The 106,115-nt window shown below is 64.3% G+C and carries 137 protein-coding genes, 3 tRNA genes and 1 pseudogene (2 of these 141 running past the window's edge); 80 read left to right on the forward strand and 61 right to left on the reverse strand.

The features are described from left to right. The 3 genes from U1739_RS01980 to U1739_RS01990 all read right to left on the reverse strand — a co-directional run. On the reverse strand, positions 1-269 hold the 5' portion of the coding sequence (locus tag U1739_RS01980; RefSeq protein ID WP_332703458.1) for a fatty acid desaturase. It extends 571 nt beyond the left edge of the window; 269 of the gene's 840 nt are visible here — the first part of the coding sequence; the start codon lies at positions 267-269; the stop codon falls past the left edge of the window. Between the two features lie 37 nt (positions 270-306). Continuing rightward, a complete protein-coding gene (locus U1739_RS01985; RefSeq protein ID WP_332703460.1) occupies positions 307-711 on the reverse strand; it encodes a hypothetical protein in 405 nt (134 codons plus the stop codon). A gap of 83 nt (positions 712-794) precedes the next feature. Further along, positions 795-1,346: a GbsR/MarR family transcriptional regulator gene (locus U1739_RS01990; RefSeq protein ID WP_332703462.1), complete on the reverse strand. Its 552-nt coding sequence runs from the start codon at positions 1,344-1,346 to the stop codon at positions 795-797. A 313-nt stretch (positions 1,347-1,659) separates the two neighbouring features. On the opposite strand from U1739_RS01990, the gene U1739_RS01995 reads away from it, so the two are divergent. Genes U1739_RS01995 through U1739_RS02005 form a run of 3 tightly spaced genes read left to right on the forward strand, consistent with a single transcriptional unit; the run spans position 1,660 to position 3,448 of the window. Next, positions 1,660-2,295 (forward strand): lysoplasmalogenase family protein, encoded by a 636-nt coding sequence (locus U1739_RS01995; RefSeq protein ID WP_332703464.1) that lies wholly within the window; start codon positions 1,660-1,662, stop codon positions 2,293-2,295. Further along, positions 2,292-2,723 carry a DUF488 domain-containing protein gene (locus U1739_RS02000; RefSeq protein WP_332703466.1) on the forward strand — a complete coding sequence of 144 codons (432 nt, stop codon included), beginning with the start codon at positions 2,292-2,294 and terminating at the stop codon, positions 2,721-2,723. The genes U1739_RS01995 and U1739_RS02000 overlap by 4 nt, the downstream gene beginning before the upstream one ends. Positions 2,724-2,782: 59 nt before the next feature. After that, positions 2,783-3,448 carry a DUF4240 domain-containing protein gene (locus U1739_RS02005; protein ID WP_332703468.1) on the forward strand — a complete coding sequence of 222 codons (666 nt, stop codon included), beginning with the start codon at positions 2,783-2,785 and terminating at the stop codon, positions 3,446-3,448. 193 nt (positions 3,449-3,641) lie between these two features. Here U1739_RS02005 and U1739_RS02010 read toward each other — a convergent pair whose 3' ends face one another. From U1739_RS02010 to yaaA, 4 genes are all read right to left on the reverse strand, one after another. Further along, on the reverse strand, positions 3,642-3,995 hold the full coding sequence (locus U1739_RS02010; protein WP_332703470.1) for a DUF952 domain-containing protein: 354 nt from the start codon (positions 3,993-3,995) through the stop codon (positions 3,642-3,644). After that, on the reverse strand, positions 3,992-6,748 hold the full coding sequence (gene gyrA / locus U1739_RS02015) for a DNA gyrase subunit A (protein WP_332703472.1): 2,757 nt from the start codon (positions 6,746-6,748) through the stop codon (positions 3,992-3,994). The genes U1739_RS02010 and gyrA overlap by 4 nt, the downstream gene beginning before the upstream one ends. 232 nt (positions 6,749-6,980) lie before the next feature. After that, complete coding sequence (locus tag U1739_RS02020) at positions 6,981-7,679, reverse strand: SDR family NAD(P)-dependent oxidoreductase (protein ID WP_332703474.1); 699 nt, start codon at positions 7,677-7,679, stop codon at positions 6,981-6,983. After that, positions 7,676-8,431 carry a peroxide stress protein YaaA gene (gene yaaA, locus U1739_RS02025; protein ID WP_332703476.1) on the reverse strand — a complete coding sequence of 252 codons (756 nt, stop codon included), beginning with the start codon at positions 8,429-8,431 and terminating at the stop codon, positions 7,676-7,678. Before yaaA ends, U1739_RS02020 begins: the two co-directional genes overlap by 4 nt. A gap of 158 nt (positions 8,432-8,589) precedes the next feature. On the opposite strand from yaaA, the gene U1739_RS02030 reads away from it, so the two are divergent. Beyond that, the gene (locus tag U1739_RS02030; RefSeq protein ID WP_332703478.1) at positions 8,590-9,873 is read left to right on the forward strand and encodes a hypothetical protein; all 1,284 of its coding nucleotides are present in this window, start codon (positions 8,590-8,592) and stop codon (positions 9,871-9,873) included. A 119-nt stretch (positions 9,874-9,992) separates the two neighbouring features. Next, the gene (gene arr, locus U1739_RS02035) at positions 9,993-10,409 is read left to right on the forward strand and encodes an NAD(+)--rifampin ADP-ribosyltransferase (RefSeq protein WP_332703480.1); all 417 of its coding nucleotides are present in this window, start codon (positions 9,993-9,995) and stop codon (positions 10,407-10,409) included. Positions 10,410-10,411: 2 nt separating this feature from the next. Here arr and U1739_RS02040 read toward each other — a convergent pair whose 3' ends face one another. From U1739_RS02040 to U1739_RS02050, 3 genes are read right to left on the reverse strand one after another with little or no spacing between them, the layout of a single operon-like run. Beyond that, positions 10,412-10,543, reverse strand: a complete 132-nt coding sequence (locus tag U1739_RS02040) for a hypothetical protein (RefSeq protein ID WP_332703482.1) — start codon at positions 10,541-10,543, stop codon at positions 10,412-10,414. Next, positions 10,540-10,989, reverse strand: coding sequence for a class I SAM-dependent methyltransferase (locus U1739_RS02045; RefSeq protein WP_332703484.1), 450 nt, complete (start codon positions 10,987-10,989; stop codon positions 10,540-10,542). The genes U1739_RS02040 and U1739_RS02045 overlap by 4 nt, the downstream gene beginning before the upstream one ends. Before the next feature lie 34 nt (positions 10,990-11,023). After that, the gene (locus tag U1739_RS02050; protein WP_332703486.1) at positions 11,024-11,491 is read right to left on the reverse strand and encodes an Lrp/AsnC family transcriptional regulator; all 468 of its coding nucleotides are present in this window, start codon (positions 11,489-11,491) and stop codon (positions 11,024-11,026) included. Between the two features lie 180 nt (positions 11,492-11,671). Here U1739_RS02050 and U1739_RS02055 point away from each other — a divergent pair, with 180 nt between their 5' ends. Together U1739_RS02055 and U1739_RS02060 are read left to right on the forward strand one after the other, a co-directional pair. Then, complete coding sequence (locus U1739_RS02055) at positions 11,672-13,558, forward strand: histidine kinase dimerization/phospho-acceptor domain-containing protein (RefSeq protein ID WP_332703488.1); 1,887 nt, start codon at positions 11,672-11,674, stop codon at positions 13,556-13,558. Between the two features lie 2 nt (positions 13,559-13,560). Continuing rightward, positions 13,561-14,580 carry a polysaccharide deacetylase family protein gene (locus U1739_RS02060; RefSeq protein WP_332703490.1) on the forward strand — a complete coding sequence of 340 codons (1,020 nt, stop codon included), beginning with the start codon at positions 13,561-13,563 and terminating at the stop codon, positions 14,578-14,580. Between the two features lie 25 nt (positions 14,581-14,605). Here U1739_RS02060 and U1739_RS02065 read toward each other — a convergent pair. The 18 genes and pseudogenes from U1739_RS02065 to U1739_RS02145 form a co-directional block, all read right to left on the reverse strand. Next, a tRNA-Ile gene (locus tag U1739_RS02065) sits at positions 14,606-14,682 on the reverse strand. 54 nt (positions 14,683-14,736) lie between these two features. Next, positions 14,737-14,931: a hypothetical protein gene (locus U1739_RS02070; protein WP_332703492.1), complete on the reverse strand. Its 195-nt coding sequence runs from the start codon at positions 14,929-14,931 to the stop codon at positions 14,737-14,739. Between the two features lie 91 nt (positions 14,932-15,022). Further along, positions 15,023-16,153 (reverse strand): site-specific integrase, encoded by a 1,131-nt coding sequence (locus U1739_RS02075; protein ID WP_332703494.1) that lies wholly within the window; start codon positions 16,151-16,153, stop codon positions 15,023-15,025. Positions 16,154-16,179: 26 nt separating this feature from the next. Further along, a pseudogene (locus U1739_RS21105) lies at positions 16,180-16,335 on the reverse strand (helix-turn-helix transcriptional regulator); the annotation flags it as partial. Further along, a complete protein-coding gene (locus U1739_RS02080) occupies positions 16,335-16,670 on the reverse strand; it encodes a hypothetical protein (protein ID WP_332703496.1) in 336 nt (111 codons plus the stop codon). The pseudogene U1739_RS21105 and the gene U1739_RS02080, both read right to left, overlap by 1 nt. Continuing rightward, positions 16,664-17,149, reverse strand: a complete 486-nt coding sequence (locus U1739_RS02085) for a hypothetical protein (RefSeq protein WP_332703498.1) — start codon at positions 17,147-17,149, stop codon at positions 16,664-16,666. Before U1739_RS02085 ends, U1739_RS02080 begins: the two co-directional genes overlap by 7 nt. 221 nt (positions 17,150-17,370) lie before the next feature. Further along, positions 17,371-18,528 (reverse strand): recombinase RecT, encoded by a 1,158-nt coding sequence (locus U1739_RS02090; protein WP_332703500.1) that lies wholly within the window; start codon positions 18,526-18,528, stop codon positions 17,371-17,373. 23 nt (positions 18,529-18,551) lie between these two features. Then, entirely contained in the window at positions 18,552-19,382 is an 831-nt protein-coding gene (locus U1739_RS02095; RefSeq protein ID WP_332703502.1) for a hypothetical protein, read from the reverse strand. A gap of 12 nt (positions 19,383-19,394) precedes the next feature. Beyond that, positions 19,395-19,736 carry a hypothetical protein gene (locus tag U1739_RS02100; protein ID WP_332703504.1) on the reverse strand — a complete coding sequence of 114 codons (342 nt, stop codon included), beginning with the start codon at positions 19,734-19,736 and terminating at the stop codon, positions 19,395-19,397. Between the two features lie 142 nt (positions 19,737-19,878). After that, entirely contained in the window at positions 19,879-20,061 is a 183-nt protein-coding gene (locus tag U1739_RS02105; protein WP_332703506.1) for a hypothetical protein, read from the reverse strand. After that, complete coding sequence (locus U1739_RS02110; protein ID WP_332703508.1) at positions 20,054-20,356, reverse strand: hypothetical protein; 303 nt, start codon at positions 20,354-20,356, stop codon at positions 20,054-20,056. Before U1739_RS02110 ends, U1739_RS02105 begins: the two co-directional genes overlap by 8 nt. Next, on the reverse strand, positions 20,349-20,651 hold the full coding sequence (locus U1739_RS02115) for a hypothetical protein (protein ID WP_332703510.1): 303 nt from the start codon (positions 20,649-20,651) through the stop codon (positions 20,349-20,351). Before U1739_RS02115 ends, U1739_RS02110 begins: the two co-directional genes overlap by 8 nt. Then, complete coding sequence (locus U1739_RS02120) at positions 20,648-20,932, reverse strand: hypothetical protein (protein WP_332703512.1); 285 nt, start codon at positions 20,930-20,932, stop codon at positions 20,648-20,650. Before U1739_RS02120 ends, U1739_RS02115 begins: the two co-directional genes overlap by 4 nt. Further along, positions 20,929-21,162: a hypothetical protein gene (locus U1739_RS02125; RefSeq protein WP_332703514.1), complete on the reverse strand. Its 234-nt coding sequence runs from the start codon at positions 21,160-21,162 to the stop codon at positions 20,929-20,931. Before U1739_RS02125 ends, U1739_RS02120 begins: the two co-directional genes overlap by 4 nt. Next, positions 21,159-21,350, reverse strand: a complete 192-nt coding sequence (locus tag U1739_RS02130) for a hypothetical protein (RefSeq protein ID WP_332703516.1) — start codon at positions 21,348-21,350, stop codon at positions 21,159-21,161. Before U1739_RS02130 ends, U1739_RS02125 begins: the two co-directional genes overlap by 4 nt. Continuing rightward, the gene (locus U1739_RS02135) at positions 21,347-21,553 is read right to left on the reverse strand and encodes a hypothetical protein (RefSeq protein ID WP_332703518.1); all 207 of its coding nucleotides are present in this window, start codon (positions 21,551-21,553) and stop codon (positions 21,347-21,349) included. The genes U1739_RS02130 and U1739_RS02135 overlap by 4 nt, the downstream gene beginning before the upstream one ends. Positions 21,554-21,594: 41 nt before the next feature. Next, positions 21,595-21,879, reverse strand: coding sequence for a hypothetical protein (locus tag U1739_RS02140; protein ID WP_332703520.1), 285 nt, complete (start codon positions 21,877-21,879; stop codon positions 21,595-21,597). Between the two features lie 334 nt (positions 21,880-22,213). Further along, positions 22,214-22,843, reverse strand: a complete 630-nt coding sequence (locus U1739_RS02145; RefSeq protein ID WP_332703522.1) for a LexA family protein — start codon at positions 22,841-22,843, stop codon at positions 22,214-22,216. A gap of 51 nt (positions 22,844-22,894) precedes the next feature. Here U1739_RS02145 and U1739_RS02150 point away from each other — a divergent pair, with 51 nt between their 5' ends. The 22 genes from U1739_RS02150 (at position 22,895) to U1739_RS02255 (ending at position 35,782) form a co-directional block, all read left to right on the forward strand. Further along, positions 22,895-23,128 carry a carph-isopro domain-containing protein gene (locus U1739_RS02150; protein WP_332703524.1) on the forward strand — a complete coding sequence of 78 codons (234 nt, stop codon included), beginning with the start codon at positions 22,895-22,897 and terminating at the stop codon, positions 23,126-23,128. A gap of 32 nt (positions 23,129-23,160) precedes the next feature. Continuing rightward, entirely contained in the window at positions 23,161-23,817 is a 657-nt protein-coding gene (locus tag U1739_RS02155; RefSeq protein WP_332703525.1) for a DNA methyltransferase, read from the forward strand. Next, positions 23,814-23,999 (forward strand): hypothetical protein, encoded by a 186-nt coding sequence (locus U1739_RS02160; RefSeq protein ID WP_332703527.1) that lies wholly within the window; start codon positions 23,814-23,816, stop codon positions 23,997-23,999. The genes U1739_RS02155 and U1739_RS02160 overlap by 4 nt, the downstream gene beginning before the upstream one ends. Then, positions 23,996-24,475, forward strand: coding sequence for a hypothetical protein (locus U1739_RS02165; RefSeq protein ID WP_332703529.1), 480 nt, complete (start codon positions 23,996-23,998; stop codon positions 24,473-24,475). Before U1739_RS02160 ends, U1739_RS02165 begins: the two co-directional genes overlap by 4 nt. Beyond that, positions 24,472-24,615, forward strand: a complete 144-nt coding sequence (locus tag U1739_RS02170) for a hypothetical protein (RefSeq protein ID WP_332703531.1) — start codon at positions 24,472-24,474, stop codon at positions 24,613-24,615. Before U1739_RS02165 ends, U1739_RS02170 begins: the two co-directional genes overlap by 4 nt. Further along, a complete protein-coding gene (locus tag U1739_RS02175) occupies positions 24,612-24,779 on the forward strand; it encodes a hypothetical protein (RefSeq protein WP_332703533.1) in 168 nt (55 codons plus the stop codon). The genes U1739_RS02170 and U1739_RS02175 overlap by 4 nt, the downstream gene beginning before the upstream one ends. Further along, entirely contained in the window at positions 24,776-25,165 is a 390-nt protein-coding gene (locus tag U1739_RS02180; protein WP_332703535.1) for a hypothetical protein, read from the forward strand. Before U1739_RS02175 ends, U1739_RS02180 begins: the two co-directional genes overlap by 4 nt. Then, positions 25,162-26,097: a DUF7146 domain-containing protein gene (locus U1739_RS02185; protein ID WP_332703537.1), complete on the forward strand. Its 936-nt coding sequence runs from the start codon at positions 25,162-25,164 to the stop codon at positions 26,095-26,097. The genes U1739_RS02180 and U1739_RS02185 overlap by 4 nt, the downstream gene beginning before the upstream one ends. Continuing rightward, complete coding sequence (locus U1739_RS02190; protein ID WP_332703539.1) at positions 26,094-27,497, forward strand: DEAD/DEAH box helicase; 1,404 nt, start codon at positions 26,094-26,096, stop codon at positions 27,495-27,497. Before U1739_RS02185 ends, U1739_RS02190 begins: the two co-directional genes overlap by 4 nt. Beyond that, complete coding sequence (locus U1739_RS02195) at positions 27,490-27,858, forward strand: hypothetical protein (RefSeq protein ID WP_332703541.1); 369 nt, start codon at positions 27,490-27,492, stop codon at positions 27,856-27,858. The genes U1739_RS02190 and U1739_RS02195 overlap by 8 nt, the downstream gene beginning before the upstream one ends. Then, entirely contained in the window at positions 27,839-29,095 is a 1,257-nt protein-coding gene (locus U1739_RS02200) for a virulence-associated E family protein (RefSeq protein WP_332703543.1), read from the forward strand. The genes U1739_RS02195 and U1739_RS02200 overlap by 20 nt, the downstream gene beginning before the upstream one ends. A 252-nt stretch (positions 29,096-29,347) precedes the next feature. Further along, positions 29,348-29,497, forward strand: a complete 150-nt coding sequence (locus U1739_RS02205; RefSeq protein ID WP_332703545.1) for a hypothetical protein — start codon at positions 29,348-29,350, stop codon at positions 29,495-29,497. After that, a complete protein-coding gene (locus U1739_RS02210) occupies positions 29,494-29,883 on the forward strand; it encodes a hypothetical protein (protein ID WP_332703546.1) in 390 nt (129 codons plus the stop codon). The genes U1739_RS02205 and U1739_RS02210 overlap by 4 nt, the downstream gene beginning before the upstream one ends. Further along, complete coding sequence (locus U1739_RS02215; protein WP_332703548.1) at positions 29,880-30,440, forward strand: hypothetical protein; 561 nt, start codon at positions 29,880-29,882, stop codon at positions 30,438-30,440. Before U1739_RS02210 ends, U1739_RS02215 begins: the two co-directional genes overlap by 4 nt. Further along, positions 30,433-30,723 carry a hypothetical protein gene (locus tag U1739_RS02220; RefSeq protein ID WP_332703550.1) on the forward strand — a complete coding sequence of 97 codons (291 nt, stop codon included), beginning with the start codon at positions 30,433-30,435 and terminating at the stop codon, positions 30,721-30,723. The genes U1739_RS02215 and U1739_RS02220 overlap by 8 nt, the downstream gene beginning before the upstream one ends. Next, entirely contained in the window at positions 30,723-31,025 is a 303-nt protein-coding gene (locus U1739_RS02225; protein WP_332703552.1) for a DUF5681 domain-containing protein, read from the forward strand. Before U1739_RS02220 ends, U1739_RS02225 begins: the two co-directional genes overlap by 1 nt. After that, entirely contained in the window at positions 31,009-32,268 is a 1,260-nt protein-coding gene (locus U1739_RS02230; protein WP_332703554.1) for a PBSX family phage terminase large subunit, read from the forward strand. Before U1739_RS02225 ends, U1739_RS02230 begins: the two co-directional genes overlap by 17 nt. A gap of 81 nt (positions 32,269-32,349) precedes the next feature. After that, positions 32,350-34,236, forward strand: a complete 1,887-nt coding sequence (locus U1739_RS02235; RefSeq protein WP_332703556.1) for a phage portal protein — start codon at positions 32,350-32,352, stop codon at positions 34,234-34,236. A 2-nt stretch (positions 34,237-34,238) separates the two neighbouring features. Next, positions 34,239-34,535, forward strand: a complete 297-nt coding sequence (locus tag U1739_RS02240; RefSeq protein WP_332703558.1) for an Acb2/Tad1 domain-containing protein — start codon at positions 34,239-34,241, stop codon at positions 34,533-34,535. A gap of 2 nt (positions 34,536-34,537) precedes the next feature. Further along, the gene (locus U1739_RS02245; protein WP_332703560.1) at positions 34,538-34,747 is read left to right on the forward strand and encodes a hypothetical protein; all 210 of its coding nucleotides are present in this window, start codon (positions 34,538-34,540) and stop codon (positions 34,745-34,747) included. Between the two features lies 1 nt (position 34,748). Next, positions 34,749-34,982 (forward strand): hypothetical protein, encoded by a 234-nt coding sequence (locus U1739_RS02250; RefSeq protein WP_332703562.1) that lies wholly within the window; start codon positions 34,749-34,751, stop codon positions 34,980-34,982. Then, on the forward strand, positions 34,982-35,782 hold the full coding sequence (locus U1739_RS02255; protein ID WP_332703564.1) for a phage minor head protein: 801 nt from the start codon (positions 34,982-34,984) through the stop codon (positions 35,780-35,782). The genes U1739_RS02250 and U1739_RS02255 overlap by 1 nt, the downstream gene beginning before the upstream one ends. A 4-nt stretch (positions 35,783-35,786) precedes the next feature. On the opposite strand, the gene U1739_RS02260 is transcribed toward U1739_RS02255, so the two are convergent. Further along, on the reverse strand, positions 35,787-35,966 hold the full coding sequence (locus U1739_RS02260) for a hypothetical protein (protein ID WP_332703566.1): 180 nt from the start codon (positions 35,964-35,966) through the stop codon (positions 35,787-35,789). Positions 35,967-36,046: 80 nt separating this feature from the next. On the opposite strand from U1739_RS02260, the gene U1739_RS02265 reads away from it, so the two are divergent. The 8 genes from U1739_RS02265 (at position 36,047) to U1739_RS02300 (ending at position 40,681) form a co-directional block, all read left to right on the forward strand. Next, positions 36,047-37,189 carry a DUF2213 domain-containing protein gene (locus U1739_RS02265; RefSeq protein WP_332703568.1) on the forward strand — a complete coding sequence of 381 codons (1,143 nt, stop codon included), beginning with the start codon at positions 36,047-36,049 and terminating at the stop codon, positions 37,187-37,189. A gap of 13 nt (positions 37,190-37,202) precedes the next feature. Then, the gene (locus U1739_RS02270) at positions 37,203-37,655 is read left to right on the forward strand and encodes a structural cement protein Gp24 (RefSeq protein ID WP_332703570.1); all 453 of its coding nucleotides are present in this window, start codon (positions 37,203-37,205) and stop codon (positions 37,653-37,655) included. Positions 37,656-37,667: 12 nt separating this feature from the next. Then, positions 37,668-38,633 (forward strand): DUF2184 domain-containing protein, encoded by a 966-nt coding sequence (locus tag U1739_RS02275; RefSeq protein ID WP_332703572.1) that lies wholly within the window; start codon positions 37,668-37,670, stop codon positions 38,631-38,633. 3 nt (positions 38,634-38,636) lie between these two features. Beyond that, a complete protein-coding gene (locus tag U1739_RS02280) occupies positions 38,637-38,969 on the forward strand; it encodes a hypothetical protein (RefSeq protein WP_332703575.1) in 333 nt (110 codons plus the stop codon). Positions 38,970-39,037: 68 nt separating this feature from the next. Next, the gene (locus U1739_RS02285) at positions 39,038-39,436 is read left to right on the forward strand and encodes a DUF4054 domain-containing protein (RefSeq protein WP_332703577.1); all 399 of its coding nucleotides are present in this window, start codon (positions 39,038-39,040) and stop codon (positions 39,434-39,436) included. Next, positions 39,436-39,828, forward strand: coding sequence for a hypothetical protein (locus U1739_RS02290; RefSeq protein ID WP_332703579.1), 393 nt, complete (start codon positions 39,436-39,438; stop codon positions 39,826-39,828). Before U1739_RS02285 ends, U1739_RS02290 begins: the two co-directional genes overlap by 1 nt. Further along, on the forward strand, positions 39,825-40,247 hold the full coding sequence (locus U1739_RS02295; RefSeq protein WP_332703581.1) for an HK97-gp10 family putative phage morphogenesis protein: 423 nt from the start codon (positions 39,825-39,827) through the stop codon (positions 40,245-40,247). The genes U1739_RS02290 and U1739_RS02295 overlap by 4 nt, the downstream gene beginning before the upstream one ends. Continuing rightward, a complete protein-coding gene (locus U1739_RS02300) occupies positions 40,244-40,681 on the forward strand; it encodes a DUF3168 domain-containing protein (protein WP_332703583.1) in 438 nt (145 codons plus the stop codon). Before U1739_RS02295 ends, U1739_RS02300 begins: the two co-directional genes overlap by 4 nt. A gap of 6 nt (positions 40,682-40,687) precedes the next feature. On the opposite strand, the gene U1739_RS02305 is transcribed toward U1739_RS02300, so the two are convergent. Further along, positions 40,688-40,963: a hypothetical protein gene (locus U1739_RS02305; protein ID WP_332703585.1), complete on the reverse strand. Its 276-nt coding sequence runs from the start codon at positions 40,961-40,963 to the stop codon at positions 40,688-40,690. Between the two features lie 19 nt (positions 40,964-40,982). Here U1739_RS02305 and U1739_RS02310 point away from each other — a divergent pair, with 19 nt between their 5' ends. The 18 genes from U1739_RS02310 to U1739_RS02395 all read left to right on the forward strand — a co-directional run bounded on the left by U1739_RS02310 (position 40,983) and on the right by U1739_RS02395 (position 55,173). After that, positions 40,983-41,429: a phage tail tube protein gene (locus tag U1739_RS02310; protein WP_332703587.1), complete on the forward strand. Its 447-nt coding sequence runs from the start codon at positions 40,983-40,985 to the stop codon at positions 41,427-41,429. Beyond that, positions 41,426-41,908 (forward strand): gene transfer agent family protein, encoded by a 483-nt coding sequence (locus U1739_RS02315; RefSeq protein WP_332703589.1) that lies wholly within the window; start codon positions 41,426-41,428, stop codon positions 41,906-41,908. The genes U1739_RS02310 and U1739_RS02315 overlap by 4 nt, the downstream gene beginning before the upstream one ends. Before the next feature lie 199 nt (positions 41,909-42,107). Next, positions 42,108-42,374 carry a hypothetical protein gene (locus U1739_RS02320; protein WP_332703591.1) on the forward strand — a complete coding sequence of 89 codons (267 nt, stop codon included), beginning with the start codon at positions 42,108-42,110 and terminating at the stop codon, positions 42,372-42,374. 40 nt (positions 42,375-42,414) lie between these two features. Further along, on the forward strand, positions 42,415-44,733 hold the full coding sequence (locus U1739_RS02325) for a phage tail length tape measure family protein (protein WP_332703593.1): 2,319 nt from the start codon (positions 42,415-42,417) through the stop codon (positions 44,731-44,733). 41 nt (positions 44,734-44,774) lie between these two features. After that, positions 44,775-45,335, forward strand: coding sequence for a hypothetical protein (locus U1739_RS02330; protein ID WP_332703595.1), 561 nt, complete (start codon positions 44,775-44,777; stop codon positions 45,333-45,335). After that, positions 45,332-45,733, forward strand: a complete 402-nt coding sequence (locus U1739_RS02335) for a DUF6950 family protein (protein WP_332703597.1) — start codon at positions 45,332-45,334, stop codon at positions 45,731-45,733. Before U1739_RS02330 ends, U1739_RS02335 begins: the two co-directional genes overlap by 4 nt. Beyond that, a complete protein-coding gene (locus U1739_RS02340) occupies positions 45,733-48,498 on the forward strand; it encodes a Hint domain-containing protein (RefSeq protein ID WP_332703599.1) in 2,766 nt (921 codons plus the stop codon). Before U1739_RS02335 ends, U1739_RS02340 begins: the two co-directional genes overlap by 1 nt. Positions 48,499-48,539: 41 nt before the next feature. Next, complete coding sequence (locus U1739_RS02345; protein ID WP_332703601.1) at positions 48,540-49,217, forward strand: hypothetical protein; 678 nt, start codon at positions 48,540-48,542, stop codon at positions 49,215-49,217. Then, the gene (locus tag U1739_RS02350; RefSeq protein WP_332703603.1) at positions 49,217-49,600 is read left to right on the forward strand and encodes a hypothetical protein; all 384 of its coding nucleotides are present in this window, start codon (positions 49,217-49,219) and stop codon (positions 49,598-49,600) included. Before U1739_RS02345 ends, U1739_RS02350 begins: the two co-directional genes overlap by 1 nt. Further along, complete coding sequence (locus tag U1739_RS02355; protein ID WP_332703605.1) at positions 49,600-51,831, forward strand: hypothetical protein; 2,232 nt, start codon at positions 49,600-49,602, stop codon at positions 51,829-51,831. Before U1739_RS02350 ends, U1739_RS02355 begins: the two co-directional genes overlap by 1 nt. Before the next feature lie 712 nt (positions 51,832-52,543). Continuing rightward, the gene (locus U1739_RS02360; RefSeq protein WP_332703607.1) at positions 52,544-52,888 is read left to right on the forward strand and encodes a hypothetical protein; all 345 of its coding nucleotides are present in this window, start codon (positions 52,544-52,546) and stop codon (positions 52,886-52,888) included. After that, positions 52,885-53,163: a hypothetical protein gene (locus U1739_RS02365; RefSeq protein WP_332703609.1), complete on the forward strand. Its 279-nt coding sequence runs from the start codon at positions 52,885-52,887 to the stop codon at positions 53,161-53,163. Before U1739_RS02360 ends, U1739_RS02365 begins: the two co-directional genes overlap by 4 nt. Continuing rightward, positions 53,160-53,768 (forward strand): glycoside hydrolase family 19 protein, encoded by a 609-nt coding sequence (locus U1739_RS02370; RefSeq protein WP_332703611.1) that lies wholly within the window; start codon positions 53,160-53,162, stop codon positions 53,766-53,768. The genes U1739_RS02365 and U1739_RS02370 overlap by 4 nt, the downstream gene beginning before the upstream one ends. Beyond that, positions 53,765-54,055: a hypothetical protein gene (locus U1739_RS02375; protein WP_332703613.1), complete on the forward strand. Its 291-nt coding sequence runs from the start codon at positions 53,765-53,767 to the stop codon at positions 54,053-54,055. Before U1739_RS02370 ends, U1739_RS02375 begins: the two co-directional genes overlap by 4 nt. Beyond that, entirely contained in the window at positions 54,052-54,357 is a 306-nt protein-coding gene (locus tag U1739_RS02380; RefSeq protein WP_332703615.1) for a hypothetical protein, read from the forward strand. The genes U1739_RS02375 and U1739_RS02380 overlap by 4 nt, the downstream gene beginning before the upstream one ends. Beyond that, complete coding sequence (locus U1739_RS02385) at positions 54,354-54,773, forward strand: hypothetical protein (protein WP_332703617.1); 420 nt, start codon at positions 54,354-54,356, stop codon at positions 54,771-54,773. Before U1739_RS02380 ends, U1739_RS02385 begins: the two co-directional genes overlap by 4 nt. After that, on the forward strand, positions 54,773-55,045 hold the full coding sequence (locus U1739_RS02390) for a hypothetical protein (RefSeq protein WP_332703619.1): 273 nt from the start codon (positions 54,773-54,775) through the stop codon (positions 55,043-55,045). Before U1739_RS02385 ends, U1739_RS02390 begins: the two co-directional genes overlap by 1 nt. 52 nt (positions 55,046-55,097) lie before the next feature. Beyond that, a tRNA-Thr gene (locus U1739_RS02395) sits at positions 55,098-55,173 on the forward strand. Positions 55,174-55,195: 22 nt separating this feature from the next. Here U1739_RS02395 and U1739_RS02400 read toward each other — a convergent pair. From U1739_RS02400 to U1739_RS02480, 17 genes are all read right to left on the reverse strand, one after another. Next, complete coding sequence (locus U1739_RS02400) at positions 55,196-55,390, reverse strand: hypothetical protein (protein WP_332703621.1); 195 nt, start codon at positions 55,388-55,390, stop codon at positions 55,196-55,198. A 288-nt stretch (positions 55,391-55,678) separates the two neighbouring features. Beyond that, positions 55,679-56,011: a hypothetical protein gene (locus tag U1739_RS02405; RefSeq protein WP_332703623.1), complete on the reverse strand. Its 333-nt coding sequence runs from the start codon at positions 56,009-56,011 to the stop codon at positions 55,679-55,681. Then, positions 56,011-56,382 carry a hypothetical protein gene (locus U1739_RS02410; RefSeq protein ID WP_332703625.1) on the reverse strand — a complete coding sequence of 124 codons (372 nt, stop codon included), beginning with the start codon at positions 56,380-56,382 and terminating at the stop codon, positions 56,011-56,013. Before U1739_RS02410 ends, U1739_RS02405 begins: the two co-directional genes overlap by 1 nt. After that, on the reverse strand, positions 56,315-57,364 hold the full coding sequence (locus U1739_RS02415) for a hypothetical protein (protein WP_332703627.1): 1,050 nt from the start codon (positions 57,362-57,364) through the stop codon (positions 56,315-56,317). The genes U1739_RS02410 and U1739_RS02415 overlap by 68 nt, the downstream gene beginning before the upstream one ends. Beyond that, entirely contained in the window at positions 57,361-57,657 is a 297-nt protein-coding gene (locus U1739_RS02420; protein ID WP_332703629.1) for a hypothetical protein, read from the reverse strand. The genes U1739_RS02415 and U1739_RS02420 overlap by 4 nt, the downstream gene beginning before the upstream one ends. Positions 57,658-57,823: 166 nt before the next feature. Next, positions 57,824-58,114, reverse strand: coding sequence for a hypothetical protein (locus U1739_RS02425; RefSeq protein WP_332703631.1), 291 nt, complete (start codon positions 58,112-58,114; stop codon positions 57,824-57,826). Next, positions 58,108-58,290 (reverse strand): hypothetical protein, encoded by a 183-nt coding sequence (locus U1739_RS02430; protein WP_332703633.1) that lies wholly within the window; start codon positions 58,288-58,290, stop codon positions 58,108-58,110. Before U1739_RS02430 ends, U1739_RS02425 begins: the two co-directional genes overlap by 7 nt. Then, positions 58,283-58,729, reverse strand: a complete 447-nt coding sequence (locus tag U1739_RS02435; RefSeq protein ID WP_332703635.1) for a hypothetical protein — start codon at positions 58,727-58,729, stop codon at positions 58,283-58,285. The genes U1739_RS02430 and U1739_RS02435 overlap by 8 nt, the downstream gene beginning before the upstream one ends. Then, the gene (locus U1739_RS02440) at positions 58,726-58,929 is read right to left on the reverse strand and encodes a hypothetical protein (RefSeq protein WP_332703637.1); all 204 of its coding nucleotides are present in this window, start codon (positions 58,927-58,929) and stop codon (positions 58,726-58,728) included. Before U1739_RS02440 ends, U1739_RS02435 begins: the two co-directional genes overlap by 4 nt. Next, positions 58,926-60,302 (reverse strand): DUF4942 domain-containing protein, encoded by a 1,377-nt coding sequence (locus U1739_RS02445; protein ID WP_332703639.1) that lies wholly within the window; start codon positions 60,300-60,302, stop codon positions 58,926-58,928. The genes U1739_RS02440 and U1739_RS02445 overlap by 4 nt, the downstream gene beginning before the upstream one ends. After that, positions 60,299-60,517 carry a hypothetical protein gene (locus U1739_RS02450; RefSeq protein ID WP_332703641.1) on the reverse strand — a complete coding sequence of 73 codons (219 nt, stop codon included), beginning with the start codon at positions 60,515-60,517 and terminating at the stop codon, positions 60,299-60,301. Before U1739_RS02450 ends, U1739_RS02445 begins: the two co-directional genes overlap by 4 nt. Next, on the reverse strand, positions 60,514-60,924 hold the full coding sequence (locus U1739_RS02455) for a hypothetical protein (protein WP_332703643.1): 411 nt from the start codon (positions 60,922-60,924) through the stop codon (positions 60,514-60,516). Before U1739_RS02455 ends, U1739_RS02450 begins: the two co-directional genes overlap by 4 nt. Before the next feature lie 94 nt (positions 60,925-61,018). Further along, positions 61,019-61,095 (reverse strand) — tRNA-Pro (locus U1739_RS02460). A 257-nt stretch (positions 61,096-61,352) separates the two neighbouring features. Continuing rightward, entirely contained in the window at positions 61,353-61,616 is a 264-nt protein-coding gene (locus U1739_RS02465; RefSeq protein ID WP_332703645.1) for a hypothetical protein, read from the reverse strand. A 155-nt stretch (positions 61,617-61,771) separates the two neighbouring features. After that, on the reverse strand, positions 61,772-63,181 hold the full coding sequence (locus U1739_RS02470; protein ID WP_332703647.1) for a M20/M25/M40 family metallo-hydrolase: 1,410 nt from the start codon (positions 63,179-63,181) through the stop codon (positions 61,772-61,774). Then, positions 63,178-63,603, reverse strand: a complete 426-nt coding sequence (locus tag U1739_RS02475; protein ID WP_332704841.1) for a type II toxin-antitoxin system VapC family toxin — start codon at positions 63,601-63,603, stop codon at positions 63,178-63,180. The genes U1739_RS02470 and U1739_RS02475 overlap by 4 nt, the downstream gene beginning before the upstream one ends. Before the next feature lie 5 nt (positions 63,604-63,608). After that, positions 63,609-63,854 (reverse strand): hypothetical protein, encoded by a 246-nt coding sequence (locus U1739_RS02480; protein ID WP_332703649.1) that lies wholly within the window; start codon positions 63,852-63,854, stop codon positions 63,609-63,611. A 106-nt stretch (positions 63,855-63,960) separates the two neighbouring features. Between U1739_RS02480 and ettA the strand changes: the two genes are divergently transcribed. Further along, positions 63,961-65,640 carry an energy-dependent translational throttle protein EttA gene (gene ettA / locus U1739_RS02485; protein ID WP_332703651.1) on the forward strand — a complete coding sequence of 560 codons (1,680 nt, stop codon included), beginning with the start codon at positions 63,961-63,963 and terminating at the stop codon, positions 65,638-65,640. Positions 65,641-65,682: 42 nt separating this feature from the next. On the opposite strand, the gene U1739_RS02490 is transcribed toward ettA, so the two are convergent. The 7 genes from U1739_RS02490 to dapA form a co-directional block, all read right to left on the reverse strand. Next, positions 65,683-66,249 (reverse strand): Uma2 family endonuclease, encoded by a 567-nt coding sequence (locus tag U1739_RS02490; protein ID WP_332703653.1) that lies wholly within the window; start codon positions 66,247-66,249, stop codon positions 65,683-65,685. A 46-nt stretch (positions 66,250-66,295) separates the two neighbouring features. Further along, the gene (locus U1739_RS02495) at positions 66,296-66,553 is read right to left on the reverse strand and encodes an acylphosphatase (RefSeq protein ID WP_332703655.1); all 258 of its coding nucleotides are present in this window, start codon (positions 66,551-66,553) and stop codon (positions 66,296-66,298) included. Between the two features lie 175 nt (positions 66,554-66,728). Then, a complete protein-coding gene (locus U1739_RS02500) occupies positions 66,729-68,375 on the reverse strand; it encodes a M20/M25/M40 family metallo-hydrolase (RefSeq protein WP_332703657.1) in 1,647 nt (548 codons plus the stop codon). A 117-nt stretch (positions 68,376-68,492) separates the two neighbouring features. Beyond that, positions 68,493-69,272 (reverse strand): NYN domain-containing protein, encoded by a 780-nt coding sequence (locus U1739_RS02505; protein WP_332703659.1) that lies wholly within the window; start codon positions 69,270-69,272, stop codon positions 68,493-68,495. A gap of 51 nt (positions 69,273-69,323) precedes the next feature. Continuing rightward, entirely contained in the window at positions 69,324-69,701 is a 378-nt protein-coding gene (locus U1739_RS02510; protein WP_332703661.1) for a DoxX family protein, read from the reverse strand. A 49-nt stretch (positions 69,702-69,750) separates the two neighbouring features. Continuing rightward, positions 69,751-70,254 (reverse strand): transcription elongation factor GreB, encoded by a 504-nt coding sequence (gene greB / locus U1739_RS02515; protein ID WP_332703663.1) that lies wholly within the window; start codon positions 70,252-70,254, stop codon positions 69,751-69,753. Between the two features lie 146 nt (positions 70,255-70,400). Further along, positions 70,401-71,282 (reverse strand): 4-hydroxy-tetrahydrodipicolinate synthase, encoded by an 882-nt coding sequence (gene dapA, locus U1739_RS02520; protein ID WP_332703665.1) that lies wholly within the window; start codon positions 71,280-71,282, stop codon positions 70,401-70,403. 88 nt (positions 71,283-71,370) lie between these two features. Between dapA and U1739_RS02525 the strand changes: the two genes are divergently transcribed. After that, a complete protein-coding gene (locus U1739_RS02525; RefSeq protein ID WP_332703667.1) occupies positions 71,371-73,359 on the forward strand; it encodes a lytic transglycosylase domain-containing protein in 1,989 nt (662 codons plus the stop codon). Between the two features lie 15 nt (positions 73,360-73,374). Here the strand turns inward: U1739_RS02525 and U1739_RS02530 are convergent, their stop codons facing one another. After that, entirely contained in the window at positions 73,375-73,818 is a 444-nt protein-coding gene (locus tag U1739_RS02530) for a hypothetical protein (RefSeq protein WP_332703669.1), read from the reverse strand. A gap of 216 nt (positions 73,819-74,034) precedes the next feature. Between U1739_RS02530 and smpB the strand changes: the two genes are divergently transcribed. From smpB to U1739_RS02565, 7 genes are all read left to right on the forward strand, one after another. Then, positions 74,035-74,517: an SsrA-binding protein SmpB gene (smpB, locus tag U1739_RS02535; RefSeq protein ID WP_332703670.1), complete on the forward strand. Its 483-nt coding sequence runs from the start codon at positions 74,035-74,037 to the stop codon at positions 74,515-74,517. Positions 74,518-74,578: 61 nt separating this feature from the next. Further along, the gene (locus U1739_RS02540; RefSeq protein WP_332704842.1) at positions 74,579-75,082 is read left to right on the forward strand and encodes a DUF2062 domain-containing protein; all 504 of its coding nucleotides are present in this window, start codon (positions 74,579-74,581) and stop codon (positions 75,080-75,082) included. 205 nt (positions 75,083-75,287) lie between these two features. Further along, positions 75,288-77,342, forward strand: a complete 2,055-nt coding sequence (locus tag U1739_RS02545; RefSeq protein ID WP_332703672.1) for a M13 family metallopeptidase — start codon at positions 75,288-75,290, stop codon at positions 77,340-77,342. Between the two features lie 167 nt (positions 77,343-77,509). Further along, positions 77,510-79,915: a hybrid sensor histidine kinase/response regulator gene (locus U1739_RS02550; RefSeq protein ID WP_332703674.1), complete on the forward strand. Its 2,406-nt coding sequence runs from the start codon at positions 77,510-77,512 to the stop codon at positions 79,913-79,915. 76 nt (positions 79,916-79,991) lie between these two features. Next, positions 79,992-80,345, forward strand: a complete 354-nt coding sequence (locus U1739_RS02555; protein ID WP_332703676.1) for a response regulator — start codon at positions 79,992-79,994, stop codon at positions 80,343-80,345. A 240-nt stretch (positions 80,346-80,585) separates the two neighbouring features. Continuing rightward, positions 80,586-81,695, forward strand: a complete 1,110-nt coding sequence (gene recA, locus U1739_RS02560) for a recombinase RecA (RefSeq protein WP_443025479.1) — start codon at positions 80,586-80,588, stop codon at positions 81,693-81,695. Positions 81,696-82,051: 356 nt separating this feature from the next. Further along, positions 82,052-82,690 carry a glutathione S-transferase family protein gene (locus tag U1739_RS02565; protein WP_332703678.1) on the forward strand — a complete coding sequence of 213 codons (639 nt, stop codon included), beginning with the start codon at positions 82,052-82,054 and terminating at the stop codon, positions 82,688-82,690. 156 nt (positions 82,691-82,846) lie between these two features. Here the strand turns inward: U1739_RS02565 and U1739_RS02570 are convergent, their stop codons facing one another. Continuing rightward, positions 82,847-84,166, reverse strand: a complete 1,320-nt coding sequence (locus tag U1739_RS02570) for a dicarboxylate/amino acid:cation symporter (protein ID WP_332703680.1) — start codon at positions 84,164-84,166, stop codon at positions 82,847-82,849. 76 nt (positions 84,167-84,242) lie between these two features. Between U1739_RS02570 and U1739_RS02575 the strand changes: the two genes are divergently transcribed. Beyond that, on the forward strand, positions 84,243-85,505 hold the full coding sequence (locus tag U1739_RS02575) for a M24 family metallopeptidase (protein WP_332703682.1): 1,263 nt from the start codon (positions 84,243-84,245) through the stop codon (positions 85,503-85,505). Between the two features lie 290 nt (positions 85,506-85,795). Here the strand turns inward: U1739_RS02575 and U1739_RS02580 are convergent, their stop codons facing one another. After that, on the reverse strand, positions 85,796-87,058 hold the full coding sequence (locus tag U1739_RS02580) for a S41 family peptidase (protein WP_332703684.1): 1,263 nt from the start codon (positions 87,056-87,058) through the stop codon (positions 85,796-85,798). 87 nt (positions 87,059-87,145) lie between these two features. Here U1739_RS02580 and U1739_RS02585 point away from each other — a divergent pair, with 87 nt between their 5' ends. The 3 genes from U1739_RS02585 to U1739_RS02595 all read left to right on the forward strand — a co-directional run bounded on the left by U1739_RS02585 (position 87,146) and on the right by U1739_RS02595 (position 91,831). Continuing rightward, the gene (locus tag U1739_RS02585; protein ID WP_332703686.1) at positions 87,146-87,742 is read left to right on the forward strand and encodes a helix-turn-helix domain-containing protein; all 597 of its coding nucleotides are present in this window, start codon (positions 87,146-87,148) and stop codon (positions 87,740-87,742) included. A 658-nt stretch (positions 87,743-88,400) separates the two neighbouring features. Then, entirely contained in the window at positions 88,401-91,061 is a 2,661-nt protein-coding gene (gene alaS / locus U1739_RS02590; RefSeq protein ID WP_332703688.1) for an alanine--tRNA ligase, read from the forward strand. Positions 91,062-91,132: 71 nt separating this feature from the next. Further along, the gene (locus U1739_RS02595) at positions 91,133-91,831 is read left to right on the forward strand and encodes a hypothetical protein (protein ID WP_332703690.1); all 699 of its coding nucleotides are present in this window, start codon (positions 91,133-91,135) and stop codon (positions 91,829-91,831) included. 2 nt (positions 91,832-91,833) lie between these two features. Here U1739_RS02595 and U1739_RS02600 read toward each other — a convergent pair whose 3' ends face one another. Further along, a complete protein-coding gene (locus U1739_RS02600) occupies positions 91,834-93,660 on the reverse strand; it encodes a cation:proton antiporter domain-containing protein (RefSeq protein ID WP_332703692.1) in 1,827 nt (608 codons plus the stop codon). A 39-nt stretch (positions 93,661-93,699) separates the two neighbouring features. Here U1739_RS02600 and U1739_RS02605 point away from each other — a divergent pair, with 39 nt between their 5' ends. Next, positions 93,700-94,908 (forward strand): FAD-dependent oxidoreductase, encoded by a 1,209-nt coding sequence (locus U1739_RS02605; RefSeq protein ID WP_332703694.1) that lies wholly within the window; start codon positions 93,700-93,702, stop codon positions 94,906-94,908. A gap of 4 nt (positions 94,909-94,912) precedes the next feature. Here the strand turns inward: U1739_RS02605 and U1739_RS02610 are convergent, their stop codons facing one another. After that, complete coding sequence (locus U1739_RS02610; protein WP_332703696.1) at positions 94,913-96,136, reverse strand: NADP-dependent isocitrate dehydrogenase; 1,224 nt, start codon at positions 96,134-96,136, stop codon at positions 94,913-94,915. 145 nt (positions 96,137-96,281) lie between these two features. Here U1739_RS02610 and U1739_RS02615 point away from each other — a divergent pair, with 145 nt between their 5' ends. From U1739_RS02615 to U1739_RS02635, 5 genes are all read left to right on the forward strand, one after another. Then, on the forward strand, positions 96,282-97,013 hold the full coding sequence (locus U1739_RS02615) for a phosphatidylserine decarboxylase (RefSeq protein ID WP_332703698.1): 732 nt from the start codon (positions 96,282-96,284) through the stop codon (positions 97,011-97,013). A gap of 7 nt (positions 97,014-97,020) precedes the next feature. Then, positions 97,021-97,833: a CDP-diacylglycerol--serine O-phosphatidyltransferase gene (pssA, locus tag U1739_RS02620; protein ID WP_332703700.1), complete on the forward strand. Its 813-nt coding sequence runs from the start codon at positions 97,021-97,023 to the stop codon at positions 97,831-97,833. Between the two features lie 401 nt (positions 97,834-98,234). Continuing rightward, positions 98,235-99,134, forward strand: coding sequence for a 30S ribosomal protein S2 (gene rpsB / locus U1739_RS02625; protein ID WP_332703702.1), 900 nt, complete (start codon positions 98,235-98,237; stop codon positions 99,132-99,134). An 88-nt stretch (positions 99,135-99,222) separates the two neighbouring features. Further along, positions 99,223-100,155, forward strand: coding sequence for a translation elongation factor Ts (tsf, locus tag U1739_RS02630; RefSeq protein ID WP_332703704.1), 933 nt, complete (start codon positions 99,223-99,225; stop codon positions 100,153-100,155). 261 nt (positions 100,156-100,416) lie between these two features. Further along, the gene (locus tag U1739_RS02635) at positions 100,417-100,587 is read left to right on the forward strand and encodes a hypothetical protein (protein ID WP_332703706.1); all 171 of its coding nucleotides are present in this window, start codon (positions 100,417-100,419) and stop codon (positions 100,585-100,587) included. A gap of 63 nt (positions 100,588-100,650) precedes the next feature. On the opposite strand, the gene U1739_RS02640 is transcribed toward U1739_RS02635, so the two are convergent. Both U1739_RS02640 and U1739_RS02645 read right to left on the reverse strand, forming a co-directional pair. Further along, positions 100,651-100,851 carry a hypothetical protein gene (locus U1739_RS02640; RefSeq protein ID WP_332703708.1) on the reverse strand — a complete coding sequence of 67 codons (201 nt, stop codon included), beginning with the start codon at positions 100,849-100,851 and terminating at the stop codon, positions 100,651-100,653. Positions 100,852-100,984: 133 nt separating this feature from the next. Then, the gene (locus U1739_RS02645; RefSeq protein WP_332703710.1) at positions 100,985-101,449 is read right to left on the reverse strand and encodes a hypothetical protein; all 465 of its coding nucleotides are present in this window, start codon (positions 101,447-101,449) and stop codon (positions 100,985-100,987) included. Positions 101,450-101,498: 49 nt separating this feature from the next. On the opposite strand from U1739_RS02645, the gene U1739_RS02650 reads away from it, so the two are divergent. From U1739_RS02650 to U1739_RS02675, 6 genes are all read left to right on the forward strand, one after another. Continuing rightward, positions 101,499-102,155: a Crp/Fnr family transcriptional regulator gene (locus tag U1739_RS02650; protein ID WP_332703712.1), complete on the forward strand. Its 657-nt coding sequence runs from the start codon at positions 101,499-101,501 to the stop codon at positions 102,153-102,155. Between the two features lie 79 nt (positions 102,156-102,234). Further along, entirely contained in the window at positions 102,235-102,957 is a 723-nt protein-coding gene (gene pyrH / locus U1739_RS02655; RefSeq protein WP_332703714.1) for a UMP kinase, read from the forward strand. Between the two features lies 1 nt (position 102,958). Then, positions 102,959-103,516, forward strand: coding sequence for a ribosome recycling factor (frr, locus tag U1739_RS02660; protein WP_332703716.1), 558 nt, complete (start codon positions 102,959-102,961; stop codon positions 103,514-103,516). Next, complete coding sequence (locus U1739_RS02665; protein WP_443025480.1) at positions 103,513-104,268, forward strand: isoprenyl transferase; 756 nt, start codon at positions 103,513-103,515, stop codon at positions 104,266-104,268. The genes frr and U1739_RS02665 overlap by 4 nt, the downstream gene beginning before the upstream one ends. Beyond that, positions 104,265-105,059, forward strand: coding sequence for a phosphatidate cytidylyltransferase (locus U1739_RS02670; protein ID WP_443025481.1), 795 nt, complete (start codon positions 104,265-104,267; stop codon positions 105,057-105,059). Before U1739_RS02665 ends, U1739_RS02670 begins: the two co-directional genes overlap by 4 nt. Next, positions 105,056-106,115 carry the 5' portion of a 1-deoxy-D-xylulose-5-phosphate reductoisomerase gene (locus U1739_RS02675; RefSeq protein WP_332703720.1) on the forward strand. The gene runs 98 nt beyond the window's last position, so 1,060 of the gene's 1,158 nt are visible here — the first part of the coding sequence; its start codon is at positions 105,056-105,058; the stop codon falls past the right edge of the window. The genes U1739_RS02670 and U1739_RS02675 overlap by 4 nt, the downstream gene beginning before the upstream one ends.

Genomic DNA, 106,115 nt, shown 5'->3' on the forward strand with positions numbered 1-106,115 from the left:
TGCAGCACCCAGCGATGCGCGGTCTTGCCGAGCCCGAGATTGCCGTGGATCGCCTCGTGATTGAGCCGCAAGGCGGTCAGGAAGAACATGAACGAGGCGATTGCGGCCAGCGGCCAGAGCCGGGCGTCGGCGGCAATCCAGCTGGCCGCCAGCCACGGCATCGGGTGGAGGCATTCCACCACGCCGTCGCGCCGGCGCATCTTGATCAGATCGCGCCATTCCACCGTGGCAAGCTTGCGGCGATAGGCGGTAACAGTGGTCGGTCCCATGTCCTTCACTCCCTGTTGCGGGTTGTGCCCGGTTAACTCAACGGGTGAATCTTTCCGCGTCGCGGTGGCGATGTCCTGCAGCGGCCGGCTGGTCCTCGATCCAGCCATTCACCTTGCGGCCGAACTGCGCGATCGCGCCCATATTGAAGAAGTGCATCGCGCCGAGCACGAGGATGGCAAGACCGACCTTGGCGCTGAGGAAGCGGATCGCGCCGGCAAGCGTGGTCGGTTCAACGCCGAGGCTGAGCGTCAGCGTGATGAAGCCGATATTGATCAGATAGAAGCCAACGACGAGCAGATGGTTGGTGGAATTGGCCAGCACCTCGTTCTGGCCGAAGCATTGGACGAGGAACACCTTGCCGTTCGCGCTAAGCGTGCGCGCGACCCAAATGGTCACGCCGATCGTGATGGCGAGGTACAGCGCATAGACGGTCTCGGTCATGTCGAAATCCTTGTTCTGGTGTTTCTGAAAATACTGAAAGAGCTGCGCGTGGCTAGGGCTGGCGGATCATTGCGTCGGGCTCCTCAATCCTGCGCTTTGGCTTTGCGGCCGGGGATCAGGCGGGCGACGCTGCCGCCCAACTTCATCAGCGTGACGAGCGTGGATTTGGGCAACACGCGCACCTGATCGTACCAGGTGCCAAGCGTGGAAAGAAATTCGTGCATCCGCCCGATCCGTTCGCGGACATGGGCCGGGGCGGTGTCGTCCTTAGCCAGGCGCTGGGCGAGCTCGTTCATCAATGCGATCGTGGGATCGATCTCGCGCCGCTTGCGCTCGGCGGCGATGCGCATGAGCATGTCCCAGAGATCGGTCTCGGCGGTGAAATGGTCGCGCCGATCGCCTTCGACATGGACGCGGCGGACAATGGCATAGCCCTGCAGCTCCTTAAGCCCGGTCGAGACATTGGAGCGGGCGAGCCCAAGCGTGTCGACGATCTCCTCGGCGTTGAGCGGATCCTTGCTGAGATAGAGTAGGGCATGGATCTGCGCGACCGAGCGGGCAACGCCCCAATGCGTGCCCATTTCGCCCCAGTGGAGCACGAAGGCTTTGACGTCGGGATGGTCGTAGAGCTTCATGGCTTCATCCATTTCTGTTATTTCAGAAATAACCGGAGTTGGGTGTGGTGTCAATCGTGATTGGCGTTATGCCCATGCCCGCATGATCATTCCGTCCATGTTCGGCTCAAGGTGCCCCCGGACCGGCTGCGCGCGACCGGTCTCCATGGCGCTTCCCCGACGAAGGTGGGAACCCAGCCGGGAGACAGCAGTGCTCAGGCGTGGCGCATCTAATCGGGACCTTCGCGACTGGGCCCCGGCCTCCGCCGGGGAGCGGGGTGGCGGAACGGCGGCAAGAGTCGCGCGTGCCGTACAGACGCGCTAGCCTGTGGGCATGTCACGTCATCTGATCCTCGCCGCCGCGCTGCTTGCCGGCATCTCCTTCTATTTTGTGCCGCGTGCGCCGGACGCGGTGTGGTGGATCGCCTGGAAGGCGATCGGCGTCGCCTTCCTGGCGGCTTGGGCGGCAGTGCAGGCGCGTGATGCGAACGGTTGGCTGCTGGTGGGCGTGCTCGCATTTGGAGCGCTGGGCGACGTGCTGCTGGAAACGTCGGGCATGGCGATCGGTGGGGTGGCATTTCTCGTTGGTCACGTGATCGCCATCGCGCTGTATCTCGGCAACGGGCGCGGCTCGACGGGCAGGTCGATCACCGCAGCAGTGGGCGGGGCGTGCCTGGTCTCCAGTTTAGCGTTTTCCTTTACGCGCGATCCCGGCGTCGCGCTGTACGCGCTAGGGCTCGGCGGGATGGCGGGCAGTGCCGCGGCGAGCCGTTTCACCATCGCGGCGCTCGGCGCGGCATCGTTCGCACTGTCCGATCTGATGATCTTCGCGGCGCTCGGCCCGCTGGCGACCTCGACGCTGCCGGGGCTGGTCATCTGGCCGACCTATTTCGCCGGGCAGGTGCTGGTGGCGATCGGGGTGATGCGCGGATTGCAGCGGCCGGCCGTGGGCACCATGTCATTGCCATGAAAGTATACACGATCGGGTACGAGGCCACGACGATGGCCGATTTCCTCGCCGCGCTGACCAAGGCGGGTGTAAAGCGGGTGATCGACGTGCGCGCCTTGCCGCTGTCGCGGCGGCCGGGCTTTTCGAAAACGTCGCTGGCGGCGTCGCTGTTCGAGGCGCGGATCGGCTATGTCCACCTCAAGGCGCTGGGCACGCCCAAGCCGGGGCGCGATGCGGCGAAGAAGGGCGATGTCGCGACGCTGACGGCGGTCTATGCCGAGCAGCTCGAACTGCCCGAGGCGCAGGTGCAGGCGGCACAGATGCTGGAACTGGCGAGGGAGATGCCCTCGGCACTGTTGTGTTTCGAGCGCGATCCCTGCCATTGTCACCGCACGTTGCTGTTGCAGGCGGTGGGGCAGGGGGCGGACGTGGTGGACCTGTACGCCTGACAAAGCAGCCTGCGGTACAGCCGGTCTAACGGACAATTTCGGCGGTTGGGGGTATCAATATGAAAATGGCGGCTGTTTGTGTTTTGGTGGTTCTGCTTATTGCCGGGTTAGCAATCGTGGGACGGTTTAGTGTCGCAAAAGCCGGGAGCCCGAAGGAGCCGGCGGTCGCAGTTCTGGTGCCATCTTCCGGGCCGCTTGCCGAAGCGGAATTCTGGGCGCTGGTGGATCACTCTGCGCGCTTAGAAGCGGACACAGATGCCCAACTCGCCGATCTGAAGTTATCGCTAAGCCGCCTGACGCCCGACCAAATCGGGCAGTTCGAGAAGATTTTCGATGCCACAATGCGACGGTCGTACAATTGGGATCTTTGGGAAGCCGCATATGTGGCAAACGGAGGGGCATCGGACGACGGTTTCGAATATTTTCGCTGTTGGCTGATATCCAAGGGGCGCAAGGTTTTCGAACAGGTCCTGGCTGACCCGGATCGGTTGGCCGATTTGCTAGCCCCGTCCGAGGCGGGCGGCGATCTGGAGTTCGAAGAGTTTGCCTATGTGGCGCGTCAGGCGTGGGCAGCAAAGTCAGGGCGGGATTGGAACGAGATGCCCGTGATCGCCGACATGATTTATGAGCAGCAGCCGACGGGTCGGGCGTTTTCGGAAGACGGAGAAGAGCTTGCTCGACGATATCCGAAATTGTGGAAGCGGTTTGGCGGGGGAGGGCAGTAAGCGTCAGACAAGCCCCCTCGTCGTCATCCCGGACTTGGTCCGGGATCCATCGGGCGGCATGCGCGGCATTCAATCATCGCGCGTTGCGCAAGGGGGTTGTTGGATCCCGGATCAAGTCCGGGATGACGATGGGGTTGGCGTGGCGCGCCGTCGCTTGAGATCCCAGCTTTCGTTGGGGTGACGGGATGGTGGATCAGCCCGCGACGGGCAGCTTAACCTTGCCGTCGGCCAACCGCTCCAGTGGCCCGTAAGCAATCACCGTTTCCAGCAACAGCGGGCCGTAGAGATGCGGGAAAAGTTGCCCGCCGCGCGATTCCTCCCATTTCAGCGAACCGCCGAAGCTGCCGAGATCGACCGCGGCGACGTGCAAATCGTCATGCCCGGCGAAATGCTTGTCGACGGTCTCGGTCAGCTGCTCGCAGGTCGAAAGGTGGATATAGCCGTCGGCCAGATCGACCGGCGCGCCGGCGAAGCTGCCGTCCGCCTCCAGCGCCGTCATCTGCGCGCCGGTCAGCACCTTGTAGGCGGTGGTCGGCACCTCGCTCATGCGCCATCCTCCGGGCCGGCGGCGAGATCGTCGCGCGTGTCGCCATCGTCGTTCGGGGCGATTTCGGGCGCGTCCTCGGGGCCGCGGACATCGGCTTCGGCTTCCTCCACGGTTTCCTCGATCCGCGCGGCGGAGACGACATGCTCGTTCTTGCCAACATCGAACAATTTCACCCCAGCCGAATTGCGGCTGATCACGCGCAGCGAACCCAGCGTCGTGCGGATCAGCTTGGCCTGATCGGTGACCAGCATCAGCTGGTGCCCCTTGGCCGCGGCAAAGCTCGCCACGACGGGGCCGTTGCGCGCGATATTGTCGATATTGGTGATGCCCTGGCCGCCGCGATTGGTGCGGCGGTAATCATAGGCACTGGAGAGTTTGCCATAACCGTTGGCGCAGACGGTGAGGATGAACTGCTCCGCCTTGACCATCTGGTCGAACAATTCCTGATCGTCTGGGGCCCCTTCGCGCTCGGCCTTCCACGGCGCGAACTTGAGATAATTCTCGCGTTCCTGCGGGCTGGCATCGACACGGTGCAGGATCGACAGCGAGATGACCTTGTCGTCGCCCTTGAGCGCCATGCCGCGCACACCGGTAGAGTTGCGGCTCTGGAATTCGCGTACGTCGGTGCTGGCGAAGCGGATCGCCTTGCCGGCGCGGGTGGCGAGCAGCACGTCGTCGCCTTCGCTGAGCAACGCGACGCCGATCAGGCGGTCGTCTTCGTCCTCGCCTTCGAACTTCATCGCGATCTTGCCGTTGGTCGGCACGCTGGTGAAGGCGTCCATCGAGTTGCGGCGCACATTGCCCTTGGCGGTGGCGAACATGACGTGGAGATTGCCCCATTCCGCCTCGTCCTCGGGCAGCGCGAGCACGGTCGAGATCGTCTCGCCCTCGGCCAGCGGGAGGAGGTTGATCATCGGCCGGCCGCGCGTGGCGGCGCCACCCTCAGGCAGGCGCCAGACCTTCTTGCGATAGACCTTGCCGTGGGTGGAGAAGAACAGCACCGGCGTGTGCGTGCTCGTCACGAACAATTCGGTGACGACGTCCTCGTCCTTGGTGCTCATGCCGCTGCGGCCCTTGCCGCCGCGTGCCTGAGCCCGGAACGTGTCGAGCGTGGTGCGCTTGATATAGCCCTGCATCGTCACGGTGACGACCATGTCCTCGCGCTCGATCAGATCCTCGTCGTCGATGCCGTCAGCGGCGGCGGCGATTTCGGTGCGGCGCGGCGTGGCGAATTCGGCGCGGACGGCGGCGAGCTCGTCCTTCATCACGTCGTACAATTTGGCGCGGTTGGCGAGGATCTCGAGCAATTCAGTGATCGAATCGGCCAGGCCCTGCAACTCGTTGCCGATCTCATCGCGACCCAGAGCCGTCAGGCGATGCAGGCGCAGATCGAGGATGGCGCGCACCTGCGCTTCGGACAGGCGATAGACGTCGCCTTCCTGCTTATCCTCGACTGCTTCGACCAGGCGGATATACGGCGCGATCTCGGCGATCGGCCAGCTCTTCTCAAGTAGTCGCGCACGGGCGACGGCGGGGCTGGACGAGCCGCGGATCATCTTCACCACTTCATCGAGATTGGTGACGGCGATGACCAGGCCGAGCAACAGATGCGCCCGCTCCCGCGCCTTGGCGAGTTCGAATTTCGAACGCCTCGTGATCACCTCTTCGCGGAACTTGACGAACGCTTCGATGATGTCGCGCAGGTTGAGCGTTTCGGGGCGGCCGCCGCGGATCGCGAGCATGTTGGCCGGGAACGAGCCCTGCGCCGGCGTGTGACGCCACAATTGGTTGAGCACCACGTCGGCAGTGGCGTCGCGCTTGAGGTCGATGACGATGCGCACGCCGTGACGGTTCGATTCGTCGCGAATGTCGCTGACGCCTTCGATGCGCTTGTCCTTGGCGGCCTCGGCGATCTTCTCGACCAGATTGTTCTTGCCGGTCTGGTAGGGGATTTCGGTGAGCACGATCGAGCGCCGATCGCCGCGGCCTTCCTCGACGATGTGGCGCGAGCGCACGATGATCGAGCCGCGGCCTTCGTTATACGCCGCCTTGCAGCCGGCGCGGCCGAGAATGATGCCGCCGGTCGGGAAATCGGGGCCGGGGACGATCTCCATCAGCTCGTCGATGGTGATCCCGCCATTCTCGATATAAGCGAGGCAGGCATCGACGACTTCGCCGAGATTGTGCGGCGGAATGTTGGTCGCCATGCCGACGGCGATGCCGCCCGCACCGTTGACCAAGATATTGGGAAAGCGCGCCGGCAGCACGGTCGGCTCTTCGCGCGAACCGTCATAATTGGGCGCGAAATCGACCGTATCCTTGTCGATGTCGGTGAGCAGCGCCATTGCCGCCTTGGTCAGCCGCGCCTCGGTGTAGCGCATCGAGGCCGGCATATCCGGATCCATCGAGCCGAAATTGCCCTGGCCGTCCATCAGCATCACGCGCATCGCCCAATCCTGGGCGAGACGGGCGAGCGCCATATAGATCGAGCTGTCGCCGTGCGGGTGATAGTTGCCCATCACGTCGCCGACGATCTTGGCGCATTTGCGATACGGACGGCCGGGGACGAAACCGCCCTCTTGCGACGCGAACAGGATGCGGCGGTGGACCGGCTTCAAACCGTCGCGCACGTCGGGCAACGCGCGACTGACGATGACGCTCATGGCATAGTCGAGATAGCTCGAGCGCATTTCGTCCACGATCGAGATCGGCGAGATATCGGAAGGGTCGGCGAGGATGGTCTCGTCGGTCAAATTTCTGGTGCTTTCGGGTTCGTTTCAGTCGTGTGACGGCTCTAGCCGAGGCGGGGTGGGATGCCAAGGGTTGGGGGCAAGGCGCAGGAGCGCACGGCCGCCAAAAAGGCGCTTCCCCGGCGGAAGCCGGGGCCCAGTCGTGATGCCGAGGGTAACTTTGCTCAGCTTTTGCCAATCTCTGCTTTTCGACGGGGCCCCGGCCTCCGCCGGGGGGGAGCGCCAAGCGACGACGCTAGGCCGGTACTTCCGCCCCATCCCAGGCGAACACCTTGCCGCTATCCGGCACCTTCAGCCCGTCGATCACGTCGAGCAACTGCACCGCCGCGCGCCCGGCATCGAACAGGTGGCCGGCCTGCACATTGCCCTGGAACGGCTTGGACAACGTCGTATCCACCGTGCCCGGATGCAGCCCAACGACGATGCTGCGCTCGTTGCGCCGCCGTTCCTCGATCGCCAGCGTGCGCAGCATCATGTTGAGCGCCGCCTTGGAGGCGCGATAGCCGTACCAGCCGCCCAGCTTGTTGTCGGCGATGCTGCCGACGCGGGCGGAGAGCGCGGCGAACACGCCGCGCTGGCCCTTGGTCATCAGCGGCAGGAAGTGTTTCGCGACCAAGGCCGGACCGATGGTGTTGACCGCGAAGCTCCGCGCCAGCCAGGCCGGGTCGAACTCGCGCATGGTCTTTTCCGGGCCATGGCCATCCTCGTGGAGCAGGCCGGTGGCGACGAGGATCAGCGTGGGGGCGGGGCCCTTGGCAACGACCGCCGCGGCCGCAGCGATGCTTGCTTCGTCTTCCAGATCGAGATGCTGCTCGCCGCCGCGTGAGCGCGCGAAGCCGTGCACCACATCGAACGTGCCTTCGTCGATCAGCGCCTCTTCCAGCGCGGCGCCGATCCCGCCCGAGGCGCCGATGACCACTGCCGCGCCGCTCATGAGCGCATGAACCGCCAGCGATCGTCGTCGCTATCGGCCGCGTCGAAGCGATAGCCGTCGGTATCAAATGCCTTGATGCCGTCGGTATCGGTGATGCGATGCTCACACAGATAGCGTGCCACCATGCCGCGTGCGCGCTTGGCGTTGAAGCTGACGAAGCGCGGGCCCTTGGGGCCGGGTTCGCGGAACTCGATCTCGATCACGCGCACGCCATCGGGCAACCGGCCATCGACGGCATGCCAATATTCCTGGCTGGCGAGGTTGAGGATCACGCCCGATCCCTCCTCCTCGACGTCCGCGGCCAGCAGATCGGCGATGCGATTGCCCCAGAAATCGTACAAATTCTTGCGTCGCGGCGCCCAGCGGGTGCCCATTTCGAGCCGATAGGGGCGCATCTTGTCGAGCGGGCGGAGCAGGCCGTACAGCCCGGACAGCATGCGCACATGATCCTGCGCGAACGCGACGCCGGGTTCGTCGAGCGTCTTGGCCTCGAAGCCGGTGTAAACATCGCCGGCAAAGGCGAACAGTGCCGGCCGCTCGGGCTGGTCGACGAAGCCGCCGAAGCGATCGGCGTTGAGCTTGGCCAGCGCCTTGGAAATGCCCATCAGCTCGGCCAGCTTCTTCTGGCTGAGATTGGCCGCCGACGCCGCCAGCTTGACCGCTTCGTCGCCGAAGCGTGGGCTGGTCGGCGTCAGCGGGGGCAGGGGACTGTCATAGTCCAGCGTCTTGGCGGGGGAGAGGATCGCGATCATGCCGACCGGGTAGCGGGAGCCACCGGCGCATTCAATCGTTGTTCAGCGGCAGCATGGCATTCGCCGCCGCAGCGTTGCTCGCTTGACCCGCCCCCGGTGCAGGTTACAGCGGCAGCGACGACCAAGGTGCCCTGCACCGCCTAGAGGAGAGTTCGTTCGTGACAAAGTTTTCCAGAGCCGCGCTGGCCGCTGTCCTGATCGCCGGCACCAGCAGCTTCGCGATGACGGCGCCGGCCGCCGCCAAGAAGAAGGAAGAGGCCAAGACTGGCCTGGTGGTCAGCGAGCCGATCCGCGTCGCCGCCACCGCGACCACCGCAGCGCTGACCGCCAAGGACTTCGCCACCGCCGAGACCAATGTCGCGCTGATCGAAAGCAGCGCCAAGACCGAGGACGAGCGCTATATCGCTCAGGCCTATCGCCTGCAGCTCGAGGCCAACAAGCTGGGCGACAAGGGTAACCCCGCCGTGCTCGCCGGCCCGCTCGACGCGCTGATCGCCAACCCGAAGACGCCGCCGGCCGAAGTCGGCCGATACGCCTATATGCGCGCCAACATCGCGTATAACGCCAAGCAATATCCGCAGGCGCTGGCCGGCTATCAGCGCGCCACCGCGGCGGGCTTCACCGCGCCCAACATGCAGTTGCAGATCGCGCGCACCAAGATCCAGGCCGGCGACGTGTCTGGCGGGGTCGCCGATATCGAAAAGCAGGTCGCGGCCGATAAGGCTGCCGGCAAGCCGGTCGATGAGGATCTGTATAAATACGCTATCGTCGCGCTGCAGAAGACGCCCGACACCGCCGCCACGATGCGCTGGACGCGCGAGTGGCTGTACAGCTACAATACGGCGCAGAACTGGCACACCGCGATCTACGTGTTCGGTTTCCAGGGCGAGAACGACAAGAAGATCACCAAGCGCGAGCGCATCGATCTTTTCCGCCTGCTGCGCGCGACCAAGTCGCTCGCCGGCGAGCGCGAATATATCGAATATGCCGATCTTGCCGTGCAGACCGCCAATGCCGCCGAAGCCAAGGCCGTGATCGGCGAAGGCAATGCCACCGGCAAGCTGGCCGCGGCCAATTCGGCCGCCAAGCTGACGCTCGGCGAAGCCAACACGCAGCTTGCCAAGGAGGGCGCGCTGGCCGCGCAGGAGAAGCGCGCGCTGGCGTCGGCCGATGGCCTCGAGGCGAACGGCGTGGGCGACTTTGCACTCGGCACGGGCAATCCCGCAAAGGCGATCGAGATGTACAAGCTCGCGCTCAGCAAGGGCAGCGCGAAGCTCAACAAGGACGAGGTCAACACCCACCTCGGCATCGCCTATCTGCAGGCCGGCGACAAGGCTTCGGCCAAGGCGGCGTTCGCGCAGGTCACCACCGGGCTGCGCGGCCAGATCGCGAACTTGTGGACCGTCTGGGCCGATGCACCGGGCACGCCGACCGCCGCATAAGCGGGCAGTCTATCTTGGCAAGAAACGAAAAGGGCGGCAGCGATGCCGCCCTTTTTTGTGCCGGCCCTTTTCGCGCTCTCGGCGGGTTGGTAAACTCGGCCGGCCAGAGGAGCAACGCTATGTCAGGCTCTACGACTATGTTCTCGCCATCCTTCTTTCACGGCACCCGGGCTAATTTCGCCCCCGGTGATATGGTCGCCGTCGGCCACCAATCCAACTTTACCGCGGATGCACCGCTCTCCTGGGTATATTGCGCGGGCACGCTCGATGCGGCGATCTGGGGCGCGGAACTGGCTGCCGGTAGCGGGGCGCCACGGATCTATGTCGTCGAGCCGACCGGGTCGGTCGGCGACGATCCCAACCTGACCGACAAAAAGTTTCCCGGCAATCCGACCCGATCCTATCGCTCCCGTGACCCACTGCGCGTCATCGCCGAAGTGGTGAAATGGCAGGGACATTCGCCCGAGCTGCTGCAGCAGATGAGGGACGGCCTCGCGCAGCTGGCGGCATTCGGCCGCGACGAGATCATCGACTGACCTTACTGGAGCGGCTTGATTGCGCTGTAGAAATGGTTCTCCTGCTCATAACAGCGCGTCAGCTGTAGTCCCGACGCTTCGAGCAGCCGCTCATACACCGGTGCACCGAGCGAGGTCGATCGCCGGTCGGTCAACACGTCGTGCCATTCGCACCGCTGCCGAGGCGCGGTGAACAAAAAAGTCCACCCGGCCGAAGCGCTGCCGCCACGCGCTTTACCACTTTCCGCTGATTGTCCGCTGACAGGAGGAACAGCAGCCCGATCGCAAGCGCGGCGTCGAAGGTCCGATTGAAGAATAGACTATCCTCCGCCGCTTCGCACACGCTCTGCGCGGCAGGAAAGCGACGACGAAATGCGGCCAATAACGATGGCGATGCGTCAACCCCGAAGAGTGTGAAGCCGTACTCGATCAGCGCCCGGGCGATCGGCACGCCGGAACCGCAGCCGACATCGACGATCGAACTCGACGGTTGGAGATTTTCTCGCGCCCAACATCGCACGAACGTAGCGTCGATGTCGGATCGGGCCGCGATGAACTGCGCGGCGATCGCTTCATAGCCTTCGGAATGATCAGCGGCCATAAGGCGGACCTCCAGCACCGACCTCTCGCCCGCGCTATGCCGTGCGAACCGGGATCCCGGGCACGGCCTTGGCAGTGCGAATCGTCAGGGACGTCTTGACGCTCGCCACGTTCGGCGCCGGTGTCAGGTGTGTGGTCAGAATATCCTGGAAGCTTTTCAGATCCGCCGCCACGATCTTCAGGATGAAGTCGATCTCGCCATTCAACATATGACATTCACGGATTTCGGGAATGGCGCCGACATGTTCTTCGAACGCGTGCAGATCATGCTCGGCCTGGCTGCGCAGCGAAACCATCGCGAATACGGTGATCGGATAGCCCAGCGTGGCGGCGTCCAGTTCGGCATGATAACCGCGGATCGCGCCGGCATCTTCCAGCGCGCGGACGCGGCGCAGGCAGGGCGGCGCGGTAAGCCCAACGCGCTCGGCCAGATCGACATTGGTCATTCGCCCGTCATCCTGTAGCAAGGACAGGATCTGACGGTCGATATGATCAAAAGCCATTACGTATCTCTCCTGAATCACGCCCGTTTCCGGATGGGCTATCTTCTCTAAACATAATAATGTTGCGAGGGAACGCAATTGTCCCACATTGCGACGTCTCGAAATCAACAGCTTCCGCAAGCGGCGCGCGCCAGTTAAGAAATTATTGCGACGCGCAGTCCGGCGAGCGTAACAAGGGTCATGAGTTTGCGCTTCGACGACAGCCTCGACACGGTGCTTGCGGCAGAAATGTCGTCGCCGTTCGGCGCGCAGTCGGCCTGGCGCCAGTTGGTCGATCTGATCGGCCGCCGCCGCGTGCCGGCCGATGCCCAGGCCATCGCCAAGCTGCTGTCGATCCGCGCGCAGGTGCCGGCAGCAGTGCGCGCCGCCAGTGCGCGCGCGCTGGCCTTCGCCAATCCGCCCGCGGCGCTGGTGCGGGTATTCTACGATGACGAAGTGGCGATCGCCGCGCCGGTGCTGCGCATTGCCCGGCTGCAGGCCGATGAGTGGATCGCCATGCTGCCGGGCATGTCGCCGGCTGCCCGTTCGGTGCTGCGCCATCGTCGCGATCTGACGCCGGCGGTGCGCCGGGCGCTCGATGCGTTCGGGCCGGACGATTTCCGCCTAACCGGCACGGTCGATGCGGTCGCCAGCGCCGAGCCGGCGCCGGCCGGCCCGACCGCTGTGGCCAATCACGCCATGTGGCGCCGCGTCGATCAGCCGTTGCTCGACCCCGTCGAACCGGCCGCGCCGCCAGCGGCGGCGGCCGAGCCCGTCACCGAGGCCGCGCCGACGCTCGCGCAGTTCGGCGAGAGCCCGTTCGTCTCGGTCGGCGCGATCGCCTTCGGTCTGCCGGTCGTGGCGGAAGCGCTGCGGCGGGCCGAGCCTTTACCGCCGGCGGAGACGGTGCCGCCGGCGGAGGGGCCGTTCCAGATTGCCGAACTGGTCGCGCGGATCGATGCCTATCAGCGCCAGCGGGATGACGCGCCCGGCGTGCCGCTGCTGCGCGGCGCGGGCGATCAGCCCGCTTTGTTCGATCTCGAAATGCCGCAGGCACTGCATTTCCGCTTCGAGACGGATGCGGCGGGCGTGGTGCGGTGGATCGAGGGGGCGGCCCGCGCGCCGCTGATCGGCCTGTCGCTCGATCTCGCCGCCTTGCCCGGCGTGTCGCGCGTCGATGGCGTCGCCGGCGGTGCGTTCCGCCGCCGCGCCGGCTTTGCCGATGCGCGACTGGTGGTCGATGGCGGTTCGGACGCGGCAGGCGAGTGGCGCATTACCGGCGTGCCGGTTTTCGATCACGAGAGCGGCCGCTTCACCGGCTATCGCGGCACCGCGCGCCGCCCCCGCGCCGACGAAAGCGCCGCCCCCCGGCGCGGCCCGGCCAGCCCGACCGCCGATGCGTTGCGCCAATTGGTCCACGAACTGCGCACCCCGACCAACGCGATCGCCGGTTTCGCCGAGATGATCGAGACGCAATTGTTGGGGCCGGTGCCGGATGTGTATCGCCAACAGGCGGGCACGATCCGCGGCCAGGCCGCCGGCCTGCTGACAGCGATCGACGATATCGATCTGGCCGCGCGGCTCGAATCGCACGCGCTGGATCTGCGCGCCGAGGAAGTGGCGGTGGCGCCGTTGCTGGCGCGCGTCGCCGGCGACCTGGCGCCGCTCGCCGATCTGCGCGGCACGGAATTGCTGCTCGATCCCGGCCCGGCCGATCTCGCCATTGCCGGCGATGAACGGGCGATCGAGCGCCTGGTCGGGCGGCTGATGGCGACCCTGGTCGCTTCCGGCGCGTTGCACGAAAAGATCAACATCACGGCATCATTGGCCGGCGATGCGACGATCTCGCTGGTGTTCGACCGTCCCCGGGCGCTGGCCGTGTTCGGCAACAATGCGATCCTGACGATCGATGCCGAGGCGGTGGCCGAAGCGGAAGGCGCGCCGTTGCTCGGCACCGGCTTCGCGCTGCGCCTGGCGCGTAACCTGGCTGCCGAACTGGGCGGGCTGCTCAGCATCGACGACCGCCACCTGACCTTGCTGTTGCCGGCCGCGGTCAGCGCGGCGGTGGAGCAGGCCTCGTCCAACTGAGCGTGGGGTCCTCCGCGCCTTCGCACCCGCCGGGCTACCGCGTAGCGCCGCCCGCGCCGGCCGATCGCGTCGTTTGGCCGGCCGTGTTCGGCACGCGCTTCGTCGTCATGGTCGATACCGAGGAGGAATTCGACTGGAGCGCACCGCTGGATAGCGCCAACCGCGCGGTGAGTGCGATCGGCGCACTCCCGGCGGGGCATCGCCGCTTTGCCGACCGCGGCGTGCCGATCACCTACCTGGTCGATCATCCGATCATCAGCGATCCGCATGCCGCCGATCTGCTCCGCACGATCGTGGCGGATGGGCGGTCCGCCGTCGGCACGCAGCTCCACCCCTGGGTCAATCCCCCGCTCGACGAAGCGATGACCCCCGCCAATAGCTTTGTCGGTAACCTGCCGCTGGGCCTGCAGGCAGCGAAGCTCGACGTGCTGACCGACGCGATCACCGCGGCGATCGGCGCCCCCCCGCTGGTATATCGCGCCGGGCGCTACGGGATCGGCCCCGACACGCTCGCTCTGCTGCAGGCGCGGGGCTACCGCATCGATAGCTCGATGCGCTCGGCCTATGATTATAGCGCCGAGGCCGGGCCGGATTTCTCGGCGATCGGCAATCATGCGTTTCGCTGCGGCCCCGGCGGGGCGCTGGTCGAACTGCCCCTGACCACCGTGTTTACCGGCCTGGCGCGCGCCGGTGGCGCGCGGCTGCACCGCGCGCTGGGGCGGGTGCCGAAGGGCAGGGGGCTGTTCGCGCGCGCGCGGCTGCTGTCACGCGTCGCGCTGACCCCGGAGGAGATGCCACTGACCGAAGCGCTGGACGCGATCGCCGTGGCGCTGGGCGAAGGCGTGCGCGTGCTCAATTTCTCGTTCCATTCGCCGTCGCTGGCGCCGGGCCATACGCCCTATGTCCGCGATGCCGCCGATCTGGCCGCTTTTCATATTTGGTGGGACAAGGTGCTCGATGAACTCGATCGGCGCGGCGTGGCGCCGGCCTCGCTGGCGGAGCTGATCGCCGCGTCGACGTAAGCGCGTTCGTCGCCATTGGGAGCAATGGTGGGCCCGGCAGGACTTGAACCCGCAACCTAGCCGTTATGAGCGGCCAGCTCTAACCAGTTGAGCTACAGGCCCCCCAAGCGGGTGCGTTAGCGGAAGCGCGCGGCGTCGGTCAACGCGCCTCGCCGTTCATCCGTCGACAAAATCCACATAGGCGACGACATCGTTGCTGGTCTGCAGGAACAGCCCGTCCTGCACGTCGTCGGTCTGTTGCGCGGCCAAGCCCAGCGCTTCCGCCAGCGTGCCATAGATCAGCGTCGCGGCCGTGCCATCGTCCCCGAGATGATAGAGCCTGACGGCAACGTCCTGGGAGATGGTGCGCATGAGTTTGCCCGGAATAGTCGGTCGCCCGCCGATGGCGCGAAATGGTCGGGGAGACAGGATTCGAACCTGCGACATCCTGCTCCCAAAGCAGTCACTCTATACTCTCGTTTTCCGCAGAAACTGTAACACTAGCGTTACCCTCCTGCAATAGCTCTCCGTAATTATTCCGTGACTCTGTGTCGGCCATGATCGCCCGCAGATCGTCCTCAAGCACGTGCGCGTACCGGGCCGTCGTGCTGATATCGGTGTGTCCAAGCAGCTTCTGCGCCGCCTTGAGGTTGCCGCTCGAGCGGATGACGCGCGTGGCGCTGGTGTGTCGCAGATCGTGGAAGCGGAAGTCCGTGATGCCGGCAGCGGTGAGCGCGGTGGCCCATCGACGCTTCCAGCCCTCGGCACTGAATGGGTAGCGGACGCCCTTGCGCCGCGCCGGCCGATCGCCGCGCTTCGGTGAAGGCCGCTCGCATTTGTAAGTGAACACGAACGGGCAATCGTCCAGTTGCGGCCGGCCCATGATGATCTCCACCATGCGCGTCGTCAGCGGGAAGGTGTGCCAGACATCGCCTTTGGTGTGGACGCGTGCGCGAGCCGCTTCCAAATCCACATCAGCCCAGCGCAGGCCGATCACCGCGCCACGCCGCTGGCCGGACAGGATCGCGAACTCCACGACCGCGGCGAGGTCATCGCCGAGGTGTTCAAATAGCTTGCGCTGCTCGGTGCCGGAAAGCTCGCGGATACGCTCTTTCGGCTCGGCGAGCTTCAGGTCTGCCCATTTGATCGCGTGTTCGGTGCCGGGGTAGGGTACGTCATAGCCGCCTGCCTGGGCGTGCTTAAGCACCCGCTGGCATAGCGATAGCTCACGATTCACGCTGGCCGGCGACACGGTAGCGCGGCGCTTGGCCACGAACCCGCGCATATCGGCCTGACGGATGTCACCGACGAATTTGTGCGGCCCGATCATCCGGCTAAGATTGTCGAGCTGATAGAGCGTCGTGCCGGCGTTAGCCTCATGCTGGCCCTTGTCGGTCCAATAGCCCTTGCAGGCCACGTCGAGCGTAATGGACGGGCGACTGTCATCGCCTAGCGCGATCCGGCGCTTGAGGTTGCTTTCGAACGTTTCTGCGTCCCGCTTTTTAGTGCAGCCCGTAGAGCCATGATACCGCTGCTTGTCGCGCTGGAAGTCATATTGCCAATACGGCGAGCGGGGATCTTTACGGATGGACATGGGTCATCTTTCCGGCGTCGGCTTGCGAGGTAGGCATCGCAGTCCTCGGGGGTGTAACGGAACATGCGATTGGTCAGCGCAATATACTCGATCTCGCCGGCCTGGCGAAGCTTGCGCAAGGTGCGCTCGCTCATGCCCATCCGTTCGGCAGCTTGATCCGCGGTTAGCAGCTCTGTCGCCATCACCGCCCCGCCCCCATCGCCCCGGGGTTCGCGCGGGAGAGGGAAGGGGCGGCTTTGGCTAGGGCGGCGCGGGCGTTGGCAACAAGCCGGTTTGGCTCATGCTCACCCTGCGTGCTGGCGTAGCAGACGATAGCGTCGAGATATGGTTCCAGCTGTGCGAGAGCATCGTACAGGTCGGACGTGGCGACAAAGCGGTTCGCGGCGAAGGACTGGACGACCGGACCATCATCCCCCTGCCCATCTTTCATGACGGCAGCTTCACCGCCTCGATGAGAAAATACCGCTAACCACATCGCAGCAGCCGCATCTCGATCCGCCTGAATGACGGTCAGCATGTCGCACGCCCTTCGATTCCGCCCCAAACAGCCGCCGCGCGCGCCCAAATCCCCTGCAAATCCAGCAAAATCAGGCGGCGGAACGGAAGTAGGTCAACGATAGACCGGCTGATTGCGACCAGTGGCGGTTGTGGCTCGCTGGACAACGATGACAAAAAGGAAACCTCTAATCCGATCCAAAGATGGCCAGCATTGGCTGGCTCCAGACCGGCCTGAAATGACGTCCACGTCGCGTCGATAGTCTCGACCGCCCTCTCCGGAGACAAGCCCAGCTGCGACAACTCCAGCGCTGCAATGAACTGCCCCACCTGATCAAATGTGTATTGTGATGAGATACCCCGCCCAGCACATGCGTTGGCACACAGGCCGAGGCGCTGGAGGTTCTTGAGCCGCGAGGTAAACGCAGACCTCTTCTCGGATGCAATCAAGAAAATCGAAGCGAGCCCGCTTTCAAGCTGCGCGAAATTAATGGTCTTCATCACAGCCGATCACCCCCAACCCGCGCCCTCAAGCCAAAGCACGGCAGGCCGTCGAACGGATGGCGCTTGTACAGCGTGGGCAGGCCGGCGTTACGGCGCGCTTCCCGGACACGGGCTAGGTGCGGCTCGTTGGGGATGCTTTTGACGTGGGCGGAGATCATCTTGGTGTCCTTTCTGGAGCGGGACCGTAGCCCCGCTCCAATGCCGGCGACTTGCCGGGATTACTGGGCGGCGAACGAAGCCCGCTGTTCCTTGACCGCCGTCTCGACCTCGATCTGCATCTCCTCGGGCATGGCGGCGAGATCGTCGGCGAAGCTGCGTTCCATCGCGACGAGGCCCTGCTCGTTCTTGGCGAACATGACCTGCTTGATTATCTCGTCGGCGCGAGCGCGGCGGGGGTCGTCGGGCAGGGTGCCGTCGTGGTGACCGCCGCGCTGATCTTGCGACCGGCCTTCCATGGCGTTGAAGCCATCCTGATCGAGCGCGCGGGCATCTTCCTCGCTAAGCTCTTCGCGAGTCGGCGGAGCCAACTGCGGCGCATCCGCTTCGACCTCCAGGAGCCGTGCAGCCGAGCGTGCCGATGCTTCCTCGTCAGCGCCTTCCATGTCGATCAGATCGCCCGACATCGGCAGCGTCTTGCTGTGCCGGCGCATGACGGTCTTGCGCGCCATCTCGCTGAACCAATCGACCCAGGGCCCCTTCGGCGGGATCACCTCGTTGCTGTTGTACTTCGTCTTGCCAGTCGCGCCGGTCTGGCTGGCCTGGCGCACCTTGTTGATCTCGCTGCGGCGCATAACCTCGAATGACTTGGAACCGTCCTTCATGGTCGCGACAGAATAGGCGGCGACGATCTGATCGTCGGTAATCTGATCGTCGTCCAGATCGAGCATTGGCCGATGGCGCAGCATCGCTTCTGTGCCGGCCTCGAAAATGAACGCCCCACTCTCGACTTCGGCGCGATAGACGACGCTCGTTTCCAGCGTGCTGATCTCGCCCGACTGCAGGATCTTCTTGCGCAGCCCGTAGACCATCGGGAGATACTGCACCGTCTTGACGCTGACCCACTGGTTCCCGTCCTTTTTGCGCACCGAATAGATCACCAGCGCCGCTTCGCGCCCATCCGGCAGCAAGCCATCCTGCGCGCACTTCATGCACGACGTGATAAGGCTGGCACGGTCGGCGGTCAGAAGGTCGGGGTTCGATTGCGCGGCAGTCATTACCGTGCGCTGAAACTTGGCCGGGTCGATGTGCTTGGGAAGTGCATCCTTGAGGCCGGCAATGCGGGTGCTGAGGCTGCGCTCAAGCCCGCGATAGGGGTTGGTTTCCTCGACAGCGAGGGCATTGCTGCCGCGATCGATCGTTTGAAGTTGGGTCGCCATGATAGATACTCTCCGAATAGGGGTTAGCGATTGCTCGCTTTGACGTCCGACCAGATGCGGACGCCGGGGATTTCGTGGACGCCGCCGCGAACCATCGCCTTGATGGCTGTGTCGATCGCCTCGCGAACCTTGGTGTTGTTCGCGACTGCGGCGAATGCGACGGCGTAATCCTCGACCTGGCTTAGCCACACCTTCGTGCCGGACACTGCCGCGCCATAGTCGCCACGGATGATCTGGCGTTCCGGCTCGGGCGCGAGCGTCGGCGCTGGCGGTGATAGAGCGGCTTCCAATTCCGCTTGTGCGACAGCGACGCTTTCGGAGGTGACCTTACCTTCGGCGGCGCTGATTTCTGCCAGCCGTCGAATTTCGGCTTGGTTAGCCTCCCATTCCTCGCGCCGGCGTGCATCCTCCGCTTCACGCTGGCGGCGCAATTCCGCCTGACGCTTGGCCTCCTCCTCGCGCAGGAATTGCGTCTGCTTCGCCTCTACCTTGATCTTTGCGGTTTCGAGTGGGCCGGCCAGTTCGTTCTTGCCCGCATCGATCGCGCGTCCGGCGAGCAGATAAGGGGCCTTGGTCGCAGTGTGCGTGTCGCCGATGAATTTAACCGCGGCGCGAATCTGTTTCACCAGTTCGCCACAGCGCCCGGCAGTTTCCTCGTCCGTTGCCGTCGCCCGTTCGGAGGCTGCGATCAGAGTTGCGATACGACCGCGAAAGCCATCCTTTGCGTCGATACCTTCATCGAAAGCCGCGCGCGCTTCCACATCGACCGGCGGGCGATTGTGGCCGGCGACGCTGCCAACCGCTTCAGGTGCCTTTGTCGGCCAAGGCTTAACGTCGTCAAATACGGTTGCCATCGTGGTCTCTCCTCAGAACAGAATTGGGGAATCAAGTGGGTCGGCGCGTCGGCGCGGGTCGGCGATTGGCGAAAGTGGCGCGTTGGCTTCGGCCCATTGCTGGCGCTTCGTCTGGAAACGGTATTCGGCCTCATCGATCGGGTCAGCGGCGCACTTCGGCCAAACCCGGTCCAAGGCGATCGGCTCGCCATTGGCGTGCACCTGCCAGCGCGGCGCACGGTCCAACTCGCTGCCGTCGATCGGATCGAGCGGCGCGCCGAACCAGATGCGGATGCCGACGAGCACGCCACCGCTGCGCAACCGCATGCGATAGTGACCGGCGATCGGCGTATCCGGGTTGAAGCCCGTCGCCATGACCGGCGCGCGACGCGCGGTGTAATCGAGGACTGCGCGCATCACGACACCCCCCAGCAAAAGACCGACACCCCGATGATCGCGAGCCACGTCACCAGCGACCATTGCCAGCCGGGCACGCGCAGGGCGGTGAGGATGCGGGTCACTTGACGCGATCCCGGTAGATCGAGCGACAGACGAAGACTGCGCAGAGCAGGTAGGAGAGCGCCAGAAAGGCACTGACCCACGTTGGCTTGTCGGTGAATCTCTCAAGTCCGGCGACCAAATAGGTGACCGCGACGGAGATGATCAGGAGCGACCCGAATAGTGGCTCACGCTCACGCATCGACCTGACCCCCATCCAGAGAAGCGGGGGCGGCGAGACCAAGACCTTCCGCGGCCTGCTTCTCGATCATGTCCCACGGTTCGCGCTCGTCGATATCGTCCGCAATCTGCGCTGCCACTCGTGCAGCCAGCGCGATCCGAGACAACGCCACCCGCTGCCGTTCGCATTGGGCTTGGAGGGTGGAGGCAAACTCTACCATGTCCTTGGCCCACGAATGAACGATGTCCTTGTCCATCGTCGGGCGATATTCACGCAGCAGCGCCTTGAGCGCATGGCCCCGGCTTACCTCAACCACGATCTTCCCCTCCCTCAGCAGCCGAGGCCGCGATCTGGACATTCTCTTGCCGGTCCATTTCGATCCGCATTTCGGCGTAGGATTGAGCTTCCGACTTCACGTATTCGAACAGCGGGTGCGTCGTGATATCCACGTCAAACAGGTGCTGCATCAGGTGCGCGCCAGCTTGGTTTGCCAGCCTGTGCGAGACGCCTGTCGCGTCCATGATTGGCACGGCGATATTGCATTGCCACGCCCAAGCCATTTCAGGGTCAGCCTGCAATTCAGCAGACAACGCTTTCAACGCGTTGCTCACAGCGCATTCCTTTCGATCTCAGCCGCCTCAGCCGCGGCGTGTTCCAGGGTGGCGGGTGGCGCGGGCAGGGGCATCCAGTGGGTTGCACCCTTAAGCTGGCGCATCATTCCACCGGCGATCCACCAGATGTGCTTCTGGACACTTACGCGAGCGGGATACCAGCATCGCTCCGGATCGCGCGGCTCGTCATGGGCGTCATCCCACTCATCCTCATCGCACGCCCAAAGCAGGACAATTGTCCCATCCTTCGGCGCCGTCTCAATCGGTTGCCAATCGCTCACGACATCACCTCGCTAGCTAAAGCCCAATCCACGCCGGTCAGCCGGCGAAACTCATCCTGAAACTCGCGCTCGAGCGCATCCCGGCGATCGGTCAGCCCATCCCACCCGTCGTCGCTGTCGGGGCGCACGTTCAGCACCGCGATCCGTTGGCGCGTCGTGGCCAAGTCCATCGTGACGGTCGCCAGGCTGCGCACCTCCAGCGAGCGGTTTATGGCTAGGGTGGCGTTCATGCCAATTTCCTCGTCTTGACCATTCCGCACCGCTCGCATTCGAGCATGACGCTGATGCCGATCACGTTGACCCGGATCATTTTCTCGGGAGCGCTGCGCCGAAAAACGCCGCGCTTTGTCTCGATCGTGCCTGTCTGTTCCCACTTATGGTTGCAGAGGCCGAGCCAGTCTCTGAGGCTGCCGTTCACTTCGACACCTGCCGTGCCAGCAGCGTATCGCGCACATGCCGTGCCGCACGACCAGCCGCGCTATCGTCGTTGATGACGCCGACATACGCCTGTATCACTTCGCGGTTGCGCTGGTTCAGGCCGGCGAGCGGGCGGGCCTGCACCCGATACCCAAGCTCCTCCATCTCGCGCACAGCCACGTCATTATTGGCACGTAGCGCCATGAGCCTGTCGCGTAGCGGGGTTGGGCGGGGGTTGGGGCGGGTCACTTGGACACCACGCGGTAGGCGATGATGTCGTTGGCACGCAGCGGGCTTTCGGGCGTGCGCCCGTGGTCCCAGCGGTGATAGCCTGCCATCGCGGGGCCATCGGATTCCCACCCGCTGCGCAGCCGCGTCATGATCAGCGCTTCGACCGGCAGCGGGCAAATGCCGCCAGACCATTCGATCCAGCCGTCAGCACGATCACGCGCCGCCTCCACCTTCGCCATCTCAGCGTCGGTCAGCCCCGGCGAGCGGTTCAAATTGGGGAAGGGGTCGGGGGTTTGCACCGGGGGGTCTCCGTTGCTGCCGTATGCAGCGTCGAAGAACGGTATGCGATAATCGCAGAACGATCACAAGCGGAAAATGCGACTTTCGCAGATTTAATTTGTTGGATACGCGAATGTTCTATTTATGTTCTAAAGGGGTATGCGACTCGTAGGAGAGGGATGTTGGGTCTATTTTTCCGTGTGGCGGTTTTCGGTGAGCCCAAGGGGCCATGGCGCGCGACTGAAAAGCGCGCGGCGCAGGATGCGATCGAGCAAGGCTTAGGCGAATATGATGAGTGGGGAACGTTCTATCTCAGCGCGCCCGCTGACATGGAGTGGATCCATGAGAACGAGCTTAGGAGAGCCGTCGCCTCGGCATATCCCGCGTTGAATACGAGAATACCCGACCAAGAATATTCACCGGCTCGCCGCCGAGCATAATGTCTTGGTGCTCGTCGTTGGTCGAGCATGGCACGAGGCGGGCGGGGTCGGCCTGAAACTCTTTGAAGGTCGTCTCGCCCTCTGCCGTCTGGATAACAAAGCGCCGCCCCGGCCATAGCTCCTTGTCATCTGGATCGATTACCAGCGTCGCGCCGTTCGGCACGATTAAGTCCATGGAATCGCCCTTAACCGTCAGCGCGTAGGCGTTGGGCGGTGTTTCGGGATCGGACACGGCCAGCCAACGCCCCGACCGCTGTTCGCCAAGCTGGAACTTGCCGGCCGGCACCTCGCCCAGCAGCGGTATCTTGCGCAGACCGTCACCAGTCTGCGGCCCGTCATCGAACACGCGTTTGATCGCTTCCAGCTCGGGCACCTGAATACGCCGGCCCTGCTTGCCGAGCGACTTTGTAAGGAAATTCTCTTGGATGCCTGTGGCCTCCGCAAGGTCGCGGATCGCCATGCCTCGTGCGTCGAGCGCCGCTCTGATTTCCTCTGGGGTCATCACTCGCTTGAAGCGCGGTTCTGCGATTGTCGCAACTTCCATTATCGCAGATTTCCGCTTGCTATTGGTCTGCGATTGTCGCAGAAAGAGCAGATGCACAGCATCGCCAACCAGATCATCGATGCCCTTGGCGGCACGACAGCCGTGTCCCGCATGACGGACGCGCCCCTTTCAACCGTCCACAGCTGGAGGAAAAACGGCATCCCGCGATCGCGACTGGCGCACCTCCGGCTGGTGGCAGCGCTCGAAAAGCCGGGTGTCGATATTGATGCGGTTGCCGCTTCCGCCACCCTCCGCCCCGCCGACCAGACGAGTTTGGTGGCGTGAGGGGGGAGAGGATAGGGAACGCGACGCTCATCTTGGGCGACTGCCGCGACCATGACGCGCTCGACGCAATGTTTAATGCACAGCCGGTTGCCGTCCTGAGCGATCCGCCGTTCGGCATCAGCTACAAGAGCGGCCACGCCACAGACGAGTTGTGGGTGGGTGGCCGCGCAATCGCCAACGACGAGAACTGCGCAGTCCGCGACGCCATCGCCAACGTATTCTCGCATCTGCCCTGCCTTATGTTCGGTTCGCGCAAGGCCGCGTTGCCGCCACACCATCGCATGACCCTGATTTGGGACAAGGGCCCGGCGCTCGGCATGGGCGACCTGCGCCTGCCTTGGAAGCCGACCACAGAAGAAATCTACGCCATGGGTAACGCGGCCGGGTTCGTCGGCAGTCGGGACAAGGGCGCTGTCGTCTATCACCCGCCAGTCCAGAGCATGGCCAAGAACGGGCGCGAGCATCCGAACCAGAAGCCGGTTGGCCTGTTGCGCATCCTGCTGCAGAGCTTGCCCGCTGGTACGATCTGCGACCCGTTCATGGGTTCCGGCTCCACAGGCGTTGCCTGCGCACAAGAGCATCGCCCGTTCGTCGGCGTCGAGATCGACCCCGCCTACTTCGACATAGCCTGTCGCCGGATTGAGGACGCTCAACGCCAAGGCTCCTTGTTCGGGGAGCAGGCAGCATGACCCGCGACATCCTCACCATCGCCCTCATCCTCGCCCTTTGGCTCACCGCCAGCGTCGCCCTCGCGCTCATCCTGGGCCGCGCGATCGCACTCCACGCGCACCCGCTCGACGATGCCGAGCAGGATGGGGCCGAGGGGCAGGGGTGGGGTTCCAGTTTCCATCACAAGGACATGGGTAAATGACGCATTGCACAAAAGCTGTCCTAGATGGACCGCTGTTCTCGGACGAACGTTTGCGGAACGCGCTGCGTCGTCAGATCGATCGTGCGATCAATATCGACCACGATTTCACCCGGCAGACGCTTGCTGATGACAGCGGCGTCAACATCCACTGCATCGACGCGATCCTCTCGCGAGATGTGGCCAAGAAGCGGCGCCTCGCGATCGAGGACGCCTTCTCGCTTGCACACACGATCGGTGACAGGGCGGTGAACGCCTTGCTCGCAGTCATGGGCTATGCCGGCGCTCACCGCACCGACGAACCAGATTTGCCGCAACCGATGCAGATCGTCGCGGACGGCATGAAGCACTTCGCCATCGTCGCCGAAGCGGCTGCCGATAACCGGATTGATCACACCGAGGCCGACCGCACGACCGCTGCCGCAGATGCGATCATTGCGACTTTCCTGCCGCTTTCGAGCGCGGGGGCGCGGTCGTGACCGGCCGCATCACCGCCGTCGAGCGCGACCGCATCGTCCACTGGCTGCGCACCATGCCGCTGCCCGAAGTCCGCCAACGCAGCGGGCGTACCTTCGTCACGCTCGCGCGCATCGCTCAATCCGTGGAGACGCCAGCATGAGAACGACCAAGAACTGGTCCGCCGACGAGGACGCGCGCTTCTTCGACAACATCGCGGACGGCTGGACGATCCGCGCGGCAGCGATAGCCGTTGGCCGCTCGGGCTACGCCGGTTGCGGGCGGTTTCATCGCGCGCGGCTCGCTATGGGGGCGCAGGCGGTATGAGCCCTTCAGACCAACTCATCTTCGACACAATCACGGATGCCGCCAACAACGGCAAACCGTGTCCGACCAATATCGAGCTGGCGGCGATCGTTGGCTTCCTGAGCGGCCAGTCTGCGGGTGATGTCTTGCGCCGGCTGGAGAAGGCCGGGCTGATCACCGTTTCGCGCATCCAGAATGGGCGCATGGTCAAGATCCTGGCGACCGGCCAACAGATCCGTTCCAAGACCTATGAGGAAGCCGAGCGCAAGCACGTCGTGCGCCGGCCGATCGCCGTCGAGTATCTGCCGCCGGTCACATATCGCGACCCATGCCCTCGGTGTGGCGTCCGTGCGGATCATGGCTGCGGGCATGGTTGGACCGGCGAGTATTTCCGGTTGGCGGCATGACCGCGCCCCGCCCCAAAACGATCGAAGCTGCCCAAGGCAAGTGGCGCGGCATCCTGGGCATGCTCGGGCTCGAGACGTCGTTCCTGACCGGCAAGCATGGGCCATGCCCGTTGTGCGGCGGCAAGGATCGCTTTCGCTTCGACGACAAAGAGGGGCGGGGCACATACCATTGCTCCGGCTGCGGAGCCGGCACCGGCATGATCCTGCTGCAGAAGTTGCACGGGTGGGATTTCAAGACTGCGGCGGCTGAGGTCGATAAGATCGTCGGCAACGTCGAGGCAGTGCAGGCCAGGCCGAAGCTTGATGAGGAACGCCGGCGCATCTTGCTGCGCGAACTGTGGAATAGCGGTCGCCCCGTATCGAACGGCGATCCGGTCGCCGCTTATCTCGCAGCGCGCGGCCTATCGCTTCCACAGAACCGCCAATGCCTGCGGTATGTCGAACGATGCCGCGCCCCGGATCATTGCGGCGGCGGGGTCCATCCGGCGATGGTGGCCATGATCGCCGATGCCGGCGGTCGGCCGGCAACGCTGCACCGCACGTTCCTCAGCGCGCACGGCAAAGCGGATATCGCAGAACCTCGCGCCACGATGCCTGGTACGATCCCTGACGGCGCGGCGATCCGCCTGTCGATGTACGGCGATCGTTTAGGCATTGCCGAGGGCGTCGAGACTGCGCTGGCAGCATCCGCCAAGTTCGGCTTGCCCGTCTGGGCAGCGATCAACTCGACCATGATGGCCAAGTGGCAGCCGCCTGAGCATGTGCGCGAGGTCATCGTGTTCGGCGACAACGACCCGAAGTTCGGCGGCGCTGCGGCGGCATACGCGCTGGCACACCGCTTGGCGACGCGAACCGAGATCGCCGTCGATGTCCAGATACCCGAAATCCGCGGCGAGGATTGGGCGGACGTGCTGATCGGAGCGCGCGCATGATCGAGCTCCGAGACTATCAGCGCGACCTCATTGATCGCGCCGGGCACGCCCTCAAGCAGCATCCGCGCGCCTTGATCGAAGCGCCGACCGGTGCCGGCAAAACGCTGCTGAGCGCCAGCATGGTCGGTGGAGCTGCAGCAAAGGGCAGGCGGGTCATTTTCCTGACGCATCGCGCAGAGCTGTTGCGCCAAACCTGCGGAGCATTCGACAGCCTGGGTATCGAGCACGGTACGATTCAGGCGGGGCAGCCGTTCAATCCCCATCATCAAGTGCATGTCGCATCGATCCAGACAGTCGCGCGCCGCCTCGATGCCCTGAAGAATTACGACATGGCCGTGGTCGACGAGGCCCACCACGCCGTCAGCAAGACGTTTGCCGACGTGCTCGACTTCATCCGGCCCCGATGGACAATCGGCCTATCTGCAACGCCTTGCCGCCTCGATGGTAAGGGCCTGTCCGAACAATTCGATACAATCGTCAGCGGCCCGCGTGTGTCTGAGCTGATCGAACGCGGCTATCTCGCCAAGTTCAAGATTTTCGCGCCGACGACGATCGACGTCACCAGCGCCCGTACCGTTTCGGGCGATTACAACAAGCACGACATCGAGGAGCTGGTCGACAAGCCCAAGGTCGTCGGCGACGCAATCCTACACTGGCACAAGCTGGCTGCGGGGAAGCGCGCCGTCGTGTTCTGCGTCAGCCTGGCGCACGCCGAGCATGTCGTCGAGCAGTTCCGCGCGTCAAATGTCACCGCGGAGCGCGTGGATGGGAAAATGAACGCCGGCGACCGAGCGGCTGCTTTAGGTCGGTTCGAGCGTGGGGAAACCTTGATCCTCGCCAGTGTCGATCTCGTGTCCGAAGGGTTCGATCTTCCGGCGATCGAGGCGTGCATCTGCCTGCGCCCAACCAAGAGCTTGTCCCTCTGGATCCAGCAGATCGGGCGCGTCTTGCGACCGGCCCCCGGAAAAGATCACGCGATCATCCTCGATCACGTCAGCGGCACTGCCATGCACGGCTTCCCTGACGACGATCGCGAATGGAACTTAGAGGGCGTCAAAAAGAAGAAGCGGGGTGCAGCATCCGAGGAGGAGTTGCGGGTCAAGACCTGCCCGGAATGCTTTGCCGTGCACCCGATGCTGCCAAACTGCCCATCGTGCGGCCACATCTACGAGGTCAAAAACCGCCAGCCTGAATACGCTGATGGCGAGCTCGCTGAGATTAACCGCGAAGGCGTGATGATCGACTTCCACCGTAAGCAGGAAGTCGGGCGCATGATGCGCGACGCTTCCACGCTTGGTGATTTCCAGAAGATTGCAGCGATGGCCGGCTACAAGCCTGGATGGGCCTATCATCGCTGGACCGCGCGCCGCCAAGAGATGGGAGACCGCGCTCATGGCTGATAATGCCCATACCAATCTGGTCCGCGCTGCGTTGGTTGAGCTTTCGAGCCGCGGCCATCTCGCCTGGGATAACCAGACCGGTGCCGGCTGGGTCGGCAAGTTCATTACGCGGACCGCTGCTGGCCGCACGATCCTCGATAGCGCCCGTCCCATCTCGTTCGGCCTGCCAGGTAGTGCCGACATCATTGGCGTCCTGCAGGGCGGTCTGCCCCTCGCTGCGGAGGCCAAGACCGGCACCGGCCGGCAGCGCAAAAATCAGCAGGCCTTTCAAGCGGCATGGGAAAAGCGTGGCGGCATTTACGTCGTGTTCCACTCGGTCGACGAACTCATTGGAATGATTTGTGACCGCATCGCAGCCTAAAATCCGCGAGATCAGAACCGGTCGGTCGTATGATCCGGCAGAGAAATGGCGCACGCACCTCGTCTATAAGGACGACGGGCTGAAGCTGGTTGACAAGGATATCGGCAATTTTCGCTTGATGCTCACCCATCATGACGACCTAGCTGGCCATATCCGCTACAATGATTTCTCCCTCAACATTGAGGTTGGCGACGTGCCGTGGCGTGAAAACCCCGCCGCGCGCCCGATCCGCGACGAGGACTATACCCATGTCCGCGAGTGGATGCAGCGGCATGGCCTGAAGCCCACGCAACAGGAAGCGCGCGATGCCCTCGTTTTGGCCGCGAGGCATCACAGCTATCATCCGATCAGAGACTATCTTGGCTCGCTCTCATGGGATGGCGTCGACCGCATCGGATCCTGGTTGCCCGACCTGTTTGGTGTCGAGGCCAGCGACTACACGCGCATGATCTCGCCGAAGGTGCTGATCGGCGCTGTTGCGCGTATTCTCGAGCCGGGTTGTCAGCTTGATACCGTGCTGGTGATCGAGGGCGACCAAGGATTGCTCAAGTCGTCGGCGATCAAGGCGCTGTTCGGCACCGAGCACACCCGCGATGCGACCGACCTATTCCGGCAGCAGAATAAGATGGTCCTGCTGATGACCGGCGCTTGGGCGATCGAGCTGGCCGAATTTTCCGCAGTGCTTAAGGCCGACGAGCACACAGTGAAGGGATTGATCTCTACGCGCACCGATAGCGTCGTGCTGCCTTACGGCAGGGCGTCCACCGACCACAATCGGCAGTGCGTGTTTATCGGTACGCTCAACCCCGACGAATCCGGCTATCTAAAGGATCGCACCGGCAACCGGCGTTATTGGCCGGTCTTTGCCACCAAGATCAACATCGACCTAATCCGTGAACTCCGCGACCAATTGTGGGCGGAGGCGGTCGTTCGCTATTACGCGCGCGATCCTTGGTGGCTCGACCGCGAGCAAGAGGCCGTAGCAGTTGCCGCGCGCATCTCGCGCAACGTGATCGATCCGTGGGCTGAAGTTCTGCATAGCCGCCTGCAGGGTGACATGATCGTCGACCCCATGATCGCGATGGAGCGGATCGGCATCCCCGCCGAGAAACGCAACAAGGAAACTCGCGACCGGGTTTGTCAGTGCCTTCGCGATATCGGGTTCGAGAATAAGGTCGTGAAGGTCAACGGGAGTCCCATCCGCCAGTGGCGCCGGAAGGACGCAACCCGTGCATAATCCGGTTACACACCTTCTACCTAAAAGCCTTGTAACGGTTACAGAGTTACACACGGTTACAAACCCCGTGTGTAACCCGAAAAACCCGCGTAATTCAGTGGCTTACCTCCTATATATACCCGGTTACACACCTAAGGGTATTATATCATATGGAGAGGGTAAAAACGGCAGAAAACCGCCGTTCCTGAATATTGGGAATGGAGAGTTTACAAAGTTTGGGGGGAGGGTGTGTAACCGCGCCCCGGATGCCGCATGAAAACCGGCCTCACCCCCTTCCTCTCCGCCCTGATGCGCACCCCTCGTGACAGCCTCGTGCGCGCCAACACCGCCAAGCTCGCCGCGAAATACGGGATCCCCGAGGATTGGGCTCGCTATTACCTCAACGATTGGATGCGCCGATGAACCTGCACCACGAACGCATGTCCGAGGCTTTCGAGAAGTGGCATGTCTACGGCCTGCCGATCGGTGCGGCGTTCCATCACTTCACCGCGCCGGATTTAGGCGATCCTCACGACCATCCCTGGGGCTTTACCAGCCATGTGCTGGCCGGCGGGTACGTCGAGGAAGTGTTCACCGTCACCCCGACAGGCTGGACCAGCGAGCTACACCACCGCCAGCCCGGCACGTCGCACACGGTCCTCGCCACGCATATCCACCGCATCGTCGAGCTACCGGCCGGCGAGTGCTGGACGCTGGTTACGCCCGGCCCTGCTGAGCGTGAGACGAGGTTCTGGCGGTTCGGCGAGCGGATTGAGAGCCGGGCTTGGCATGAGGAATTTGGGGCATGAACGCGATCACCACCACCGACGCAATCGGCCTGGCACTGCCTGCTGATCTCCCGTTCACCGATTGGGTCGGCATGGGCAAAGGCCTGTTCGACCAGCGCCGCAAGACCGATTGGATGCTGGCGGACTGGTGGAAGCATGGCCATGCCCAGTACCACGACGAGCCCCAATTCGCGCTGTTGCTCGAGCAGACCGCGGCCGATCCCAAGCGCCTCAACGCGATGGTCAAGGTGGCCGAGGCATTCCCGCCCAGCCAGCGTGCCGCCAGCCTGTCGTTCGAGGTGCACCGGGAGATCGCAGCAGTCGATCCCGATAGCCGCTTGGAGATGCTGCACCGCGCCGACACCGAGCGTTGGACCGAGCGCATCGCCCACGCCCACGTGGTCGAGTACCGGTATCAACAAGGCTCCCTCCTCCCCGACGACGACCCTGAGAACCGGGAGGCCGTCGAGATCATCCGCGCATGGAACCGGGCATCACCTGAGGCGCGTCGGTATTTCTACGAGCTGGCCGAGACGGTTGCATTCGGCTGCATCAACGAGGGGCAAGCGCATGGCTAAGGCATATTCGACCAAGATACTCAGGCCGGTGCCGGCGGAGTTCGAGGGGAACTTCGTGCAGCACGGCCAGGAGGTCTGCGAACAGATGTACGGCAAGCGGGCGACGATGCGGTATCGGTTCGCGGTCGGTGTGGCGCGGCTGTCCCGGTTGCGGCGCCAGTTTGTCGAAGGGCGGAAACAGACGGCGGTAACGCGTGGTGGCGGTAGGGTTCAGGAGAGCGATATGGCGCGCTTAGTATCCATTGTTACCAACGACGCATCAACAGACGTTGCGGTATCGTAATGGCTTTTGAGAAAGGCCAATCCGGCAACCCCTCGGGGCGTCCCAAGGCCGTGATGGCCGATGGGCGTTCCCTCCGTGATCTCGCCCGCGAATACACGCTGACGGCGGTAGAGACGTTGGCCAAGATCATGGTGGACGATGCCGCCCCGCACGCGGCGCGCAAGGCTGCTGCGAGTGATCTGCTTGACCGCGGATGGGGCCGTCCACAACAGTCGGTGGAGCTTTCCGGTCCGGATGGAGATGCAATCCCGCACAGCGTCGAGATTCGATGGGTGAAGCCGGCCGATGCTGGCGAAGGTTGAGCTTCCCGACGTATTTTGCGAGCTGTTGACGGCTAGGCACGCGGACGACGGCCTACTGGTACGCCATAGAGCCGCCTGGGGAGGCCGTGGGAGCGCAAAGTCGCATAGCTTCGGCTCTGGGCTAGTGCTGCGCGGCGTGGAGCGTCCTACGCGCATCCTATGCGCTCGCGAGATACAGCGGTCGATCGATGCTTCTGTGAAGCAGTTGCTCGAGGATAAGATCCCGGCCATGGGCTTCGGGCCGACCAATGGCGACGGGTTTTTCGAAAGCCTGAAGGCTGAGATCCGAGGGCGCAACGGAACGACGTTCAAGTTTGCCGGCCTTCGCACCAACGTCGATAGCATCAAGTCGATGGAGGGTATCGACATTGCTTACGTCAGCGAGGCGCGGGCTGTCAGCCAGAACAGCATTCAGGTGCTGACACCTACCGTTCGATCGCCGGGCTCGGAGATATGGTGGGACTGGAACCCTGGCGAGGCTAAAGATCCGATCGACGTCATGTTTCGTGGCGGCACGCCTCCGCCCGGTTCTATCGTGCGGCGGGTCAATTACACCGAAAATCCCTGGTTTCCAGCGGAACTTCGGCAAGAGATGGAGTGGGATAAGCAACGCGATCCTGACAAATACGCCCACATCTGGCTTGGCGAGTACCAGCGCAATAGCGAGGCGCGGGTGTTCAAAAACTGGACGACGGAACGGTTCGAGACGCCCGACGACGCGCGGTTCTATTTTGGGGCTGACTGGGGCTTTTCGGTCGATCCTTCAGTGCTCGTCCGCATGTTCATCGGTCGCACGGTTGAGGGCAGGACCGTTGCCGATCCTGCTGGCCGCACGCTGTTCATCGATCACGAGGCGTACGCTGTTGGGTGCGAGATCGACAATACGCCGGCGCTGTTCGATCGCGTTCCCATGTCACGCAAATGGCCAATTACGGCTGATAGCGCCCGCCCCGAAACGATCAGCTACATGAACCGGCAGGGCTTCACGGTCGCCAGCGCGAAAAAGGGCGCTGGATCGGTGGAAGATGGAATCGAGTTTATGAAGAGCTACGATATCGTTGTGCATCCCCGCTGCACGCACGTTGTGGACGAGCTGAGCCTGTATTCTTGGAAGGTTGATCCACTGACCGGCGAGGTGTTGCCGGTACTGGCCGATAAGGAAAACCATACGATCGACGCGGTGCGCTATGCCTTGGAAGCAACCCGGCGGGCTAAGTTTGATATGCGGAAGCTGCTGACCTGACGGCGGTAACACCCGCTCACGTCCCGCCATACCCCGCTGGACATGGCCGGCACCCTGATCGTTGACAGCAGCGGCGCACCTATGCAGCCGCCATCCTCCCCGATCCGGCTGCGAGACGGTCTAGGCACGGCGTTTTCGTCGATGGGCCAGGCCAACATGGCCTATCAGCGCACCCCGCTTGGCGGCTTCTTCGGCCTCGACATCGCGTTCGCCGCGTACCTCGCCAGTGGAATGCTCCAGAAGATTATCGACATTCCGGCCGCCGATCGCACACGCGCTTGGCGAGACTGGCAGGCCGGCGACGATGCTATCCAGTTGATCGAGGCGGAAGAGAAGCGCCTGCAGGTTCGCGCCAAGTTCAAGGCGGCCGAAGTGCTGCGCGGGCTTGGAGGCGGTGCGCTCATCCTAGCGCTGCCGGGCGATCCCGCAACTCCAGCCCCGGCACCGACCAAGGGCGGGCTGCAGGCGGTCAACATCGTCAGTCGCCGGCAATTGTCGTTGGTCGATATCGATGAGGAACTGACCAGCTCGACCTATGGCGAGCCGAAGTTCTTCCGCGTCGAATCAAAGAAGGGCGGCGGGGTCAATATCCACCCGAGCCGCGTGATACCGTTTCGCGGCGAGCCTTACCCGGCAATGGCCGTGACGGTATCCGCCGACGATCGCTATTGGGGGCAGTGCCGCCTGCTGCGCGTGGTTGCCGAGGTGGCCAAGAGCGACGATGCCAGCAAGTGGTTCTCGCAACTCCCGCGCAAGGCAAAGCTCCTGCGGTTCGGTATCTCAAACATGGGCGATTACCGCCAGGACGAGCTTAACGAGCGCGTGGCGCAGATCGCATTGGGCGAGAGCATTACCAACGCAACGATCTACAATCTGCCGACCAATGATGGCGCTGGCGGGGAAGTGGGCGGCGAGAAGATCGACGATTACCAGATCACTTGGGCTGGCATCCCCGCGGTGCAAGACATGCTTGACCAGCGCGTTGCGGCGGTCGCCGATATCCCGTTTACCCGCCTAATGGGCCGATCGCCAGCCGGCATGAATTCCACCGGCGAGCATGACGAGGCGAACTACCTGGCGTCGATTGGCGCGGGGCAGGAGCTTGAGACGCGGCCATGCCTTGAGCGGCTGGACGCGGTGATGCTGCCATCGGCTGGCGTCGCGCTCGACAATGATCAGACGTGGGTATTCTCTGCGCTGTCCAAGCCGAACCCCAAGGACGAGGCAGAGCGATTCGCCAAGACCGCAGATGCCCTGACCAAAATCGCCGACCTGCACACGATGCCTGAGCACGCGTTCAACGCGGGCGCGCAAGGCGTGATCGAGGCGAACGGGTGGCTGCCTGGGTCTATGCAGATCCTAAGCAAGATGCCGCCGGAAGAGCGCTTCGGCATCCAGCCGGACGCGCCACCCGATGGCGAAGATCCTTCACAGCTAACCCAGGGAGGAGGTGATCGAACGTCTGCCGAGGGCGGGGCGCCGATGAAAGCGGAGCCTCGCCGTCGTGCTGCGAATGATGCGTGGATGATGGAGGATTGGGCCGCAAAGCCGCTCTATGTCCGCCGCGACGTGCTGAACCGAGCCGACATCGTGAAATGGGCGGAAGGGCAGGGCTTTACCGACATCGTGCCCGACCTGCATGTGACGATCACCTACTCTGAAACGCCGGTCGATTGGATGGCCATGGGCGAATCCTGGCGCGGTAAGCTGGAGATCGAACCGGGTGGCGCGCGTCTGGTCGAGGCACTGGGCCCCGATGGCAAGTACAAGGCACTGCTGTTCACCGCCTATGAATTGATCAGCCGCAATCAGGAGATGCGCGACAAGGGCGCGTCGTTCTCGTGGGCGGAATACCAGCCGCACATCTCGATCCAGCTTGGCGGCGACATCGATCTGGCCAACGTGAAGCCGTACACCGGCAAGATCGTGCTTGGGCCTGAGATTTTCGAAGCGATCCGGGAGAAGTAACCATGGCCGATCATGTCGATAGCGCGTCCGATGACCGCACCGCGAACAATGCAGTTCGTCACACCTATCGCGTCCTGAGTGATGCCGAAAAGGCGCAGATGGTGGCGGTAAAGGACGCTGGCGCGGCGCTGATTTTCCTGATCAACAACATGCGTTCAATCAACGGAAAGGTGCAGGTCGATATTCCGCTGACCGGCAACAGCGTCACCGTCCGCACGACCGTCGATCGCTCGTTAGACATCGCGGTCGAGCGCGCCGAGGAAGCGGTCATGTGGGCGGTTAAGCACCTGACGGCCTAACCGTGGCCCGCACGACACTAACCCTTTCCGCGCACTTCACACCAGCTTTCTACGAGCTGCTGAACACCGCTGAGGCCATCAAGGAGCGGCACGGCCCTGATCGCGCTACCGAGTGGGCGCATAAAGCGATGGAGATCGATTTCGACCTGTTCTGCTCGATCCGGTCAGATAGACGCCCATCATTGCGAGTGATCCGGGGCGGTGCCGCCTGACATGGCCGACCTAATCCCCATAGACGCCGAGCCCGCATCGGCCGACGTGATCGACACCCTGAAACGCGCGCTGGCGCTCGCTGAAGCGGGCGAACTGTCGTCGGTCTGCGTTTGCTACGTCTATCGCGATGGATCGACAGGGCACCGGCGTAGCGCGCTTCCGAGCTATTCGGCGATGCTCGGCTCGTTGGCTCGCATGATGCACAAGCTCAACCTTGATCTGGACGAGGCGTGATGCGCTATGATTTGCGCGCCATGACCTTGCGCGCTCGCAACCCGCGGCGCCCTCAGATCACCTTCCGCGATATTCGCCCCCCTGCCACCCTGGCCACTGATTTGTATCAGTCAGGCTATTCGGACGTGATCGCGATCTGGTCTGCCGCTGCCGAGCGCATTGTTGCCGAATACGAGCGCACCCTAAGCACGATGGTCACCGACTCGCCGGCTGACCTGCAGGCCCAGCTAGATGCAGCCGAGGCGGAGGTGCAGCGGTTGTTTCTGGTGCTGACGCCGCGGTTGCGGTCGTGGCTATTCCGCGTCGAAGGCTTCGTGCGCGGGCGCTGGCGCGGGGCTGTGCTGACGGCAACCGGGGTCGATATCTCCACGTTGGTCGGGCCGGAAGACGCACGCGAAACCTTGGAGATCGTGCTTGAGCGTAACGTAGCGCTTGTGAAGGACGTCTCGGCCCAGGCGCGCGGGCGGATCAGCGACGCCGTATTCCGCGGGCTCACTGAACGCCAGCCGGCACGCGAAGTGGCCAAAGAGGTGCGCAACGCGGTCGGCATGGCGCGCGATCGGTCGATCCGCATTGCTTCGCACCAGCTTGGGTCGTTGTCTGAGACGCTGGCGGAGGAACGGCGGCGTGAAAGTGGGCTCGATTCATGGGCGTGGGTGGCAAGTCACAAGCGAAACTTCCGCCCCGAGCATCAAGCGCGCGACGGCAAGGTCTATACCGATGCAACGGCGCCTAAGGATCTGCCTCGCCGACTGCCTGGATGCGGCTGCACCTCGCGGGCTGTGATGGTATTCGAGTAGACCTTTACTCGCCTACTATTTTAATCAGAGCGGCACGAGAAATGTCTCTCTCAAGAATGGCACCGTTCTTGTCTTCCCAGATCACGGTCGCCTTCCCGTTATTGTAACCGTCAGTGCTGCCGACAGTCATCTGCTGGCTGCCCGACCTTAGCATGACCAAGTCACCCGCGTTGATCTCGTCCATTTCAGTATCTCCACGTTTACTAGTTGGCCGCATCCTGACGGCGGTAACGGCCCCCGTCCAGCCCTCGTAGTCCGTGCGGCATGATCTTCGCGGACCATCTCACGCTAGACGCACCTCGCCGCACTGCTGACGGCTATCTCGCCGTCCGTGCGAAGGCCGCCCGCGTCGGGGTCTACCAGTATTCCGGCACCGAGGTTGATCCCGATAACAGCCACGGCCTGCGCGATCAGGTCAGTGTCAACGTGCTGCGCGACGCCGCTCAGGTGTTCGATGCCCGTTCGCTCGGCAGCTTCGTCGGCAAGCCGATCACCGATGACCACCCGACCGAGGGCGTGAACGCCTCCAACTGGCGCGACCATGCCCGCGGCGTGATCATGGGCGCGGTCAAGGACGGCGACCACGTAGGCTTCGATCTCGCGTTCCTCGACGGCGCGACGATCGCCAAGGTGGACGCCGGCAAGGTCGAACTGTCCAACGGCTATAGCTGCAAGCTCGAGTTCGGCGATTTCCAGGCAGCAGACGGCACCAAGTGCGCCGCGCGCCAGACCAACATCACCGGCAATCACATCGCGTTGGTCGATCGTGGCCGCGCGGGTGCGTCCTGCCGCGTCGGTGATGCCGCGATCTGCGATTCCCTCCCCTCCAACATCATCACCAACATCAACGACGGAGAGTCCATCGTGACCACGAAGACCATCACGTTCGACGGGCTCCCGCTGCTCGTCACCGACGCCGCTGAGGCCGCCATCAATAAGCAGGCCGCAGTCATCACCACCCTGACCGGCGACAAGGCTGGGCTCGAGGCAAAGGCCGTCACTGACGCCGCTGCCATCGTCGCCAAGGACGCCGAGATCGTAAAGCTGACCGCCGATCTTGCAGCCGCCAAGCTCACCCCCGCCCAGATGCGCGATGCCGCCAAGGTCTACGGCCAGGTGGTCGCCAAGGCCAAGGCATCGGGCATCAACGTCACCGACGCGATGGGCGAGGACGAGATCAAGAAGGCGGTCGTGGACAAGGCGATGCCGGGCAACACGTATACCGCCGATCACATCGCGATCGCGTTCGACGCGCTGACCAAGGACGTGAAGGTGACGGACGCCGCCACCAACATCGTGCCGATCGGTGCGCCGGTCGTGCTGGGCGATGCCGCCACGCGCGAACAGGCCGCGCTCACCACGGCCAACGACCACAACGCCTGGCGCCGCGCCGGCGCGGCTGCCTGAGGGGAACTGAACCATGGCACTCCAGACCACCTATACGCAGTTCCAGCCGGCGGGTTACCCCGGCATGTCCGCGAACATGGAAGAGTGGAACGGGATCACCCGCACCGCTACCGCCACGATCGCGTACGGGGCCCCCGCACAGCGCAGCGGCGACACGCAGTGCGCTCCCTTCACCACCGGCGAGTTCATCGGGGTGGCAATTGCGCACCACGTGCTGACCTCGACCAACGCCGACAGCTATGGCCAGTACGACAATGTGCCGCTCGCTGACGCGGGTGTGTTCTTCGGCCTGGCCGATGCGGCCATCGCCGCTGGTGCCGCGCTCAATTGGAACAGCACCACGGGCCGCTGGACCACGGCAGCCGTCGCGGGCGCCATTTACGCCGTTCCGCAGGCCGAGGCAGACAATGCCGCGTCCGGTGCCGGTGTCATCTTCAAGGTGCGGCTCCGTCGCATCCCGGCTTAAGGGGGCCTGACAATGTACATGCAGATGAATGACGCGCAGCAGGCGACCTTCGGGTTCGTGGTGCAGCAGGCGCTGACGATCAACACGCAGGTCTATGAGATGCGTTTCCCGGATCTCGACTTCGGGCGGCTGGTCTACGTCGATTCCACGGCCCCTGAATGGACGCCGGGCATTATCACGTTCATGTCCAGCTCGGTCGGCAAGGCGGGCTGGTATTCCGGCGCCGCGAAGGACGTCCCTAAGGCGGATGTCACGCGCGACAAGTCGGAAGTGCGCGTGCACATGGCTGCGGTCGGCTACGGCTACGACAGCGAAGAGATTGGCCAGGCGCAGTTGCTCGGTATGAACCTCGGCACCGGCAAGGCCGAGGCAGCGCGCCGTGCCTATGTCGAGTTCATGTGGAACCTGTCCCTGACCGGCGACGCGACGAAGGGGTTGGCCGGCTTGGTCAGCCAGACCGGCGTGACCATCGGCACCGCGCCTGCGGACGGCACCGGTGCGGTCACGACCTGGTTTGCACCCGATGGCACGATGACGAAGACGCCGCAGCAGATCCTGCGCGACTTCAACAGCGTCATTCTTGGCATCTTCACCGGCTCGTTGACCGTCGAAATGGCGGACACGGTGCTTTTGCCCTACTCGACCGAGGCGAACCTGGGCGCGACGGCGATGTCGGCGACCAACAGCGAAACAGTGCTGTCGTTCATCGAACGTAACAACATCTACACGCGCCGCACCGGTCAGCCGCTGTTGATCCGCGGCGAACTCGGGCTCGATACGGCCGGCGCCGGCGGCACGCGCCGCATGGTCGCCTATGCCAACCGCCAGGACGTGGTGAAGCTGCATCTGCCGATGCCGCACCGGTTCCTGCCGGTCTATCAGGACGGCCCGACGTCGTTCGAGGTCCCCGGCATCTTCCGAACCGGCGGTGTCGAGGTTCTTCGCCCGGCGGCCTTCCGCTATCTGGACGGGATCTAAGCCATGGCCGACGTTATCAAGGTCACCGTGACCAACATGACCGCTGGCCCGAAGATCTTCAACGGGGTGACACCGGCCCTGCTCCACCCGGGGCAGGAAACCGGCCCGCTGGAGGTCAATGAGGCAGAACTCAAGTCGATGCGTTCGACCGGCTATTTCACGATCACCGGCGGTCCTGCCGAGGACGATGACAAGCCCGTCGCGCTCACTGGCAAGAACAAGGCCGAGCTGCTCGATATCGCCAAGGCCGAGAACGTCACGATCGAGGAAGGCGCGACCAACGCCGACATCGTTTCGGCGATTGAGCTGGCGCGCGAGGATGCGGCCAAGGCTTAACCGTTTCGTCTCGACGGGAAAGGGCCGCCTCACTCCGGTGCGGCGGCCTTTTTCGTAAGGAACACCTTATGCCCTACGACCTGCCCACACCAGCCAATCTGAAGCTGCGATATGCCGCGTTTGCCACGGTGGACGAGGCGCGGGTGCAATACTGGCTCACGGACGCCGAGCGGTTCGTGGATACGACCTGGGGCGAGGCGGACTATGCGGCGGCCCTGATGGCCAAGGCTGCCGACAGCATGGTGCGCAATGCCGTGCCGGGCGTGGTGCAAGGGGTGACCGCTGACCTTCCGGCCGGTGTGACCAGCTTCCGATCGGCATCGTTCTCGGCAACCGTCACCGAGGCGGCGGCTAATCGGTCTATCACGGGCAGCAACCCGTACGGTGCCGAGTTCGCCCTGCTGCAGCGTCGAAATTTCGGCGGCCCGCGATTGGTCGGCTGCGTCGAGCCGCGGGGCTGCTGCTGATGAACATGGCCGCGGCCTTTACCGGGATCGCGCTGCGGTTCTCTCAGGCGATGGGCGGGCCGTATCACCCTGGCACCGTGCATTGGTCCGGCGAGCCCGAATACGACGATGGCGGCTCAATCATCTCCCCTGGCATCCCGGTGGAGCGTCCGTGCAGCGTGCAGATCGATGCCGTCACCGAGGCGATGCGCGGGCAGGACGGTTACACAGATCGCGACGTCCGCCTGATCATCCTGGCACCCACGTTGGACGGCCCGCTGAATACCGACGCGCGCGTGGAGGTGCTGGCTGGCGATGACGTGCCAGTCGATTGGGTCGGGTTCTGGTCGGTTGAATCGGTCGATCGCGATCCGCTGGGGATTGGTTGGTCGTGTCGGGGGCGTAGGGCGTGAGCAAGGTCATCGGGGCGAAGGCGCATTCCGCCCGGCTGAAACGGCTCGCAGGCGCCAATACCGTGCGGCTGGTCGGTCGCGCGCTGTTCGTTGGTGGCGATCTGCTGAAGGCAACGGCGCAGCAGTCGATCACCGCGGGGGCAGTGTCGGGCAAGGGGCACGTCGTTTCCAAGCCTGGCGACCCGCCAATGAACGACACCGGCGTGCTGGCTAACAACATCGAGAACATCCAGACCGGCCCGTTGACGGTCGAGGTAAGCAGCAACGCGCCCTACGCTATTCCGCTCGAGATAGGCACGTCCAAGATGGCTGCGCGCCCTTACATGGGACCGGCCGCACACAAGACCCGCCCCGAGATCGTCCGCATCGTCAGCGCCGCGGTAAAGCGCGCCGTCGAAACGTCAGGGGGTGGCGCATGAACCTCGAAACCGAGCTACGCCGCGCCGTGCTGCCGGCGATGAAGAACAGCGCACCGCTGACCGACATCGTGCCGCGCAATCAGATATGGCCCAAGACGACGCCAGCCGCACCCGTCTGGCCGTTCACGCGCTACGGGGCATCGACTGCGATCCCGATCACCGCGTCATGCGTCAACGGCGAGGATATCGCCTTCACGATCCACGCCTTCGCCAAGCCGCGCATGTCGGGCACCTCGCTGCTAGAAACGGCAGAGGACCACGCCGAGCGCATCGCCGGGGCGATCAAGGGCGCGCTCCACAAGCTGCGCGTCGTCACCACGGCTGGCCTCAACATCCGGATCCGCATGACGTCGAAACAGGTCGTCCAGGATGGTGCCGAGGCCGATGCCTATCACGCGATCGTTCAATTCCGCGGCAAGGTGCTGGCGGAATAGCCCGACCTATGCCATGCTGCGCGCGTGCCGGAACCCATTGCCACAGCGCTGATCGCTCACCTTGTCCGCACCGGCATGCTCGACGGCGGCGATATTGAAGCGCTTGCCAACACGCTCGACGCTGACGGGGAGACAGAGGCCGCGCACGAAGCGCGATGCGCGTTCCTCGAAGCTGGAGCCCCAACCGCCAGCGACTTCCGCGCCGACCAGGCCCGTGCCCGGTTCCGTGTCGTAGCTGACGGCGGTAACGACGCTACATAGCGCCCCATAGGGTTCCCGCAAATCAGCGGAGAACCCGGTAATGTCCGTCCCAAATGAATTCGACTTCGGCATCCTGAAGCTGGGCACGGACGCAGAGCCGCCCGTCTTCACCCAGATTTGCGGCATCACCGCGGTCAATATCAACCAGACCGCCCAGACCAATGATCGCTTTCGCCGCGACTGCGCCAAGATGAACGCCCCGGCCACGCGCCGCGTCAAGGTGACCGGCACGCAGTGGGATGTGACCGCATCGGGCCTGTCCAATGCGGACGAGGTGGTGCGTCTCAACGCAGCGCTGGCCAAGCATCGCGTATTCCAGATCGACGTCATTCAGGACGATCAGAGCGATGCTGGCGAGGTGATCGGCACGTTCGAGGGCCGCGGCGTGCTCACCGCCAGCAATTACGCGCTTGATTCGGAGGGCGACAGCACCTACGAGCTGACGATCGCCGGCGAAGATACGCTGGTCTACACGGCGGCTGTGTGAACCTGCCCGTTCCGCAGACGTGGATTGATCTCGAGTTCGCTGACGGGGTCTACACTTTCAAGCTGGGGCTCAAGCAGATTGCCGAGCTGCAGACCAAGGTTGGCTGCGGCATTGGCGCTCTTAACGCCCGCGTGCTGCGGGGCCGCTACCTGCTCGACGGGGTGGCGATCGGCCTCCACAACGAAGCCGAATACAAATATGAGGATCTGACTGAGACGATCCGCCTGGGCCTAATTGGCGGCGGCGCCGGCGAGGTCAACGAACAGCCCGTCGCGGTAACGAGTATCGTCGCCAACCGCTTGGTGGACAATTACGTCCACGGTTGGCCGATGGAAGAGGCATGGAAGCTCGCCGCGACCATCCTCGACGTCTGTATCCGCGGCTACTCCCCTAAAAAAAAAGCCGACCCGATCAAGGACGTAACCGCGGACGAGACGTCTGGTTCGATTACGCCGGAGCCCTTACCGATTGCGCCGTAATGGGCATAGGGCCCGCAGACTGCGCGGCCATGTCGCTGTGGGAATATCAGGCGCTGTTGGCCAACTGGAACGGCCGTCATGAGGATAAGCGCGAGCCTGATTTCGACCGGCTGAAAGGGATTATGGCGGCGCGGGGGAGTTGCTGACGGGGCTTCCGTTGCGCGACCGATCGACGCATAAGGCCCTGCTGGAGGTCTAGATGCGGGTCAGGTGTGGTATAACTGTCGCCATCGTCATGCTGGCCGGCTGCAGCGCGGGTCCTGCGGCCGAGCAGCGGTACGAAACCGTTGCCGCGACCAACGATAGCCAGGCGATCTGTGTCGAAGGTCGCAAGGTCACCGAAGCGTATCTCACTGATGGCAACCAGCCGGAATACCGGCGCTGGAAGCAGCGTTCTGACGTCGAGTGCAATGGCGCGGCGCTTACCCGCCAGCTAGGCATGAGCGACCCACCCGCGACGAGGTGACGGCGGTAACGCAGCGCGGCAGATACCCACACTAGGCAGCATGGCCGTTACTGCAGACAGCGTCGTCGTCAAGCTCACTGCCGAGGTCGATGAGGCCACAGGCAAGGTGCGGAAGTACGCAGCCGACTTCGATCGTGAGATGGCCAAGGTCGGCAATTCGGCGACCCGCTCTGATCTAGTCGTGCGGGGCGCATCGGACGGCATTGTTAATTCGTCGCGCCAGATCGCCAACGGTACGCGCAACCTTGGTCGCCAGATCGCCGACGTCGGCGCCAGCCTGGCAAGCGGATCGTCGCCGTTCCTGATACTCGCCCAGCAAGCGCCTCAGGTAGCGGACGCTCTCGCCGACACGGGCGGCAAGGCGGCTGTTGTCGCGCGGTTTTTCGCCGGCCCCTGGGGTGCCGCACTCCTCGCCGCGGGCTCGGTGGCCGGTGTCCTGTTCGGCAAGTTGCTTGAAGGCGGCATGACCGTCGAGACGCTGACCAAGAAGCTGGAGGAGAACGCCGAAAAGACCCGGCTAACCGCGCAGGCGGAGGATGCATTCCGACTAACCGCCGAGGGTGCCGCGGACGCCGTGCGCAAGCTCAACGAGGAGATGACGAAGCAGCTCAAGACGCAAGACCAGCTTCTCGCTGGTGCGCTTCGGGCAGCGCAAGCCTATCGTCAGATCGCGATCCAGGCGCAGAACTCTAGAGAGCAAATCCTTGCCCTGCGCGTCGCCGAAGCCAAGACCGCGGCCAATCGGCCTATCTTCGCAGGCGGGCCCGGCGGCGGTTCGGGCTTGGCGCAGATACCTTATCTCAAGGCGCAGGCGCAGGCTGAGAAGGATCTGGCGAAGGCGAAAGGGGAGCGGGCTGCGGCCGAGAAACAGGTTGCGCTTTCCGCCATTCCTATCCTCGATGCGCGGGCTGCGGCCGCCACGGACAAGAGCGCCGCGGCGACTGATCGCCACGCCCGTGCGCTGGGTAAGCTGCGCGACGCCTATGTTGCGGCTTCGGTTGCAGCCAAGACCAATGCCGAGCGTGAGGCGGCCACCCGCAACTATCGGCAGGGCAGGGAGCGCATCGATACCGGCCTCGCTCGTGAGCAAAAGGCTATCTCGGACGGCAACAAGAAGGGCCCCAAGGGCAGGTCGGCAGAATCAATTGCCCGTGCTGCCGAGGTCGCCCGCGTGCGCGAGGTCCGCAACAACGAGGCGTACAACAACGAACTCGAACAGCTCAATCAGGGCATCATCGACGCCAAGCGCGCGACCGAAACGGACGTCGCAGCGCTCGCGAACTATGCGCGTGATGATGTCGCGTCCGAACTGAAGAAGCGCCTAGCTTCGATCGATGCGGACGAGAGCGCTAAGAAATACGATGCCGCGCAGGCTGAGACACTCCGCGGCCTGGCCCGCCAGCGTGCTACGCTGCAGGAACTCAATATCTCCAGCGAGGAGATCCGCCGGCGATCGGATGAGCAGAACGCCGTCACAGGCGCGACACTGCGCAACCAGCAGGACTTGCTCCAGGCGCAAGGCAGTATCTCCGAAAGCAATGCCGAGCGGCGCGAGATTGAGCTAAAGCTGCTCGACCTGAAATATCAGGAACTGCGGATCGCGCAGCAGGCCATCCTTGGCGACACCACGGGCCGCTACAACGATACGCAGCGCAAGATCGCTCAGGACCGATTGAACGCGCTGCCGGCGTTGCAGGCTGCCGAGCAGACCGGGGTTGCGCAGCGGGGCCGCAGCCAGTTTGACGCGTACCGAGCGAACCTCACCAGTGTGGATGGTCTGCAGGATTCAATCGATGCGATCAAGATCGATGCTTTGGAGGCCGTCACTGAGGAGTTGGCGGACGCCGCCCAGTCTGCGCTTGGGCTTAAGGGCGCACTTGGTGACATTGTCGGTGAGCTGATCAAGATCGGGATACAGCGAGCGATCATCGGGCCTCTTGCCGATTCCTTGTTCGGTCCGGCTGGCGGTGCCGGGGCAGGTGGCGGCAGCGGCTCGCTTGGGTCTATCTTCAGTGCCGTAGGGTCGATCTTCGGTCGCGCATCGGGCGGCTACGTCGGCGCCGGCAATATGGTCCGCGTCAACGAGGGTGCATCGCCTGGCAACGTCGAGGGCTGGCGTCCCATGGGTTCCGGCACGGTGATCCCACTCGGACAGATGAAAGCAACCCGCGCCGGCGGCAACACCGTCGTCCATGCGCCGCAATTCAATCTCAAGGGCGCTGTGGTGACGGCTGAGCTTTACGCCGACATGCAGCGCATCTCGCAAGACAGTGCCGCGACGGCTGGGCGTATCGCGTACAAGCAGTCGATCAACGACGCCCCTGGCGCGGTGGCACGGCGGCAGACGCTTAGGGACTGACGGCGGTAACTCGCTGCCCCGCTGGCAGATAGCGCGGGCGGGTGGCCACCTATCGCCGATCCATCCTGTTCCGCTTGGGCAGCGATCCCGCTGCATATCTGTGGTCGGGCGTCGGCGATCTCGAATTGCCGATCAATGCGCTTGACGGAACCCCAACGATATACCGCGGCGCCGGCGCGCTGCTCGACATTCCAGAGCTCGAGCAGCTGATCAACGGCGCGGCCGATCGGATCGATATCAGCATATCCGGGGTGAGCGTCGAAGGAATCCGCCTGGCACTAGAGGATGCGCCGAGCGTGAAGGGCGCATCCGTGCATATCGGCGCGGCCTATTTCGACAAGCATTGGCAGCTAATCGAGGTCGAATGGCTGGCGCTACTGCGCGCCGACACGCTGCTTGTCGCCGGCCAGCAGACCGAGACAGGCCGATCGCGCACGGTGACGCTAAGCATCGGGACTGACTTTACCGATCGATCGCGCGCGCCGGTGGCCTTCTTCACCGACCCCGATCAGCGCCGGCGGTCATCCGATGACCGGATATTCGACCATGTTTCGGGCATCACCCAGGGCACGTCGCGCAAGTTCGGGCCTACTGACGCATGACGCTCGGGGAATATCTCAAGCAGGCCATGCGCGAGCCGTGGGGGTGGGGCGCTAAGCCCGGTATCGACTGCTGCAAGTTCGGCGCTCGCTGGGTGGTGGCGTGCGGCCATCCCGATCCGATGGCGTTCCTCCACCCACTCTACGACAGCGAACTAGCAGCATTGCGCACGATCCGGCGTGGCGGCGGGCTCGTACAACTGTGGACGCGCGGCATGATCGATGCTGCCGTGCCCGAAGCTGACGACGCGCGCGCGGGCGATATGGGGGTGCTGGACGTCCCGACTGAAGAAGGGCTCGGCCAGGCGGTCGGCATCTATACCGGCGAGCGCTGGGCAATCCGTCAGCAGGTCGGCATGCACTTCGGGCCGGCGGACGTCGTCAAGATGTGGCGGCCGTAATGGGCAAGTTCGTCGGCTTCATCATCGGGGCGATCCAGATCGGCGTTGGCATCGTGACCGGCAACGTCGCGCTGATCGCTTCCGGCATCGCGACCATCGCCTCAGCAACTGCGCTGGCACTGGCCAAGACACCGAAGCCGGAAACGGTGGCTGTCGCGGTCAAGATGCCGTTGCCGCCTCGGGTTTCTGCCTACGGCCGGCTCCGCCTGTACGGTGCCTATATCCTGTACGAGACATCGAACAGCGGGCGCGCGGTTGACGTCTGGGCGTTCCACGACGGGCGCATCGGCGCAATCGAGCAATATTACATCGGCGACGATAAGGTCACCCGCAACGGAAGCGGCTGGGTCGCGCCAGGCGAAGACGGCCGGTATGGAAAGGCTTATGATCGCGTTCGCGTAAAGGCTAACCTCGGCAATCCGACCGAGGCGGCTTGGAGCGATGTGGTGTCGGAACTGCCCGGCATCTGGACGTCCCAGCACCGCGGCGATGGCGTCGTGACCGGCTACATGATGTCCACGCCGGTCAAGTCGAAGGACTTTCAGGGCGTCTATTCGAGCGGCGGCCCTAACCAGACCCCGGTATCGATCGTTGTGCAGGCGCAATGCGTGTTCGATTGGCGGGACGGCACGCAGAGCATCGACAACCCGGCGTCGTGGAAATGGACCGAGAACGCCGTCCTACACACCGCGCACTACCTGCTCGAGCGCGACTTCAAAAGTTGGACCGCGCACTTCCTTCCGACGCTGGCATATTGGACCGCGGCGGCAAACGATGCCGATAGTGGCTCCCCGCTCAAGGAGGGCGGCACTGAGCCGCGCTATCGGTCCTGCGTCGCTCACAAGCATACCGACGACCACAAGGGCGTGCTTGCCAACCTGCTGGGTTGCTTTGACGGCTGGATGGCCCCGCGTTCGGACGGCGCGCTGATCGTCTACTCAGGGCGCTTCTATGAGCCGACCGTCACTATCGGGCCATCGCAGATCGTCAGTTACTCGGTCGAAGAGGGCGTGCAGGAAGAAGCCGCGATCAATGATATATCGCTGACCTACGTTTCATCCCTGCACGACTACAACACGGTCGATTGCGATGCCTGGCGCGATGAGGACGATATTTCGAACCGGGGGAAGGTGCTGACCACGCAGCTCGCCAATCAGGTGCCGAGCTATTCGCAGGCGCGGCGGCTGGCCAAGCGGACCTATGCAGCGGCAATGGCTCCGCGCCGTGGAAGCTGCATGACCAATGCCAGCGGTCGGACGATGATCGGGCAGCGCTATATCAACCTGCGCATCATAGAAGCCGGCGTTACGTTCAACGACGGGCCGGTCGAGATAATCAAGGTCAAGCGCAACCCATCGACCGGGGCCGTCACCTTCGACTGGATCGCGGCAGATCCGAATATCGACGCATGGAACCCCGCAACGGAGCAGGGCGAAGGCGCAGCGGTCGGCGATCGAGTGGCCCGCGAACCGCTCGAAACGCCCGTCATCGACAATGCCGTCGCCGAGTTCGCAGCATCGACAGACGGCGGCACCGGCGTGCGCGTCAACATCACGGCTACCGGCCTCGATCGCCAGGACGTCACCTGGTACGCGCGCTGGCGTGTCGTCGGCGCCCCGAGCTGGGTAGAGGATACCTTCTCCGATCTCGACCCCGGCGCGAGCGTGTTGATCCAGACCGGCTTCGTGCAGGTCGGCGAGCTGATCGAGGTCGAGGTGTCGTACCAGACCGGCGATGGGCGGCTGTCTGACTGGTCGGAGCCGTTCGAGGTCGATAGCAGCACGGACGCCGAGGCACCGGACGCTGCGGCCACCATCACGGTCATATCATGGGCGGACACGCTGTCCCTCGCCACAGACCGCATCCCGCGCGCGTCGTCGTACCGGTGGAGGTTCTACGGCGCGGATGGCACGACGCTGGTGCGGCAGATCGTCACCAGCACGCCGGCCGTGGCGTATACCGCGGGACAGGCGGCGACAGATGGCGCGCGCCGGTCGTATGTCGCCAAGGTCGCGGGTGTGAACGGTGGCGGGGCAGGGGGCGAGGCGAGTACCGGCGTGATTTCGCTGCCTGCGCCGGCGGCAGTGACGGGTGTCGCGGCAACTGGCGGCACGACGAATGCCGAGGTGGCGTTCACTCTGCTCACGGATCCGGCAGTGGCGGGGTATCTCGTCCCGTATTCCACGGCCTCGGGCTTCGATCCGCTCACCCAGGGCACGGTGACGCGCAACCTCGGCAGCAGCCCGCAATACCTGCAGGGACTGGCGGCAGGCACGTTCTACACCAAGGTCGCGGCGTTCGACGCGTGGACGGACAACCCCGGCCTGCTCAACTTCTCGACTGAGGATGATTTCACCATCACGACGGGTGGTGGCGGTTCCGGGGGCGGTGGCGGTGGCGGTGGCGGTGGCTATTGCGTCACGACCGACACGCTGATCCTGATGGCAGATTGCACCGAGCGGCCAGCGGGCGATCTGGTCGTCGGCGACATGCTGCGCACCCAGCACGAAACCACGCTCGAATGGGGCGATTACCCGATCTCGGCTATCGAGTTCGTGGAAGATGACGTGCTGGTGGCGGATATCGGGGTGCGGCAGATGCGCGCCACGGCCGATCACCGGATATGGCTGACCGGCTGGGTGCGAATGGAAGCGCTGGGCGTGCCGACTGGCCGCGCGATAGTGGCCAAGATCACCGTGGCGGATGCCCATACCTACGTGTCGAACGGGGTCCTGTCGCACAACGTCAAGGCCGCGATCCCCTGACGGCGGTAACTGGCGCGAAGCCCGCACGGTAGCGGCTAACCATGAAGGTATTTCCGACCCGGCTGTTCTATTTCGACGGGGCGAACCCCGACATCGAGCGTCGCACGATCTCCGGCGGTGAATCGCTGTCGGGCGAAGAAGATCTGATCGCGACCGATGGCGGGGGCCGGGTGTTCGTGGATTTCACCAACGCGTATCTTGATGAGCCTGACGAGGCGCTGGCATGGTCGGCGCTGGGCACGCTGCTGGATGACGGCGCGACCCCCATCGTTGTGCCGATCGGGGACGCGGACGCCCAGCAGCGCGGCGATATCACGACGCCCGTAGGTGGTGATCCCTGGTGGGATGAAGCGGACTTCGCGGACGGCGTGTCAGGCATCACCCTGAGTGCTGCGGCGGCTTTGCGCGCGACCACACTGGTTCTGGCGCTCGACCCCGGCGAACAGCCGGTGCGTCCGGGTATCTGGTTCTCCATCAAGCACGCCACCTATAGCCATCGCGCCTACAAGGTTGCCGAGATCGTCTCGCAGAATAGCGCCAGTGCCACGATCCGCATTCGCCCGCCACTGCGTGAGGCGACCGCGTCTGCCACTCAGGTCGAGTTCTCCGATCCCAAATGCGTGATGCACGTCGATGGCTCGATGCAGGGCCCGCGCACGCTTGGGTTCGCGGAAGGCTCGGTCCGGTTCGTCGAAGATTTCTCAGGGGATTATAGCTGATGGCGGCGGGCAAGCGCGATCTGATCGTGGAGCGGTGGACGCCGTTCAAGCATGTGATCCTGTTCGAGGGCTTCGACTTCACGGGGCAGGCGTGCAGCATGCAGGTGCGCCGCAGTCGTGACCGGTCGGACGCCGCACTGATCAGCCTGACCACGGCAGCGTCGCCGGCGGAAGGCATCTCGCTCTCAGTTGCCACGGTCGGCGGCATCCCATCCACGACCGTCGAGATCCGCATCAATGAGGTCACGATCGAGGGCCTGCCGTTCACCAACCCGCGCGGTGGTGACTGGCTCGGCGCCTGGGATCTTCATATCGGGAACGGGGTGGCCAAGCGCCGCTGGCTGCAGGGCACGTTCACCGTCTCGGCAGGGGTGACGCAGTAATGGCCGATACGATCGTTCGCGTTGTCGATGGGGATACCGTCGTTGTCATTGCTGGGGCTGAGTTCCTAGCGCCGTATATCGGTTCTGCAGCCACCTCCGCCGCAGCCGCAGAAGCCGCCCGCGTCGCAGTGCAGCCGATCATTGACAACCTGGCCGACCCCGATAGCTCGCTGGAGGCGATTGCTGGCAGCTTGGACGAGATCGGGGCGGCGGTGGATGCGTTGCCGGCGCTGGCCGCGATTCCTGGGCAGGTGCTGGCGGCGCAGAATGCTCAGGTCGGTGCAGAAGCCGCGCAAGCAGCTACTGCGGCCTTATTAGCGAGCACCGTTCCAACGCGGCAGTTCGCAAGTTTCCCTAACGCCGCATCCCTCGCATCGCTTGGGGCGTCGTCGGCGACTGTCATCATCCTTGCCGATGAGACACGCGATGGCCTGAGCCAAGAATATTATTGGGACGGGAAGGTCTTGTCCTATGTCCAGCCGCGCCCGTTCTCGCTTGCCCTGCCGTTTGTGGGCGGCTTCGACGGCGCACTGTATCTCGTCGAGCTGGGCAAGGTCTGGATCAACACAGCGGGCACAACGCCCGCAGCCGTGGCGGGCGATCAGATCGCGCGCATCGACGACCAGTCGGGCAATGGGCGTCACCTCTTGCAGGCGACCTCGGCATTGCAGCCGATCCTTCGTCTTAATGCCGCGCTCGCAAAGCCTTACTACGCAGAGTTCTCCGCCACTCAGTGGATGGCATCGGCAGCGACGTACACCTACGCGATCGCCGGCGGCAGCTACATCGCGTGGGCCGGGTCCACCTCATCGTCGGTAGCCGGTTCGCTGTTCGGCGTCGGGGCGAGCGGCACGGACTTCCACAAGCTTTCCACGCTAACTACCTCGCCGTTCGTGCAGGCTGCCGCGCGCAAGGTGAGCGGCAGCACCGTCGTCCAGCAAGGCACGGCGGGCCTCGCGTACGCACCGAACGCGCTGGCGGTGATCGGCTCGCAGGAACAGGCCGGCAAAACCGATCTGGTGCTGGGTAAGGGCCTCGTCACGGCAACGAACCTCCACACCACGGAGAGCGTCGGGACGGCGGCAATTGTCTTGGGTGCCTTGAACGGTGCGGCTGGCCAACCAGTGCCGCAGAACTTCTACGGCGGTATCGTCGTCAAGCGCATCATGCCGGCTGCTTTCCGCCAGCGCATTCAGGATGCGCTGGCCACGCGCATCGGCCTGACGCTGCCCGTTCCCGTGTTCCCCGTCGTCACCGCGCCAGCCGCTACCGTCATCGCTACGCCGGAAAGCACGATATCGCCGACCCCGGCAGGCAAGGGCATGCAGGCGATCGGCATGACGCACTTTGCCGCAGACCCGACGAATACGCTGTGGCTGACGAACTTTGGCGCGCAGGGGCCGGGTACTACAGCTGCTGCCGTGCCGACGCTGGTCAAGTACGACTACGGCAGCAACGCTATCCTGCGCGAGCATGCGCTGCTGCCGATCTATGCGGGCTCGAACATCATCCAGGGCGCGACGGCTAAGGACTTCGATAAGTCGCTGTTCATTGCCTATCCGAACGCCGGCCGCGTGGAGCATTGCTCGATCGGGGCGGAGTATACGGGCGCCATCGCAGGCAACACGATGACGGTATCTGCCGTCGCTGAAGGCAAGCTGCGCGTCGGTGATCCTGTCATCGGTGCGGCAGGCGGCACGACGATTACCGGCATGGGTTCGACCACAAGCGGTTATGCCGGGACTTACACCGTCTCGACGGCTCAGACCCTGGCCTCGACGGCGCTGGTCTCGCCTCCGCGCAACCTTGGCCCCGGCTTTGATTTCGAGGGCGTCAACGGCATCGCCTACGACAACACGCGTTATGAATTCTGGCTCGGGCGCGCAGATGTCAGCGGAAAGATTTACCGCGTCAACGAAGCGGGCGTGATCCGTAAGCAGGTCCAGATCAAGGGCTGGCCGACCAATTACGAGATGGACCAGATGTGGCACGACGCCGCAATCGACCGTCTCTACGTCACGGCACAATTTGCCCAAGCGACCAAGGTGCTGATCGTGAACCCGGAGACGGGCGACCTGTACGACTTCGTCAATCTGCCGGGATTGGTGGAGGGCGAAGGGCCGTACATGCTCGGCAACATCCTGCTGATGCTAAGCGACGGCTATTTCCACACGATCTCGGGCGCGAACGTCAATCGGCTGTTCGCGTACGACATGACCGGGCTGCTTTAGTTATGGGACGCCCATGTATGACCCATAGCACTCGTCGCAGCGCCCGTCGTCGCCTTCAATTGGGTTTGTGCCGCAGCTTATACAAAGACCAGCAGCGCGACGTTGTTCTACGCGCTCGCGACCTCGCCTCCACGGGCCACACAACCAACGAATTATCCCCATCGCGCACGCCTCTCCTTGCCGCAAGATACGCTCGTCTCAGCGCTACTTGCAATAACCAAGATCAGTGGGTGCGTTGGCTCTCGGTCGTGGACTCGGCTCCGAACCTAATCAGGTTTGGGCGTTCCAAGGATTGCGCTCCGAGGGCTCTTTCGTGCTCCACCCATCATGTCTGCGCCACATCTTCCGCGCGCAGCCGGTGCAAATGGATTGATAGACACCAGCCGGCCCAACAAAGGCTGCGTCCTTATCGCGTTCGTGCCGACCGATTAAGCACATCGGCCATTTCAGAATGTTCATCTTACCCGCCCCAATGCCGCCCCACACGGCTCGCGGGCTTTAGGGCGGCAGTAGTAGGGCGTCCTAGCCAAATCGCTCGGCCGGTCTGGTTCTTGGACGAAATGCACATGCTGGCAATCGAACCGAACTTTGCAGGGGAGGGAGGTTGATGCGTCCTGCTGATCTGGAAGATGCCCTAAACCCGCGCATAGCCGGCTCTACGGAAGGAATGACGCTACAGGTGCTTGCCCAGATCCGCGACAGCCTGTCCGCCATGAGCCGCAAGATCGACGCCAACAACGAGGCGACGACCGACGTTCGAGAGCGGGTGATCCGGCTTGAGGAACGGGACAAGCGGCTTGAGACGGTCGAGGCGTCGATCGTCGTTCTCGATGCGCGCGTGGACGTGCTGCTGAAGGACAAGGACCGGCGCGACGGCGCGGTCGGGATGCTCGGCACGATCAAGTCGTGGGCACCCTTCCTGGCGATGCTGTTCAGCGCGGCCTGCGCGGCGTGGCTCTACGGGCGCTCGCTCGGGATCACGCCAGCGCCGCCACTGCCAACGCCAACGCAGGTTCACCGCGGCGAGCAACCGGATGAAGGGAGGGGCGGGAAATGACCGTCGAGCGCCGCATGGAAGCGATCGAGATCGCGCACGCCTCAATGGCAACGCGCGTCGAAGCGCTGGAGGCCGACCGATACCTGCGCGACGGCGGAACACGGGCGTGGAACCGGCTGCTCGGCTGGTGGGGGCCGATCACGTGGACCATCGGGATTATCTTCACGGTGCTGTTCCTGATCGCCCGCGCGGCTGGCGTCCTGCACCTGCCTGATGGCGCCGTCCGCGCTGCACCACCCGCAATCGAGCGACAGGATGAAGGGAACGAGCGATGACGTCTGAGCAATCGAAGCGCCTGCAGGCCAATCTGGGCGTGGCTGCGGACGGCCTGCCCGGTGCCAACACGTTCCGCGCGCTGTTCCAACGTCTGGGTGCCAGCGTCGGCAATGCCGGCGATCTCGGTATCGGCGCAGCAACGCATTTCCCCGCTTACGGCATCCTCGATAATCCCCTGCGCGCGATCCACTTCCTTGGGCAGTGCGGCATCGAGAGCGACTATTTCAAGGCGATGGAGGAATACGCCTCCGGTGCAGCCTATGAAGGCCGCGCGGATCTCGGCAACACCCAGCCTGGCGACGGCAAGCTCTTCAAGGGCCGCGGGATGATCCAGGTTACGGGCCGCGCCAACTATCGAAAGATCGGACAGCAGCTCGGCATCAACCTTGAACGCTATCCGCAGCTTCTATCGAACCCGTCGCTCGGGCTGCTGGCGTCGCTCCAGTGGTGGAAGAACAACGGAATGAACGCGTGGGCCGATCGGGATGATGCCGTGGCCGTATCGCGCGGCGTGAATCGCGGCAATCCCAAGTCGGACAAGCCCGCCAACCATGAGGCTGAGCGGATCGCGTTCACCAATAAGGTGCGGGGGCTATTCGCATGACCCAGCGAGCCGCCTCCAAGCCCGCCCACATAACCCAGCGCCAAGCCGACCGCGCCGTAGCCCGCTACCTGCGCTCCAAGCCCTACACCGCGATCGGTATCAAGCGCGTGCCCTGCTTGCGGTGCGGCGCGCCGTCGGAGCAGCAATGGAACATCTGCTCGCTGCCGGGATACCACGGCATTTGCACGCCGTGTGACGTGGCCCTCAACGCGATGGTGCTGGAATTCATGGGGCTGCCCGACGCTGGTACGCGGGCGGCTGAGTATGCGGAAAGGATCGCGGCATGACCGGCCCCGGCTGGCCCGACGCGCGCGGGTGGATCGGCATCGGCAGCTATTCCTTGGTCGTGCTGGTGATCGTGCTGGTGTGGGCCGATCGCACGCTGCTCAACAACGACTTCTTCAAGGTCATCGCGACGGCGCTGGTGCTTACCGGCTGGAACGGGGGCCCGCTGTCGTGGGCCTATGCCGCGACCAAGAGCGGCGGCGAGCTGGCCGACCGCAATGCCACGCTGGTCGAGAAGCAGGCCGCGATCCCGACCGGCAAGCCCGGTGATCCGCTGCACACCGTGGAGGAACCCAAGCCATGATCGCTACTATCGAACTCGCCTGGCGCAACTGGAAGCTAATCGCGGGTGGCCTAGTGCTGGCCACGCTCGGCTTGTTGCTGGTGCTGGCCAAGGCAGACGCGCGGCAATGGGAAAAGCAGGCGATCCAGAACAAAGCCCGTTTCGACACGGAAGTCCTAGCCCACGCAGTCACCCGAACCTCGCTCAACATGCTGCAAACGGCGCTGGATGACCAATCCCGATCGGTGCGGGCTCTGGCGGCGGAAAGCGACGCGCGGACCCTTGCGGCCGGCGATGCGAAGAAAGCGGCTCAGGCGGGCGCTGTGGTGGCAGAGCGGGCGGCTAGGGCGCTGGATGCGTCGGCGGCGGCACCGCGTGCTGGCGAGCCTTGCGCGCCGTCTGACGTGTTTTGGAATTCCAGCCGGAAGGATCTTTGATGCGATACCTGTTGCTCGCCGTGCTGGCGCTGTCCGCCTGCTCCAAGCCCGACCTGCCGCCCCCGGCTGTGGAGGTGCGGACGGTGACCGTCGATCGCGTGGTGACTGCCGCCTGCGTAAAAGCGTCTGACATCCCGCAAGAGCCCGCCAAGGTCGGCGACAAGCTCACCGGCGACGCTCGGCGCGATCTCGATACGGTCAGCGCGTCAGCCATGCGTCTCCGCGCCTGGGGCATGATCGCCGTCGCCATGCTGCGCGGGTGTGCGCGTTAGCCGATTCCCTTCCCACCCGCTTCGTGCTATCAGGCGGGTGTTGCTGAGAAGTGCCGCCAAAGCTTTGATAGTGAAGCGCTGGTTTTGTAGGCCGGAGAAACAGGTGCGATCCCGAGTTGGCGGCACCAGCAACCCAAGCGCGGCACCGCGCTAACCCAACTCGCTCAATTCCCCCAACACCGGGATCGCCACATAATCCTTAGTCGCGTCCACATGCGCAATCAGCACGTCGAGATCGGCCGCGGTAAGCCCGGAGTCGTCGCAAACAACATCCTCGGCGTTCCACGATTGGCGGAACTGCTTGGCGCGTTCGAGGGCGGCGGATAGGTCGGGTTGTTCGGTCATGGCGGGATGGTGGGCGCAGGTGGCGCGATTCGCAACCTTGCCTTTCTGTTCCCGCCCTGTTCCACATACCCCCATGTACAACCGCCCACCAGACGCCGGCCACCCTGTCCTAGAACAGATGGCCTGCGACCTGTACCTGCGAACGAAGCGCGACCTATGGCCCCCGGAATGTGCCGGCGACCGTGGCGCGTGGGAAGTGATCTCCCCCGAACTGCGCGCCTGGTTTCGCGATCGAGCCCGCCAGTTCGCCGCGGGGGATATGCGGGTCGCGCCTTGGTGTGTGGGGGGTTAGGGCGCTGGCGTGGGCTCAGCATCCGGGTTGCGTATAACCATCGTCGCTACCGGACGGCTGGCATAGTCCGAGCGCCAGATTGCCTTCGCGTACGGCAGCATGTTCGACCACGCCCGACGTTCGCCTTGCCAGTTGCCTAGCACCTGCCAGATATCACCGATCGCGTCTCTGATGGCGATGCCTATCGTAAAAAACACGATCACAGGTGGCAGAACGATTAGGCCGATGACGCGTAACAAGGCCATCAGCGGCACCCCCAAGGCGACCAGCAAGCGCCGGAGCCATTGCCGCTTGATCAGCCAGATGCTGTAGAAAAAGCGGTTCTGCATCACCCTTCTCCAACTTGCCCGATCGGCTCGTTTAGCGCGAAGAGAATGGCGTCCGTCAGCGCATCGGGGCCAGCATTCCAGTTCCGCTCGACCGCCTGCAATATGACGCTGCGATCCGGCAAAGGATAGCCGCTGGCGTCGATGAGCGAGCGCCGGATGTCGTCTTTGGTGCGGGTGCTATTCGCGCCCATCATACCGTAAACGAACGACACGCGCTGCTCGAACTTCTCGGCCGGCGACATGACATGGCTGCGCGCCTTTTCGATTGCTGCCCGCAACCTAGGCGTCATGCTCTGGATTCCTTCACTCACGGTCTTCCCCTTCTGCTGGGCGGGTGAGGGCGGCGGTGAGGCGTTCGAACCGGCCATCATGGAACTCCCCTGTATTGCGCGCCCACAACTTGCCATCTTCGCCTCGGTAGATTGCCAGTTCCGCATGCTCGCATCGCGGCTGGCTGGCCTGCAATTCTGCGGTGCCGATCATCTCATACAAGGTGCCGCGCTTCTTGTGGCGGTATGTTTCCCCCGCATCTGGCGTTACGCTAGCCGGGGTGGCGGCGAGGGGCATGTGCTGATCGACGTAACGGGCAACGACCATCATGTCTTCGGCGTGGCAACGCATACACGACCAAGGCTGCTTAGTGCAGTCGCCGGTATGCTCGGCCTCAAGCTGCTCTTTTATCCACGGCGCTGGTGGCGACAGATCCCCGCGTTTCGCCATCTCGGTGAACCCGTCAGCGTGATAGAAAAGCTCGCCCATACGAATGAGCCTGCCTTCCCCATCCCCCACGGCAGGGGCGGGAGTGGCGGCGGCAAAGGCGGCAAGGGCTAATTCCTCCCAACCGGCCTTGTTGTCGCCGCGCAGGAACATCGTTTCAGATGCGGTGTTAGCGGCCATCGCATCAGCCATCCGCTCGATCGCCCGCGCATCGTCCCCAATCTCCGCGATCGGTTTGCCAGCGGCGGCAAAGTGATCCTCCCCGCCAATCTTCCCGCGCGGGGTGGAAAGGGCGGCGAGCTCAGCCTCAAGCGCAGGTACGCGCGCCGCTTTTTCCGCCAGATCGCAAATGTCGGGGTTGGCCTTCGCCCATGGCGTCCCTCGCCCGTGCTTGATGCACCGAGGGTCTTCACCGTGGGCCTCCATGCACGAGCACTTACCCTCCCCGCGCGGGGTCGGGGGTGCGGCAAGGGCTGCGGCAGCGAGTGTGCGCCAATAGGTCTGCACTTCCCAGCGGCTATCGTCGAACGACGGTGCTTCGCTTTCATCGGCAATCGCGCGAGAGCCGGGGTCGTCGCAAAGCAGGCGAGCCATGATCTCCACCGCCGGGCTAGCGGGAGGGGTGGGCGCGGTCATGCGGCGTCTCCTTGATGATGCGTGTATCGCAGCTTGCGTTCCCATGTCGCGAGATTGTCGAGGCCGGGGCCTGCGATATCGCCCACAAAGCCCATCGCCTCGGCAACCGCGAAAAGGTCACGGACCTCACGCGACAGCATCGCGCGGTTGTCGGGGCCGCCATCGGGGTGCGTGCTGGCGTATCCATGCCGGAGAACCTTTCCGACCGCTTGAATGATCTCGCCAGCTTCCTCTGCCAGCATTGCCAGGCGCTCGGCCTCGGCGGCAGACAGGCCGTTGAATCCTTCCGTCATCCTATCTCTCCTTCGTTCGTGGTGGGGCGCGACGGGGGCGGGTCGGTTTCCCAAGTCCGCAGGCCGCAATCAGGGCAGGCGTGCCCGCTCACTGGCGACACATCCTTGTCGCAATAGGTGCAGTATCGGTCCGACCGCTGCATGCGCAGGAATCGATCACGATTGCTCACGTCCTTGTACCTCCCTCAGTGCGCGACTGCGCGGATAGGGCCGCACGGACGATCTGTTCGGCAGCGGTCTGATCCATGTTGAACCATGGGCGCATCTCGATGATCGCAGCGGCTTCCGACCACTCCAGCCCGCCACGCTCAGCTAGTCTAGCAAGCGACTGCCTGTGGTTGCGCTCAGCGGCGTTTTCGAAATGCCGGCCCATGATGAAGCGCTCGTTACCGAAGCACACATCAGAACCGATCGGCATATGCACCCCTGCCAGGTCCGATTGCGGCGGGGTCAGCATGTGGGTTGCTCGGCAGCGGTGGCGATGATCTGCAAGGCCTCAGCCCCGAAATCGAGGGTGTGGTCGTCGCCATCAAACCGAACCGAATAACGGTCGCGGTCGCGCCAGTAGTCATCGACTAAGACGCCTTCACGATCGCGCCACCTGACGCGCATACCTTTGACCAATTTACCCACGACCGGCCTCCTCCGATGCGGCGCGGGCAAAAGCAGCAGCGCATTCCTGACGCTTGAGCAATTCCGCCTCGGTCGGGCGATAGAGCGTCGGGCGTGACGGCCAAAGATCTCCACCTTCGGCAATCCACCACGACCCGTCCGGCCATTCGCCCTCGTAATGCGCGCTATGGATGCCAGTGCTGCCCGCCTCGATCACATCGAAGCTGCTGCCGTCCTTGGGGCAATAGATCGGGTCATTCCAACCCAACTCCTTCAGACGCCGATACGCCGACGACAGGGCGTTGATGGCATCCTGCTCTGTTGGCATGTCAGCCGCTCGCTTGGCCTTGTTGGCATCCGCTGCTGCCCACAGCGCGTCGAACTGCTCACTGGTTATTGCGACCGGGCCGTAACAAGTCCGCCCCTCCAGCGCCGCGGGCGTGGGTTTAGATTGGGTCATGCGGATTGCTCCAGAGAAACGACTTTTGAGTGATCCCATAGGCAGGACACATGCATGCCAAGGCGAGCCATGCGTTCCGGCGGATCAAGCAACTCGCCCGCGAAGCAGTCGTCGTCAGCACCTTCGCCAGCGTAGATCAGGACGCGTTCTCCGGAATCGAGGACGGCGATGCGGGCGGCGTCTATGTCGAGCTTCGTCATGCTGCTTTCCTATGGATACGGAGCATCCCGGTCGGGACGTTCGTGCCCGCCTCTGAGAAGCTGCCAACGGGAAGGTCGCGCCATTCGCCGGCAAGCTCGCCGTGGTCGTAGTGCGCGGTGGCGGGGAGGATCGACACCAGCGTGCCGCCCGGCTTGAGGAAACGAAGCGCGTGGTTAACGTGCTTGACGTAGTGCCGACCGTAGAAGGGCGGGTTCATCACCACCTTGTCGAACTCGGGCAATGCGGGCTGATCGAGGAAGTTGGCGGCTAGGACACTGTGCCCCTTGGCGCGCGCCTGCGATGCCCGGCCAGGATGATACTCCACGCCGAGCGTCCGACAGCCGCGCGACCGCAGCGCGTCCAGAATCCGGCCGTCGCCGCACGATGGCTCAAGCACCCGGTGCTCCGGCCGTTCGCGACCGTAGCCGTAATAGTTCCGATCGTGGATGCCGGCATATTCTAGCGCGGCTTCTACAACCTCGGGCGGCGTCCAATAGAACTGCAAATCCTTCGATACCGCAGTGCTGGCGCTCGGCTTGACGTTCTCTTCCTCGGCGTCAGGCAGCACCTCGCCATAGAACTCCGCCAGCGCCTTATTGATATCGATCAGCGTCCACTTGTCGAAGATCACATGGGCGTTGCCGTTACCGAACCGCCGCACGGTCATGCCGCGATCGATCCCGACTTGCTCAGGCTCTTCGCCAGCACGCGCCGGCGCGGCCCAGGTCAGCGACTTGCCGTCTAGAACCGCATCCTCGCCCGACTTATGCCAGCCGTGGATGGTGGAAAGCTCGTTCCAATCCATATGCGGGCGCCCCTGATAGGTGGCGAGCGCGTTGACGATATCTTTGAAGCGATCGACGCCGTAGCCGTATCCATACTCGCCCCAGCCGGTCAGGATGATCCGCTTGGGCAGGCCCTTGACGCCCACGCGCACCTTGGAGTGCGACTTATAGGCCGGGTCCAGATCGGCGAACGTCTCCGCGAGGCCGCGCAGGATGTGATAGCGCGGCCGGGTGAAGTAATCGCCGAACGTCGCCTTGGCATTGTCGAACGTGAGCGGCGGCGGCTCGGCAATCGTCCGCTCGAATAGCTTCTTGTCCTTCGCGCTGGCGATGCGATCGACCTGCAGGCGGTTGTAGATCGCCTTCCAGCCGGATTGCAGCAGCAGCTTTTGAAGGCTGCTCTCGTGCAGATGCGGCCGGTTCGTCACCGTGTCCACGAATGTGCCCTGGATCGATGCTGCCATGCCAATGCGATCATGCGCCGCGTTCAGCGCTGCGATCTCGTCAGCGATGCACGCCGTCTTGCGGTCGTACTCGGCGATCAGGTCGAGCACGGTCATTTGCAGCGCTGGTGTTTGCCCGCTCACGATTGCTCCCCGAGGCTGGAGAAGGTGGGGAGGGGTGGGAGCAGCCCCCCGTTTTGATCCTTGGCGAGCTTGTGATCGTCCGCGAACACCGCGTACCGATCGCCAGCGTAGAATGCCCCGTACCAAGCCATGATCGGCGCGATGCTGTCGGCAGCGCAGTGGACCGTGGCCACCTTGGGCCTGGCGTCGCTGTTTACGAATTTGAGTTCGATCATGCCGATACCTCCGGGGAGAGGGTGGCGTACATGGGTATTTCGGAATGAGTTGCGCCAGCTTGGTCGATCCGGATGATGCCGATGCTGTAGCCATCCTGGTCGAGCGCCCAGCCGATCTCAGCGACCGCCTCCTTCTTGCTCTCCGGGATTTCGTGGGTGTCGACCACTTCGAACAGCACGATCGATTTCGTCTGCCAGTTAATGGCGAAAGCGTCCGGCACGATGCGAACTTGAGCGACCCATTCACGGTCGTGGGCCATCAGGTCACGCATGTAGTCGCCAACGGTCGCCAGCGCGCGCATAAAGCCGGTGCGCTGGACCTCTAATTGCCGAGCGCACAGATCAGCGATCATCGCCTCGTGCACAGTCTGCGCGGCCCCGTCCGTGACTATTCCGTGATCCGTCATGACCAAACGCTCCAATCGTATCCGGTTCGTTCCGATACGAGAGCTAGGCTGGCTGCTGATTTATCCGTGCAACGCCTTGAAAGCGCCAGATAAATGGTCGGGGAGACAGGATTCGAACCTGCGACATCCTGCTCCCAAAGCAGGCGCGCTACCGGGCTGCGCCACTCCCCGACGCTGAGGTGCGCTTAGGGGGGATGGGCCGGGGACGCAAGGCGATATGACAGTTTGGCTGAAATGCTCGCGGTGATTGCGCGCCGCGGCAAAGCCGCGTCGTCGCACGGCGCTATGGCGCCGCCGGGCGGGTGCGCCTGGAGGCGCGATGCAGTGTGCCGCATCTTGCCCGGCGCACCGCAACGAAAAAGGGCGCCCCTTGCGGGACGCCCTTCTCAAACCCAGAAACCGGTCGGGCCGTGGCCCGACCGAAATCATTACAGGTTGTCAGCCTTTTCGTCCGCGGCATCGCGCACGTTGTCGGCAGCAGCTTCCAGGTTGTCGGAAACGTTCTCGAGGACGTCGGAAGCGACGGCGTTCGAGGTGTTGTCCGCCATGGCGTCGATGTTGTCGGCGGTCATTTCCATGTTGTCGGCGACCATATCGGCGTTGTTTACAACGGCCTCGGCCTCCGGCGACTTGCTGCAAGCAGCCACGGACATCAGGCCGGCGGCGGCGAGAACAAAGGCGATTTTCTTCATGCGGTTGCTCCCAAGCATAGCAAAATTCGCGGCTAGCTCGATTGCCCCCCGCGAACCACTGCCAATAACGGCGAATTTGGGGCGGTCAATCGCAATCTCCCCCTAGGACGGTCGGGATTCAGCCGGCAGCAAGGTGGCGGCGCGTTCCGTTCGTCTCATTTCGGCGATACCGCGCCGATATCCTCGGGCGCGTTGGCGACGATCGCCAGCATCGTCGTCCAGGCGGCGACGTTCTGCGCCAGCTGCGCGGGATCGACGCGGTCGAGCGTGTCCTCCGGCGTATGGTGATAATCGAAATAGCGCTGGCCGGATTGGTCGAGATCGATGCCCGCGACGCCCGTGCCGAGCACTGGCTCGACATCGCTACCGCCATGCGCCGCGCCGGCGCCGCGGACGATGCCGAGCGGGGCGAGCGCGACGGCCAGGCGATCGGCGATCGGCTTGGCCGCGTCGGGTAGGCTCGCCTCGAACCGCCACACGCGGTCGGCGCCGAAATCGGACTCGGCGGCCATTACGTGGCGCTCGGTCTTGTGCGCTTCCAGATAGGCGCGGCCGCCAAAGCCACCCACTTCTTCCGAGCCGAACCACACGACGCGGATCGTGCGCTTGGGGCGGGGCCCGTCGAGCAGGCGTTTGGCCGCCGCTGCGGTGATCGCCACGCCCGAGGCGTCGTCGATCGCGCCAGTGCCGAGATCCCAGCTGTCGAGATGCCCGCCGATCAGCACGATGCCGGCCCTGGGGTCGCTGCCGGGCACTTCGGCGACGACGTTGCCGGACTGGTGCACGCCGGTCTGCTGCGGGGTGAGCACGAGCTTCAGCGTCACCGGCTTGCCGCGCGCAACGATGCGCGAGAGATTGTCGGCATCGGCGGTGGACAGCGCCGCGGCGGGGATCGGCGTCACGCCCGCGGCGAAATTGGTGTTGCCGGCATGCGGCCCGCGGCCATGGTCCGAACCGATCGAGCGGATGACGATCGCGGCGGCGCCCTTTTGCGCCGCGACGTTCGGGCCAGTGAAGCGCGCGGCGCCGAACTGGCCGTAGGACGAACCATCCTGCGTCGCGACCATCGCGTTGGAGACGAAGGCGATCTTGCCCTTGAGGCTGCCGTCCGGCGCGGCCTGCAGATCGGCGAAGCTCGGGAAATAGACGATCTCGGCGGTCAGCCCGGCGGCCGGCGTGGCGCCCGAATTGCCCAACGCCGTGAGATGCAATTTCTGCGGGAAGGGGCTGACCACCTCGGCGGTTTCCGCGCCTCGCACCCATACGGGCATGTCGTACGTCTCGATCCGCACGTTCTTGAAGCCCAATGCCTTCAGCCTGACCACCGACCAGGCGCGCGCCCGCGCCTCCGCCTCCGTGCCGGCCAGGCGCGGCCCCACCTCGGTCGTCAGCCCCTCGACGATATCATAGGCGACCTCGTCCTTGAGCGCCGCATCGCGCAACTTGGCGACGCTCGGATCGACCTCGGCCGGCGCGGGCAAATCGGTGCGCTGCTGCGGCCGCTGCGCGGCGAGCGGGGAGAGGGCGGTGGCGGCGAGGAGCAAAGTGGTGAGAGTCTTGATCAAGTCGGTTGCTCCAGTGGGTTGATGGCGGACACGCCTAGCTTGCGGGCCGCGCGGAACTGCTGACGATCCGTCGTGATCACGGTCGCGTCAAGACGACGCGCTACAGCGACGTGGATCGCATCGACGAAACGCAGCGGCAGGCTAAAATCGCCGACGTATCCCGTTGCGACCGCAATATCTTGCGAGATTATCCCGGACCTTGCCCAAGAGGCAACGTCGTTCGAGAACTCGTCGAGGACGCTTTTCGCCTCGGCGGCGTCGGCGTCGCCCCTCCGAACCCTGATACCCAGTGCGCCGACCGTCTCACCCCAAGCGATATCGCTGACGATTGCGGTCGACAGGTTATCAAAAATCCAGCGCCCGATATCTTGCGCACCCTCGTCGCCAAACAGAAGATTAGCGACGACGCTCGCGTCGAGCACCCCGTTCAAAATCGCTCTTCATCGCGAATTTGTCGGATCAATGCCGCCCCGCCGCCGCGCAACTTTCCCAGCCGGGAATGCAGGTCGGCAAGCTTCTCCAGATCGATGATAGGGCGCGATGCGGGGTTATCGAGCGGCTTCACGGTAGCAATGTCAACGCCATCCCGGACAAACACCACGTCCTCGCCGCGCTCGATCGCCTCCATCCAGCCGGCGAACCGACCATCCTCCGAAATGTCGATCCGTTCCATAGCGAAATCCTACACCCAAGCGCGGCGCGTTGCCAAGCGTGCCTGCCTTCACTACATCGCGGGCAACTTTCCCCGCAGATCATTTCGCCAAGAACGGAGCCTTCCCGTGGCCGCTCAATATGCCTTTGTCATGAAGGACATGACCAAGACCTTCCCCGGCGCGCCGAAGCCGGTGCTCGCCAACATCAACCTGCAATTCTATCAGGGTGCGAAGATCGGCATCGTCGGGCCCAACGGTGCCGGCAAGTCGACGCTGATGAAGATCATGGCCGGCGTGGACAAGGATTATACCGGCGAAGCCTGGCCGGGCGAGAATATCACCGTTGGCTATCTTGAGCAGGAGCCGGAGCTCGACCCGACCAAGACGGTGCTCGAAAACGTCAAGGATGGCGCGCGCGCGGCGGCGGACATGGTCGATCGCTTCAATGCGATATCGGCCGAGATGGGCGATCCGCAGGACGATACCGATTTCGACGCGCTGATGGAGGAAATGGGCGAGCTTCAGGCCAAGATCGACGCGATCGACGGCTGGTCGCTGGACAGTCAGCTTGAGCTTGCCATGGAGGCGCTGCGTTGCCCGCCATCGGACTCGCCGGTCACCAGCCTGTCGGGCGGTGAGAAGCGCCGCGTCGCGCTGACCCGCTTGCTGATCCAGAAGCCATCGATCCTGCTGCTCGATGAGCCGACCAACCATCTCGATGCCGAAAGCGTCAAATGGCTGGAGAACCACCTCAAGGAATATACCGGGGCGGTGTTGATGATTACCCATGATCGCTACTTCCTCGACAACGTCGTAGAGTGGATCCTGGAGATCGATCGCGGGAAATATTTCCCGTATGAAGGCAATTACTCGACGTATCTCGAAAAGAAATCGAAGCGCCTCGAACAGGAGGAGCGCGAGGATTCAGGCCGCCAGACCGCCATCCGCAACGAATTGGAATGGATCCGCCAGGGCGCCAAGGCGCGCCAGACCAAGTCCAAGGCGCGTATCGCCAATTTCGATCGCCTGGTCGAACAGCAGCAGAACCGCACACCGGGCAAGGCCCAGATCGTCATCCAGGTGCCCGAGCGTTTGGGTGGCAAGGTGATCGAGGTCGAGAACGTCTCCAAAGCGTATGGCGACAAATTGCTGTTCGAGAACCTCTCCTTCACGCTGCCCGCCGGCGGCATCGTCGGCGTGATCGGCCCCAACGGCGCCGGCAAGTCGACTTTGTTCAAGCTGATCATCGGTGGCGAAACGCCGGACAGCGGCACGATCGACAAGGGCAGCACGGTGCGGCTCGGCTATGTCGACCAGAGCCGCGATCATCTCGATCCGAAGAAGAACGTCTGGGAGGAAATCTCCGAGGGCCACGATTATATGAAGATCAACGGGCACGACCAGTCGACCCGGGCCTATGTCGGCGCGTTCAACTTCAAGGGCTCCGACCAGCAGAAGAATGTCGGCAAGCTGTCCGGCGGTGAGCGCAACCGCGTCAATATCGCCAAGATGCTCAAGCGCGGCGGCAACGTGTTGCTGCTCGACGAGCCGACCAACGATCTCGACGTCGAGACTTTGGGCGCGCTGGAGGAAGCGATCGAGAATTTCGCCGGTTGCGCGGTGGTCATCAGCCACGATCGCTTCTTCCTCGATCGTCTCGCCACGCATATCCTGGCGTTCGAGGGCAACAGCCATGTCGAATGGTTCGAGGGGAATTTCGAGGCGTATGAGGAAGACAAGCGCCGCCGCATGGGCGATGCGGCCGATCGGCCTACGGCGCTGGCGTACAAGAAGCTCACACGCTGACCGAGGAAAGCGGCGGGCAAATCGCCCGCCGCACCTGCATGGTTACAGGCGCGACGTGTCCACCGTCAGTCCGTCGATCGTGGTGGCGATGATCGCTTGGCCCAAGGAGATCTCGCGCACTTCGGCATAACCGTTGTCGTTCCGCGCCCAGAACTGATGTACTACTTTGGCTTCGGGATCGATCACCCAATATTCGGGTATCCCGTGTCGCGCATACAGTCGCAGCTTGCGGCCCAAATCCATTTTTAGCGTCGAAACCGAAACCTCCACCGCCAGTAATACCTCGGTGCCGGCCACCAATTTGCTATCGGCGGGTATGCCGACGACGATGTCCGGCTCCGGCAAGCTGTCATTGGCCAGTTCGGTCGACGGGTTCGCATAGACGATCAGGCCAAGGCCGGCAGCGCGCAGCGCTATGCTGATCTCCGTGGTCATCTCGGCCTGAACACGCGCATGCGTGCGATGGATGGAATTCACGACCCAGATCTCCCCCTCGATCAATTCGCTGCGTGCGTAGCGATCGAACGATCCCGCCTCGGCGAGCGTCAGGAAATCCTTCACCGTCAGTTTGGCGAGATGCGATTGCGAGATCTGCTCGTGGATCGTCATGAGCGGAAATTATCACGTTTTTGGTGAAGCGCCAGCGCCCATGGCGCTACGCTCCCAGGCGCTTTGTAAATCCCTTCAACTTCGCATCGTTCGCCGCATGCACTTCGACGTTATCGACCCGCGCCGTGGCCGGGCCTTGGCGCATCGCCTCGATCATCTTCTCGACCGCGTCGTCGTCGCCGGAGACCACGACTTCGACCGCCTTGCCGCTATTGCGGACATAGCCGGTGACGCCGAACACCCGGGCCCGGCCCACGGCCCAGTTGCGATAGCCGACACCCTGGACCTTGCCGGTCACGATCATACGCTGCGCTGACATACTCTTACACTCGTTTCTTGACGGACCGGGCGACCCCCGCGCGGTCCTGGCGCCCAGCTAGCACCACCAGCGCGCACGCCGCAGCGCGATCGCCTGGAACTCGTCGCAATTCGAGTGGTTTCCGGCGACGCTTGGTCTGAAAGTGGGACGAGCCGAACGGCTATTGTCGCGCTTTTGCCGTCTTGGCGCGTTCGGCGGCGAATTCCGACGTGGCGCTCCACGCCGGCCAGGTGCCGGCCTTGGCCAAGCGCAGGCCCATGGTGTGGAACAGCGCGACATCCTGCGCCGCGCCGGTCAGGTTCCAGCTGGCGTCCCAGGCGTCGCAGGTATTGTGGTAGCAGGCCATGTACGCGTCGAGCCACGCCTGTCCCGCCGCGCGACCGCCTTGCTTCATGTCCGCCGCGCCGCCAAGCGCCATCAGCTGCAGCGCGGGCACGCCGCGGCGCACGACGGAGAAGTGATCGGCGCGGTAGAACAGCCCGCGCTCGCTGAACGTCTCGGGCGTGATCGTGCGGCCTTGCGCGGTTGCCGCGTCGGTGAGCAGCCCATCAAGCGTCGAATTGCCCGCGCCGACCAGGATCACGTCCTTGGCGGGCCCGGCCGTCTGCAGGATATCGAGCGTCAGATTGGCGGCGTTGGTGGCGAGCGGATAGACCGGGTGGGTGGCGTAATATTCCGAACCAAGCAGCCCGCGCTCTTCCGCCGTCCAGGCGGCGAACACCAGGGTGCGATCGGTGCGCGGCGCGGCCTTGAACAAGCGGGCGAGCTCGATCACGCCGGCCACGCCCAGGGCATCGTCATTGGCGCCGGGGCGGATCGTCTTGCCGCCGGCTTCGGCGGGCCCTTGGCCGTACGCATCCCAATGCGCGGCAAACATCACGCTTTCATCGGGCCGGGTCTTGCCGGTCAGCTTGGCGAGTACATTGGCACTCTCGATCCGATCGACCTTGACCGGGAGCGACGCGGCGAAGCGCACGGGCAGTTCGACCGGGCGGAACGCGCTGGTGCGCGCCGCCTTACGCAATGCGGTCAGATCCTGGCCGGCGGCGGCGAACAGCCGGTCGGCGACGTCGTGCGCGATCCAGCCCTGCAGCGGGATGCGCTTGTCCTCGGCGCTGCGCACGATGTCGTAATTCTCGCCGGCATTGGCCGAGACGGTCGACCAACCATAGCCGGCCCCGCCGGTATCATGGACGATCAGCGCCGCCACCGCGCCGCGCCGTGCCGCCTCGTCGAACTTGTAGGTCCAGCGACCGTAATAGGTCATGCGGCGATCGCCGAACTTGCCCTTGGCGTCTTCGCCCGCCACCGCCTCGAAATCGGGATCGTTGACCAGGAAGACGGCGACCTTGCCGTGCAGGTCGACGCCCTTGAAATCGTCCCAGCCGGCCTCGGGCGCGGTGACGCCGTAGCCGACGAACACCAAAGGCGCGCCGGCAATGTCGATACGTGGCGCCGCACCGACCGTGGTCAGATTGAGATCGCCCGGACGGATCAGCGGTGTGCGCTTGCCGTCGGCGGCGATCAGCTCGGTCTGGCCCTCGCCCAATTGCGTATGGATCAGCGGCACTTTCTGGATCCAGCTGCCGTCCGGCCCGCCGGGCTCGAGCCCCAGCGCCTTGAAGCGTTCGATCAGATAGGCGATCGTCTTGGTCTCACCGGGCGTGCCGGGACCGCGGCCTTCGAAGGCGTCGGAAGCGAGCGTGCGGGTGATCTCCGACAGGCGCGCCGGATCGACGGTCGCAGGCGCCTTGGCCGCGCCGGTCAGCGTGAGGGCGGCGAGCGACAAAGCGAGAGTGCGTTTCATTTTAAGTTTCCATTTGCCAGAAGCGTTCTCCTGCGAAAGCAGGAGCCCAGGGTTACAGGCGGTGCGCTCGGGGCCCTGGGCCCCTGCTTTCGCAGGGGAACGGCTCCGGTAATCATCTCAGCGTACGCGCTTCACGAAGGTGCGGCCCTCGCGCACTTCGGCGCGGAATTCGGGCAGGGTGGCGATCAGATCGGCAAGCTTGGAAAAGCCATAGCTGCGCACGTCGAAGCTCGAGCGGTTGCCGGCGATGCGCCCGACTTCCGAGACGCTGGCAAAGCCATCCGCATCGCGCTTCGCCGCCTTCCACGCATCGCCGAGCAGTTTGACCAGCTCCTCGCCGACCGGCGCGGCGGTGGCCATGATCGGCGGCGGCAGCGTCAGTCCGGGTGTAGCGGCGGTGCCGGCCGGCTTGACCGGCTTGGGGGCGATCGGCCGGGGCGGCGGCAATTCCTCCTGCACGGCGAGCCCCGTCACGTCGATGAAGCGCGTGCACGCCTGGCGAAATCCCTCCGGCGTGCGCGACGAGCCGAAGCCGTAGACCGGCAGCCCTTCCTGCCGGATACGCATCACCAGCGGCATGAAATCGCTGTCCGACGACATGATCCCGAACCCGGTGACGCGCCCGCGATACAGCAGATCCATGGCATCCACCGTCATCTTCATGTCGGTGGCGTTCTTGCCCTTGGTGATGTCGAACTGCTGCTGCGGCTCGATCCCGTGCTTCAGCGTCAGCGCGGCCCAGGTCTTCAGCCCCGGCTTGCTCCAATTGCCGTAGGCGCGGCGCACATTGACCGCGCCGAGATCGGCCAGCACGGTCAGTACCGGATCGAGCGACGAGGGCTGGGCATTGTCCGCGTCGATCAGCAATGCGACGTTTCGGGTGGGATCGTCGCTCATGCCGGGCTCCTGCTATTGGTCAGGCCGACCTACCGCCGGGGCAGGGGAGTGTCACCCCCTGCGCCGCGCGTCCACGCTCCATGCACCAGCGCCGGCGGCGGCGAGGTACAAGAAGATGAAGCAGTATAGCAGCGCCGGTTCGCCGCCATTGACCGAGGGGTAGAAGCTCTTTGGTGCATGCGCCATGAAATAGGCCACCGCCGACATGCCCGACAGCACGAACGCCACCGGCCGAGTGAACAGGCCGAGAATGATCGCCGCGCCGCCGACCAGTTCGAGCACGCCGGCGACCGTCAGCAACGGATTGAGCGGCATCGGGAAAGGCGGCAGATTGAAGAATTTCGACGTGCCGTGATGCAGGAAGCCGAGCCCGGCGACGATGCGCAGGACGGCGAGGAGACGGGGCGACCAGGTGGCGGGAATGGGCATGGAGCTTCCTTTGTTGGTGGCGCGATCGTTCCACGACCGTTTCGGTCCGTCAATCGGCCGTCGCGAAACCCCGCGGTGACGGATAGCTGATCGCCATCACCTCATATTCGCGCTCGCCGCCGGGCAGCTCGACGCGCCGCACGTCGCCGATCGCGGCGCCACGCAGCGCGCGCGCCAGCGGCGCGTTCCAGCCGATCCGGCCGCTGCCCGCCTCGGTTTCGTCGTCGCCCATGATGGTCAGCGTGCGGTGATTGTCGTCCTCGTCGGCGATCGTCACCGTCGCGCCGAAATAGACGCGGGTGCGATCGGGCTGTGCGGCGGGATCGACAACCTTGGCCGCCTTCATCCGCCGCGCCAGGAAGCCAGCGCGGCGATCGATCTCGCGCAGGCGCTTGCGGCCGTAGATGTAATCGCCATTTTCGGAACGATCGCCATTGCCCGCCGCCCAGGAAATCACCTCGACCAATTTGGGGCGTTCCTCGCCGAGCAACTGGCGGTATTCGGCGCTAAGCGCGGCGTAGCCGGCGGGGGTGATGTAATTGGGGCGGTCCATCTCGATTCCATCACTTTATTGCCGCTTCCCCGGCGAAGGCCGCGGCCCAGGCGTGGACCAGAAGGCAATTACCGCTGCGCTTCGTTACATCGACCTCCGCGACTGGGCCCCGGCCTTCGCCGGGGAAGCGGCTAATAGGGAAGAGATTAAACCAACCCAGCGGTCGCCAACCCCACCTCCACCGCCGCCCGGCTCGCCTCGCCCGGCGGGGTCATCGGCAGCCTGAGATGCATCGGCCATTCCGGCTTCAACCGCTCGAGCGCATATTTTACCGGCCCCGGAGAGGCATCCGTGAACAACGCCACATGCAGCGCGAACAGGCGATCCTGCAGATCGAGCGCGAGCGTATAATCCTCGTCGGCGCACGCCGCCTGGAACTCGGCGCAGAGCCGCGGCGCGACATTGGCGGTGACCGAAATACACCCCACGCCACCGCTGGCATTGAACGCCAGCGCCATATCGTCATTGCCCGACAGCTGGCAGAAATCCGGCCCGCAGGCGAGCCGCTGCGCCGAGGCGCGCTGGATGATCCCGGTGGCATCCTTGATCCCGACCACGCTGGGGAAAGCGTTGGCGATGCGGCCGACCGTCTCCACCGCGATATCGGTCACCGTGCGCCCGGGCACGTTATACAGCACGATCGGCAGGTCGCAGCTGGTCGCCACTGCCTCGAAATGGCGGAAGATGCCGTCCTGGTTGGGGCGGTTGTAATACGGCGGCACCATCAAGGCGGCATCCGCGCCGGCATCCTTGGCCGCCTGGATATTCTGGATCGCGACGCGCGTGTCGTTGGAACCCGCCCCGGCGATCACCGGCACGCGGCCCTTGGCCTGATCGACGCACACGCGCACGGCATTGTAATGCTCCTCGGCCGAGAGCGTCGCCGCTTCGCCGGTCGTGCCGCACGGCACCAGCCCGGCCGAGCCCTCGGCGATCTGCCATTCGATGAAATCGCGATATGCGCTTTCCACGAAAGCGCCGTCGGCCGCGAACGGCGTGACGAGCGCCGGGATCGATCCGGAAAACATGGCTGATTGCTCCTGGGGCGCGACGAAAAGCCCCTTTTCTGGTAATTTGTTCACTGACAGATAAGGTCGCCTGGCCTAGGCTGTCCATATGTTACCAGCTTTGTTCGAATTCGCCCTGCTCGCCGCCACCGCCTCGGGCGTCGCGCTGCCGCCCGCCGCGCAGGACCAGCTTGGCTGGGGCCGCGCGCAGCAAATGCTCGGTCAGACGCCGCAGGATTCGCGGCTCGCCGCGGCGGTCGGCGAATGGAACGCGCTGCGCCAGACCGATAGCCTGCCGTTCGACACCTATGCCCGTTTCCTGCTGGCTCATCCCGGTTGGCCGGGCGAAGCGGCGATGCGCCGCACCGCGGAGCGCACGCTGTCCGGCGGCAATGGCAATCCCGCGACGGTGATCAGCTATTTTCGCCGCTTCCCGCCGCGCACGGCCGCTGGCGGCGCGGCTTTTGCCCAGGCGCTGTCGGTCACCGGGCAGCGCGACGAAGCCTATGCCGCGGCGCGGAAAGCATGGGTGGCCGGCGCCTTGACCGTTCCTGACGAGGCCTTGCTGATCTCGAGTTTCGCCGGCGCGCTGACGCCGGCCGATCATGACGCGCGCATGGATGCCTTGCTGTGGCAGGGCGCGACGAGCGCCGCGGCGCGGCAGATCGGCTATACCAGTCCCGCCAAACGCGCGCTGTTCGAGGCACGGCTGGCCTTCCGCACCAACGCCGCCGATGCGTCGTCGCGCGCAGCGCAGACCGAGGCGCTCGGCGCCGGCGATCCCGGCTATATCGCCGACCGCGCGATCTGGCTGCGCAACGCCTCGGCCGCGCCCAGCGCGCGCGCTTGGCTGGCCCGGCCGCGCGCGCTTGCCAGCCGCCCGGTCGAGGTCGAGAAATGGTTTGAAGTGCTGCTCACCAACGCGCGCGAAGCGGCCAATGACGGGCAGGGGCAGCTGGCGTACGACATCGCCAGCAAGGTCGACGACGCCTATCCCGCCGGCACCGATGTCAGCCAGACCCCGCTCGGCGAGCGCGACGATTATACCAGTCTGGTCTGGCTCGCCGGGCAGACGGCGATGAAGAAGACGTATCGCCCGGCCGACGCGATCGGCATGTACGATCGCTACGCGCGTGGCTCGGCCACGCCGCAATCGCAGTCGAAGGGCTATTATTGGGCCGGGCGCGCCGCGGAAGCGGCCGGGCGCCAGGCCGATGCGACGGGCTATTTCACCAAGGCGGCGGGCTATCGCGATCTGTTCTACGGCCAGTTGGCGATCGAACGGCTGGGCCGCCCGCTGACCGCGCCGGTGGCGGCCGCGCCGCGCGCGGTCGATCCCGCGCTGCGCAGCGCCTTCTTCAATCGCGAGGTGGTGCGCGTCGCGCAATATCTTGGGCTGGTCGGGCGCTGGGAGGATCAGAGCCTGTTCGTCCGCCAGATCGCCATCGACGCCAAGAGCGATACCGATCACACGCTGGCGACCGAACTGTCACGCCAGATCGGCCGGCCGGATCTCGGCGTGATGGTCGGGCGCAGCGCGGCGCAGAACGGGCTGACCGATTATACCACGGTCGCTTTCCCCAGCGTGCGCGTGCCGGAAGCGCATGCCGCCAATTGGACCATGATCCACGCCATCGCGCGCCAGGAAAGCCAGTTCGATCGCGCCGCGATCAGCCATGCCGGGGCGCGGGGCCTGATGCAATTGATGCCCGGCACGGCGCGCGAGCAGGCCGGCAAGCTCGGCCTGTCCTATAACGCAGCCTCGCTGACCACCGATACGGATTACAATATCCAGCTCGGCTCGAGCTATTTCCAGCGCATCTATGCGCAGTTCGGCAGCTATCCGCTGGCGGTGGCGGCGTACAATGCCGGCCCGGGCAACGTGAACAAATGGCTCCGCGCCAATGGCGATCCGCGCAGCGGCACGGTGGACGTGATCGACTGGATCGAGGCGATCCCGCTACAGGAAACGCGCAATTATGTGCAGCGCGTGCTGGAGAATGCCGTGGTCTACGACCTGATGAACCCGCAGCGCGCGCGCTCGGCGGGGGTCAGCAACAAGATCAGCTGGTATCTCGGCAAAGGCAAGCCGGGCTGAACCCTTGCCGTCTGCCTATCCGATCTTGACCCGCGGGGTCGGTTCAGGCGCCGCTGGCCGCACCAAGGCCTGATCCCGGCCGAACAGCATGCGCAGTCGCGGCCGCTGCACATGGTTGTCCGCTGCCTGTGCTCTCGTCACCGCGTCGAGTGTGGCGGCCACGGCATCGCGCCCCGATGTGGTCAAGGCAATGATCTCGCCGCGGGCCGCAATCAATTCCATCGCGGTCATGGCCTTGATCCAGCGCAGGGCAGTCGCCGGACCGACGGTGGTCGTGGTTGCCAACTCGGCAGCGCCCATCGAGACGCCATCCGCCTCGGCGACGAACAGGCTCAGCAGCATGTCGACCGAGGGATCGTGCAACAGCTCGACCGGCAAATGCTGCTGCATTGCCTGGCGCGCGGCGAGCATCGCCCGGGCGACGTCGGCGGTGGAGGGTTCGGTACCCGTCCGCTTCACTGCCCATCCCTGGGCCGGTTTCATCCACACGCTAACTGGCCTCCAAGGCATCTGACACCGTTGTCTTAGCGCGCCTATGTATCAATTTCGTCATGAATGATAGCGAAATGTTGCAGTGCAGCATTGGTGCTCTGGCGCCGATGCGCGTCCCACCGACGAAAAGCATGCTCGCCGCGCTTCCTTTCCGCCGCGCCCGCGCCTACATCGCTGCCTCCCATGGCCAGACCAAAACCCGCCGCTTTCGAAAAGACCAAGATCGTCGCCGAGAACCGGCGCGCGAAATTCGATTATTTCATCGAGACGGTATTCGAAGCGGGCATCGCCTTGGTCGGCACCGAGGTGAAAAGCTTGCGCACGGGGCAGGGCTCGATCGTCGAGAGCTATGCAGAGGTGAAGGACGGGCAGGTCCACCTGATCAATTCGAACATCCCCGAATTCAGCCACGGCAACCGCTTCAACCACGAGCCCAAGCGGCCGCGCAAACTCCTGCTGCACGAGCGCGAGATCAAGAAGATGTTCGGCGCGGTGATGCGCGACGGCATGACGCTCGTGCCGCTGTCGATCTATTTCAATCCCTCGGGCAGGGCCAAGATCGAGCTGGCGCTGGCCAAGGGCAAGAAGGCGCACGACAAGCGCGACACGATCAAGGAGCGCGACTGGAAGCGCGAACAGGGCAGGATCATGCGTGATCGTGGCTGACAAATCCCCCGGTTCGAAGCCGGGCCTGTTCAGCCGCCTCGCCGCGTGGTGGCGCCGGTCGATGCCGACGCGCGAAAGCCTCGAGCATAATCGCTTCCTCAAGCCCGTCGCACACCGCGTGCTGGCACCCGAATTATGGCGCTTCACGCGTCGCTCGGTGCCGCGCGGCGTGGCGCTCGGCATGGTCACCGGCATCCTGTTCCCGGTCGCCCAGATCGTGCTGTCTGCGATCTTCGCGCTGCCGTTCCGCGCCAATATCCCGACCGCGGCGGCGACCACGTTCATCACCAACCCGCTGACCACGCCGTTCTTCTGGTTCGCTGCCTATTGGGTCGGCGGCCGCGCGCTGCGCTTCGATTCGCAAGTGCCGGGCTCGCCGATCGCCGCGGTCGAGGCCAATTCGAGCTGGATCCATTGGCTGTGGGCCGGCGCCTTGCCGTCCTTCGTCGTGGGCATCGTCATCATCACGATCGTCTTCGCGGTGGCCGGCTATGCGCTGTCGGCGCTCGGCTGGCGGCTGTGGATCGCGCATAAATGGCGTCATCGCCACGATCGCGCAGACTGACCGCACCGCGACCGTCATCCCAGCGAAGGCTGGGATCTCAAGCGGCAAGCGCGCGATAGGAGCCGCACAAGATCCCAGGCTTCGCTGGAGTGACGGCTGGGTGGGCCAGCATCTGTGCCGATCCGGTAAATTTCGTTACCATTATTTGACAAGCGTATGGCCCGGGTAGACCAGAGGCGCACCCCTGTATCCGGAGTCGCGTTCTATGAAATTGTCGCTCGCCCTGCTGCTTTCCGCCACCATGCTCGCCGGCTGCGCCACCGCTGGCGCGCCCGTTGCCGATGCGCCGGCCGCCACCCCGGTCTCCTATACCGCAGCGGCCAAGCCGGCCTATGGCACGTTCGGCTTCGACGAGGCCGGCATGGACAAGACCGTCCAGCCGGGCGACAATTTCTACAATTACGCCAGTGGCACCTGGACCAAGACCACGCCGATCCCGGAGGACAAATCGAACTACGGCGCGTTCAACATCCTGTCCGATCTGTCCGAATCGCGCACCCGCGAGATCCTCGACGGCGTCGCTACCGACCCGAACTCCAAGATCGGCATGGCCTATGCGACCTATCTCGATCGGGCGGCGATCGACGCCAAGGGGCTCGCCCCGGTCCAGCCGTTGCTCGCCAAGATCAAGGCGACGCCCAAGGCCGGCTATTCGGCGCTGATCGGCGAGCTCTCCACGATCGGCGTGCGCGGTCCGCTAAATGCCGGCGTCGGGCAGGACGACAAGAATCCCAATGCCTATATCTTCGGCATCTATCAGGGCGGCCTCAACCTGCCCGACCGCGATTACTATCTCAGCAAGGACGCCAAGCTGGCCGAGGCCAAGACGGCCTATCAGGTCCATGTCGCCAAGATGCTGACGCTGGCCGGCGAACCCAATGCCACGGCCCGCGCCAAGGCGATCGTCGATTTCGAGACCGCCATCGCCCAGGTCAGCTGGACGCGCATCGACAGCCGCGACGCGACCAAGACCTATAACAAGATGACCTTGGCCCAGCTGCAGAAGCTGGCGCCCGGGCTCGATTTCGCGGCGATGATCAAGGCCGGTGGCGCGCCCGCCGTCAGCGATCTCGTCGTCGCCCAGCCGAGCGCCGTCGCCGGCATCGCCAAGCTGGTCCAGGCCGCGCCGATCGCGGTGCTGCGCGATCAGTTGATCGTCAACACGCTGGGCAATTTCGCCGATGTCCTGCCCAAGCCGCTCGACGACGAGAATTTCGCTTTCTACGGCACGACGCTCGGCGGCACGCCGCAGCAGGAGGAGCGTTGGAAGCGCGCCGTGCAGTTCACCAGCAGCGCGCTGGATGACGAGGTCAGCAAGCTCTACGTCGCCAAATATTTCCCGCCCGAGACCAAGGCGGCGGCGGATACGTTGGTCAAGAACATCATCTCGTCGATGAACACGCGCATCGACCAGCTCGACTGGATGGCGCCCGAGACCAAGATCAAGGCGCACGCCAAGCTCGCCGCATTCGTGCCCAAGATCGGCTATCCCGATCGCTGGAAGGATTATTCGGGCCTGCAGATCACCGCCGGCGACGCGTTCGGCAACAACGTCCGCGCCAACCAGTTCCAGACCGCTTATCAGGTCGCCAAATTGGGCAAGCCGGTCGAGCGTTGGGAATGGGGCATGACGCCGATGACGGTCAACGCTTATGCCAATTTCGGCATGGTCGAGATCGTCTTCCCCGCTGCCATCCTCCAGCCGCCCTTCTTCGATCCGGCGGCCGATCCGGCGGTCAATTATGGCGGCATCGGCGCGGTGATCGGCCACGAGCTGAGCCATCATTTCGACGATCAGGGCGCCAAATATGACGCCAGCGGCACCTTGTCCGATTGGTGGACCCCCGCCGACGTCAAGAACTTCCAGGCGCTGACCGGCAAGGTCGTCGCGCAATATGACGCATACGAGCCGCTGCCCGGCATGCACGTCAAGGGCGCGCTGACGCTGGGCGAAAACATGGCCGATCTCGCCGGGCTCACCGTCGCCTATGACGCGTACAAGAAATCGCTCAACGGCAAGCAAGCCCCGGTGATCGACGGTTTCACCGGCGACCAGCGTTTCTACCTCGGCTGGGCGCAGGTCTGGCGGCGCAGCTATCGGGAAGCGACCTTGCGCCAACGCCTGCTGACAGATCCGCACAGCCCGTCCGAACAACGCGCCTCGATCGTGCGCAACATGGATCCGTGGTACGGCGCGTTCCAGCCCAAGCCGGGCCAGAAGCTGTATCTCGCGCCAGCGGACCGCCTGAAGGTCTGGTGAGCCATTTCCCTCTCCCGCTGGGAGAGGGGGGAGCGCAGCGACGGAAGGGTGAGGGTGATCGACAATTGCTGTCGTCACGCTCACCCCGCGCCGCTGACGCGGCTTGCCCCCTTTCCCACAGGGAGAGGGGGTTGACGCCCCCGCCACAGGCTCCAAGACGCATAACGATGGCCAGCCTTCCTCTCCCTCCGGCGAAGCTCGACGACACCCGCAGCGCGGCGCTGATTGCGATCGGCTGCGGCATCGCCGCGGCGTCGCTCATCCTGTGGCTGATCGGCGACCTCGTCGTCGCCGCCGCCTTTCTCGCCACTGCGCTGGTGGTGACCGGCGGGCTGATCGCCTGGCGCCGCCTGTTTCCCGCGACATCGGCCAGCGACGACGAGCCCGACTGGTCCGTTGCGCGGACGCTCGCCGCGAGCAGCGCCGATGCCGTCGCCATTACCGATCGCGCCGGCCGGTTGGTCTGCGCCAATGATCGTTATGAGGCGCTGTTCGGCGGTTTTCCCACGCCGCCCGGCCTCCCGGTCGATGCCGCCGGCGTCGAGCAGCTCAGCCAGGCCGGCCGCGCCGCGTGGCGCGATGGCCATGCGGCCGTATCGCGACTGCTGGCGCGCAACACGCCGCTGGCCGCCACGGTCGAGCGCGCCGGCAGCGGCGACGACCTGCTGATCTGGCGCTTTCGCGGGACCGAGGGGCTCGATATGGCCGCCAGCGTCGAGGCGATGATCGCCGGCCCGACCGGCGACCGGCTCGCCGCCGCCGGAATCATGACCGCCTTGATCAGCCCCGACGGGCGCATCCGCCAGGCCAATCGCGTGCTCCGCGCGCGCGCCATGGGGCATGAGGAAAGTGCCATTGCGGGCCGCGATTTCGCGCGCTTCCTGATCACCGACACGCACGGCCAGGTCCGTTTCGAGCGCGAGGGCCTGACCGGCGTACCCCTGCGCGTGCTGCAGATCCCGTTCCTCGATGGCGACGATGCGCCGATGCTCGTCGCCTTGCTCGACGAGGAAGGCGGGGTCGAAACCCCGGCGATCGGCGCCAGCGCCAGCGCGCATGTCCGCAGCCTGGTCAGCCTGATGCCGTTCGGGATCGCGCTGGTCGCGCGCGATGGTCGCTTCATCCAGATGAACGATGCCTTCGCCCGCGCCGCGCAGGTCGACGCCGTCGCGCCGCCGCTTTACCCGGGCGACCTGCTGGTGCGCGAAGACAAGGGCGTGGTCGCCGATGCGATCCGCCGCTTCGCCAATGGCGCGACGCATTCGACCGATCTCGCCGTGCGGCTCAAGGATCACCCCGACGAGCCCGTCGCGCTGACCATCGCCGGCGCGCGCGGCCTGGGCGAAGCCTCGGTCCTGCTCAGCCTCAAGGACAATGGTGAGGAAACCCGGCTCAAGCGCGAGGTGGCGCAGGCCACCAAGATGCAGGCGGTCGGCCAGCTCGCCGGTGGCGTGGCGCACGATTTCAACAATATTCTGACGGCCATTATCGGCCATTGCGATCTGATGCTGATGCGCCACACGCCCGGCGACAGCGATTATGACGATATCCAGCAGATCCGCGCCAATTCCAACCGCGCCGCCAGCCTGACGCGGCAATTGCTCGCTTTCTCGCGCCAGCAGACGTTGCGCCCGCAAGTGCTGCAATTGCCCGACGTGATCTCGGAAGTGTCCAACCTGCTCAAGCGCCTGCTCGGCGAGACGGTGACGCTCACGGTCAAGCACGGCCGCAATCTCGGCCCGGTTCGTGCCGATCCCGGCCAGCTCGAACAGGTCGTGGTCAATCTTGCGGTCAATGCGCGCGACGCGATGATCGCGCATTCGCCGAGCGGCGGTGGCACCTTGTCGATCCAGACCCGCGCCGTGTCCGCCGCGCAGGTGCGCCATATGGGCTCCGACATCCTGCCGATCGCCGATTATATCGCGCTCGACGTGGCGGATACCGGCAGCGGCATCCCGGCCGACGTGCTGCCGAAGATTTTCGAACCCTTTTTCACCACCAAGGAAGTGGGCAAGGGGACGGGCCTTGGCCTGTCCACCGTCTACGGCATCGTCAAGCAATCCGGCGGCTATATCTTCGCCGAGAACAACCGCACCGGGCCGGGCGCGACCTTCACCATGTACCTGCCGGTGCACACCGCCAGCGCGGCGCCCGAACCGATGCGGGCGCCGATCGCAGTGAAGGAGAAACCCGCCGACCTATGGGGCACCGGCACGATCCTGTTGGTCGAGGATGAGGATATGGTGCGGGCGATCGCCGAACGCGCGCTGACTCGCCAGGGCTATACCGTGCTGACCGCGGAACATGGCGAGGCAGCGCTCGATGTGCTGGCCCATAGCGACAAGCCCGATCTGCTCATTTCGGACGTGATGATGCCAGTAATGGACGGGCCGACGATGGTGCGCCAGGTGCGCGCGCGCTATCCCGATCTGCCGATCCTGTTCATGTCGGGCTATGCCGAGGAGACGCTGCGCAAGTCGATCGACCTCGACAACGTCCATTTCCTCGCCAAACCATTCTCGGTGCAGCAATTGGCCGAGGCGGCACGCGATGTGCTGACCGCCAAGCTATGATACTGAATTGTATCGTTTCATAGTTCGTACGCGAAATGACTTGGCGACCGGGCGAGGCATTGTCTAAGGCCGAACGATGAGTGTTCCGCAGCGTATCCTGATCGTCGAAGACGAGCCCCTGATCGCGATGATGCTCGAGGACTTCCTCGACATTCTCGGCCATCAACTAGCCGGGCAGGCGGATAACGTTGCCGAGGCGCTAGCGTTGATCGACGCCGGTGGCATCGATGCAGCGATCCTCGACGTCAATTTGCGCGGCGGCGAACAGAGCTGGCCGATCGCCGACGCGCTGGCGGAACGCGGCGTGCCCTTCGTCTTCGCCACTGGCGGCTCGCAGGAAGGCGTGATCGAAGCGCATCGCACGCGCCCGACATTGCCCAAGCCGTTCACGATGGACGGCGTGGCCAAGGCGCTCGACGGCTTGGCGTAAGCGCCCGCCGCCTAACCCTCCGCTTTGATGCTCCCCGGCGAAGGCCGGGGCCCAGTCGCGGGACGCTCGTTGGCAAGCGTGGCGCGCCGTTACCGCGACCTCGCCAATCGAGTCCCGGCCGCCCCCGGGGAGCGCCAAGCAAATATTCCGCGTTCCACTCTTGTTCCTAAAGAACAAATGAGATACACCGTCATCACGCATTGAACGCACGTGGCGTTCGGTCTAGCGATGGAGGCTCCAGTGGCGGCATCTCTCAAGGTTATCGACGGCAAAATGGCAGCAGCATCAGACAAGGCCGGCGAAAAGGCGGCAGGCGAACGCGCCAAGGCGCTCGAAGCAGCGCTCGCGCAGATCGATCGCGCGTTTGGCAAGGGTAGCGCGATGAAACTCGGCGCCAAGGAAACGATGCAGGTCGAGGTGATCTCGACCGGCTCGCTCGGGCTCGATATCGCGCTCGGCGTCGGCGGCCTGCCGCGCGGCCGCGTGATCGAGATTTACGGTCCGGAATCGTCGGGCAAGACCACGCTCGCGCTGCATGTCATCGCCGAAGCGCAGAAGGGTGGTGGCACCGCCGCGTTCGTCGACGCCGAGCATGCGCTCGATCCGGTCTATGCCAAGAAATTGGGCGTCAACATCGACGAACTGATCGTGTCGCAGCCGGATACCGGCGAGCAGGCGCTCGAGATCGTCGATACCTTGGTCCGCTCCAACGCGATCGACGTGCTGGTGGTCGATTCGGTCGCGGCACTCGTGCCGCGCGCGGAAATCGAGGGCGAAATGGGCGACAGCCATGTCGGCCTGCAGGCGCGCCTGATGTCGCAATCGCTGCGCAAGCTCACCGGCTCGATCAGCCGTTCGCGCTGCATGGTGATCTTCATCAACCAGCTGCGCATGAAGATCGGCGTGATGTACGGCAATCCCGAGACGACGACCGGCGGTAACGCGCTCAAATTCTACGCGAGCGTGCGGCTCGACATCCGCCGCACCGGCCAGATCAAGGATCGCGACGAGATCATCGGCAACGCCACCCGCGTGAAAGTGGTCAAGAACAAGGTCGCGCCGCCGTTCAAGCAGGTCGAGTTCGACATCATGTACGGGCAGGGCGTGTCCAAGATCGGCGAGATCCTCGATCTCGGCGTCAAGGCCGGGCTGGTCGAGAAATCGGGCGCCTGGTTCTCGTACGACAGCGTGCGCATCGGCCAGGGTCGCGAGAATTCGAAGACCTTCCTCAAGGAACATCCGGAAATGTGCGACCGCCTCGAACAGGCGATCCGCACGCGCACCGACAAGGTCGCCGAAGAAATGATGGTCGGCTCCGAACCCGACGAGGATGGCGACGACGAGCTGTAAGACTTTCGCGGCGGTCTCCGTCGCACGATTGGAAAGGCCCGCTCGCGTCAGCGGGCCTTTCGCGCGTCCGCCGCGATCAGCGCAGGGCGGGCGTGGGGCAGGGCAGACGCGTTTTGGCCTAACCTTAGCCTAACCTTCCAACTTTTCTCGTCACCCCGGCGAAGGCAGGGGCCATCGCTCTCTCCTCCGCGAGCACCGCTAGGGGAAACAGCGATAGGCCCTGCCGCCGCAGGGGGGTGACCGCGAAGACAATCCTTCTGCCCCGCGAACGCAGGAACATCTTCTGCCACGCCGGTCCAACACCCGCTCGACAACCACCGCCACCGCGCTAGCGTGATCGCAAACGGGAGAGCGAAATGACCATCATCGTCCACCACCTCGAAAATTCGCGCTCGCAGCGCATCCTGTGGATGCTCGAAGAGCTCGGCCTGCCCTATGAGATCAAGCGCTACGAGCGGAACAAGCAGACCATGCTCGCCCCGCCCGAGCTGAAACAGGTCCACCCACTGGGCAAATCGCCGGTGATCGAGGATACGGGCGTCGAGGGCGGCAAGGTGATCGTCGAAACCGGTGCGATCGTCGAATATCTGGTCGAAAAGGCCGACGGCAAACTCGGCCCGCTCGCGCACCGCGATTCAGTGCTGCGCTACCGCCAGTTCCTGCATTATGCCGAAGGTTCGATGATGCCGCCGCTGCTCTTGCTGCTGGTCGTCGCCCGCATCCCGCTGTTCGGCAAGAAGGCGCTCAAGCGGATCCAGCCGATGGTCGACGTGCATCTCGATTATGTCGAATCCGAACTGGCCAGCCGCGCCTGGTTCGCCGGCGACGCGATGACCGCCGCCGACATCATGATGAGCTTCCCGCTCGAAGCGGCACGCGCGCGCGGCGGGCTGAACACCTCGCGTCCGGCGACGATCGCCTGGCTGGCCAAGATCCACGCCCGGCCAGCCTATCAGACCGCGCTCAAGAAGGGCGGGCCATACGCCTACGCTTGATCGCGTTCCTTCCCCAACAGCGCTTCCCCGGCGCAGGCCGGGGCCCAGTCGCGAAACAGCAGTTGGCGCGCGCTGCGCCCAGTCAGATACCCCTGCGCGGCTGGGCCCCTGCTTGCGCCGGGGAAGCGCAATCGAGGGAAGCCCGCAGAAAGCGCGTCACCCCTCGAACCGATCCCGATCCACCGCCGGCCCATGTCCCGAAGGCGCCGGCAGCGGATCGATCTCGGCGGGCTCGAGCACGTCGAGTTGCCCCTCCCATTTGGCGATCACCACGCTCGCCACGGCATTGCCGACGACATTGGTCGCGCTGCGCCCCATGTCGAGGAAATGGTCGACCGCCAGGATCAGCAGCAGCCCCGCTTCGGGAATATCGAAGAAGGCCAGCGTCGCCGCAATCACCACCAGGCTCGCGCGCGGCACGCCGGCGACGCCCTTCGACGTCACCATCAGCACCAGCAACATGGTGATCTGCTGCCCCAGGGACAGATCGATGCCATAGGCCTGGGCGATGAACATCACCGCGAAGGTCATGTAGATCATCGATCCGTCGAGATTGAACGAATAGCCGAGCGGCAGCACGAAGCTGGCGATGCGCGGCGGCACGCCGAACCGGTCGAGCGCCTCCAGCGTGCGTGGATAGGCCGCCTCCGACGAGGCGGTGGAGAAGGCCAGCAGCAGCGGCTCGCGGATATAGCGCACCAGCAAGCCGGTGCGCGGCCCGACGATCAGGAAGCAGGCCCCGATCAACAGGCACCACAGCAGCCCCATGCCGAGATAGAACGTGCCCATGAAATACGCCAGGCTGCCGATGATCGACGGCCCGCGCTCGGCCAAGGTCCCCGCCACCGCGGCGAACACGGCGAAGGGCGCGAAGCGCATGACATAATTGGTCACCTGAAGCATGACCTGCGCCAGTGCATCGATCCCGCGCACCAACGGCGCGGCCTTTTCGCCGACCGCGGTGATGCCAACGCCGACGAAGATCGAGAACACCACGATCTGCAGGATCTCGTTCTTGGCCATCGCATCGACCATCGACGACGGCACGATATGCGAGATGAAATCCTTGAGGTTGAACGCGGCTTTGTCGACGCCGCTGGCGGCATCGATCGGTGGGATCGGGATGGCGAGGCCGACGCCGGGCTGGAAGAAATTGACCAGGATCAGCCCCAAGGTCAGCGACACCAGGCTGCAACAGATGAACCACGCCACCGAGCGGAAGCCGATCCGCCCCAGCGCCTGCGTGTCGCCCATATGCGCGATGCCCACGACCAGGGTGGAGAACACCAACGGCGCGATGATCATCTTGATCAGGCGCAGGAACAGCGCCGTGATGATCGAGAAATAGCCGGCAATATCCGCCGCCTGCTGCGTCCCCGCGCCGCCATTATCGTCGAAATAGGCGTTCACGCCCAAACCGACGATGCCGCCGAGCACGAGCCCGATCAGGATATAATAGGTAAGGCGCTTGCCCATGAATGCTCCGGATTGATTTGTGGCCGGCAGGGAAGGGGATTGCGGCGCTGCGGTCAAGCGCCGTATCGGTTGTGCCATGCCGATCCTTGCCCCCAATCGCCGCCAAATCCTTGCCGCGGCCACTGCGCTGCCGCTGCTGTCCGCCCCCGGCCTGTCGCGCGCCGCCGAGCCCGATCTGTCGGCACTGAGCGACATCACCACCGGTACCCGACCGATCGGCGAACCCGAGCGCCGCGCCCGCCTCGCCCGCGCCCAAGCGCTGATGAAGGCGAGCGGGATCGGCGCGGTGCTGATCGAGCCCGGTTCGTCGCTACTCTATTTCACCGGCGTGCGCTGGAGCCGCAGCGAACGGCTCACTGCCGCGATCCTGCCGGTCGAGGGCGATCCGTGCATCGTCACGCCGTTCTTCGAAGAACCCTCGGTGCGCGAATCGCTCGGCATCCAGGCGGAGGTGCGTGTGTGGCAGGAAGACGAGAACCCGCTCGCCATCGTCGCCGGCTTCCTCACGGATCGCAAACTCGCCGCCCGCCCGATCGGCATCGAGGAGACACTGCGCTATTTCGCGGTCGATGCGCTGGCCCACAGGCTGCCGTCGGCCCGGCTCGTCTCCGCCAATCCGGTCGTGCGTGGTTGTCGCATGATCAAGACGGCCGCGGAAATCGCGCTGATGCAGGCCGCCACCGACGTGACGATCGCCGCCTATCGCTGGACCTACCCGCGCATCGCGAAAGGCATGACCAACCGCGACATCGCCGCGCTGATGAACGCCGCGACGCGCAAGCTCGGCGGCGATCCCGAATTCGAGCTCGTCCTGGTCGGCGAGGCCGCCGCCTATCCGCACGGCAGCCGCCAACCGCAGATCGTCGCGGATGGGCAAATCGTGCTGATGGATTGCGGCTGCACCGTTCAGGGCTATCAATCGGACGTCTCGCGCACCTTCGTCCATGGCACCGCCAGCGCGGCCCAGCGCAAGGTCTGGGACGAGGTCGCCCACGGCCAGCAGATCGCCTTCGCCGCCGCCCGGCTCGGCGCCGCAGCCGGCAGCGTCGACGATGCGGTGCGGACCTATTATACCGGCCTCGGCTACGGGCCCGATTACAAGCTCCCCGGCCTGTCGCACCGCACCGGCCATGGCATCGGCATGGACGGCCACGAACCGGTCAATCTCGTTCGCGGTGAGACGACCAAGCTTGCGCCCGGCATGTGCTTCTCCAACGAGCCCGGCCTGTATCTGCCCGGCAAGTTCGGCGTGCGGCTGGAGGATTGCTTCCACATGACCGCCACTGGCCCCGCCTGGTTCTCGACACCACCGGTCTCGATCGACGCGCCGCTGGGATGAGCAAGCTCGTCTGATCGACACCGCCTGGGCTGTCATCGGCCTGTGCGTGAAGGAGCTTGAAGGCAGCTTTCGCCCAGAGGTGGGCGCTAGGGTGCGAATCCAAGCCACCGAAACCGACCATTCGTTCACCGCAACCTTTCCCGTTTCGCTATCTCCAAACGGGACTTTTGGAACAGGCAATCCGGAACAGATTCTGCGAAAGTGGGCATCCTTGTTCGGCTGTCCGCGCGATCAGCGGGCGGCGGCCTCCCGCTTCCGGTTCGTTTGCAGGAAACGGCATCGGCTCATGGTCAGTTTAGCGTCATCGGTTGCAGGAGCTTGGAAATGCCGCTGCCGGCGGGAGGATCGAGTACGAAGCGGGGATAGGACAGGATCAGGCCGGTGTTCGGAAGCGTGACGCCTCGCACGCCGCCTGATTGTTGGGTGCGGGCGGCACCACCGACCCCCGCCAAGATCCCGAAGCGGTAATCCCGCACCACGTTGGCAAAAAGCACCGCCGATGAGTAGGTGAGCGGACCAATTTCCACCGTCACCTTCCCCGGGAAGCGGAGGGGTTCGTCGGCCACCGGCTGAGTGGCATTCTCGATCGTCCCCGCGCTCATCGCTCCGCTCGCCTCACGCTTCCGGTAGGTGGAGCCCTGTTTGTACGGGCGCGTCGCTAAATAGCGCAGAATGCCGTCCTTCCACATGTCGTCGTCGCCTCCGCCGTTGGCGCTGACATCGATCACGAGGTGATCGACCGAGGCCGCCCTGATCCGCGCGAAACAATCATGGGTGAATTGCAGGTAACGCACCTTGTCCTCCCACACGAAGGACGCGACCGTCAGGCGCGCCGATTTGTCCGTATTGATGCGGCATGCGAACAGGCGATCGAAGCTGGCATCCCGCTGAAGGACCGCCGGCAGCGTGTGTCCGGCCGGCACAGTCAGGCGTTTGCCCGAGCCGCTTAGCACCAGGCCGTAGTCGGCTGGCGTTCCGTAGAGCTTCGCATATAGCAACCACCAACGTTGTGCCAGCAGGGCTCTGCGGAAGGCAGGCGTGTCTCCATGAGCCCGCGCGAGCAGCGAACGGGCGACGTCGCGCGCGTCATGACCGTCGATTTGCAGGATGCGGCGGCCCACAAGCGGCGTCAGTCCTCCGCCGAGCATCGAGACGATGACCGGATGATCGCCAGCATCAATCGCCACCTCGAAGGGAAAGAAGCCCGTGCCCCGCCGAACCGCTTCGGCACTCTGCCCCCGCCAATCGGGTAGGCCGATGAACAGGTGACCGTCGGCGAGGACAGGATTGAGCTGAGCCAACGTCGCCCAGGCTTCCGCCTGGGCCATCGGGTGGTCGAGCTGCGCACGCACCTTGGCGGCCGCGCGTTCGAGTGTCGTCTTGGCGACCGAGTGGGCAAGGTCGGGGTGCTCGCGTTCGATCGTATCAAGCGCGAAGCGGAGGTCAGCCTGCAATGCTTCCGGTGCGATCGTCTGCGCCGGGGCGGTGCCGGACGAGGCAAGAACCGCCGAGGCGGCCAAGAGGAGTGTTCCCATATGCGATGCCACCGTCATTCCACTTCCCAACCCTGCCGCCAGAGCCTCTTCCCCAGATCGACCCGTTGAAATATATGCTCACTATTTCAACAGGAGTCTAGGCCAATGGATGAAGGTTGTGAGCCACGGCTGATCCGCGATCCGGCGCAGGTGCGGCTCCTCAGCTCGGGGGTGCGCCAGGAGATGGTTGATACGCTTGCCGCGCTCGGCGGCGAGGCCGGCGTGGCGAGCTTGGCGGAACAGCTCGGGCGTCCCGCCGACGGGCTCTATTACCATCTGCGCGCGCTCGTGGCCGGCGGACTGGTGGAGGAGATGCCGAGCGACGGTGGGGAACGCCGCTTCCGGCTGGCGGGCGGTGGTGACGGCCCGCTACGCCTTTCCTATGACCTTGGCCCGAATGGAAACGCCGCGGAGCTCCGCGCTTTCGCCCATGGATTAATGCAGATTGCCGATCGGGACTTCCAAGCCGCTCTCAAGCGGAGTGACACGGTGGTTGCCGGTCCGGCACGAACACTTTGGGCTTCACGCAACAAGGGCTGGCTCGCACCAGGAGACGTTGCGGAGGTCAACGCCCTTCTCGCTCGCCTCGGTGAACTGACCAGCCAGCCGAGGGCGGATGGGCGCGAGCAATTGGTCAGTTTTGCCTTCGTGCTTGCGCCGATCGAGGGGCGATCCAGGCGGCGGGCACCGCGAACAGCGTAGGATTTCGATTGGACGGGAGCGCCGATCGATCGTCTCCAATGATCCGGGAGTAACTCGTTTCCCTTCTCAATTGCAGAGTAAGCGGGCGATTCGGTAAGCCGTACGCATTCCCGTTTCTCGATCCTTTTCGGGAAGGGCGGCAGCGTCGCGCAATGTCGGCTATCGCTACTAGCATGCTCGAAAGCGGACAGACCGCGCTCCACCCAATTATTGTCGCTGATCGAGATCGAAAAGAAGAGCGCACACGTTGCCTGCGCGCCGTCAGACTGTTGCCGCACGCCCAATTCCCTCTCCATCGGGTACGGAAGGGTGAGGACGACTTGCTATCTCCAGGCCTCGTCCTCGCCGCCCTCTTCCGGTGGGAAGGAGTTCTCGAAGCTGCTTCGACAAAATTCCCGCTGTCCTACAAGCCCGGTTCCATGTCAGTCTTCTTAAATGCCCCGCTCGCCATCCAGCTGCGCCCAGCCTCCGCGCGATCGCGTCGCCTGTGCCTGCCTCAACATTCGCAACATTCGCGACGAAGAACGCCGGATTTCCGCGCTTTCCTGCCGCGCTGACAGAGCGGTTATCGGGCCGCCGCCTACGCCATCGCCGCCCTTCGTGCCGCCCTGCCACCAGACCGCTTGAGCCGACGCGCTCCCTCGCCTAGATCGCACCCATGACCGCACACTATATGTCCACCAACGACATCCGCCGTTCCTTCCTCGACTATTTCGAGAGTGCCGGACACGCCCGCGTGCCCTCAGCGCCGCTCGTGCCGCAGAACGATCCCACGCTGATGTTCGTCAATGCCGGGATGGTGCCGTTCAAGAACGTGTTCACCGGCCTCGAAACGCGGCCTTATGTCACCGCTGCGTCGAGCCAGAAATGCGTCCGCGCCGGCGGCAAGCATAACGATCTCGACAATGTCGGCTACACCGCGCGGCACCACACCTTCTTCGAGATGCTGGGCAATTTCTCGTTCGGGCAATATTTCAAGGAACAGGCGATCACCCACGCCTGGACCTTGCTGACCAAGGTGTGGGGCCTGCCCGCCGACAAATTGACCGTCACGGTCTATCACACCGACGACGAGGCGTTCGCGCTGTGGCAGCGGATCGCCGGCCTGCCCGACGAGCGCATCATCCGCATCGCCACTTCGGACAATTTCTGGACCATGGGCGACAGCGGGCCATGCGGGCCATGCTCGGAAATCTTCTACGATCATGGCGATCATATTCCCGGCGGCCCTCCCGGCAGCCCGGACGAGGATGGCGACCGCTTCGTCGAGATCTGGAACCTCGTGTTCATGCAGTACGAGCAACTCGACAACCAGATCGTCGGCGATCTGCCCAAGCCGTCGATCGATACCGGCATGGGGCTGGAACGCGTCGCCGCGGTGCTGCAGGGCGTGCACGACAATTACGATACCGACACGTTCAAGGCGCTGATCGCCGCCTCGGGCGCGCTGACCGGCACTGCGACGACCGGCGACAATCAGGCCAGCCACCGCATCATCGCCGACCATTTGCGCACCAGCGGTTTCCTGGTCGCGGACGGCGTGCTGCCGGCCAATGAAGGCCGCGGCTATGTCCTACGTCGCATCATGCGCCGCGCCATGCGCCACGCGCATCTGCTGGGGGCCAAGGAGCCGTTGATGCACCGGCTGGTCCCGGCGCTGATCGCCGAGATGGGATCGGCCTATCCCGAATTGCTGCGTGCGCAGGCGTCGATCGAATCGACTTTGCTGCAGGAAGAGACTCAGTTCCGTCGCACGCTGACCAACGGCCTGCGGCTGCTCGACGAAGCGACCGCGAGCATGTCGCCCGGCGACACGCTGCCCGGAGAGACCGCGTTCAAGCTCTACGATACGTTCGGCTTCCCGTACGATCTGACCGAGGACGCGCTGCGCGGGCTCGACATGCAGATCGACCGCGCCGGTTTCGACACCGCCATGGCCGAGCAGAAGCGCGCCGCCCGCGCCGCCTGGAAAGGCTCGGGGGCCAAGGCGTCGGACGACATCTGGTTCGACATTGCCGAGCAGTCCGGCGGCACCGAATTCCTCGGTTATACCGCCACGGCGGGCGAGGGACAGGTCGTCGCTCTGGTCAAGGATGGCGCCCGCGTGGAACATGCCAGCACCGGCGACAGCGTGTCGATCGTGGTCAACCAGACGCCCTTCTACGGCGAAAGCGGCGGGCAGGTCGGCGATACCGGCACGATCGCCAATGACGAGGGGCTGCGTGCCAACGTCACGGAGACGTCGAAGCAGCTTGGCCGGATCTTCGTGCATCATGCGATCGTCGATGCTGGCGGGATCAAGGTCGGCGATACCGTCAAGCTGCAGATCGATGTCGCGCGCCGCGATCAGATCCGCGCCAACCATAGCGCCACGCATCTGCTGCACGAGGCGCTGCGCCAGCGGCTCGGGCTGCATGTCGCGCAGAAGGGCAGCTTGGTCGCGCCCGATCGCCTGCGCTTCGATTTCTCGCAGCCGACCGGCATCGATCCGGCGCGAATTGGCGAGGTCGAGGCCGACGTGAACCATCACATCCGCGCCAATGCGCCCGTTTCGACGCGACTGATGACGCCCGACGAAGCGATCAAGGAAGGCGCCATGGCGCTGTTCGGTGAGAAATACGGCGATGAAGTGCGCGTCGTCTCGATGGGTACGGAGGGCGACAAGACCTATTCGCTCGAACTGTGCGGCGGCACGCATGTCACCGCGCTCGGCGATATCGGCTTGTTCAAAGTGGTCGGCGAAAGCGCCGTGTCGTCCGGCGTGCGCCGCATCGAAGCACTGACCGGCGAAGCCGCACGCCAGTATCTGGCGGCACGCGACGAGAAATTGCGCGAGACGGCGGCGACGTTGAAGTCGACGCCCGACGAGGTGCCGGCGCGTGTCGCCGCGTTGGTCGAGGATCGCCGCCGGCTCGAGCGCGAACTGGCCGAAGCCAAGAAGGCGCTGGCGCTGGGCGGCGGCGGGGCAGGGGCCGCACCGGCCGGGCCGGAACAGATTGGCGGGGTCAATTTCGTTGGCCAGGTGATGCAGGATTTCGACGCCAAGGGCCTGCGCGGCGCGGTCGACGAGGCCAAGCAGCGCATCGGATCGGGGATCGCCGTGATGCTCGCCGTGAATGAGGGGCGCGCTTCGATCGCGGTCGGCGTCAGCGCGGATCTGGTCGCGACGCACAATGCGGTCGATCTGCTGCGCGTTGCGGTCGCCGTGCTCGGCGGGCAGGGTGGCGGCGGTCGGCCGGACATGGCGCAGGGCGGCGGGCCGAATGGGGCCAAGGCGGAGGACGCGCTCGCCGCGATCCGTGCCGCCCTGGCCGGCTGATCTACGTTAACGTGACCGACAGCCGCGTCGGCTAGGCGAACATCAATGCGATATTGCGACAGGCGGCCTCGATGAGTTCTTTTCCCCGGCACTGGCCGATCGCGGCGATGGCTACGGCGCTGCTGATCGCGCCGTGCGTCGCGCACGCCGATACGCCGCGCGACGTGCTGACCAATGCGGTGTTCGCCGACCGCGACAAGGCGGTGGCGCTGGCCAAGATCGACCGCGTGCATCAAGTGACCAGCGCCGCCCTGGCGCGCCGCAGCGACGACCAGGAAGCGGCGATCGTCCAGGCCACTGCGATCGGCTACCGTGCCAAGCTCACCGGTAACCGCGCCGGCGCGATCGAGGCGCGGCGCCGGTTCGAGGCCTTGGTGGCGAAATACCCCAATAATCCGGAAGCCCATCTCGCGCTTGGCGCGTGGCATGTCGGCGTGATCGCTGCCTTTGGGCAGTTCGTCGGCCGTGCCGCGGTCGGTGCGCAGAAAAGCGTCGGCTTCGCCTCGATCGATCGTGCCCTGGCGCTTGGCGGCAATCGCGCCATGTATCTGGGGCTGGCGGCATTGCTCCGGCTCGAGCTCGACGGATCCGATGCGCGCGGCAAGCAACTGGCCGAGGCCGCCACCCGCGCCGCCGCCCCGACCGTGCTCGACCGGATCATGCAGCGCTCGGCCAATCTCATGCTGGTCCCGCTGAACAGCGGCAACCGCAAGGCGACGCAGGCATTGGCCGATCGATTATTGCCGCTCGGGCAAATCGGCAAGAAATAGCCTCAGGCGACGTTCTCGCCCAATGTGCTCGGCCCGGCGCTGGTCTGCCGCAGCCGCTTGAGCCGGGGATCGCGGTCCATGTCCGCCGAAGCGCGGATTTCCTGGCGCAGCGCATCGCGCTTCTCGTGGATCGACGCGATGACCGGCCCGACTGCGACACCGAGGTCGACCAGCACTGCTTCCGACAATTGCAGCGAGCTTTCCAGCGTCTCCGGCACCGCATCGGTCGCACCGGCCCGGTAGAGCTGCGCGGCATGATGCACGTCACGGGCACGTGCAACGATCGTCAGCCCCGGCACCCAACCACGCACGCGCCGGGTCAAATGGACGGAGAGGACCGGATCGTCCATCGTCAGGATCAGCGCCTTGGCCCGGCCCAGATTGAGGCGGTCGACCAGTTCGGACCGTGCGACATCACCGAAGATCACTGGATATCCCTCGCGACGCGCCGTCGCCACGACGTCGATATCCGCTTCGACCGCAATGAATGGCTGGTTATGCACCTTGAGCATGTCGGCGACCATCTGGCCGACGCGGCCGAAACCGATCACCACGGTGCCCGGACCTTCCGGGGGGATGGCGGTATCCGCCGGATCGCCGGTCGCCCGGCGCTCGATATTTTTCGACACGCGCTTGCCGAGTTGTGCGAGCAGCGGCGTGATGGTCAGGCCAATGGCGGTCACCGTCTGCCAGAAGCCAGCCGTGGTCGCGCTGATCAAACTCGCCTGCGCCGCCGTCCCGAGCACGATCAAGGTCGTTTCGGATGGGCTGGCCATCAGCAGCCCGGTCTCCGCCGCGACACCGTTGCGGATGCCCGAGAGCTTGAGCAGGAAGAAGGTCACCGCTGTCTTCACCGCGACGACGCCGGTGATCGCGGCAAGCAAGCCAACCCAATTTTCCGCGATCATGCGGATATCCAGGCTCATGCCGACAGTGATCAGGAACACGCCGAGCGCCAGCCCTTTGAACGGCGCGGTGATCACTTCGACTTCGCTATGGTAATCGGTCTCGGCGATCAGCAGCCCGGCGAGCAAGGCACCGACGATCGGGGACAGGCCTGCAGCGGTGGTTGCCAAGCTGGCGGCGATCACCACCAGCAGCGAGGCGGCAAGGAACAGTTCCGGGCTCTTGGTCCGCGCTGCCTGCGCGAACAGCTTGGGGAGCAGCAAGCGCCCGCCGACGAAGATGATCGCCACGGTCAGCGCGCCCCGGCCGAGCACGCCAAGCACGTTGGACAGTCCATCACCGGCCGCGCTCGGCGCCAGCGCCGCCAGCACGAAGATGATCGGCACCAAGGCGAGATCTTCGAACAGCAGCATCGAGAAAGCCGAGCGGCCAACCGGGCTGGTGGTACCGGCAATCGGTAGTACCAGCGCGGTAGAGGACAGTGCCAGCGCGATGCCCAGCGCCGCCGCACCGGCAAATCCCGGGATCGCCGCCTCTACCGAGACCTGTTCATACAGATACAGGCCGAGCCCGATCAGCGCACCGGAGGCCAGCAACTGTGCCGCCCCGGTGCCGAACACCAGCGCACGCATCGCCCATAAGCGCTTCAGCGATAGTTCGAGCCCGATCGAGAAGAGCAGCATGGTAATGCCGAATTCGGCGAACGGCTCGATCGAATGCGCATCGGAGATCGTGAAATAATATAGCCAGGGATAATCCCGTACCAATGTGCCGAGTCCGGACGGTCCGACCAACAGGCCGACCAGAATGAACCCAATCACCGGGCTGATTCTGAATCGCGCAAATGCCGGGATGACGATGCCCGCCGCCCCAAGAATAACCAGCGCGTCGCTAAATCCGCTATTGAGAAGAGGTGCAGCCATAGGCATCCTGTAACCGGTAATCGAAGGCCTTGTCAGCCCATGCACGAAACGGATGTCGTGATTATCGGCGGCGGACCAGCCGGGATGGTGGCCGGATTATTGTTCGCGCGCGCGGGGCTGAAGACGCTGGTGCTGGAGAAGCATGGCGATTTCCTGCGCGATTTTCGCGGCGACACCGTGCACCCCGCGACGCTGAGGATTTTTGACGAACTCGGCTTGTTGCCGGCACTGCTTGAGCGGCCGCATGACAAGGTCGTCCAACTCGGCGCGCGGATTGCCGGACAGCCGCTGAAGATCGCCGACTTCCGCCACCTTGCCGGGCCAGCACCGTATATCGCACTGATGCCGCAATGGGAGTTTCTGGACTTCGTTGCCGGCCAAGCGCGGCGCTATCCGGCCTTCACGCTGCGGCAGCAATGCGAAGCAGTGGCGCTGATCGAGGATGGTGACCGCGTCTGCGGCGTGCTGACCGCTGACGGCGAGGAGGTTCGCGCGCGGCTCGTCATCGCCTGTGACGGGCGCGATTCGACCTTTCGGGACGATCTGCCGCTGACCGAGATCGGCGCCCCGATGGACGTCTTCTGGTTCCGCTTGCCCAAGACCGTACGGCGCGAGAACGATTCGATGGGCGTTTTCGACAGCGGTCGGTTGTTCGTGTTGATCGACCGAGGCGAGTATTGGCAATGCGCGTTCGTCTTCGCCAAAGGCACTGCGGATCGGATCAAGCGCGCGGGGCTACCGGCGTTCCGCGATCGCGTCCGCGCCGTCGGGCCGGAAACAGCCGGCGTCGATGAGGCGATCACCGATTGGGATCAGGTCAAGCTGCTGACCGTGACGGTCGATCGCCTGCAGCGCTGGCATCGCCCCGGGCTGCTGGTGATCGGCGACGCGGCGCATGCCATGTCGCCGCTTGGTGGGGTCGGCATCAACCTGGCGATCCAGGACGCGGTTGCCGCCGCCAACATTCTGGCCGGCCCGATGGCAGTTGGCCTCGACCCCGATCCGCTACTCCATAAGATCCGCAAAAGGCGCATGTTGCCGGTGCGGCTTACGCAGCGTGCGCAGCAACTGGCGCAGGACCGCATCGTGGCACCGCTGCTCGGCTCGACCGTACCGATGAAGCGCCCGCCGCTCGCGGCGCGCCTGCTCGATCGATATGCGCTGCTCCGGCGCATCCCGGCGCGACTGGTCGGGATGGGCGTGCGCCCGGAGCATGTCCGCTCGCCGGACGCCGGCGAGCGGACCTGACAGATCAGGCGGTAATTTCGCCCATCTTCTGCTCAAGATTGACGCGCACCTGCTCGAAGAACTGCTCGGTCGTCATCCACGGCTGTTCCGGACCGATCAGCAGCGCGAGATCCTTGGTCATGTGACCATCCTCGACCGTCTTGATGCAGACCCGCTCCAACGTCTCGGCGAACTTGGTCACTTCGGGCGTGCCATCGAACTTGCCGCGATACTTGAGCCCGCCGGTCCAGGCGAAGATCGAGGCGATCGGGTTGGTCGACGTTGCCTTGCCCTGTTCGTGCTGGCGGAAGTGGCGCGTGACGGTGCCGTGTGCGGCTTCCGCCTCGACCGTCTTGCCGTCCGGCGTGAGCAGCACCGAGGTCATCAGGCCGAGCGAGCCGAAGCCCTGCGCGACCTGGTCCGACTGCACGTCACCATCATAATTCTTGCACGCCCAGACAAACTCGCCGTGCCACTTGAGCGCGCTGGCGACCATGTCGTCGATCAGGCGATGCTCGTAGACGATGCCCGCTTCCTTGAACTTGTCCTTGAACTCGGTCTCGAACACTTCGGCGAACAGGTCCTTGAAGCGGCCGTCATAAGCCTTGAGGATGGTGTTCTTGGTCGACAAATACACCGGCCATTTCAGATTCAGGCCATAATGCATCGACGCGCGGGCGAAATCGCGGATCGAATCGTCGAGATTGTACATCGCCAGCGCGACGCCCGACGTGGGGAACTGGAACACTTCCTGGTCGATCACCTGGCCGTCATCGCCATCGAACACGAGGCGCAGCTTGCCGGGGCCCGGAACGAGGAAGTCGGTCGCCTTATACTGGTCGCCGAACGCGTGGCGGCCGACGACGATCGGATGCGTCCAGCCCGGGATCAGGCGGGGGACGTTCTTGATCACGATCGGTTCGCGGAAGATCGTGCCGCCCAGGATGTTGCGGATCGTGCCGTTGGGCGATTTCCACATCTTCTTGAGGCCGAACTCTTCAACGCGCTGCTCGTCCGGGGTGATCGTCGCGCACTTCACGCCGACACCGTATTTCTGGATCGCCTTGGCGCTGTCGACGGTGATCTTATCGTCGGTGCCGTCGCGGCTCATCATGCCGAGATCGTAATATTCCAGATCGATATCGAGATAGGGGAGGATCAGGCGCTCGCGAATCCACTGCCAGATGATCCGCGTCATCTCGTCGCCGTCGATCTCAACGACGGGCGTATTTACCTTGATCTTCGCCATGATGCTCTTGTCCGTTTTGGGGAGGTTTGGCCAAGCGTCTAGGAGCAAGGTGGCGAGGGATCAACCTCCGCCATGCCGCACTCGGAAAGCGCTTGGCGGGTAAGGAACGTTGTCAGCCGGTATCACGATAGGTAGAACGACGCGCATGGCATCCCTAGACAAGCCGCCTCTGGCGACGACGACCGTGAAATGGCGGTTCCCCGATATGCACCCCGAGGGGCGCAAATATGTGCTCATCGCGCTGGCGATCACCTTGCTGTGTACCTGGCTGATCTCGAACATTCTGTTCTGGCCATTGCTCGGCGTGACCGCCTGGGTGGTGACCTTCTTCCGCGATCCCGTACGCACCACGCCGCAGGGCGACGATCTGATCATCGCCCCGGCCGATGGGTTGATCACGATGATCCAGCGTGTCGCCGTGCCGCGCGAACTGGCCGGGGAGAACGGCTTGGGTGACGGGCCGTTGGTGCGCGTGTCGATCTTCATGTCGGTGTTCGACGTGCATATCAATCGCACGCCGATCGCTGGCACGATCCGGCAGGTCGTGTATATTTCGGGCAAGTTCCTCAATGCCGATCTCGACAAGGCGTCGGAAGAGAATGAGCGCCAGCATATCGTCGTCGAGGGCAAGGACGGACGGCGCGTCGGCTTCACGCAGATTGCCGGATTGGTGGCGCGCCGCATCCTTGGCTTCGTCAAGCCGGGCGACATGGTCGCCACCGGGCAGCGCGTTGGGCTGATCCGCTTTGGCAGCCGTGTCGACGTGTTCCTGCCTGATGATGTCGCGTGCCAGGTGTGCCTTGGCCAACGCAGCATCGCCGGCGAAACCGTGCTTGGCCGCATCGGCGGTATCGTGCCGAGCGGCATCGCGCAGTGACCCGCACATGAGGCGGCCCTTGGCCCGCAAACCGCGTGGGCTGCCACTCCGCGCCGTCGCCCCGAATGCCATCACCGCTTTGGCCCTCTGTTCGGGGCTGACCGGCATTCGCTTCGCCATTTCGGGCAATTTCGAGATTGCGGTGCTAATGATCGTGGTCGCCGCCGTGCTCGATGGGCTCGACGGCCGGATCGCGCGGATGCTGCATGGCGAGAGCCGGTTCGGCGCGGAGCTCGATTCGCTTGCCGATGTGATTTCGTTCGGCGTGTCGCCGGCGCTGATCCTGTATCTTTGGTCGCTGAAGGATCTGCCGCGGCTTGGCTGGCTGTGCTCGCTGGTGCTGGCGGTATTCTGCGCGCTGCGGCTCGCGCGCTTCAACGCGCAGATCGACGAGACCGAACAGCCGCATAAGTCGGCCGGCTTCCTTACCGGCGTGCCCGCGCCCGCGGGGGCGGGGCTGGCGATGCTGCCGCTATTTTTTTGGGTGTGGACCGAGGAGCCGGTGTTCCGCTCGCCCTATCTTGTCGCGCCGTGGGTGGCGATGGTCGCCTTGCTGATGATTTCCAGCATCGCGACCTATTCCTGGGGTTCGCTCAGGCTGCGGCGGAACATCCGTTTCGAAGCGCTGGCGATCGTCGTCCTGGTCGGCGCGGCAATCGTTTCGGCACCGTGGCATACGGTATCGCTGCTGGCGGCCGCCTATTTCCTGTCGATGCCGTTCAGCGTGCGATCCTATGCCCGGATCAAGCGGCTGCGCGCTGCGCAGGCGCCGTCTGCGGCTGTGCCGAGCGACCGCGAGGTGCCGCTCGACGATCCCTGAGCACGAGGTGCGGCATGGCAGCGATATCTTCGCGGCCCTGGAGCAGGGCGATGATGCGCGGCAAACTGGGGGCCACGGTGTAGAACATCACGGCGAGGGATGTTGCCAAAGTTGCCGCGAACAGCAGGTATGAAACGATCGTCATCATGGCCCAACTCCTTGAACTTGCGGGCAGAAATATGGGACGTTAAACCTTTGTTAGGTTAGTAAGTTCCCTGTCCTGCTTACGGACCCTGTATGTTCCACTCCTGTTCCAACGTCAACACTTGATTTCGCGGCCGCCCCGCGGTAATGGGCGCGCCTTCACACCACATGGGAAGCATCATAGCCGGTGTCCGGCGGGTTTCACCCACCACATGGATCACTCGCTTCCCAGAGGCTCAACCGGAAAGGAATTATCTATGGCGGCACCAGTCGTCTCCATGCAGGCGTTGCTCGAAACGGGCGCGCATTTCGGACACCAGACGCATCGCTGGAACCCGAAGATGAAGCCCTACATCTTTGGCGACCGCAACGGCGTCCACATCCTCGATCTCTCGCAGACCGTGCCGTTGTTCGCACGCGCCCTGGAATTCGTCGCTGCTTCGACCGCCGCTGGCGGCAAGGTGCTGTTCGTCGGCACCAAGCGCCAGGCACAAGAGCCGGTCGCCGAAGCCGCCCGTCGCTCGGGCCAGCATTTCGTCAACCATCGCTGGTTGGGCGGCATGCTCACCAACTGGAAGACCATTTCGGGTTCGATCAAGCGCCTCAAGACGCTCGAAGAGCAGCTCTCCGGCGACACGCACGGCCTGACCAAGAAGGAAGTGCTGCAGCTGACCCGTGAAAAGGACAAGCTGGAACTGTCGCTCGGCGGCATCCGTGACATGGGCGGCATCCCGGACGTGATGTTCGTGATCGATGCCAACAAGGAAGAGCTGGCGATCAAGGAAGCCAACACGCTGGGTATTCCCGTCGTCGCGATCCTCGATTCGAACGTCTCGCCCGACGGCATCGCTTTCCCGGTACCGGCCAACGATGACGCCAGCCGCGCCATCCGCCTGTATTGCGAAGCGATCGCCATCGCCGCGACCCGCGGTGGCCAGGAGCAGCAGGCCCGTCACGTCGACGTCGGTTCGCTCGATCAGCCCCCGGTTGAAGAGGCGCTGACCCCGATCGAGGCATCGCCTTCTGTCGCAGCCGACACGACGGTGACGGAAGCCGATTTCGCTCCCGCCGCTGCTGAAGCGACCGATCCCGAGACGCCTGCCGCATCGACCGAGCCGGAAACGGCTGCCGAAGGCGAGCGCCAGATCGACGCATAAGCGTCACCTTGCTGAGTTAGCGGGCGGGGTGGGGCGAGAGCCTTTCCCCGCCCGCGCCACATTTGCAGACTGAAAAAGGATTAGAGATATGGCCGAGATCACGGCAGCAGCAGTGAAGGATCTGCGCGAGAAGAGCGGCGCGGGCATGATGGATTGCAAGAAGGCACTGACCGAAGCGAATGGCGACATGAACGCCGCCGTCGATTGGCTGCGCGCCAAGGGCCTGGCCGCCGCCGCCAAGAAATCCAGCCGCACCGCGGCCGAGGGCCTGGTCGGCGTCGAAGTGTCGGGCACGAAGGGGGCGGCTGTCGAGGTCAATTCCGAGACCGATTTCGTCGCCAAGAACGAGCAGTTCCAGACCTTCGTGCGTGACGTGACCTCGGTTGCGCTCGCGCTGGGCGATTCGATCGAGACGATCAAGGCCGCTTCGCTCGGCGAGAAGACCGTCGAAGAGACGCTGACCAACAATATCGCCACGATCGGCGAGAACCAGGCGATCCGTCGCGCCAAGCGCCTCGAAGTGAGCGCTGGCGCGGTCGTGCCGTACGTGCACAACGCCGCGGCGCCGGGCCTCGGCAAGATCGGCGTGCTCGTCGCGCTGGAGAGCGAGGCTGACGCCGAGACCCTGCATGTGCTGGGCCGCCAGATCGCCATGCACATCGCCGCGGCCTTCCCGCTGGCGCTGAACGAGGAAGATCTCGATCCCGAGATCATCGAGCGCGAGCGTGCGATCGCGACCGAAAAGGCCGCCGAAAGCGGCAAGCCGGCCGACATCGTCGCCAAGATGGTGGAAGGCGGCATCGCCAAGTACCGCAAGGAGAACGCCCTCGTCAGCCAGCTGCTGGTGATGGACGGCAAGACCAAGATCTCCGACGTCGTCGCCAATGCGGCGAAGGCCGCGGGCAAGCCGATCAAGCTGGTCGATTATGTCCGCTTCCAGCTCGGCGAAGGCATCGAGCGCGAGACGAGCGACTTCGCTGCGGAAGTCGCCGCCGCGTCGGGCGTCAAGCAGCCGGTCTGAGGATCGAGTTTCTTGGAAGAGGCCGGGGCCGCGTCGCAAGACGCGGCCCTTTCTTTATGCGCGCGCGCAAGGCGCGACACGATCCCCCAGTTGCGACCGTGCCAATCTGCGAATGTTGGTGGACAAGACCCAATATGGCTGCCGAAACATCAGCGAAAAACGATGTAAACATAATCTATGTTAATTTGATGGTACCGTTCTCGGGCATGATCTAGGCACATGGAGGGACCTATGTGTAGATATTCGGACAGTTTGACGGCCTTGAACACGGCACTTAACCTGATGGTCGATCAGGGCGATACTTTGTTGGTCGCAGCGATCGCACATCCCCTACATCTCGCCGAGAACCATATCTCAATCGATCACGACGCGATCATCGCTGCCTCGATTCGCTCGCAGGGCGGCGGCCACGGATCACTTTCCCCCGAATAACGCTTGGTCTGATCTGCCACGTTCGCTCGGGCGGCGGCGCGGATCACGCGCCGCCGCCGGTCTTCATAGAGCCGTTGCGCAAAGGCGAGGTGCGGTGATCACCGGCACGTAGCAGGAGACCGACTCCAGCATGATCAGCTCGGCATATCGCGAGGCCATCTCGCGATGAATATCGGCAACTTTGGGGTTCACTGCGGCGCGCGCGAGCGACAGTTCCCGTGCCTCGCGAAAACGATAATAATCGCTCGAATTTCCGGCGGTCATGTCCGTTCCTCCCAGTAACGATGTGCAAATCGTAACCGGAATGCGCGGTGCCATCACAACATGGATTAATCTTTTGTACGAAAGATCGCCGTGCGCTCCGCCGCTATCTGCATAGCCATTTGGCGGATGGCGATCAGCAGGGCAGATCATTCGCGAGGCTACTGCCGATCGCCTCCAATAATGTCAGCGAACTGGCCGTCGGATCGCTGGCATGGCGCGTTTCGTCATCCATTTGCCGCTGCGTATCGGCGGCAATCGCAATGATCTCAACAGCATCGGACAAACCAATGACCGATCGGGCCACCAAGGCATGGATCAGGCTTTCGACCAACAACATCGCCGCTTGGCCGCGCGCATCGGGATCGGTCGGCGTTGCGTCCGCCGGCAGAGTGATATTATCGTTTGAACTGGCATCGGACACGGCACGCTTTCCGGAAAAGTGATTCTCGCGCGGCGCGATCGATACGCCGCGCGATGAGGTCGTCGTATCACCGGCACCATCAAAAAAGTTCATCCAGATTAACTTGGAACAATAAAGTGGAACAATATCAAATTTTATTTGGTCGTGCGATGAAGGACATATGGGCAATCGCTTCACTGAAAAGCTGCAACGCTTTCACGACCTGGGGGAAGGGGGGACGGCTGCCTTGGCGGCTGCCACGGCGCGCCCGCGCAAATATCCCGCCAAGCGCGACCTAATTCGAGAAGGCGACCGACCCGGGCCAGTGTTCGTCATGCTGGAGGGCTGGGCAGTTCGCTATAAAATCCTGCCCAACGGTCTGCGCCAGGTGCTGGCCTATCTCATGCCGGGGGATTGTTGCGATCTCCACGTCGGCTTGCTGGCCGAGATGGATCACAGCATCCAGACCATTACGAGCGCCTCGGTGGCGACGATCGATCGGGCCGAGATGGACACCATCCTGGACGATCATCGCGGCGTGGCCAAGGCGATGTACCTGGCGCAACTGGTCGATGAGGGCACGTTGCGCGCCTGGATCACCAGCATGGGACGGCGATCGAGCGTCGAACGCGTCGCGCATCTGATGTGCGAACTGTATATCAGGGCACGCGCGATCGGCCTGATCACGGAAATGACGTTTGAGCTGCCGCTGTCGCAATTGCTGCTGGCCGATTCGCTCGGGATGACGCCCGTGCATCTCAATCGCGTGCTGCGCGAGTTGCGGCAGACCGAAGCGATGACGTTGAAACGCGGCAGCTTGTTTATCGCGCAACCCGATCTGCTGATCCAGATTGCGGGGTTCGATGAAAATTACCTCCATCGCCGCTTGCGCCAGGCTGCATAAGCCACACTGCTTCCCGCTTCCAATCGCGTGCCCGCCCCACTAAGGTCCGCGCCGCCCCGCCGCAGCATATTGGACCCCCGTGACGACACCCCGCTACAACCGCATCCTGCTCAAATTGTCCGGCGAAGTCCTGATGGGCGAGAATGGACTCGCCATCGATCCCGCCGTTACCGCCCGCGTCGCCGGCGAGATCGCCGACGTGAAGGCACAGGGCTATGAATTGTGCATCGTGGTGGGCGGCGGCAATATCTTCCGTGGGCTCGCCGCCGCCGCCAAGGGCTTCGAGCGCGCCACTGCCGATCATATGGGCATGTTGGCGACCGTGATGAACGCGCTGGCCGTGCAGAATGCACTCGAGCAGATCGGCGTTTCCACGCGCGTGCAATCGGCCATCTCGATGGACAAGATTTGCGAGCCGGTGATCCGGCGCCGCGCCGAACGGCATCTCGAGAAGGGCCGGGTGGTGATTTTCGCCGCCGGCGTCGGCGAGCCGTACTTCACCACCGACAGCGGCGCTGCACTGCGCGCGGCGGAAATGAAGTGTGACGCCTTGTTCAAGGGCACCTCAGTCGATGGCGTCTACGATGCCGATCCCAAGCTGGTGCCCGGTGCGACCCGCTACGAGACGGTGAGCTACGATACCGTGCTGGCGAAGAATTTGCGGGTGATGGACGCCAGCGCTATCGCCCTGTGCCGCGACAACAATATTCCGATCGTCGTCTTCAACATCCGCGAGCATGGCAATTTCGCCGCCGTGCTGGCCGGCGAAGGCATTTCGACGACCGTACAGAAGGAGCAATAATATGGCCGCTTACGATAAGGCCGATCTCGAACGCCGCATGGCCGGCGCGGTCGAAGCACTGAAGCACGATCTCTCGGGCCTGCGCACGGGGCGCGCCTCGACCTCGTTGCTCGATCCGGTGACGGTCGAAGTATACGGCGCGCAAATGCCGCTCAACCAGGTCGCCACCGTCTCGGTGCCCGAGCCGCGGATGATCTCGGTGCAGGTATGGGACAAGTCCAATGTCGGACCGTGCGACAAGGCGATCCGATCGGCAGGCCTCGGCCTCAACCCGATCGTCGATGGCACCACGCTGCGCCTGCCAATCCCTGATCTGACCGAGGAGCGTCGCAAGGAATTGGCCAAGCTGGCCGGCAAATATGCCGAGGACGCGCGCATCGCCGCGCGCAATGTGCGCCGCGACGGCATGGATTCGCTGAAGACCGACGAGAAGAAGGGGCTGTTTGGCGAGGACGACCGCAAGAAGCTCGAGACCGAGGTGCAGAAGCTGACCGACAAGACGATCGCCGAGCTGGATGCGGCGGCGGCCGCCAAGGAAAAGGAAATCCTGGGCAAGTGAGCGCGGCTCCCGCCCTGGAGTCGGACACCGCCGCCGCCCTGCGGATCGGCGGGGCCGTGCTGCCGCGCCACGTTGCCATCATCATGGATGGCAATGGACGCTGGGCCAAGAAGCGTTTCCTGCCGCGCTTTGCCGGGCACAAGGCGGGCGTGGAAGCAGTGCGCGCGGTGACCCGCGCCGCCCGCGCGATCGGCATCGAGGCGTTGACGCTTTATGCTTTCTCCTCGGAGAATTGGCGTCGGCCGGAGGAGGAAGTCAGCGACCTCATGGGGTTGCTGCGCGTGTTCATCCGCAGCGATATCGACGAATTGGCCCGCGAGAATGTGCGGCTGCGCGTGATCGGCGATTATCGCCGCTTTGCGCCCGATCTGGTCAAATTGGTCGACGACGCGGTCGCCCGGACGGCGAACAATAGCGGACCGATCCTGGTCATCGCGCTGAATTACGGCGCGCAGGCGGAGATCGCTGCGGCGGCACGCTCGCTGGCCGCCAAGGCGGTGGCGGGGGACATTGCCGTCGAGGCGATCGACGACGCGGCGATCGAACGCGAGCTCGATACGCGCGATTTGCCACCGCTCGATCTGCTGATCCGCACCTCGGGCGAAGTGCGGCTGTCCAATTTTCTGCTGTGGCAGGCGGCTTATGCCGAATTGCTGTTCGTCGATACTTTGTGGCCCGATTTCGATGCCGCCGCGCTGAGCCAGGCGGTGGCGACGTTTGCGCAGCGCCAGCGGCGCTATGGCGGGCTGTGAGCGTGGCCCAGCGTAAATCGGACCTGGCGGTCCGTGCCAGTACCGGCGTGCTGATGATCGCGGTCGCGGCGCTGGCCCTATGGCTCGGCGGGATCGCCTTCTGGGTTTTGTGCTCGGTCGGCGCCTTGTTCATGATGGCCGAATGGTCGGACCTCGATCGGGCGGGCGCGCGCAACAAGCGCGTCGCGCAGTTCGCGCTGTCGGTGCCGCTGGCGACGATGGCGCCGGCCTCGTTGATCATCGAGGTGCATTATTTCTTCACGCTCGGGCTGTTGGCCGGCGCGGCGTTCTTCACCGTGATCGTCACGCGCAAGGCGCGATTGGCGATGGGCATCATCTATTGCGGGCTGCCGGTGCTGTCGCTGGTCTTCCTGCGCCGCGCCGATGGCGGTCTGGTGTTCGCCTTTTGGGCGCTGGCGTTGGTTTGGGCGTGCGATATCGGCGCCTATTTCGCGGGCCGGACGATCGGCGGGCCGAAACTCGCGCCGGCGATCAGCCCGAACAAGACCTGGGCAGGGCTTGGCGGCGGGGTGATCGCGGCCGGATTGTTCGGCGCGCTGCTGCATGTGCAGTTCGGGCTGCCGTGGCGCATGACGCTGGCGACGCCGCTGCTGGCCGTCGTGGCGCAGGCGGGCGATCTTTACGAGAGTTGGTTGAAGCGGCGGGCGGGGGTCAAGGACAGTGGCAACATCCTGCCGGGGCATGGCGGGGTGCTGGATCGATTGGATGGGCTGGTGCCGGTGGCGCCGCTCGCCGCATTGCTGCTGATCCTACCGCGATTTTACCTGTGAAGACGGTGACCATCCTGGGCGCGACGGGCTCGGTCGGCAGTTCGACGCTGGACTTGATCGAGCGGGAGCCGGACAAATTCCAGGTGCTGGCGCTGACCGCCAATGGCGATGTCGAGAAACTGGCGCAGGCGGCGCTGCGCACCCGCGCCAAGCGGGCGGTGGTGGCCGACGAAGCGTGCTTGCCGGCACTGCGCGAGCGGCTCGCCGGCAGCGGCATCGAAACGGCGGGCGGGCGACAGGCGTTGCTGGATACCGCGGCGCTGGGCGCGGACTGGACGATGGCGGCGATCGTCGGCTGTGCCGGTCTTGAACCGGTCATGGCGGCGGTGGAGCAGGGCGGCACGGTGGTGCTGGCCAATAAGGAGCCTTTGGTCTCGGCCGGCGAGATCATCCTTGCCGCCGCGGCGAAACATGGCGCCACGCTGCTGCCGGCGGATTCCGAGCATAATGCGATCTTCCAATGCTTCGACGCGACCCGGCCGGAGCGGGTGCGGCGGATCATCATAACGTGCAGCGGCGGGCCGTTCCGCGACTGGTCGTTGGAGCAGATGCACAGCGTGACGCCAGAACAGGCCGTGGCCCATCCCAATTGGTCGATGGGCGCGAAAATCTCGGTCGATTCGGCGACCTGCATGAACAAGGGGCTCGAGCTGATCGAGGCGGCGCGGCTGTTTCCCGTGCCCCACGACGCGATCGAAATCGTCATCCACCCGCAATCGGTGATTCATTCGCTGGTCGATTATGTCGACGGATCGGTGCTGGCGCAGCTCGGCCCGCCGGACATGCGCACGCCGATCGCGCATTGCCTGGCCTGGCCCGATCGCATGGCCACGCCGATGCAGCCGCTCGACCTGGTCGCGATCGGCCGGCTCGATTTCGCGCAGCCAGACGAGACGCGCTTCCCCGCGCTGCGGCTGGCGCGCGACGTACTGAATGCGGGCGGCGCGCGTCCCGCGATTTTCAACGCCGCCAATGAGGTCGCCGTCGCGGCTTTTCTCGATCGCCGCATTCGTTTCCTCGAAATTGCCGCAATCGTGTCCGATACGCTCAATTGTT

This window comes from Parasphingomonas puruogangriensis (assembly GCF_036663635.1).
Classification (GTDB): Bacteria; Pseudomonadota; Alphaproteobacteria; order Sphingomonadales; family Sphingomonadaceae; genus Sphingomonas.

What these genes read in the sequence shown, in the direction of transcription:
- U1739_RS02425 (WP_332703631.1), bottom strand. Translation starts at nt 58,114, where the DNA reads ATGCTGACCCCGCCGCAATCGGACCTGGCAGGGGTGCATATGCCGATC.
- U1739_RS02085 (WP_332703498.1), bottom strand. Translation starts at nt 17,149, where the DNA reads ATGAAGACCATTAATTTCGCGCAGCTTGAAAGCGGGCTCGCTTCGATT.
- U1739_RS02095 (WP_332703502.1), bottom strand. Translation starts at nt 19,382, where the DNA reads ATGGCAACCGTATTTGACGACGTTAAGCCTTGGCCGACAAAGGCACCT.
- U1739_RS02615 (WP_332703698.1), top strand. Translation starts at nt 96,282, where the DNA reads ATGGCATCCCTAGACAAGCCGCCTCTGGCGACGACGACCGTGAAATGG.
- U1739_RS02145 (WP_332703522.1), bottom strand. Translation starts at nt 22,843, where the DNA reads ATGGAAGTTGCGACAATCGCAGAACCGCGCTTCAAGCGAGTGATGACC.
- U1739_RS02355 (WP_332703605.1), top strand. Translation starts at nt 49,600, where the DNA reads ATGGCCGATACGATCGTTCGCGTTGTCGATGGGGATACCGTCGTTGTC.
- pssA (WP_332703700.1), top strand. Translation starts at nt 97,021, where the DNA reads ATGAGGCGGCCCTTGGCCCGCAAACCGCGTGGGCTGCCACTCCGCGCC.
- U1739_RS02575 (WP_332703682.1), top strand. Translation starts at nt 84,243, where the DNA reads ATGCCGATCCTTGCCCCCAATCGCCGCCAAATCCTTGCCGCGGCCACT.
- U1739_RS02045 (WP_332703484.1), bottom strand. Translation starts at nt 10,989, where the DNA reads ATGGCCGCTGATCATTCCGAAGGCTATGAAGCGATCGCCGCGCAGTTC.
- U1739_RS02050 (WP_332703486.1), bottom strand. Translation starts at nt 11,491, where the DNA reads ATGGCTTTTGATCATATCGACCGTCAGATCCTGTCCTTGCTACAGGAT.
- U1739_RS02525 (WP_332703667.1), top strand. Translation starts at nt 71,371, where the DNA reads ATGTTACCAGCTTTGTTCGAATTCGCCCTGCTCGCCGCCACCGCCTCG.
- U1739_RS02205 (WP_332703545.1), top strand. Translation starts at nt 29,348, where the DNA reads ATGAAAACCGGCCTCACCCCCTTCCTCTCCGCCCTGATGCGCACCCCT.
- U1739_RS01985 (WP_332703460.1), bottom strand. Translation starts at nt 711, where the DNA reads ATGACCGAGACCGTCTATGCGCTGTACCTCGCCATCACGATCGGCGTG.
- dapA (WP_332703665.1), bottom strand. Translation starts at nt 71,282, where the DNA reads ATGTTTTCCGGATCGATCCCGGCGCTCGTCACGCCGTTCGCGGCCGAC.
- U1739_RS02510 (WP_332703661.1), bottom strand. Translation starts at nt 69,701, where the DNA reads ATGCCCATTCCCGCCACCTGGTCGCCCCGTCTCCTCGCCGTCCTGCGC.
- U1739_RS02385 (WP_332703617.1), top strand. Translation starts at nt 54,354, where the DNA reads ATGATCGCTACTATCGAACTCGCCTGGCGCAACTGGAAGCTAATCGCG.
- U1739_RS02090 (WP_332703500.1), bottom strand. Translation starts at nt 18,528, where the DNA reads ATGGCGACCCAACTTCAAACGATCGATCGCGGCAGCAATGCCCTCGCT.
- U1739_RS02375 (WP_332703613.1), top strand. Translation starts at nt 53,765, where the DNA reads ATGACCCAGCGAGCCGCCTCCAAGCCCGCCCACATAACCCAGCGCCAA.
- U1739_RS02340 (WP_332703599.1), top strand. Translation starts at nt 45,733, where the DNA reads ATGGGCAAGTTCGTCGGCTTCATCATCGGGGCGATCCAGATCGGCGTT.
- U1739_RS02075 (WP_332703494.1), bottom strand. Translation starts at nt 16,153, where the DNA reads ATGTCCATCCGTAAAGATCCCCGCTCGCCGTATTGGCAATATGACTTC.
- U1739_RS02450 (WP_332703641.1), bottom strand. Translation starts at nt 60,517, where the DNA reads ATGATCGAACTCAAATTCGTAAACAGCGACGCCAGGCCCAAGGTGGCC.
- frr (WP_332703716.1), top strand. Translation starts at nt 102,959, where the DNA reads ATGGCCGCTTACGATAAGGCCGATCTCGAACGCCGCATGGCCGGCGCG.
- U1739_RS02365 (WP_332703609.1), top strand. Translation starts at nt 52,885, where the DNA reads ATGACCGTCGAGCGCCGCATGGAAGCGATCGAGATCGCGCACGCCTCA.
- U1739_RS02480 (WP_332703649.1), bottom strand. Translation starts at nt 63,854, where the DNA reads ATGGAACGGATCGACATTTCGGAGGATGGTCGGTTCGCCGGCTGGATG.
- U1739_RS02640 (WP_332703708.1), bottom strand. Translation starts at nt 100,851, where the DNA reads ATGACCGCCGGAAATTCGAGCGATTATTATCGTTTTCGCGAGGCACGG.
- yaaA (WP_332703476.1), bottom strand. Translation starts at nt 8,431, where the DNA reads ATGATCGCGATCCTCTCCCCCGCCAAGACGCTGGACTATGACAGTCCC.
- U1739_RS02565 (WP_332703678.1), top strand. Translation starts at nt 82,052, where the DNA reads ATGACCATCATCGTCCACCACCTCGAAAATTCGCGCTCGCAGCGCATC.
- U1739_RS02240 (WP_332703558.1), top strand. Translation starts at nt 34,239, where the DNA reads ATGGCCGATCATGTCGATAGCGCGTCCGATGACCGCACCGCGAACAAT.
- U1739_RS02185 (WP_332703537.1), top strand. Translation starts at nt 25,162, where the DNA reads ATGACCGCGCCCCGCCCCAAAACGATCGAAGCTGCCCAAGGCAAGTGG.
- U1739_RS02580 (WP_332703684.1), bottom strand. Translation starts at nt 87,058, where the DNA reads ATGACGGTGGCATCGCATATGGGAACACTCCTCTTGGCCGCCTCGGCG.
- U1739_RS02165 (WP_332703529.1), top strand. Translation starts at nt 23,996, where the DNA reads ATGACGCATTGCACAAAAGCTGTCCTAGATGGACCGCTGTTCTCGGAC.
- U1739_RS02235 (WP_332703556.1), top strand. Translation starts at nt 32,350, where the DNA reads ATGCAGCCGCCATCCTCCCCGATCCGGCTGCGAGACGGTCTAGGCACG.
- U1739_RS02105 (WP_332703506.1), bottom strand. Translation starts at nt 20,061, where the DNA reads ATGCGTGAGCGTGAGCCACTATTCGGGTCGCTCCTGATCATCTCCGTC.
- U1739_RS02380 (WP_332703615.1), top strand. Translation starts at nt 54,052, where the DNA reads ATGACCGGCCCCGGCTGGCCCGACGCGCGCGGGTGGATCGGCATCGGC.
- U1739_RS02070 (WP_332703492.1), bottom strand. Translation starts at nt 14,931, where the DNA reads ATGCGCACCATCTCCCAGGACGTTGCCGTCAGGCTCTATCATCTCGGG.
- U1739_RS02190 (WP_332703539.1), top strand. Translation starts at nt 26,094, where the DNA reads ATGATCGAGCTCCGAGACTATCAGCGCGACCTCATTGATCGCGCCGGG.
- tsf (WP_332703704.1), top strand. Translation starts at nt 99,223, where the DNA reads ATGGCCGAGATCACGGCAGCAGCAGTGAAGGATCTGCGCGAGAAGAGC.
- U1739_RS02285 (WP_332703577.1), top strand. Translation starts at nt 39,038, where the DNA reads ATGCCCTACGACCTGCCCACACCAGCCAATCTGAAGCTGCGATATGCC.
- U1739_RS02000 (WP_332703466.1), top strand. Translation starts at nt 2,292, where the DNA reads ATGAAAGTATACACGATCGGGTACGAGGCCACGACGATGGCCGATTTC.
- U1739_RS02210 (WP_332703546.1), top strand. Translation starts at nt 29,494, where the DNA reads ATGAACCTGCACCACGAACGCATGTCCGAGGCTTTCGAGAAGTGGCAT.
- U1739_RS02125 (WP_332703514.1), bottom strand. Translation starts at nt 21,162, where the DNA reads ATGAACGCCACCCTAGCCATAAACCGCTCGCTGGAGGTGCGCAGCCTG.
- U1739_RS02410 (WP_332703625.1), bottom strand. Translation starts at nt 56,382, where the DNA reads ATGATGGCCGGTTCGAACGCCTCACCGCCGCCCTCACCCGCCCAGCAG.
- U1739_RS02230 (WP_332703554.1), top strand. Translation starts at nt 31,009, where the DNA reads ATGCTGGCGAAGGTTGAGCTTCCCGACGTATTTTGCGAGCTGTTGACG.
- U1739_RS02335 (WP_332703597.1), top strand. Translation starts at nt 45,332, where the DNA reads ATGACGCTCGGGGAATATCTCAAGCAGGCCATGCGCGAGCCGTGGGGG.
- U1739_RS02440 (WP_332703637.1), bottom strand. Translation starts at nt 58,929, where the DNA reads ATGACGAAGCTCGACATAGACGCCGCCCGCATCGCCGTCCTCGATTCC.
- smpB (WP_332703670.1), top strand. Translation starts at nt 74,035, where the DNA reads ATGGCCAGACCAAAACCCGCCGCTTTCGAAAAGACCAAGATCGTCGCC.
- U1739_RS02225 (WP_332703552.1), top strand. Translation starts at nt 30,723, where the DNA reads ATGGCTTTTGAGAAAGGCCAATCCGGCAACCCCTCGGGGCGTCCCAAG.
- U1739_RS02400 (WP_332703621.1), bottom strand. Translation starts at nt 55,390, where the DNA reads ATGACCGAACAACCCGACCTATCCGCCGCCCTCGAACGCGCCAAGCAG.
- U1739_RS02010 (WP_332703470.1), bottom strand. Translation starts at nt 3,995, where the DNA reads ATGAGCGAGGTGCCGACCACCGCCTACAAGGTGCTGACCGGCGCGCAG.
- U1739_RS02220 (WP_332703550.1), top strand. Translation starts at nt 30,433, where the DNA reads ATGGCTAAGGCATATTCGACCAAGATACTCAGGCCGGTGCCGGCGGAG.
- U1739_RS02540 (WP_332704842.1), top strand. Translation starts at nt 74,579, where the DNA reads ATGCCGACGCGCGAAAGCCTCGAGCATAATCGCTTCCTCAAGCCCGTC.
- U1739_RS02260 (WP_332703566.1), bottom strand. Translation starts at nt 35,966, where the DNA reads ATGGACGAGATCAACGCGGGTGACTTGGTCATGCTAAGGTCGGGCAGC.
- U1739_RS02195 (WP_332703541.1), top strand. Translation starts at nt 27,490, where the DNA reads ATGGCTGATAATGCCCATACCAATCTGGTCCGCGCTGCGTTGGTTGAG.
- U1739_RS02180 (WP_332703535.1), top strand. Translation starts at nt 24,776, where the DNA reads ATGAGCCCTTCAGACCAACTCATCTTCGACACAATCACGGATGCCGCC.
- U1739_RS02550 (WP_332703674.1), top strand. Translation starts at nt 77,510, where the DNA reads ATGGCCAGCCTTCCTCTCCCTCCGGCGAAGCTCGACGACACCCGCAGC.
- U1739_RS02080 (WP_332703496.1), bottom strand. Translation starts at nt 16,670, where the DNA reads ATGCTGACCGTCATTCAGGCGGATCGAGATGCGGCTGCTGCGATGTGG.
- U1739_RS02300 (WP_332703583.1), top strand. Translation starts at nt 40,244, where the DNA reads ATGAACCTCGAAACCGAGCTACGCCGCGCCGTGCTGCCGGCGATGAAG.
- U1739_RS02360 (WP_332703607.1), top strand. Translation starts at nt 52,544, where the DNA reads ATGAGCCGCAAGATCGACGCCAACAACGAGGCGACGACCGACGTTCGA.
- U1739_RS02610 (WP_332703696.1), bottom strand. Translation starts at nt 96,136, where the DNA reads ATGGCGAAGATCAAGGTAAATACGCCCGTCGTTGAGATCGACGGCGAC.
- U1739_RS02585 (WP_332703686.1), top strand. Translation starts at nt 87,146, where the DNA reads ATGGATGAAGGTTGTGAGCCACGGCTGATCCGCGATCCGGCGCAGGTG.
- U1739_RS02290 (WP_332703579.1), top strand. Translation starts at nt 39,436, where the DNA reads ATGAACATGGCCGCGGCCTTTACCGGGATCGCGCTGCGGTTCTCTCAG.
- U1739_RS01990 (WP_332703462.1), bottom strand. Translation starts at nt 1,346, where the DNA reads ATGAAGCTCTACGACCATCCCGACGTCAAAGCCTTCGTGCTCCACTGG.
- U1739_RS02005 (WP_332703468.1), top strand. Translation starts at nt 2,783, where the DNA reads ATGAAAATGGCGGCTGTTTGTGTTTTGGTGGTTCTGCTTATTGCCGGG.
- U1739_RS02215 (WP_332703548.1), top strand. Translation starts at nt 29,880, where the DNA reads ATGAACGCGATCACCACCACCGACGCAATCGGCCTGGCACTGCCTGCT.
- U1739_RS02020 (WP_332703474.1), bottom strand. Translation starts at nt 7,679, where the DNA reads ATGAGCGGCGCGGCAGTGGTCATCGGCGCCTCGGGCGGGATCGGCGCC.
- U1739_RS02490 (WP_332703653.1), bottom strand. Translation starts at nt 66,249, where the DNA reads ATGACGATCCACGAGCAGATCTCGCAATCGCATCTCGCCAAACTGACG.
- U1739_RS02420 (WP_332703629.1), bottom strand. Translation starts at nt 57,657, where the DNA reads ATGACGGAAGGATTCAACGGCCTGTCTGCCGCCGAGGCCGAGCGCCTG.
- U1739_RS02600 (WP_332703692.1), bottom strand. Translation starts at nt 93,660, where the DNA reads ATGGCTGCACCTCTTCTCAATAGCGGATTTAGCGACGCGCTGGTTATT.
- U1739_RS02455 (WP_332703643.1), bottom strand. Translation starts at nt 60,924, where the DNA reads ATGACGGATCACGGAATAGTCACGGACGGGGCCGCGCAGACTGTGCAC.
- U1739_RS02370 (WP_332703611.1), top strand. Translation starts at nt 53,160, where the DNA reads ATGACGTCTGAGCAATCGAAGCGCCTGCAGGCCAATCTGGGCGTGGCT.
- arr (WP_332703480.1), top strand. Translation starts at nt 9,993, where the DNA reads ATGTCAGGCTCTACGACTATGTTCTCGCCATCCTTCTTTCACGGCACC.
- U1739_RS02605 (WP_332703694.1), top strand. Translation starts at nt 93,700, where the DNA reads ATGCACGAAACGGATGTCGTGATTATCGGCGGCGGACCAGCCGGGATG.
- U1739_RS02495 (WP_332703655.1), bottom strand. Translation starts at nt 66,553, where the DNA reads ATGATCGTGACCGGCAAGGTCCAGGGTGTCGGCTATCGCAACTGGGCC.
- U1739_RS02265 (WP_332703568.1), top strand. Translation starts at nt 36,047, where the DNA reads ATGATCTTCGCGGACCATCTCACGCTAGACGCACCTCGCCGCACTGCT.
- U1739_RS02325 (WP_332703593.1), top strand. Translation starts at nt 42,415, where the DNA reads ATGGCCGTTACTGCAGACAGCGTCGTCGTCAAGCTCACTGCCGAGGTC.
- U1739_RS02390 (WP_332703619.1), top strand. Translation starts at nt 54,773, where the DNA reads ATGCGATACCTGTTGCTCGCCGTGCTGGCGCTGTCCGCCTGCTCCAAG.
- U1739_RS02320 (WP_332703591.1), top strand. Translation starts at nt 42,108, where the DNA reads ATGCGGGTCAGGTGTGGTATAACTGTCGCCATCGTCATGCTGGCCGGC.
- U1739_RS02555 (WP_332703676.1), top strand. Translation starts at nt 79,992, where the DNA reads ATGAGTGTTCCGCAGCGTATCCTGATCGTCGAAGACGAGCCCCTGATC.
- U1739_RS02175 (WP_332703533.1), top strand. Translation starts at nt 24,612, where the DNA reads ATGAGAACGACCAAGAACTGGTCCGCCGACGAGGACGCGCGCTTCTTC.
- U1739_RS02250 (WP_332703562.1), top strand. Translation starts at nt 34,749, where the DNA reads ATGGCCGACCTAATCCCCATAGACGCCGAGCCCGCATCGGCCGACGTG.
- U1739_RS02150 (WP_332703524.1), top strand. Translation starts at nt 22,895, where the DNA reads ATGCACAGCATCGCCAACCAGATCATCGATGCCCTTGGCGGCACGACA.
- U1739_RS02405 (WP_332703623.1), bottom strand. Translation starts at nt 56,011, where the DNA reads ATGCAGAACCGCTTTTTCTACAGCATCTGGCTGATCAAGCGGCAATGG.
- U1739_RS02465 (WP_332703645.1), bottom strand. Translation starts at nt 61,616, where the DNA reads ATGAAGAAAATCGCCTTTGTTCTCGCCGCCGCCGGCCTGATGTCCGTG.
- U1739_RS02275 (WP_332703572.1), top strand. Translation starts at nt 37,668, where the DNA reads ATGTACATGCAGATGAATGACGCGCAGCAGGCGACCTTCGGGTTCGTG.
- rpsB (WP_332703702.1), top strand. Translation starts at nt 98,235, where the DNA reads ATGGCGGCACCAGTCGTCTCCATGCAGGCGTTGCTCGAAACGGGCGCG.
- U1739_RS02435 (WP_332703635.1), bottom strand. Translation starts at nt 58,729, where the DNA reads ATGACCCAATCTAAACCCACGCCCGCGGCGCTGGAGGGGCGGACTTGT.
- U1739_RS02255 (WP_332703564.1), top strand. Translation starts at nt 34,982, where the DNA reads ATGCGCTATGATTTGCGCGCCATGACCTTGCGCGCTCGCAACCCGCGG.
- U1739_RS02415 (WP_332703627.1), bottom strand. Translation starts at nt 57,364, where the DNA reads ATGACCGCGCCCACCCCTCCCGCTAGCCCGGCGGTGGAGATCATGGCT.
- U1739_RS02595 (WP_332703690.1), top strand. Translation starts at nt 91,133, where the DNA reads ATGAGTTCTTTTCCCCGGCACTGGCCGATCGCGGCGATGGCTACGGCG.
- U1739_RS01995 (WP_332703464.1), top strand. Translation starts at nt 1,660, where the DNA reads ATGTCACGTCATCTGATCCTCGCCGCCGCGCTGCTTGCCGGCATCTCC.
- U1739_RS02270 (WP_332703570.1), top strand. Translation starts at nt 37,203, where the DNA reads ATGGCACTCCAGACCACCTATACGCAGTTCCAGCCGGCGGGTTACCCC.
- U1739_RS02500 (WP_332703657.1), bottom strand. Translation starts at nt 68,375, where the DNA reads ATGAAACGCACTCTCGCTTTGTCGCTCGCCGCCCTCACGCTGACCGGC.
- alaS (WP_332703688.1), top strand. Translation starts at nt 88,401, where the DNA reads ATGACCGCACACTATATGTCCACCAACGACATCCGCCGTTCCTTCCTC.
- U1739_RS02135 (WP_332703518.1), bottom strand. Translation starts at nt 21,553, where the DNA reads ATGGCGCTACGTGCCAATAATGACGTGGCTGTGCGCGAGATGGAGGAG.
- U1739_RS02055 (WP_332703488.1), top strand. Translation starts at nt 11,672, where the DNA reads ATGAGTTTGCGCTTCGACGACAGCCTCGACACGGTGCTTGCGGCAGAA.
- U1739_RS02570 (WP_332703680.1), bottom strand. Translation starts at nt 84,166, where the DNA reads ATGGGCAAGCGCCTTACCTATTATATCCTGATCGGGCTCGTGCTCGGC.
- U1739_RS02100 (WP_332703504.1), bottom strand. Translation starts at nt 19,736, where the DNA reads ATGGCGACGGGCTTCAACCCGGATACGCCGATCGCCGGTCACTATCGC.
- U1739_RS02310 (WP_332703587.1), top strand. Translation starts at nt 40,983, where the DNA reads ATGTCCGTCCCAAATGAATTCGACTTCGGCATCCTGAAGCTGGGCACG.
- U1739_RS02505 (WP_332703659.1), bottom strand. Translation starts at nt 69,272, where the DNA reads ATGAGCGACGATCCCACCCGAAACGTCGCATTGCTGATCGACGCGGAC.
- U1739_RS02345 (WP_332703601.1), top strand. Translation starts at nt 48,540, where the DNA reads ATGAAGGTATTTCCGACCCGGCTGTTCTATTTCGACGGGGCGAACCCC.
- U1739_RS02280 (WP_332703575.1), top strand. Translation starts at nt 38,637, where the DNA reads ATGGCCGACGTTATCAAGGTCACCGTGACCAACATGACCGCTGGCCCG.
- greB (WP_332703663.1), bottom strand. Translation starts at nt 70,254, where the DNA reads ATGGACCGCCCCAATTACATCACCCCCGCCGGCTACGCCGCGCTTAGC.
- U1739_RS02350 (WP_332703603.1), top strand. Translation starts at nt 49,217, where the DNA reads ATGGCGGCGGGCAAGCGCGATCTGATCGTGGAGCGGTGGACGCCGTTC.
- U1739_RS02160 (WP_332703527.1), top strand. Translation starts at nt 23,814, where the DNA reads ATGACCCGCGACATCCTCACCATCGCCCTCATCCTCGCCCTTTGGCTC.
- U1739_RS02545 (WP_332703672.1), top strand. Translation starts at nt 75,288, where the DNA reads ATGAAATTGTCGCTCGCCCTGCTGCTTTCCGCCACCATGCTCGCCGGC.